Source organism: Dyadobacter sp. SRI_021, from assembly GCF_057586235.1.
The window spans coordinates 346,029-461,371 of record NZ_JBYCZM010000005.1; the positions used below are offsets into that span (position 1 = coordinate 346,029).

Sequence of the window (115,343 nt, forward strand, 5' to 3'; positions counted from 1 at the left end):
TCGTTGTCGATTTTCATGGAACTGCATTTTACAGCTTTGATAATGCGAGCATCGCCTCATGTCCGCGCTTCTCTGCCCACGCACGCGGGCGCGCCCAGGGTTTGTCGGCAGGTAACCTGGGATTAGCACCCTTTTCAAGCAAAAACTCCGCCATTTCCGCTTGGCCTGCTTTCGCGGCCCAGCCAAGCGGCGTGGTACAATGCTGCTCGTCGATCGCATCGATATCGGCACCGTGTTCGAGAAACAATCCGGCATTATGTATATCGCCACGCTCTGCAAACCGGTGCAAAGGGGTAATTCCAAGCCAGTTTTTGGCATTAGCGTTCATACCGCGCTGAAAGAGGAATTTCGTAAGCTCACGACTTTTTATCGCATCCTGCGGACCCTGACTCCGCACACCCACGGCAATTTGTTTCGCCAGGTCGGGTTGGTAATGCAGCATTAGCCGAACGAAATCTTCGTTTCCCTGCCCTGCGGCCGTTTCCAGAGCGGATGCGTCGTTCGCCAGCGTAGGGTTGGCCCTCAAAACAGCTGCGGCCGTCTGGATGTCTCCATAGTATGCCAGCAAATCGAGCGATCGCGCCGCGCCGTAAGAACAAAGCAAGTTGATCATCGCCCTGTCACCGCGCTCCAAAGCCGCAGTGAGCGAATCCGCAGAGCTTTCCACCGGCACATTTGGATGTGCACCATGTTCGAGGAGCAGTCTGACGATTTCGATGTGGTTATACACCACCGCTGAATGCAACGCATGGCCCATCGGCGCTATGCCTTCTTCGGGCAAGTTGGGATCCGCGCCCTTTTCGAGCAACAGTTTGACGATCGTCATCCGTCCGGCCATTGCCGCATTTTTCAACGGAGTACCGGAGCCTGCATAATAGGTAACATATTCGGAAGGCTTATTGGCTAGTGATGGGTCGACATCGAGCAATGCCTTTACCCTCGCCTCGTCTCCTTTCAATGCAGCCATGCAAATATCCACATATGCGCCTTTACGCACGAGATGCAAGTAAATATCGTTGGGTTTCCAAGGCCAATCCTCGGGAACATCCCGCCAACCACGGTAGGAATAGTCTCCGTTCGTCAGCTGGATGGCTCGTGCACCGTCGGGCCGCCTGGCATTGATATCCGCCCCACGATCCAGCAATGCGTCAATTATCTCCGGCTGGCGCGACATGGTAGCCCAGTGAATGGGCTGATTCCCTTTGTCGTCGGTCGCGTGAATGTACTCTTCGGAGCTATTCAATAATGCAATAAAGGCATTAAAATCCCTGTTTCTTATAGCTGCGGCTATCTGCTTTCCAGCCTCTGAGCCTCTGTGTCGGTTTAATGCCCGCTCCAGCAATTCCTCCATTGCCCCAAAGCCACGGTCGCGTGCCATTTGAATGAGCGGATCACCTGTACCAGAGTCGACGGGACTTGCGCCGTGTTGTAAGAGGTATGCAGCCACTTCCAACTGATTGTTGGCCACCGCGAACGACATCGGCGTTCGATAGTCGTAGGCGCCGCGCACGAGCGAAGCATCTTTGGCCAGCAACTCTTTCACCTTTTCCAGGTCACCGTCACGGGCAGCGCAGAACATTTGCCACACATCGGTTCCGAGTCCTGTCGACCAGAACAATCGTTCTTCCTTTTGCAATGCGGCCGGCTGCGTCATGTCGTTGCAAGTTTGATAAGATGTATTTTTGCAGGAGGACTCGTGTAGTTAGCTATTTTTTAGATTAAATAAAAGGAATGGATTCAATTGAAATTCAAAAAGTTAGTGCCGATGATCTGATGGAAATACGGCATCTGATACTCTGGCCTGACAAGCCCCGCGAGTTTGTAAAAGTACCTGAGGATGAAACCGGTATCCATTTCGGTTTGTATTTTGAAAGTACATTGGCGTCGGTCATTTCATTGTTTAGTGACGGTCAGTACATCCGGTTCCGTAAATTCGCTACCCTGCCGGACTTACAGGGAAAAGGGTTGGGTTCCAGGCTTCTCCAACATGCCATGACCTACGCGCAAGAACAAGGATACACACGCATGTGGTGCGACGCCCGCACGGATGCGCTCGGATTTTACGAACGCTTTGGTTTTAAAAAGTTCTCCGAGCCCTTTTTCAAAGAACACATCGAGTATTACAAAATCGAGCGGACGCTTTGATACGGATCCCTATTGAAGTGCTACATTCTTTTTCCCGATAAACCGGGCATACGCCGTACCGGCTGCTTCCAGCGAGTTCTCGGCCACCGCAGGCATTTTAGATAACCGGGAAAGCTCGATATGAACAGCATCTTTTTTTTCGGTCCTTCGCCAGGCCGCCACGACCTTTCCTTTTACCATCACAACCGGTTTAAAAATACCACCGCCCGACTCCGGATTTCGCGCAACCGCATCGTCCACGGCTGCGCTACGGTCAGCGTAACCGATAGTGATCTCGTCGAAGGCAGGAATGAGTATTGCTTTTCCGTGTACTTTCGGGAGTTCTGCAACGGCGGTAAAAAGATATTCGCGACCGTCGACATTGGCTGTTTCAAACTCCGCGCGGACGGCCTCGAAAGCCAGCTTCGAATCCGTCAGCGACAGACCGCTCCACCATGCGAAGTCCTGCACAGTGGCCGGGCCGTGGCTTGTAAAATACCGCCTGGCCAGCGCAGCCAATGCTTCTTCCCGCTTCAAAGGTGCCGAAGCGGGCACCTTTTTATCAAACAATGCATAGGTAAATTTTTTCCCTCGCCGCGCACCATTGCAAATGACCTTGTCCAGCTCCGCCTGGAACATTATGTGCGTCGCCCGAAGGTTGTCCGTTTCGATGCCGGCCCTATTTACCTCCGCAATCACTTCTTCTCGCGTCAGTTCGGCGCCGTCGGCCAGCAATTTACCGATCAGGTCGTTGGTAACCTTGAAAACGGCATCATCCAGTTTCAATTGACGATACATCGTACCCGCGAGTTTGTAAACATGGGGGGCCGTCAGGTCCATTATCCACCGCACATCTTCTCTGGCGACAAAATGCCAGGTAGGTCTCATAATATGCGTCCGGATAATGCCGCCAGCGTCGATCGCTTGCTCCACGCTGGCATCCGTGGCTTTTTTGAGCCGCATTCCCAGCGCCCATTTGGCCATAGCAAAATCCTGCGACTGCACAGCGCCCATCCAGGCAACCAGTTCCGCAGCATTAGTAAAACGGGTATTCAAAATCTGTTGATTTGCAAGGCGTAGTGCGGCAATGTCGGCTAAATTCATGGCTGGATGATGATTCAGGCATAGGTTTGAGTCACCTAAAATGATGATTTATATACAAAAAAGAAAACCCTGCCGACCCGAAAGGTGGCAGGGAATGCTATAAGGCTGGATTTAGACCTGCCGGTATTTATCTGGAAACAGAAATTTGTCGGAGACCAACGGATTGGAAGTAGGCCATTGCCGCAACCCAAACTGCGACAGCGCCGATTAATCCATAACCCATGATCGAAATCGGGAACGGCTGGAACAGCACAATGGCCGCGCTGGCGACTACCCAAAGCGTATCCAGCACAATCACCAACCTGACGGCCCGTGCATTCACGGGGTTACCACGGCTTACAGAAAAGACCAGCGCGGCAAATGCAACGAGGAAAATGCCGACCTCAATAAAAGGCATGGTAACCGTAGTTTCGAACAGGCCGGCAACTATTTTCGGAAAAACAGCCAGCCCCAAACCCGTTGCACCTGAACTGATTGCATTGATGAGCATTACATTTTTGAGCATTTTCATATGTCGATTGTTTAGTTGTTTTTGGATGCAACAAAGGTATTGCATCCCCTCCGCCCACGGCTTACCCGCACGCGCCAACGACTTATCACTTTATGACATGCTCCGTCACGATGTCTGGGGGGGCGGGAGTCGTCAGATATGGTTAGGTGTAGTCATGTATGGTCAAGTGTGGTCACGAGTTGTCAGATATAGTCAGGTATGGTTAGATATTTGTAAATTCATCGTCTGACAATCCGATATACTTGACCATACCTGACAATCCATGACCACGCTTGACCATACCTGACCGTCGCAGCCTACCGCGTAGCCAGCCGCATTTCAGTGAGTATCTTCTTGAAACCTACTTTTTCATACGCAGCCACTGCCGGTGTGTTGTCGGAATAAACCTGCAAACGGACCTCGTCCAGGCCTTTTTCCCGTGCCCATTCCACCAATGCATCAATGATCAGTTTGTTGACCCCGCGACCGCGCATATCCGGTTCTGTGTACATGAACCCCAGAAATGCGTACCGTTTGAAATTGCTATACGGTTTCCCTTCGAGGATGCGTGCGTGCCCGCTGGCAATCAACCGGTCACCCAGCGTGGCTACGAGGACCTCGGCTTCATCGCTACGGATCATTTTTTCAAGATCGTAATAATGAAATTCCTCACTTATAAGGGTATCGTCGAGCGGGCGTTCGGCGGCAATCAGGTTTTGTTCGAATTGAAGAAGTGTGGGAAGCTCGTCGAGCCTCGCCTGTCTGATCTGAATGTTTTCCATGAAAATGTTGATGTGTCGATTTCGCAAATCTACCATTTCAGAGGTTGACACGTCGGGTTTCATGGAAATAAATGACACTAGCGAGTCAGCAGCCGTCTTTCCCCGACAGATGGCGCCACATTTTCCAGGATTGCAGCCACCCTCTCGACCGATTCCGGCGCTGCGAATGCCGGTAATGCAACACTATGGATAACCAGGCCGGCTTCATTCAATTCGGAATTGAGGTGCTCAGCAAAACGCTTGTTGAATGTCAGCAACGCCTGCTCCCAAACGGGTACCGGATGTGGGCAATGCCAGAGATCGATCACCTGCGCATGTGCATGAAGCAGCAAGTTGGGCAATAACTGGTGCAGGTAAAGTATGCCACTGGCGTGATTGGTTTTCAATTTTCGGTCCAACGTGCGAATGTCGTAGTCTTCCAGCCGCTGGTGAAACCCGGTTTCGGCATAGTTAATTAAAAAATCGACCTCAAACCGGTCGTTGATCTTTTCACAGGCCGAGATAATGCTTCCGGTATCGGCGTCGTCCGCAACGAGGTAATGTGCAAGCACACGATGCTTTTGCACGATTTCACGCACGAGCGCTTCCAATGGCGTTTCTTTCGCACCGATCAGGATCAGGTGCCGGTTATCGCCCGCCAACGCTTTGGCAAAGGATTTCCCCCAGGGTGTATCGGCCCCGCGGATGACTGAAAAATTCATGACGCTGATGATTTTGACAAAATAATGGCGATTTCCATTAGGTGAAATGCGCCCATAGTTGTCCTTGCTATATACCTGCAAAGAAAATCCGGATGCCGATGAGAGGAAATACTGATTTATCATTACAAAACACACCGGGAAAGTCGGTGAGAATTGCGCCTGATTATCTGCAATTGCTCAACAGATATTATGATTTCGACGGGTTTGAACCGGACCGGCTCGATAAGCAGCTGGCGCTTATCCGCGCCATGGCTCAGCTCAGCAGCAGCGGCGTGACTGTATATGACTTACAAAAGCAGGCGCACGTTTACGTTTCCCACAATTTTTACCAACTGTATGGTTACGATTTCGGCGCTATGGATTCCTGCATACCGAACGAAATGTTCGATAGGAAAATCCACCCCGACGATCGCCAGGCACTGGCCAGAAATGGCTATGAAGCGATGAAATTCATGATGGCGCAGCCTGCGCACACGCGCAAGCAGTTCAAAATGGTGACGGAGTATCGGGTCACGCCCGACGATCAGACGACGATCCGAGTCACAGAGCAGCATCAGGTGCTGGAACAGGACGCCTCGGGAAATATCTGGCTTTCATTGGGCGTTATTGACATTTCGCCCAATCAGTCGCTTGCAGGCGTGAAGAGCCAGGTAATCAATTTCCACACCGGCGAACTTATCCGATTAACAAGCAATGATTTGCCGACAGGCGTCAAACTTACGTCCCGAGAAAAGGAAATCCTCGGTATGATCGGCACCGGTAAGTTGAGTAAAGAAATTTCCGCATTGCTGGATATCAGCGTCCACACTGTCAACACGCACCGACAGCGCATACTTGAAAAACTCCAAGCCGATAATTCGATCGAGGCACTGCAAAGTGCAAAAATGATCGGTTTGATTGCCTGAAAATAAATAAAATGTGCCTCGTGATAACTACAATCGGTTTTTAAGAAGTATTTCTACAATAAACCACAAGAAATTGGTATAGTTTTAATAACAACGTCGGTTACAATTTTCAACTTATCCGCAAAATCAAAACCTGATAGCTATGGAAGGCGAAAATGAAAAACAGACGGTCATCACGCTGAACGACGAAAGTTTCAAGCATTACCTGATCGAACGCTATGGCAACTATGCCGAAAATTCCAACTGGACACGGCTTAAAAGTGCTTCACAAGAACTAATCTCGCACGAAACCTGGCTGCAATTGTACAATCAGGCCAAACAGGACATTACCCAGAAGGGCGGATCGCTGATCGGCTACGAATTGGTAAACAATATATTGCTAAGCCATGACGGCATCAATTCCCACTGGCCTATGAACTGGATGTGGGTGATGAGGTTCGGACGGAACTAAATTCCCTCAAAAAGGGAATTTAGTTCTTGGCTTGTCGGTTTTAGAGGCTAACTTTACCAATGGCTAATCTATTCATCGACCAATCCGGAATCGGGGCCTATGCGGACAAATCACTTTCCTGATGAGCTACTCCAAGACGATTTACCTTGTTGACGACGATCAGGATGACCGTTTTTTTATCCGCGAGGCAATTCAGGACTCGGGTATGAATGTACGAATTACCGAAGTTGAAAACGGCTTCGACCTTCTTACGCTAATGAAGGAGGTTATCGACCCGGAGTCGTCGGTAATCATTATCGACATGAATATGCCCAAAATGAACGGGCTGGAAACGGTAGCGGCGATCCGTACAGACAACCGCCTCGCCGCAATGCCAATCGTCATGCTCTCTACCTCCTCCAATCCTGCACTGATACAGACCGCATATTTGTCAGGTGTTACGAGTTTTGTGACCAAACCGAGCACATTCGACGAATTTGCGCAGTTAGCGCGAGAGATAGGTGAGCGTTATTTATAGCCTGTCGCTTTTGTTCTATTTTTCCGCCATTGCCCCGCCGATCTTTGAAAGAAAAAAGATATGACGACGATCAACCTGTTCCTGCTTTTCTCGGCCCTCGCCAGCGGTCTCATAGCGGGCTTGTTTTACAGCTATTCCTGCTCGGTTAATCCCGGCTTGGGCGCCCTTTCCGATGCGGTTTACCTTGCTGCGATGCAATCCATTAATCGCGCAATACTCAATCCCGTGTTCTTTTTCAGCTTTATGGGAACACTTTTGCTCCTGCCGCTGAGCACCTATCAGCATTTCGGCACGGGAAGCCGCTTCTATATATTGCTAAGTGCTACATTGGTGTATGCCATCGGCACATTCGGTGTAACGGTAGCCGGCAATGTGCCTTTGAATGATGCTTTGGATAAAATCAACCTCGCCGGGGCTTCATCTCAGGAACTGGCGGCACATCGTTTGCGCTTTGAAATTCCCTGGAACAGGTTGAACGCGATCCGTACCTGGGCATCAGTTCTTTCATTTATCCTCGTATTACTCGCCTGCCTGACTACACCCGACAAATCCTGACCAAAAGCTGCTCATTCCACCCGCCCCCTTTCGTCGTCGGATGCATTATTGTTGTGGCGACGTTTACGCGCGAAGGTTTCCTTCCCGAATTTGTAATTCAAGGCAATGCTGATACGATGCGTGTCTGTTCTGTTGGACTGATCATAATCCGATTGAACGATACCGAATGACCGGCTGTGATAGACCCAGGAATGGAACAGGTCTTCAAAATTCATCGCGATCGTGCCTTTTCCTTTCCAAATCTTTTTCTGAATGCCGCCATTGACGCGGAACATATCTGAAATCTGCGCCTGAGCGTTGATGTCGCGGCTAGCATAATAGCCACCCAACTCCGCATTCCAGCCATTGCCGAGGTTGAAATAATTATTGAGTTCAAGGCGTGCCACATTGGTCGCGTAATTTATTGCATCACTGTATAACGGGCCTTCCATCGCAATACGCGACAACCTCAATGTGGTGCTGTTGTACCACCAGCTTGTGACCTGGCCGGATACGCTCGTGTTCAGCAACGCCATGTAACCATGGGCGATGTTATCGGGACGACTGATGAAAGTGTCGCCCTTCGCCTGAATGGTTGTAAAAAGTACATTGGTAAAGCGATTATAGCTCAGGCCCATGTTCAGAAAGCTTTTATGCTGGTATTTCAATTCCAGCCGGTCCTGATACTGCGGTAGCAAATGAGGATTTCCGGCACTGTAAGTGTATTGATCTTTATAAAAGACGAAGGGGTTCAGCATCTGATAGTTGGGGCGGTTGATCCTCCGCACCGCCATTAGCACAAATGCGTTCCTGTCATTCAGTTTATAATTGAGAAAAATACTGGGGAAGACCTTGGTGTATTTTTGGCTGAAACGTGTTGCCGGAACAGAGTCGTTGCCCAGCTGGTTGCCTTTCGCGATAGTATTTTCCAAACGCAGGCCCAGCTGCATGCCAAAACGTACCCATCGCTTTTCGCCACTTGCATAGGCGGAGTTGATGTTTTCACGGTATTGAAAATGGTTGGACCGGCGGTTGTCGATTACCGCATTACCGTCATTCGTATTGTAATGATTGAAAACAAAGTCATTATCCACATAGCTTGACTTAAATCCTGCTTCGAGACGTCCCTTATTCTTTAGTGGGTGCACATAATCAGCTTTCAACGTGTAGATATTGATTTCCGAAGGGGTACGATAGCGGAACAGCTCCCGGCTGGTAGGGGCACCATCTGCATTGTACCGACGGTTTTCAAGCTCTTGTCTGCCCTTGGTATGATAATTCAGATAGTTTGCGTCGACAGCTAGTTCGCGACCCTTATCGCTTATTTTGTGCAACATATTCATATTCAAGCTCGTGTTATCGCGAACATCCTTCGAAACTGTGCTCCCGTTTCCGGAGCTGATCAGCCCGTTTAATGCATTCCGTTGCGCACTTTCATAACTAAAATTGCCATTTCGTGAAGATCCATTAAGGTTAAGAATTGCTCCGATAGTCGTTTTGGGTGTAGCGGTCAGGTCCATTCCCAGGTTGATATTGTAGCCATTTCCAGCGGTTACCTGGTCATTTTTCAGTCCGACGCGTGATAGCAATGCCCTGGAGCCGTCATAATACCTGCGGTTGAAATCGTCTTTACTGTAATTCTTTTCATAATTATAACCCAGATTAGCGAACAGATTGAGCTTTCGGTGGTTGTAATTCAGGTTCAGGGCATCATTGCTTCGCGCGTACCGCCCCATGCTCCCGCCTACCGCGACGCTCCCCGTGAGCCCACCCGCGCGGGTCTTTTTCAAACGGATGTCGATCACCGCATTACCGGCCGCATCATATCGGGCAGGCGGATTATCTATCAACTCGATCTTATCAAGCACGCCGCCTGGCAACGATTTCAGGTAAGCGACCAGGTCGGCGCCGGACATATAGGTGCTACGCCCATCGATCAGCACCACTACCCCGCCCCTTCCGTTCAGACTGATTTCCCCGTTTGCGTTCACACTCACGCCCGGTGTTTTGCTCAGTACATCAAAGGTATTGCTGGTGGTGCTACCGATCATCGAGCTCACATTGACGATCGTACGGTCTATTTCCTGCTCGATCAGCGGCTTTTGGGCTTTTACCAACACTTCGTTGAGCTCGATACTTTTGGCCGGAAGCAGGATAATGACCGGTAATACAATGCTGGAATGGCTGGCATCGATCGTCAATGCGGTACTTTTGAAATCCTTCTGGCCCACCGCACTGATTGCCAGCACGTAGGTATTGTTTTCAAGATTAACAAAACTAAAATTTCCATTCATGTCCGTGACCTCACCGATTACGAGCGTTGAATCCGATGATTTAAGCAGGCGAACGGTTGCACCCGGCAAATTTTCATTCCCGGAGTCTTTCACCGTTCCGGAAATGGTGTTGGCTGTTTGGGCGAAGGCATTCGAACGGATCAGGATAGTTGTCAGGATTGCGAAAAACGTTTTCATGGCTGTTGTTTTACATAGTCGAATGATGAGGCAAATATTACCCGGCCTCGTAACCCCATGAAATAAATGTGTTGTAACTTCCCGGAACCGTGACGGAAACCGGTTTGGAGCTGACGAACCATTTCGACCCGGCGTAACGGCTTTCTGTCATGGAATCGGGCCGTTATAACCGTTTACTATCGGATTCCTGCTTTCGGGAAGACATATTTGCAGTGCCGTCGAGGCATGAACCGGATGATCCATGAGCAGCATTTTCAACAGCGACAATAAGGAGGCGACTCAAATCGGTATTTATGTGGTGCTCACTGCCGCAGCGTGCGTACCCGTTTTTTTCGGTATTGACACCTACCTGAACATCATAGGCGCTGCACATGATGAAGCCGTTGCCACCGCCGCAACGCTGGTGCTTTTCGGGTGCATTTACATCGGCCGGCATCTGGCCACAATATGGTCGGCCAGGCAGCGCGAAATCCCCAGAAATGTCCTGAATGGACTAGCAATTTCCATTGCCGTCTGTTTCGTCTGGCTTTTTGTCCATGTCGACTTGCAGTTTGAGACGTTCCGGGGCATTAATCTGCTGCTGTACTGGATCCCCTTCCTCATGATCGGGCTTTGCACCGGTGCATTGCTTAAATTATTCAGAATGAGCACGCGGAAGGAACTCGAAGCTGCCAAAACGCAAGCCGCGCAAAGCCAGAGCGAATTGCATTTGCTGCAATCCCAGTTGAGTCCGCATTTCTTGTTCAACACCTTGAATAATATGTACGGTCTTTCGATCACCCAGCATGAAAAAATCCCTGCGCTGATATTAAAACTGTCTGATTTGCTCAGGTATTCGGTGTATGAAGCGAACGAAACTTATGTCCCGCTCAAAGATGAATTGGCTTATATTCACAATTACATCGATTTCGAACAGCTTCGCATCGGCGACCGGCTGGAATTGAAAACCGACATCGAAAGTCTGTCGAGCAACGATATCCGGATTGCCCCGATGCTGCTGATCGTATTCATCGAAAATGCATTCAAACATTCCAAAAACACTTCAGCCCCAACAGTATGCATCGAAATACGGCTGAAAGTGTGGGGAAACTCCATTCTTTTTTACCTCAGAAATTCGCATAACCGGTCTGATATTAATGCCCAAACGGTTGAAAAACACAGTGGTTTCGGCCTTGCGAACGTACGGAAGCGGCTGCAATTATTGTATCCGAACCAGCATGATCTCCACATTGAAAATGAAGAAACCCATTACACCGTCAATTTACGCCTGAACCTCCGATAATATGACGCCTATTGACTGCCTGATCGTCGACGACGAGCCCATTGCGCGGGACATTATACGTACCTACTGTGCACACTTTCCCTACCTGCGCGTCGCGGGCGTGTGCGGGAGCGCGCTCGAAGCCAGGACAGCATTGATGCAGCAAAAAGTCGATATTGTTTTCCTTGACATCAATATGCCTGTGATGGACGGCATTTCTTTTCTCAGAACACTAAAAACGCCGCCGCAAATCATTTTTACGACCGCCTACAAGGAATACGCCGTCGACGCTTTCGACCTCGCCGCCTGCGACTATCTGCTCAAACCCTTTTCCCTCGAACGGTTCATCCTCGCCGTGGACAAGGCCATGGAAAAATTACAGCCAGCAGGCAGTCCATTGACCGCCTCCGGTGAATCAAAAGAAGATGATTTCCTTTTCCTGAAAGCCGATGGCAGGATTTACAAAGTCATGCACGACGACTTATTATATGCCGAAGCGAACGGAAATTACACCAAAGTACGGACCACCCAGCACACATTACTTCCGGCAATGACTTTTTCAGGCTTTGAAGAACTGGTCCCCAAATCGAAATTCCTGCGAATCCACCGGTCGTTTATCATCAACAAATCCAAGATAGACCACATCGAGGGCAACCGTGTGTTTATTCAACATACCGAAATCCCGATCGGCAGCAACTACCGCGAGCAGTTTTTAAAGCAAATCGGGCTTTCCTCGTAAGTTTGTACAGCAAAAAAGCAGGGTTTCCCCTGCCTTTTCGACAATCCTCTGAATAGGTAATTCGCTATTTATGAGCGGGAATCGCGAAGAATAAGCTCAATTGAATCACGCTGTTTTTGAAATCGGGATTCATGGCCGCATTCTTGTCGAAATCGCCTACTTTGGAAAAACCAGCGATATAGCGCGCTCCGATACCAAGCCCGAAATTAGCCTGATAGCCCAATCCGACGGCACCCGCCAGGTCAAGATTTTTGGCGAAATGATCGATCGTCTGATCTGGAACATCCTCTCCCGTTTTAAAAGACGCTTGTGGTCCGAGTTCGAAATAGAACCCGCCTTTGGCCCGGAATTTCAACATGACCGGAACCGTCACGTACGACGTTTTGAATTCCCTTTTACCGCCATTGTCAATTTTGGCGCCTTGCGTCGAGAACAACACTTCCGGCTGAATCGAAAACACCTGCCCGATTCCGAAATTCAGGATCCCGCCCAAATGGAACCCCACGAGGGCGTCGGATTCAATGTCACTTCCGGTATAGTTGCTGATGTTGATCCCCGCTTTCGGGCCGATGGAAAACGACTGCGCAAACGCCGCACTACTGAGCACCGACAGGAGAACGAGCAAAGAGATTTTTCTCATGGTTTTTGAATTTGAAGTGGTTTAATAAATGGACTCCATCAAACCCGCAAAAACCGTACCAAAGCTCATTACGGCCGAAGAATCAATGGAACCAACATTTCACAAAACATTCGGTATTTTCAGGCATACATTCTCAGAACCAATGAAATACCTGCAATTCCAATTCACCGGAAAAGGCCCGGATGGCCGGAACTACCGGTGTACTATGTTTTACGAACTGTCCATCGCCCCCGACGGAGCCAGTGCCATTGCCTACGCAGAACGTGCCTACCCCGGCTTCACCAACATTCGTGTCGCATCTGCGACAACCATTTCAGCGGATGAATATGCTTTCCACGTACGCACGATGTGCGACTCCGATACCTGGGGTTTCCAATTAGTCTCCTAGAATCTTTTTTAGCTTCGGCTGCTCATTCCACAGTCCCATCCTACTTCCCATTCTGAATGAACTACTTACAATTTTTCACAATAAAATATTCAAAAATCTCTTGCGCTTATCGATAATAACTGTACCTTTGCACCATGAATCGCGTACGGCGAATCATTTAGAGAGATGGCAGAGTGGTCGATTGCGACGGTCTTGAAAACCGTTGACTGTAACAGGTCCGGGGGTTCGAATCCCTCTCTCTCTGCAGGACATGATGTCAAAACATTCAAAAACCCCGTTTAAAGCGTTTAAACGGGGTTTTTGCGTTTTTCGGGCCTACCAAAAAATGCAAGAAATCTCAATGAAAATGTAGGGTATCGTGGAAGTGGCAAAATTGAACAAAAACTTCCACACCATGCCTACTAACTGGCTGATCAAAAGATGTTTACACACTAAACATCTTTACTTTCAATTGTAACAATTCGATTTTTGTTCATCTTAAACATTTTTTACTATGTTGGAAACAAGCTTCGGGTTGATTTTCTTTTTGAAAAAGCCCAAACCAGAATTAGCGGGTGGAATGCGCTATGTCTATTGCCGAGTCACCGTCAACGGCATCCCCAAGGACATCTCTACAAAGCGCATCTGGCATCCGTCGAAGTGGAGCGTGAGCGCCGGTAGAGCGACGGGAAACAAAGAGGACACCAAGACACTGAATGCCTACCTCGATACACTGACCTCCAAAATTTACGAGGCAAAGCGATCCTTGATTGAGGAAAATAAGGAAGTAACCTCAGAAGCGATCAAGAATATTCTTCTCGGCAGAACGGAAGGTGGAAAAACTATCCTGCCCATATTTCGCGAGCACAACGATCAAATCGCTGCTTTAATCGGAGCTGATTTCGCACCTGGTACATTAGAGCGCTATGAGACTTGCATGAGACACACCCGTGATTTCATAAAATGGAAGTACCAGGCAGACGACTTTGAAATCAGGAAGCTGGATTATGAATTCATATCGCAATATGAATTTTGGCTGAAGGCCGTAAAAAAAATTAGCCATAATACCACGATGAAGTATTTGGCCAACTTTAAGAAGATCGTGCTTCTGTGTGTAAAAAGAGGATGGCTGCAACGCGATCCGTTCTATGCTTTCAAATTTTCGAAGCGAGAAGTCGATCGGCAGGCATTGACCGAGCCAGAGTTGAAGAAGGTATGGGAAAAAGATTTGGGAGGCGGCCGCCTAGGTATTGTCAAAGATATCTTTCTTTTCTGCTGCTACACGGGACTTGCCTATGCGGATATATATAAGTTGAAAAGGACAGAAATTGCCGAGGGAATTGATGGCGGGAAGTGGATTACGACTAAGCGCCAAAAGACTGACACTCCGTCTCGGATACCTATTCTGCCGATGGCGATGGAAATCATGGAGAAGTATGAGGATCATCCTCAATGCGAGAATGAGAATCGGGTACTGCCTGTGCTTTCCAATCAGAAGATGAACTCCTATTTAAAGGAGATTGCCGACTTGTGTGGGATTAAGAAGAATATAACTTTTCACTTGGCGCGGCATACTTTTGCTACCACGGTGACCTTGACGAACGGGGTGCCTATTGAGAGTGTTTCTAAGATGCTTGGGCATCGGAATATCAAGACTACTCAGCAGTATGCCAAGATTGTTGATCGGAAGATCAGCGATGACATGGCAAAATTGAAGCAGATACTATTGAAATAGAGGACTCCGTTTCGACGTGCAAGACTTAAAATCCCGTGGGCCGAAACGCTCGTACGGGTTCGATTCCCGTCCTCAGTACGGAATAAAAGCGCAAACAGCTACTTATAAGCAGTTTGCGCTTTTTTACTTCACAAATGTTACGCAATCGGTTACGAATTTTGACTTATTTCTTCACTTTCATTATTCGAAAGCCAGAAATTATTACCAATGCTATCCCAAGTGACATAGCAAGTTTTTTCGACGAGAACATCGTATCTATCGTGATAATTGAGAAAAACCTTGCAATAAACCTTTTCCGGTACTGGAATACTAACAGGAACCCTATATAGCATTTTAAATGCAGAAAATTTCCCCCCGGCAATTGATACGGGATTCTTCGAGCCCACAGCGAATTGCCATCCCTTCCCCGGAAGCCAAATATCAACTGAGTAATGCACCTTCTTTGCGGGTGTCTTCCCTAAATTGTCAACTTTAAATTGAAATTCGAACTGTTGCGCAAGTATACTGTCATTCAAAGTTCTTTTGACTTTTTCTAACGAAGGTAGAACATCTTCTGGTTTTGCCGTGAACCTGGGATTGAAGTACTGAATATTCTCTCCTGTCAATGCGTCGACGGCGATGATCAGTGACAATTGATGAAATTCGGTATTTTTCCCATCGCTGACATTTGACGAATATATTGCGGGGACATTACCAACTATAATATCGGCAAGCTCTTCCTCCGAAACTTTGAGAGTTCTAAATATTGTGGCATGGACAGCACCAAGTTCAGCGTGAGCATTATTCAGATCATCCCACCGCTTATTCTGATCTCGCTGGTTCCGGCGAGTTGTGATAAAGTTTACTACTGAGAGTGTCAGGGCCAGAGAAGATATAATAATCGGTATCAAGGATAAAACTGACTGCATTGGAAAGATTTGTTTCAAATAATTTTTGACTAGCAATATTACTGAATATTAAACATTTACAAAGAACTCCCTAACGTATCTATAAATTACTGAATCGGTTCGAACCGGTTCCACTTAATCCTGCGCCCCACCTTTGTGATGTAAAAAAACCACTCATAGCACATGAGAACATCACAAGCTTACAACCCGTTTGAAGTCCTGGAATCAAGTCTAGACACGATCCTGAACTTACAGACTGACCGTAGCCCCGCTGTCGACATCAAAGCCGTTGCTGACCCTAGAAGCTTTCCCGAAATTGTAAGGCCTCAGCAGCTCGCGACGGCCGGCAAGGCAGAAACGAAGATCAAGTATAAGTTCGAGAACATCGACACCTCCGCATACAACGACATCGAGGATTTTATCAACCTGTTAGCGGAGATCCGGAAAGGCGGCGGCAAGCTAAACGGGAAAGAAGTCGTCGCAGCCGACCTGGAAGCGCTTGAACTACTAATCAAAACCTATCAGGAGGCGGAGGAAAAACAAAAACAGCTGATCGACGAATTCCGCCAGTTCCTGACTGCCACCACCGAAACCCAGATTGCCGACGCCATGGTGGCAGGTTTACAGGCCGGAAAGTCGTCTGCCGCGGACTTTGCCGACGACTTTGAGACAATTATGCGGAATGCAGTCGTAAACTCGCTGAAAGCGCAAATTATGGACGCGAAGCTGGCCGACTTTTACAAGAAGATGCGTGAGTATGCTTTGAGTGACGGAGTTATCTCTAAGGACGTACAGGCAGATTTGAAAAAGACTGGGACGGAATCATTGCCGGGTCGAAGCAGTTGGCCGATACAATCCAGCAGATCACCGGTGTGGATATCGCGGGTTCCGCGACTAATCTGAATAACTCGTTGTCTGGTTCAATAAGAGGGATGAGCGAGGAAACGGCTTCTGTGCTGGCCGGGCAATTCAACGCAATCCGGATCTACAACGCGCAGATGGCGTTCGACGTCCGTTCCTCGTTACTTGTCCTACCACAGATTGCTCAGAACACCTCCTATAATAGACTATTGGTGGATACTAATGACAAATTGGACCGGTTGATCGATCAAAGTAACCAGTCGCTGAGGGGGTGGGGCTTCCTAGATAAAGCAAAAATGGCAAATCCCTTTCTAGTTCGTTAGAAGGGGGAACTATTGCATTATACCGAGAAAGAATCCCGATACCTTGCTGAGTAACCCTCTAAAGTGAATTCCCCTTCCGCCGTCCGGCAGGCCTATCCTATTAGAAAAAAACTTCGCTTCCATTATATGGATGAATACAGTCAGCTTTGAGTCGTCCATGTCGTTGTAGGCGTTGATTCTCTCTTGAATGTATTTCTCATAGGCATCATTCCCATCTTTGTCCTCACTTTTGATGACGTCGAGCGTAGATTTTAGAAATGTCTGGGCACCAACTAGATATCCGGTCACTAAGAAGCCATCCATAAGAAGCGTAATTGGTATTTTGAGGTCCCCCAAATTAACCAGATCCACGTAGAATGTCAGAAGGTAGTCTGGTGCATCAAAATCAACATGCTCAGGAATTTCGGGTAGACCTTTTTCGGGATTTTCCATGATATTGGTAAAGGTGATTACTGTAACACTGGATGTTTATAGGCATTGACGAGACCGATTATCTGAGCAGAATTAAAATGACTTAAATCACCCCCTCTGAATTCTTTTTTACCTTCCCTGATAAGTCGATAACTCCAAACAGGACTTTCAAACTCCTGAAAGCAATAAGTGAGGACACAAGTATCGCGCAGAAGTTAACCCTATTAATTGCAATCAGATCAAGGTTTGCAGCAGAAATCCATGCAAAATAAAGCACAACGAAAATAATGCAGTATTCCAGAATTGCGGACTTGAAAACATTGATAATTGGCGTATAATGCTTCGAGGAAAAAATCAGATCAAGGGCGTCGGTCGCGTCGTCCATCGATTTTGCCTTAATGTTTGATTTGAACGTTACAATTATCGTAAGGGCCGCAAGGATGAAACCAGATAGAGATACACATGTCCCTATGATACTTGACAATAATGCTATCTGATCGGTCTTAGAGAGATAATTATACGGAATAGCGTCTATAAACTCATCGAAGAGCCAAATAGAGCATACTAAAATCAAATCCCACCTAATAGAACTTTTTACGTATATATCTAAGATGCGATTCATGAGTTCATATATTGAGGGTCCTAATTGACTCGCGTATTCTGGAAAACATGTGCTCGCTGACAATAGTTCGATGCTTCGGGCGCTTCTCAACCTCCACTTTGGCCTTAACCTTGTCCAGCAAAAAATCAAAATCGTGGAGTCTGTTATTCATCTCGGTATTTTCAGCACGGACGTCCACAGTTTCGAACATCTCCATCAAATTAGGATTGCGATTGAATGCGTTGAATAGCCTAATTAAAAAGTTCGAAGCTTCCGGAGTGGCCGGAAGGTGCCGATAGTCTATTTTCCAAGACATAGTTACGTATTCATTTTCAAACTGACGAGCAGCCACCTCCATTGCAGTAAAAACACCCTCATCAATTTCACGCAGCACGTTTACATTGTTTCTATGGACCTTGAGTACCATCTCTGAAATGCGATTGATAGATTGCATCATTCCCGCAAGATTGTCATTAATCAAGGGCACAAATTTCACAGTGGAAAGAAATTCGTTATTGCGGCCAACTACTTGCAAATAGTTGCATAAATCGCTGATTTTGGCACCATTATGATTATACTCTAACCCTACCCGAAGGCGGCCGTCGTATCTAATTATAAAGTGTGATGTCTCGACAACCCCTTCATCGGCCAGAGCTTCGATTTCTCGGCGCTCATCAGTTCGAAGGTTCTGAATTTCCGGGAATATCTCTGTATTGACCGATCTTATTTTGCCCAATATCTCATGCTCCTCAGGCCGAATAGTTATGTCCTGAATAAAAAATCTTCGATCAAACGACCTCAAATATCGATCAGGGTCGAGTTCGTCCGCCATTCTCCTTATGCGTCGGATGGTACTCATCCATGGGGTTTGCTCAGCACCATCGGGGAACTCTGGATGTCGTGTACATTGCAAGTCATAAAAGTGAACAATTCTGGAAACCCGTTGTATATGCTCGGGTCTAATTCGATTAAGGGCCATGTTATGTTTTTCGCCGCGCTACGGACGATTAAAAATTGCTTGATGTAATTGTGTTGATTAAAAAGAATTTTGAGCAGCTCAACTTTTGGCTACCAATCGTTTTAGGCTCTTAGATATATTCGCAAGAACCTGTAACGCGTAATAAGTAACAATCGACGAAACCAATGTTCCAATCGAGAGAACCAGTCCACCGCCGCTAATTTCCGTTTTTGACTCGAGGCCGTACGGAGAGTGCTGGGTAACTAATGCCGCTGAGAAAAAAAGTATGACGGCCGATATAATGCCAGCTACCAAGATTAACGTAGAAACGGCGCCAAGGCTATCTTCTTGGCCAAAATCGAGAGGCTGTTTTGAAAATTGTTCAAAAGATTGATTTTCGGTAGGGGTAGAAATGTTTTCCATTATAGAGAGGTAAGGTATGTAACTGCCCATAATCTTACCACAATCCTATCAAATGTCAAAATAGTTTTTATTCTGCGCAGACCGCAGGTCGTAAGGAATCGCCACATTAGTCGCTCGTTCCTTAATTTTGTTCTCGCACAACCAGGTCCGAAAGAAGCCCGTGCAATTGGAAATCTTTCCTTACGGCCGTAACTTCCGTTAACCAGTACTCCCGTTACGGTAGCCGCTTATACCCCCTTTGAAATCCTGAACCTACCCATGATCCGGTGCATCACACAGCACGGAAACCACTTTATCGTGCTGCAACGCTTCAACTGGCCAGGGATCAAGGAGGGCTTTGGCTTTATGGCCACACCCTACAAGGATGAGAAGTCCGGAAAAGCGCATGCCGCCCAGCTGCCTGGCAAGGAAGGAAAGCTTTTGAACCTGTCCGCCGATATCGAAAAGATCACCGCCCTGATCAATGCCCCCAGGTACAGCCTGTTCCTTTGCACCTTCCGTGAAGAATCCTGGAACAAAAAAATGATTAAATTGTATCAGCGGAATATGATATCTTACATCAAAGCTCATATGCCGGTCACTTCCAATGATTCCATCGTGATCCAGATGGATTTGAAATTCGGTTGGCTCAAAGCCACTGTCACAGCCAACGGGCCCGAGCATGAGTTTGACTTGTACGAAATGATAAGATAAGCACCCTTTTTTATATATGAATCAGTACCTGCTCCGACGTCAACACTGTTACGACATATCCCTTCGCAGCGATATTGAGCTGACTAAGGAGGTTTTTCCCAAAATCAAAGACAAACGGGTTGTTCAGGACTCACCAGTCTATGACCACATCAGCTCGTTCGCGTTTCCAGAGTATCCGGTCATCACCCGCGCGAGAACTGAGCTGGTTCTTTCTGAAATGGAATGGTCGCTGGATCCTGTTTACAAGAAGAACCCGGTCGAGCGCCGGAAGCGCCGGACCAAGATGGCGGATATCCGATCAGAGCGTGTGCTGGGTGACAGCCGCTCTTACGCGCATCGAATCCGGCAGAACAGGTGTCTTATTCCAGTAACAGGTACTTATGAGCACAGAGCTATTCAGAGTTCGGCCAAGAAAGTCCCCTGCTACATCTGGCCGAAAGACCGTAAGATGCAGTTTCTGCCTGGGCTCTTTCAGATCATTGAGTCAATTGGACCTGCTGGTGAAAAAAGACAGAATTGCAGCTTTGGTATGCCGACCCGGACGGCAAATGAGGTGATGTCCAACATTCACAATGACGGTGAATTCCATCACCGGATGCCGCTGTTCCTAACGCCTGAGCTGAAAGATTTTTGGCTTTCGGAGCATTTTGAAAACGCTGATATGCAGGCTGTATTTGATTTCATGTTGCCATCGGAGGCGCTGGATCATCGGACAGTTTTTAGCATTAGGAGCTCAAAGACGCGGCCGGACGGGAAGCCGAAGTTTGAATTTTGGCCATACGAGAATTTGCCGCCGCTAGGGAATGACAAACCGGATGAGCGCCAATACTCCATATTTTAGAAACTCAAAAAAAATGATTATCTAACGAATGAACCCTAACAACTAAGATGCCAACGCAAAACGCAACTAACCACGATGAACGTTATTGGTCAATATTGCAATACAACATTGACTGGTTACGTTTCTCCGAATCAAAAGCTACCGCAATACTAACCGTATATGGAATAATACTAACGATTGCTTACACAAATGCTAATTCGGTTTTTGAAGCAATCTCAAAGTCAAGATTTATCTTTTGGGCCACCATCGCATATGCCATAAGTACAATAATGTCAACAATATTTTCTTTCCTTACATTAAATCCAAAGCTAAAAAATAACGCTTCCAACTCAATTCTATATTTTGGAACGATATCAAAAAGCTTTTCCGACGCCGCTACATACAAAGCCCATGCAAAGAAAATACTTGACGATGATAATCTCTACACTGATCAACTTGCTGAACAGATATATATAAATTCGTCGATTGCTTGGACAAAATACAAACGCGTAACATGGTCGCTACGATTCCTTTTTGCTGGCCTGTTCATCATAGTCATTTCGCTAGTAACATACTTAATACAAAATCTGCAAAAATAATGCCAAACCTGAAAGCCAACGATTCGTATCGCGAAAAATACCAAACAAAGCATCATGGCAATAAACTCAAATCGCTTAGTGAATCCCTAATAACATCAAATTCAGACTACCCGACTTATTTGGAAGGAGAATACACAGTGGATTTGGCACTTCTATCTGTTGATATTTCAAATTTCTCAACAATACATGAAAAACTTGACGGGAAAAATTTATCGTAATATTTAACAAATATCACGACATGGTAATTCCTTGCATCTATGATAACAATGGCGTAGTCGAGAAAATAATCGTAGATGGAATTATTTGCATTTTTGGGCGCCCATTTATTAAAAAAAATATCTCACATTGCATATATTATGCATTCCAATACGCTAAGGACATTATTAAAAAGACAACGGGTACAGTATTTCAATCAAAAATTGCACTCCATGCTGGAGAGCTTATCTACTTTCACAACAAGACTGGACAATACGAGGAATTCACCGTTGTTGGAAAACCATTGACAGACCTATTCAGGTTAGAGGGAATAAGTGAAGACAATTGTATAAACCATTTCGACAACTCGATAGTTAGGTACTTTTTCAAACTTACTCCAGAAGAAATTGTGTATTGGAAAAACGGGAAACCAGCATGGCCACACATTAGTAAGGAAATAGTTCCACCAAAAGGAACGAATTATAATCAAATATTCAGGATAATTAAGGCAAAGTAATGTCAATAAATAATATCATAAACGAAGTAGAAATAGATATACTGGACGTTTTCCGGACTAATTTCGCCCATATCGATACAAAGGTTGTTCCTACTTCGGATGATCAGATATTAACGTTCGAAAGAAACGCAGAAAAGCGTGGTAAGATTATAGAAACGTGTGTTCTGTATATAGACATCCGCGATTCAGTAGAAATGAGTAAGGCGTTGAATGACACTTTAATGGGAAAAATTTATACTGCATTTATCAAGTCAGTAATAAAAATAGGAAGATATCACAGTGGCTCTACTAGGAACATAATTGGTGATAGAGTGATGATTGTATTTCCATCACAGAATTGTTTTCAAAATGCAGTTTCGTGCGCTATCTCATTAAACCATGTAAGTCAGCGAATCTTGAAAAAGACAATTAAGGGATTCGATTTCCGATGTGGAATCGGAATTGATTTTGGCAAACTGAAGGTCATAAAGGTAGGGATTCAGCGAAATGGGACCGAGCGAGCTGAGAACAAAGGCCTCGTTTGGAGTGGAAAGCCCGCAAACCTGGCTTCCCGATTAACCGATGTTGCAAGTAAAACTCTTGAAACGCACTGCGTGGAAGTTACCTTACAACGAAAGAATAATCCATACTTCATTCATTCTTATCCCAGGTATACCTTACAAAATCTTAAAAGACCAAGTAGCATATATTCACCTGTCCCCACGACAGAACGATTTTCACTAGAAGACTATGCCGACATATTTCAAGTTATGTCAACTGGTGAAATATATAGCCCGCAAGGAAAAGTCCTCGATATAAGAAAGATAGTTGAAAAGACAACTTATCCGCCAATTTTAATCAGCGAGCGGGTATTCGAAGGGTTAAAAGCTTCAAAGTCTACCTTGGTCGGGGACTACTGGAATGAACAGAAGAACAATATTAAAAATATAGACTGCAAAGTGTATGGTGCAGACGTCGCTCGTACACTTAAATAATCGATAGATATGCAAGTTAAAATGATAGCATCAATACGTCACTTAATCGTTAAATCGAATATTGACGTGAAAGTTGACGGTGGTGTTATCTCAACGGCTCAACACCGCCTCAGTCAGATTCTTACAAAAGACTTCTATGAGATGGTAGGAACTACTGAGTGTAACTTGTTGACCCTACATCCTTTTTACTTCGAAGAAAAACGTAAATTGGAAAAACTTCCAACTGAGGTTGCCGAAAACGCGCATTCATTCCTAATCGATTACTTGACATGCCTTTGGTTCATCAAAGATAATTCATGTAATTCTGGAAATTTTTTTGTCATAGCTGAAGGCAACGAACCGCAAACATTTTATGCTGGACAGATGCGATTTAATTCAAATTGTGCTGGAAATTTTAAACCGACTGAATTTGATGCTATTGAATTAAAAAAGGCTATGGCGTTCCATAGAAGATTGTCAAAGATATTTAAAATTGATCATCATGACGACGGAAGTCAACTCCAAAGAGAGTTAAGAGAAAGCCAATACAGTTACCAAGTAAGAGGATTGGTCAACGACGACGGACTTAATATTCTTGCTAGAGCTTTTCAGTTGCTTCAACAGGCAAGATCAACCTTCGAAATCCCGCTCAAAATTTCAAACTTAGTTATCGTCCTTGAATGCTTGTTCTCGTATGAAAATAGCGAAGTTAGTTATAGGGTGTCAGAAAGGTGCGCTTTCTTCCTCGCAAAAAAGCGCGACAAGCGCGAGGAAATTTTCGAAACAGTGAAAGAAGCTTATACAATTAGGTCACTCTACGTTCACGGCCAAACTATACCTCGTAAGAGAAACAAACTCGAGTTTCTCTTACCACTTTCCCAAAAGTTAGATGAAATTGTAAGACAAGCCTTTATAAAGTATATACGGGAGCACGAGAAGCAAAACTTGTCAGATGATGAAGTAAAAAAACAATTGTTCAAGGATCTATTATTCAAATAGACGTTGTCACTTATTTAGACGTCATAAATCGTGAGTGGCTAGTTGTAAAAAAGAACAATTCCAATGCTATATCCCTAGTCGAATATCAGAGCCCACGTTCCAAGCCGCAGAATGGAGATTATTAGGATATTTAGATGAATTTGATAACGCCGCCGATTATTGCCCTGGTACCTTCGTCAGTTATTAGTTAGTATACATTGAAAACAGCACCCACTGAAATTAGAAGCACAATGTCATTTTATCAGGGACTTTTTTACATCCTCATATATCTTTTTCTGCAATTTTACGCGCTCGTTGCTTCTCTCTATCTCGTCAGTTAACCTATTGATATCTCGATCAAACGCCCTGCTATTGCTATACTTGTCCAACGATTCAACCCGAAGTAGAGTTGACTGTTTTTCAAGGAACCTCAGTTCATACTCAGAGAAAGTAGGACGGCTGAACACTTCATGCGCATAGTCAGTACCTTTTTTCTTAAACATAAATATTTCAAAAGCAGAGCTGTATATCTGAGAGTTATTTTCTCTGGGGTCACTCTTAGCGGAAACTACCGTGATCAACTTGCTGCGAATCAATTTGGGCAATTCTAGCAAAGGGAGTGAAATAAAACATGAAAACGGAACAAGCTTAGATTTACCAGCAGCGATTCCAGTATTCGTCCAATGTATACTATTTTCAAATAGTCCGTTTGATTTAACAAGCGAAGCTGTGTCTGTTACGGAAGAAAAATCTTGTTGTCCATATGATAGCGACAACAATTCCGCCTTCAAATCACGGGTAGCCACCAATCCTAAATTGAATATTCTAAAAGTGCCTTCAAGCTTGATAAGCAACTCCTTACCCTGAAAGTAATATGTTGTTCTGGAGAGATTAAGAGAATCTAACTCGAGCAAAGGAGCATTAATTCGTTCTTGTAATGTGAATGCACGCTCTTGTAGGCGAGTTTGCTGACCTTGGAGCTCAATAATATTCTTATATACTTCATTGAAAGCATTCAAATACTGTCGATTAGCGTCAATATCCGCGTGTAAAGCCTTTCGACTAGTCAAACTTATGGTGTCCAAATTTCTGCGAGCATACTCAATCAGTATTTTATCTTTATACCTAGCCCAGTCCTTCTCTTTAAGCGCCGCTAAATATTGGGCGTTCAAAAGCGATAATTGAAGACTATCTTTCTTTTGAATACGGGCTAGCTCACGAAGATTCGCAGCGTCCTTCTGTACATTTTCAACTTGGCTTTTGTTGTAGGTAAATATTGCCCATATCAGCCCTAACGCTGTAGCCACATTTGCAAAATTTTGCCAGATCGGCCCAAAAGGAATTCCTACCCAAAACTTTCTAACTGCTTTGCCAACTTTATTGACCCAAACCTTTACTTTCATTGAAGCGAAGACGGCAGATTGATACCCTGCGATACGAACAAATATAACAATTCTATCGAACTAGATAAGCCCGAAATGCAGTCAAAAATTATGCTTTAATGACGCTACCCGTAAGTGACATACGTCCCTTGATCTGATGTGTCATTTACCCGAGATGTGCCACTCCTTAGGCTATAAACTGACCGCACCGAGATCATCCAACGGTTGACGGGCAACCTGGCTTCTTTCTCCGAGCGGATGCAAGGATGTCGAGATGGGTTAGACCTTACAATCTCTCCATTGCCTAACGACACCAATTATAGGAAACTTCAAGCTGCTTAGCCTTTTCTATGTTTTCAAGTCGCTTGAAATGAAGCCCCGCGGCATCGTCGCGATATTGAAATCTGTCTGGTCGACGTGAAAATGATTTCGAACAATTTCTGCCCGACCATAGTCATTTAGGACAAGGTAAGGTTCTTTACCCTCCCAACTGAGGATAAAATTGTCAGGCATTTCCACCATATGACAAGAATTATGTTCGTAAAAAGAAGGTGATTTCCGATTCAGAGGCAGTAGGAAAATATACTCAGGAATTTCCTACTGCCTCGGTAATCTACCTTTTCTAAGGCAAAACCGTGATCTATGGAGAGTCCGACCACCGAATCAAGTCCCTTTTCAGCTAAAAAACTTTGCTTCAATTGCATCTAGATACCCCTGGTAGAAGGCAAGACCAAGCTCAGCAATTTCCACAGGGTCTTTCTCTTTGGTTAACGGTACTCCAAAATGTTCAACTGGTGGCTGAAAAGTTGTTCCGTGGTTTGTCACAGCAATAGCATGGATACATGGTGGTATAAAGTCCGCTTGCACAGCAGGCCCATCGTATTCAGATACTGTTTTTTCACACAAATCTATCGTAATGCTCTTGAAATCAATAAATTTGTTTGGCTCAGCAGGACCGATTATAATAGTCTCAGGTTGTTGTTCAATAATTTCTTGCACAGAATGTGTGTCCGAATTTCTTGCTTGGTCAAGATATTTTAAAAGTTGATCACTCTTCCTCTTATTTACGTATTGACCTTTAAAAGGGTCAAATTTCGCTTTCGGGATAGATAACGTCTCCGCATTGGCTTTATTCCACGCCTTATCCAAATGATTCAGAAAGTCACTCCAACTCTTTTCATAAACCTCAAACCCAGAGGCATTTTTCATTTGCTCAATGTCGTCCTTTGCTCGGTTTAGTTCACCTTGCGCTTTCGGCAAATTAGTACTCATAAAATCGTATAGGTTAAAATATTCTTTGTAAACGGCCGACAGTCGAAAATGACCCGGCGTTTCTAAATTACAAGAATTTGTCGTATTAATCAAAACCCACTTACCGGCGCGGTCGCAGTCGACTTCCACCCAGGCCGCATTAGGAAACAGCTGCAAAAGCGTTAACGCCTCCGGGACCGATATAGCGCTATTGCAGTCCGAGAAATTCGCCGTCGGTGTCAATGGCACAAAACCGCCCATGAAAGACACGAATTCAAGGATGGATACTATGCATGGCATGCATATGATGAGTGCTGTTACCTGGTCAATACCACATGTTACCCTTTGGACTCGCGATATTACAACAACCATTGTGTTGGTTCAAAAATCCAAATCTATTATCTATATACGCAAGTTACGACTAGCTTCTTAGATCAGTATTTTATTTTGTCGAACCATCAAAATTGGGTTTTCAAAAAAGGTGTATTACGAAAAACTCTAAAAAGAGGTCATGACCACACCAAAGGATATTTGGCTTTTTGTAAACTTTGGTCGCCGTAGCATTTTTTTTAAAGCATTCATATAGATAGCGCGGCTTTGGTCTAGCTCGACCAGTTCTGATTTAAACCATTTGATATACCAGCTAATGAACGTGCGCACCCAGCCAACGACTTTGACAATCGTATCAATGGCAGATATCGTTTCCAGAAGGTCTTTCAAAGGTATAAAATTGTAGTATTTATCCAGAGAACAGGGTTTCTTTGTAAAAGGTTCTCTTAAAGATGTATCTATGGACAATGATTGGAAAAGCGAGATTATTGAGGCTTTGAAAGTAGGAGATATCCGAAAAGCACAAACTGTATTAATCCCTCATATCCCGAAAAAGCTTTATAAACACTTCACAGTCTCCGAATATACGCTTGATAGTCTTGATAGGGAGGCTATATGGCTGTCCAATCCATCCGATTTTAATGATCCATACGATTCATCAGCTTCGCTGATTTCTGAAACTATGAAGCCTAGTTGGGAAGATGAGTTAAGAGAATTAGGAGTAACACCTGAAGTGCTTAGCGCGATTAAGTTTGAGAAACAGGTATATGAGATGGCTCGTCATCGGGACAACATGGAAAACCTGCGTAAATCTTTGCGGGTTGCCTGCTTTTGTGAGGTTAATGATTCAATTTTGATGTGGTCTCATTATTCAAATCATCACAAAGGGATCTGCGTCGAATACGATTTGACGGACTTGGTAAGTACATCAATGCCTCCAAAGTGCTTTCTATATCCAGTGATCTACTCAAAAACGCTATTCGATACCAGGCCATATTTGAATGAAAGTTATGTCAATCCATTTGTTTTAATGATGTGCTCCCTTTATAAGTTTGATGTGTGGAGTTACGAAAAAGAATGGAGGCTAATGACTGCCTCGTTTGTCTTGCCAGAGCCAGGACACCTTCAAATTCCCAAACCAACAGCCATCTACATGGGCAGCAGGATTAAAGAAGAAGACATAGAAAAATTAAAAAAGAGAGCTGTGGAGAAAGGAATTAAACTTTTCAAAACAGATTTTGATCCGCTAGAATTCGCAATGCGCTTTTCAGAAATCAAGCTGGGGTAAAATGCGACTTGTAGCGTTGCTGTCGTGGTGATATAGAATCGTCTGCCGGCCAGAGGCCGCTGCAAATACAAAAGATGATGAGAATCCTACGGCGAGAAAACGCCAACCGATTGAGACTGTAAGCTTCCCCACATTCAGGACGGAGTAGAATTGCACTCGAAAAGACCGCGAATATAACGCGTAAGTAAACGGCCGTGCATCCGGACCGATAGCCGTTATAGCTAATCCTACTTGCATTTTTCTACAGCGATATGTAACTTATGGTTAAAAGACCATGGTGCACTCCTATTTTAAAATCCGCGATCCTTGGAATTTCAGACCGAACCAGTTCGAAATTGGCACGCCACTGATCAGGAGCTCTTTTCACGACAATCATTTCTTTTTAAAGCTTTGCGAGCTCAGAAAAGACGATTTCTCTGACTTTTACGATTTCCATCTTCGCCACTACCTTCAAAATGCCTCAGGCATTGAGAGCGATTTTCACAGCTACGTTTCTGATATCGTTTCAACGCGGATTGCACAACTAAAGCTCATCGATCCATTTTCCCGAAAAGCACTACGCGCGAAACAACAGACTGAGCGATTAAGAACATTCCAGACCTTTCTCCACTCGATCGACAAGTGGAACTCGTCACAAGCCTTGGAAGTGGTTATTGCAGAAAACAACAAAGAAATCGTCGGACTTAAACAGCAAATCATCAAGCTCAAGGAAGAACTCGACGCGTTTCGTCGTTATGAGACAAAGACCAAGATCGATATTCGCGACAAGCACCTCCCCACTTTCGTTCACCTCATCCATCAACTACAAGCGTTGGTGCTTCCTGACGAGCGTAGGCTTTTCAATTTTCAGGAACAAAGCGGCTGGTACAAACTGGTAAGTAAATATTTCACGCACGACAAGAAGCCCATCCCCATCGAAACGGCCCGCAATTATTTCCCCGTTCAGAAAGAAAAGACGAGCAAAGAAATCGAGGTCCCAGAGCATCTAAGGCTCTTTAAAATTATCCTGACCGGCTCGGAGCCAGGCTGCTGATGACCAGCTGCTAAGTTTGGTCATTGGAATCAGCCCTCTCCCGTTCACTTTTGCAAGCGGCCGGCGACCATCGTGCCGGAATGTTTCACAATAAACTTGCAGAACAATGAATGTAGAGATGATCACCAGGGAGGATCTGCAAAACCTGAAAAATGAAATCATTGCAGAGCTCAAATCAATCCTTTCGCAAGATAAGCCGACGGATAGCACCTGGCTTAGGAGTGCCCAGGTAAGAAAGATGTTAAGCATTTCACCGGGCACCTTGCAGAACCTTCGCATCCAGGGGCATCTTCGGTTTACCAAGATCGGTGGGTGCTTCTTTTACAGCCAGCGGGACATTGCTGCGATGCTTAACCCAAACGGCTCTAAGCGATGAAAAGGCTCAACGACGAAAGCGCCGCCATGGACATGGCGATACTTGAAGCCGTCAAATCCGATGACCGGCTGAACTCTTATCACATCAGCCTTTATACCGCGCTTCTTTACTACGGCAAAGGGATTACGCAACTCCCTTTTTATGCCAGTCGCCGGAAGCTGATGGGTTTTTCCAGGATTAAATCCGGAGCGACTTATCACAAATGTTTGCGGCAGCTGATCAGCTATGGCTACCTGGACTATCATCCTTCTTTTCACCCGCAACAGGGTAGTCGTATAGTATTGACCGGAACTACGGTTTCTTCGGATGATGATCGATGAGAAGCTGTTAATCGAGCTCTTCGAACAGAAAGACCGGAAACGCAGAGAGGCCTTGGTGGGGCTCTTTCGAGAAGACATATTTGCTAGCCTCACGCGTGCCAGAATCGCGGATATAATCAGCGCTAAATTGGGCAGGCCAGGGCTTATCACAGCAGAAGATGTTCGCTACTGCCGGTTTTACTTCAAGGAAAAAAAGACTGGGCAGATTCACAAGGCCGTGGATAAGACAATACGTAAGCCGGATCAACCGCAAGACGCTGAGAACATTCAACCCAGTGTTTTCAAGGTGACCGATCCGGATGAAATCAAACTGGAAGACCAATTTAAGTTTAAATCAAAACATTCAACCAAACAATGAAACGTGAATTCCATTTTATCGTCCAGGCCAAAGGCGGCGTAGGCAAAAGCCTGCATACCTATCTGAGGGCACTTTCGGAAGCGGAACACTCTTCTCTTTTTGTCGACCTTGACAGCTCAACAAAAACCTCGTCCAGGCAACTCGCCTTTCTGGGACAAGACCGATTTGAAGCCTTCTCCCTGCTGGACAATCGAGAAAGGTTAATGCGTGATCTATTCATTGGCTATGTAGAAAGCCTGGTAGATAGCCCCTTCGAGAAAGTGTATATGGATTTCGGGGCTCCGGAAAGTGAGCAACTACCGGCACTGATCACGCGTGATATCGATTTAAAGGAATGGTGTGATGAGCTAGGTATTAAGGCCGTCTTCCATATCATCATTGGTGGCGGCGGGGCGTATCTGGCCAGCATACAGTTTCTGGAAAAAATGAGGGCAGCATTAGGGTCGAAATTTGAAATCGTGATCTGGCAAAACCTCTTTGGCTTTAACCAGTTTCCAGGCCTGTCCAGAGAGCTCGAAGAAAACTGCACCGCACTCGGACTTGACCTCAGACGCTTTGGCGACTTTGAACCAGCTTCACTTTTGGGCGGACAGATCCTCGATGGTATCCGTAACGGCTATGCGCTGAAAGATTATCCACCAGGCGCAAGACTCAGACTGAAAAAGGAACTTAAAGAAAATTTCAGCAATGAATAGTTCAGAACCCAATCGTCTTACCCAGACCAGGGGCAAATATGCGGCCAAGTACGGACACGAGATCGATGACTGGTCCGCGTTGTTTCTGACCGAAACCCAGGAACATTTCCAAAGTCTGGAAATCAGGGTCGGCAAATCCATTGCAGCCATCGACCGGGCCGCATTGGAGCTGAAAGGCAGGAAACGGTTCTTGCAGTTTCAAGACCGTAACCAAGCGCTATTCTATGGCTTAGGCGTAAGCGCCCCTTACTCTATTGCAGGGATTGTCATTGCGGTCTTGTTCTATGTATTAATACGTCACGGGCAGCAGTATGTAGAGCGGCAAAGAATTTTGGACGAGTACCAGAATGCACCGGCTTATAAACAGATCATGGAGCAAGGAAAAATCGTCGAGTACGATAAGATGTTGTACCTCCAACTAACGCCTTTACCTAAGAAAGGTCAGCCTCAGATCGGCAAACACTACATCTATGACTCCCAGGGTAAACGGGTGTTAGTACCGTTAGGTAGCCGCTAAAGACAGCCTGTTTTTCAAACAGATTCGAACAAAAGCGAACAACTTCAAACGCTTTCGAACGAATTCAAACACTTTCAAACAAATCCGAATTTTTTAGAACGGAAGCGAACGCTTTCGAACAGTTTCGAACGTGGGCTGTGGTTTTCTCCCTAGCCAGCTATCGCCGGTACGTCGCAAAAAGCGACTCCCCGGCGGAGCTGGCCAGGAGAAACCCCTGGACCCCTGCTATTCGCCTACCGGCTCATAGCTAATCCCAAAAGACATATGCAAAATCAGAAACAAAAAGGCAGACCGCCCAAGGAAAAGGGCACTGCCAAAAGAGAACATTTTTCAGTATGGGTGAGTGCTGAACAGAAAAGCCAGATCAATCAGATCATATCGAAAAGTGGGCTTTCCGCCAGTCAGTATTTCTTGACACTGGCGCTGGACGTCCCTTTTAAAAAGCCGCAGAAAAGATCGCTCCCAAAACAGGTCGCTGACACAGTCCGAATTCTGGAACAGCTTTCAGGTATCCTGTCTCTGGCAGTCTTAAAGACCAAAGATCAGCAGATGCTTTCCGCACAGTGGCAACAGAGCAGTCAGCGTGTCCGCTTACTTGCTGAGCTCATCACCTTGTGGGTATTTGAATCCTTTGAGATCCGTAGCATAAAGCAGTCACTTGGTAGCCTGTGCTCATGGTTAAATGAGCTTGTAAATTTTCTGTCCTTGTTTCCTGACGAGCTTGAAAGCAAGCAGCAACTTATTGAAGAGTGCCGGTTGAACGTCCGGCTTGCGCGTGAGCTGCTCGATAAATACGAAGCTTACTACCAGATCCCGCTATTAGAACTGGAACCGGCCTGGAAAGTAGTGAAGACTGAAGCCAGCGCTGTCCATCACGAGATTGAAAGTGCTCTTACCACGGTACTTAAAAAGATGAAGGTATGATTGGGAAAGCAAGTTTGGGCAGTAGCGCCAAAAGGCTTATCGAGTACTGCTACTATGACAAAAAGGTTTCAGCGAAAATGCAAAGAAAGCTGGACATAGAAGAAGTCCGTGGAGAACTGGTCTACATACAGAACCTGGGAATTAAAATACAGCCAGATGGAAAACTAGACCTGGATTACCTGATCAAACAATTTGAGGATAATCACTCGAGGAATACGCAGCTGACTAAATACATCTGGCATCAATCGTTTAGCTTCGCGCCGGGCGAAAGACCCGGTAACGAGACCATCACCAGCATCACTACTGAGTTTGCCAAGGAGTTTGGATTTGAAGAGAACCAAATGCTTGTCTTCAAGCATGAGGACACAAACAATCACCATTTTCATATCGTTGGAAACCGGCTCAACCATAACGGGAAAAATACAGCCGATCACTTTAAGAACTACGCCCGGATCGGGACATTCTCTCGCAAAATGGAGCATAAATTGGGACTAGTCCAAGCACCTGATATGCGCATCAACCAGCGAAAGACACAGGAACTATCAGTAACCGACCATGCACATTTGAAGCTTAGGCAGACGATTGACAAGCTGTTAGATAACGTAAAATCCATTGATGAGCTTAAAAAAGAATTGATGACTGTGGGATATAAATCTTACATCGGGCGCGGCATTGCATTCTTTAATATGCAGAAGAAAATTAAGATCAAGGGTTCTGATTTGGGCCGTGATTATTCGCTTTCTTCTCTTGAAAAGAGGCTGGCTCAAAATTTGGAAATCGGCCTCAAAAAAGAGCTAAAAACCAATCTCAAAAAACAGAAAAAACACGGTCTGGGCTTATGAATACGGGTTTTCGTGGAGAATAACCTATTTTAGCCTAAAATAACCAATTGCACCTATGAAACTGAAAGCAATTAAATTCTTTTCCCCGGAGGAAAACGTCTCCAAAACCAAAGCGGTTGAAAAGGCCTCACCACTTCCGACAGGTTACATTTCTAATTCCGGCAAGCTTGTTTTCCCGGCATCCGCGTTACGCGACCTGGGAATTGATCCTGAATCTACCCATTTCAAAATTGGAACCCAGGAAGGAAAGCGAAAAATCAAATCCGTATATCTTGTTCCGGCAGCGGGTTCCGATCAAACTTTTTCCTTTGAGAAAAGTGGCAGAGGCCATGTAATTCCACTAGCCGTTATTCTCAAAAAAGGTAACGTCAACTTCGAAAGCGAAAAGCTGATCTTCAAGATTTCCACCTTTGATTTTGATCAAAATACCAAAGGCTTCGAGCTGGTCATCGAAACCGAAGCGCCAAAACCTGAGTATACCGGAAAGCCCCCTGTCAGAAAGCCTAAGGCTTCGGTTGATGCAGAATAGAGCTACATAAAAATGCAGGTAACTGGGACCGGTTACCTGCTTGATTTGGGGCCACGTTTGTTTACTGATAATTAAGCTAACCCAGTTGTATGTGCCCCTGGGCACTTAATGAAACCACCAGTGGTTTCATCCTGCGGCTGTACAAGCAGCCTCTGTGAAAGTTCATTCTACTAGCACAGCAATTCCCGCCTTCTCGGCTTTGCGCTCTATCTTTTGTTTGAGGCCATAATAACCCCAATTCCGGAAAAGGAACGGGTCTTCCTTTGCCTGCTGCTCCTTCTCCGTCTGGTCCACCAGCAGAAGAGTCGCTGCCTTATTTTTAAGGCATATATCAATTAACCTCTTACTGTATACGTGCTGCTTGTGCGACACATACCGCTTTTCGGATTGTATCAGCTGATCGATGCTCGTTTTCCTGAGATGCCTTCGGCTGGCTTGATTCATAAAGGCCATTGCCTTTCTCTTCCGCCGGATGGCAGCTTGGATCGCAAGTCTCTTATAGAGATACTCGTCTTTGCTTCCAATTGTATATCGTTTGGAGCCGACTGAAACGATGATCGGGTAATCCAGCGACAAGCTCGCCTCTGCTATGATATCCTGATCAAGCTGTTGCCCTTCCCATTCTGTCTGAAAAACAGCGAGCATGAAAACCTTTCCTTTGTCAAGCACCAGCGAGCTGGTGCAAAGCTTGACCTGACCAGCGAGTAGCCTTTGAAGCATTTCCCGCTTGTCATGGCCTGTTTTCCCCAGGTATGTTCTGAACGGAATATCAAAAAGCGAGAAATGAAACACTGCCCCTTCTTTGCTGCTTCTTAGCTTCTTGACATCGGTTCCTTTGAATGGGATCGGGATTTCTTTTTTAAAGCTTGGTAATGTGCTTTCACCGCTAGCAAGCGACTTGCTCATCTTGTTAAAACTGGCAACCAAATTTCCATTCAAGGCGCTCATGACGTGCATCGGGATACTGCCCTTATAGTTTTGGGCAAGCACCTGATAGCTCGTGTTCATCCGTGACGTAGAAAGTATCCCATACTCGTCCTTCTTGATGTCAGAAAGCCTGGCCCTTACACCTTCGGTCAAATAAAGCATCTCCCTGAGTTGCTGCTGGACGTAATGATGCGTATAGATCTGGTTGGCGGCTTTGAAGCAGATGTAGCGCCATTGGTAGAGGGTATCGATAATCTTGTTCTTCTGATCTATGTCGTCCGAATCGATCAAGACCCGGATCTTCCGCGTGGTGAAAAGCTTTTCCATGATCTATCGTCCATTTTGTTTCCGATGATTTTTGACAAGCTGACATGCTTTAATGTAGTGCTGCTGTACCTGGGTTTGCGGATAGCCTAGCATGGAGGCGATGTCAGCAAAAGATTTCTTCTGGTCTTGTCTGAGCTCGAAGACCGCAGCCTGCTCGGTACTCAGAATATGATCGTAAGGATCGGACTGCTTTGCTTGCCTTATAGACACGGTCGTGCGGGGCACTACCATTTTTTTAAGCTCCTCTATGGCTTTTTGGATTTCGCTGGTCACATGCAGCGTACTGGCTCCTATTCTTTTCGCCACCTCGCGTGCGCTGTGCCCGTCCCTGAAATGAAGGCTGGCTATCAACTGACGCTGTTTGGGCAGAAATGAGATCGCTTTCGAGATTTCTTCCAACCTCTTTCCTTCAGTGCCGTCCGCGAAGTAGCTATCCACATCTGGCTTTTCACCCAGGAAAGGTTCCAAGTGGTCTATTTCTGTCATTTTCCGGTATATCTGGTATGCCGGTTTTTGCACTTGCTTTAACACCTGCCAACGAAGGTTGAGGCGAATAAACCGGTATGCGTGAGAGAGGCTTTCAATCTTATCTCGATGTGCCCAGACTTTTAGGTAACACTCGTGCAGGATGCAGCTCACCAGAAACTCGTCATTAACCAACCCTCTACCAAGGTAAAGTAGGCTGTCATAAGTCCGCTTGTAAAAATAATCAAGTGCTCGCTCGTTACCGCTGCGGAAAAGCAGCAGGTATTGCTCGTTACGAGCGGACGTCTTGGAGAGTTCATGAAGGGCCATAGCATTTACGATAACTTGGGCAACAAAAGAAAATAGCAACTCTATGAGTGCCGACAATCATTCATATGCACACGTTATGCGAACGATTGTTAAAACAAATATATCGAAAGTTACCAAAAGACACACATGTGTGTACTGAAAATTTTTACGCTTCCCGTACTTCGTCCCAAGCATGAAGGACCAAGACAACATTGGCAGAATAGAACAGTACGTAATCGACTACGTCAGGGAACTACGTGTGACTAATAATTTGCTTCAAGAGGATATTGCCAGTATTCTTGGAACTACAAAAGCATTCATCAGTAATGCGGAAAGCACCAATCATCGGGCTAAATACAATCTCAAACACATTGATAAGTTGGCCCAGTATTTCAATCTCTCTCCCAGGGACTTCTTACCTGAAAAGACGTTACAATAATCGGATTGTGTTCGGGTCATAAAATTGCAAATCGACTTGGCACTTTCAGTCGCTCCTACAAATCCATATTGGGACTGCTACAAACATATAGCTTACATATGGTCAAAGCTGGAGACGGGGCTAAGTCGGTGGCTACTCGAAGGACATCGGCTAGATCGTGTTCAGTGCAAACGAAAGTTACAAAGTAAAAAAAGACGGTTGCAAGCCTACACTTTGTCATCCGGCTTTTTAGCTGATCCCGCATCAGCCAGCCGCACCTTAAACCGCCGGATGGGCTTGCTACCAAGGGGACGAGCCCCGTCATTTTTTCATTGAGTGGAAGGCAGCGATTGCCCTGAGCACAAAGCCGGGCCTTAGCTACTTAAATGCCTTTCAATCATGAGAAATCTTGAAAGTACTCCTAAAATCTATGTGGGAACCTACAGCCAGTACAACAATGGATCGCTATTCGGTAAATGGTTTGACCTGACAGACTACTCAGATCTAAAAGAATTCTTGCGAGATTGCCACGAATTTCATCGAAATGAACTAGATCCAGAGCTGATGTTCCAAGATTGGGAGAACATCCCGGATTTTTTGATATCTGAATGCAGCCTTCACAAAGAAGCGTTCGGCTACTTTGAAACCATCAGTGAAATGGACGACGAGACTGCCGAAGCATTCGAGATTTATTGCAAACAGATCAACTATTGGCCAAACAATCGCTATGAGCTGGAAGACCAACTTGAAAGTTTCCGGGAAAGCTACCGCGGATTCTTTGGCGGATCAATGAAAGATCCAAAGCTTGAATACGCCTATCAATACGTCGAAGAAACAGGACTGTTGTCCGGTGTGCCATCCGCGCTCGAGAAATATTTTGACTACGAAGCCTTCGCCAGAGACTTGTTTTTAGAAGGGTACAGTGAATATGAAGGTCATGTTTTTGCAGATTATTGATTAAGAGATTGAGTGCGGTAACTGATGATGTCAAGTTGTCGCACTCAATCACTAGATCATTTTATGCAAGATGTCTTATAGTTGAGTTTTCTGTTCGCGAATTGCAAACAGACTCTGCCTGCTTCATTCGGAAATTTTGTAAACACAGATGGATCAACTTGAAGTGTATTGCTTGACGACTTCTTCGAAAAGTAGCGTCAGTTATAGAATGCGAATATTCTTCTATTTCAATTTCCCCCCTCTGGTAAAACCCATTCAGAAAAGCTCGCAAGTATTTTTTCAAAAGTGCAACATAGCGCACTTTTGCCATCTTTTATCAGCCAATAACAATTTTCAACATCGAAAAGAGCGCTTTAATGCACTTTTTAGCGTATATTTGAATAATAGGTTTTACAAACGGGAAGGGCAATGCATCTTGGTAGCATATTGAAGGAACGAAGAAAACTTCTTGATATAACCCAGGAAACGCTTGCCGATATGTCAGGTGTTGGATTGAGAACATTGAAACAGCTAGAAAGCGGAAAGGGAAATCCTACCATCATCACATTAGAGAAAGTTGCGGATGTACTCGGAATGCAGCTCGTTCTACAAATCAAATCGATGGATCAATAGCTATGAGGGAGGCGGAAATTATGTACAAAGGCGAAGTTGCTGGCAAGCTAATGCAGCATAACGATGGTTCGTTTAGTTTCACCTACGAAGATGCCTGGATAGCAAACAGCCAGAAACCTCCTGTTAGCCTCACTTTGCCGAAATCAGTCAAGGTGTATAACGCCAAAACTCTTTTTCCCTTCTTTGCTAATATGTTGCCGGAGGGCGTTAACAAGCATGTTATCTGCAGGTCCCTAAAAATTGACGAGGACGACTATTTTGGGCTTTTACTGAACGTTGCGCAGTACGACGCAATTGGAGCTGTCACAGTCAAACGGACAAATGACTCGGCATGAGTATACCTATTATCAAATACTGTCCGGGTACATTAGCCGAAGGCTATGATACTTACAGCAGACCATGCCTGAAAAGAATGTTCAATGGGGCGAAAGTATCACATGTATTACCGTATGACTCGCCAGCTTCCGGGGGCCTTGCTAACATAGCGTTCTTGCAGAGCCAAAGGCGAGTGTCAATTTCCGGCGTCCAAGAAAAATTTTCCATAATTCAGGTCAAGAGTAAGTTGAGATTGGTTGGAGAGGGCGAGCAGGGAACGCACATCCTTAAACCGATACCCACCATCGGTAGTAATCCAGATCAAATGCCAGCCAATGAACATTTGACGATGCAAATAGCCCGCCAGGTTTATGGCATTGAAACGGCAGACAATGCACTTATTTTCTTTGAAAACGGTAAACCCGCATATCTGACCAAGCGCTTTGATGTCCATGACGGAAATAAAAAGAAGGCGGTAGAGGATTTCGCGGCTTTGGCCAACAGAAGTCCTCAGACCCACGGGGAACATTACAAGTATCTGGGTAACTATCTGGACCTCTTCAACGTAATGAAGAAATATCTTCCAATCTATAGACTAGAATCGCCCAAACTATTTCAACTAATCATGTTCAATTATCTATTTTCAAATGGCGACGCCCATTTTAAGAACTTTTCGATAATTGAAACCGGCATGGGTGATTTCAGGCTCAGTCCTGCGTATGATCTTCTTAACAGCCGACTTCATGTAAATGACTCCGACTTCGCGCTGGAAGATGGGCTCTTGCCCGCTCAACTATCAAAGGGGAATATTGCCAGACGATTCCATACACTTGGAGAGCAAGCAGGCTTGAATACGAAATCGATTACATCCATCTTCAACACGATGCTTTCAAATTCGAAAAAGGTCGAAAGCTTGGTCAAGGTCTCATTCTTGAATGATCGTTCCAAAAGAAATTACCTACAGGCATATCAGACCAGGCTGAAGAGGCTTGCCAAGGTTTGAAAATAGCCACCCATGTCTAGCATCCGCGACCCAATCTCAATGTAACAAGCTAATACTCAAAATATTCAAACGTCTAATAGTCAATACATTACACTACATAGACCTATCAGAATTTTGAGTTTTCCGTGCGTCATGGAAGAGATTTCTACAAGATCGTGGTCTTGCTGATTGTCAGTCCGTTAAATCAATCGTTCAAATCCCTCGCTCCCCAAAAAACTTTATAATGAAAGTTTGTTTCGTCGAACATCCCACTAACCTAAGCAAGTAATGATCGCACTCCCAAGTTCCACCAGAATATTGGAGCAATTTAAGTTTAACAAAGATCTAATCCTTTACTTTTACTTCGATATATAGATGATCTTCATCAGGCTTGTCTGAGAATACATAAAGCGTGTCGCCTACGCTCGCTTGGTCAACAAACGGAGTTTCTAGAACAAACCGACTGCCGTCCTGGAAGATGGTATCAGATCGGAACACTCTCCCTTTGCTCTTTCTATGATAACCTCTCAACATATCGGGTCTCAACATCGCAAATTTCCTCTCGGTACTTACCTTTTCATTAACCGGGATCAGAATGGTTAGCTCCTTATCGTTCATCAGATCCAATCCTTCTCGCAGCGTAGCATTGTGGCTCGAATGATGTCCCGCCTTGTACAAAACTGTCCTGCACAGTAAATCTTTACCGGTTACCTCGGAATTGTCAAACTTTAGATTCATCCAACTTTTCCAATTACCGATCTGTGCGTCTCCCACGAAAAGAAGCACTTTCTTGGATTTTACCAATTCAAATGCTAGAACCAGGCTCGTGTTATTGGTGAGCGAATCCATATGAAGCGATAGCCTGCCTGTTTCCCCGAGCCATTCCGCGTCTATACGTCGCCATGGCTCTGATTCATACAAGTCTTTGATGTTAGATTTAACTGATTTGGAATCGGAAGCCGATTCCGCAGCGGCTGTACTTCTTGTCGTGCTTTCTTCAAATGAAGGTCCGATGCTGGCAGGTTTAGCAAGTTCAATGTCAACATACCTCTTAGCAAACGGAAAATCACTCTCCGTCGACGATTCTCTCCCAACCGCCAATTGTAGAGCATCCAACATCAGCGTGCTAGCAATATCAATATTGGCGAAGTCCATCACCATGTCCAGTCCAACTACGGCATCTGTCTTGTCCGGATTAAGCTTTTTAAGCGACGTTTCATTAAAAGGAGGGCCTAGTACGTACACTTTAACTCCATTACCCGTACCTGGCAAATAAAAAGATTCACCCGGAGTGAGAAATTGTACGTTATGCTGAGCTATATCCAGTAGTTTGCTCAGGGCGCATCCCCCACTTTGGGTTTCCGCAAATAAATCCAAACCGGCCTTTTGGCTCTGCATTGAACTTATAAGACCATCGGGGTCAAGTTGAGTTTTGATGAGCTCGTTTATTTTCTTGTTCTTGTTCCAGTATTTCTCGGTCAACGATCTAATTGCCTGCCCCTCCTTACTTTTTTCACTGTCCAGGTATGACAACCACAATTCCCTTTCCTCTCCTTTAAGCATGTCACCGGCGTGCAAGAAGCCGCTTAAATGATCTTTGTGCTGGTGCGTAAGTACCATAGTCAGCTTTTTGTCTCCAACCGTACTTTTGATACTCTCGGCTATTTGGACTTCCCGGTAGGTATTGTCACCCTCATAGGACCCAAAATCTATCAGAAGATAAGTCTCCTGATCCTCGTTTGTAAAGTGTAGTAGGAAACAATCCCCCAGATTCTTCTGGTTGTACATTCTGATTGTTGCTGTGACTGACATATTAGATGAATTAGTGTAAATGCAATGCTGAAAATGGCTCCTCGGACTGCATTAGTAATGCGTTATTATCTCCCAAGCTAGATGCTTTGACCGCATACTCAATCTGGCTGACAAGTCTGCCCGCATTATTCACGCTTTTCATGATGATGTAATTGATGTCTAATGTCGCCAGATCGATGATCATCGATGCCCCTCCACGAAAAGCATATATGTCATCTTTAAAATAACCCTGGTATCGACTGCCTGTCAGATCAACGTAAACTTTTTGCAGAAAAGTGATAATCATCGTCTTAATTGTATTTCCGGAACTTAGGTCCGATACAATAAGCGGCCGACATTTAAACACTTGAAATTTGTCACGCTCGACTTTGGTAGAAAGGGAGACAGAAATTTCATTGCCGTTTTCATCCAGACTTACGCAATCGTAAGAGATCTTTCCAAAGTCCATTCCAAGAAGCTTCTCCTTGCCTTCCAGATTGCCCTCGAAAATACTATGCACGGCTGCACATAGACGTCGTGATTCATTGAAGATTTTGCCCCGGTCATTTTCGCGAAGTATTTTCTCAATACTATTCAATGCGTCTTTTCCCTGGCGGTTACTGTTAGTCTTGGCGCGGTCCGGGTCAAAACAGTTTACGATATCCTCCTTAAACTCGTTTAGCAGCGCTTGATTAGAAACATATTCATCGGGAGATTGCCATTCCAGGGATTCTGCCGAAAATGTGTTCACATCCTCAGGAATTATGCCCCAGTTACGAAAAGACTCCATTACTGCGAAACGAAGACCTTCTTCGTCATCAGGATTTCGTTCTACATCCGCGGTGATGAGCGCGCGCAAATAGTCGCCAAACGTCAGATCGGTAGGCGGGCAATAGTCTAACGCCCGGATACAGATATGCATTAACTTTTCAGAAATTTCGCACGCCTCCTTCGAAAGCCTTTTCACCAAGTCAGGATCGATTTCCCCATGTTCCAAAACGCCTGTGCCGTCCGAAGCAAGCCTGATCAGGTCGGCCACCCTAAATTTGTACAGTCGGGCAAATGCATCGAAAACAGCTGCCACTAGGATAGCCCCGCGATTATGCGGCTCTGTCTCCTGGTGGATTTTTTGCGGATCCGGTTGACCGGGCTGCCATTTTCCATTCTTGTCTTTCTCTATCAAAAAACTACGAAGCGCGCGCCTGTTACCAGAAACTGCTTGTCCAAATTGGATTGCCAGGTCTCCTAGTATATTTTCAGTGGAAAGTAAATCCCCACGCGAATTGCGAATCTGGTCTTCGACCACGGTCCTGAATGTAAATCTCTGCAACAACGCGATGATATCCGCCAACCCTTCATGAAATGCGAACATATCGTGATTTGTATTTTCCGTAAGATAGGGATGTAAACTATGTAGGATAGCATGGGTTGCTTCATGAGATACAATATCGGGAGACAGGCAAGTGAAAATAGTCGCTCCTGGGACATTGTTCCCATTCCAATTACTGGATGCCCTGAAATAACCGAATAGCAAAGCGTTTTTAGATGGTGAGTAAAAAGCATTTTGCTGTCTCATAGCATGAGGATAAATACGGAGTTTAGGCACAAATTGATGTTCATAATGCCCAGAAGATGTCGTCCCTTCCTGATCCTCCGAATCAACAATTCGGGACCAGATGATCTTCCTTCCCAAAGCTTTCTCAAATTGGTGGATTACGTTCATAACAACTGCGTATACCTGCTGTTGGTGAAATCGGGGATCGCCTTCTGAAAGATTAAGGCCATGATCAGCCAGTACAAGTGGATCTTGTAAAGAAATTGCTTTGTAGAAGCATTGCTTGGTTGGATCGTAGTCTATTACTTCGACATATTCCCCACAGGGTCCTGTCCCTGTTTCCTCCCAGGGAATTTTATAAATCACTTCATTACTCTGTCTTTTACTCAATGTTGAGGAAAACGATGGGTCGAAGGCATACCCTTTCAACCTCCTGAAGACCGGAGTAGGATAGTTCTTTTGCTTTTCCATGAGGTGTGTTAGAGAATCATTTTCCTATTAGGGCAAACTCGTCGAGTAAGCATCATGTTCGATCACTTTCAGAAGATTCCAAATCTTCCATGAACGTTTCAATAATTTTTTGATATTTGGTTGGCCAAAGCTGCGGTTTGAATTTGGTAGTCATCCCCCCCCCCTCTAAATAATATTCATCCGGATCCACATATATCATAGAAAACTGCCCAAAATCGGAAGAATGGTTTAATTTGATTTCATTAAAAAGTTTTTTCAACTCACCTGATGTGAAATCATAATCTTTACTTACCGACTTTGTTTCTCCATTCGAGGCTGATTTTTTTTTGATTGTCAACAACATAGGCCGTTTTTAGCAAACTTAAAGAAAATACTAAAACGGCTCTACTAGAGCCACGTCAGCGTTACTCGCTACTGAGGCTACAGGAGGCATCAGTGAATCATACGCCCTAATCGCTGAAATAATGCCTGCGCCAGAATGTTGATCCCAACCAGCAGGACCTATATCCGTTGCTGTACTTTTAAGGGCAGTTTTAAGCCGGGCTTGTGTCAGTGTCGGTACAGCCTGCTTTAACAGCGCTGCCACTCCGGCAGCGACAGGAGTTGCAGCAGATGTACCGGTATCCGAATTGAAATATCCAGTGAAATGCGTAACGCTGCAAAAGTCAGGTTTATGCGGGTCAAGGGATGCCGGCCCCTGGCTGCTATATCCCACAAATTCTCCATTGACATTGACCGCTCCAACTGTAATAACCTTAGGGTGTCCATTGGCGCCCCAAATACTTTTTCCTGGGCCAACCGAAGACCCACATCGTCCATCGGGACATGTATCTCCACAGTTACCAGCCGCAAACAAAACTATTATACCTGTTTCGATGGCTTCCACAACAATACGCGAGAAAGGGTGATTTGGATCATTCACATAGTCGGGTGCCCAAGCCGGTTCATACATGCCCCAGCTATTTGACAGCACATGAGGCGTACCGTTGACCTTATACTGATTGATTGCCCACCGATATGCACTAATAGCGTTCGACAGCATACCGGGAACATCCGGACTTGCAATTCGCAAATCGTATATTTTTGAATCAGGAGCCATCCCTAATGCATCAGTTGCGCACATATTACCATGGTAGTTCCATCCACGTGCTGCCGTTCCCCAGTCTGATGGCCATCCGCCTATCACATTATTTATCAATGCCGCCGGCGTCTCTCCGGCTGCCAACACCCGTCCTTTCGCAGTAATTCCTCCGTCCACAATCCCAATGACCATATTTTGACCATGTATTCCTTTCGCTCTTAATGCGGTTACACCTAGAAAGTCTGCGACATTATCCAAATTCCCACGCGGAGTACTTGGTGAACAGTCGCATGGAGGAATAGGACATGCGAAGGGCTCAACGATAGCATCGGACCAAATGGCCACAACATCAGGATTGCTGAGAGTGGTAGCTCTTTGATCGTCAGTGAGTGACTTAGCTCTGATCAGTAAGTGCTGATTATCTTCATTATTAAGATTCATAAACAGTCTTTGCGCGTTGGTAGGTTTTATCTTAATTGCTGCGAAAGCGCTGTCCGTTTCAATTCCTAATTGGGTTAACCCAGCAATAGAGCTGCCTGCCGCCATAGCGAATGGGGCATTCTTGGGGGCTTTAAGCTCAATAAGTACCGTATTTGGGCGACGGTTTATTTTTGGTGCATTGATAGTCATGACTTTGATGGTTTATGATGGGATTTAAAGAATTTAATTATGTTCTTTTTACAGATGCATGTACATGTAGCAAGTTTTCATAGTAAACCCAATGAAAGCCAGCTTCGACAGCTAACCTGCCTAATCGGGGAAGTTTAGATTTGTCCAGATCGCTCGTGGTAAGATCCGCTGCCCGCCCCTCGTAGTGTAAACTTCTGCTGCTAGAGTGCTCACCTTTGTCATCCCAGGCTTCCGTTACGCGAAGTTTTACCGCTCCTCCCCATTCAGATTGCACCGAATCAGCCAGTAGGTCCAACTGCTCTTTTAGCAGAGGCGTCATCCACCTATCGTATCCATCACCCTCTTCGTCTTTGAAAACGATCTTTGCATTTTTGTTTTCAACCAAGGAATTGAACTCTTGGCTTCCTCGTAAAATTGCAGCCTGAAACGGGCCAGATGCGGAATTATCAGTCTCTGAAACGTTAGGAACCTTCTGACCAAGGGTCAAGTTGATCGATTCCAATCCAAAATCGGCTCTAACCGATGGAATATTAGTATCTCCTGGTTTAGGCGTGAAATTAGCCAGTCGAGAAATCACCGCACCTGTCAAACTTCCGAACAGACGGTTAGCACTATACCCAAAGACTATCCCATAGTCAAAGACCAAAAATTGTTTCCATCCACTTAGTTTGAGTTCGGCCGGCGCTCTAAGATTTGCTGTGCTCTTGGGCATCAAGTCTTCAATTCCTTTTAATCCATTTACCCACTCGTTTATGAGCGGAACAAGGAGTGCTCCGGCCATTCCCATCAGCAGGTAAGCTGCTAGTTCCCAATGCCTCTTCAATAAATCGAGTAGCTGAGCAAGGAATTTAGGAGCGTCTTGAACATTAAATGAAGGAGCATTGGTAGTTGAATCGCCTGGCATTCGCAAACCTTTGAAGAACACCAAGTAACTGAGCAGGCCTCCTAGTGTACCCGCTGCCATCAGCAAAATGATCAGTATAAGCATAGGTAGAAGTATTAAAACTTTATTGTTATACCTTGAAAATCTAGGCCCCATCTATGATTGTGCGGTGTAAGCCGAGAACCAAGCATCTAAAATTTGAACTGGTATATGTATACGTCGCCTTATTCATGTTAATTTAAAGGTAGTATCTACCATGCTGAATATTCCAGCTATGGGTATATTATGGATCTATGTCGGCAAGCTCATCAAACTGCTGCATGCACAAATTTGACAGATATCAATTGGATTGTCACCGTGGCAAATACCCTTTTCACTACCGTAGTTTTCCGGAAAGGAAGGGGAAATAAACGGTCAGGCTATTGATACTTAGCGCCAGCCAATACCGCAGAATCAATTTTTGCTAGCAGTAGCTAAGTTCTCTTTCTTTTTTGATAATTTCCTCATCAAAAATCTGGACTTGATTAAATCATAATCTGAACACGCATGGTGTCAACCGAACAGATTAGATGCATACCGTGTTTAGGCAACTCGAATACTTAAAATATAACCTAGACTTGACATGCGAACAAAGGAAAAAACGGAAATAAACGACTCCTGTTGACTTTGTTCAGCCCACAGCAAAATACACTGTCCCTCCTTACCACTCCTCTCAAAATGAAAATTAAGTTCGTCACCATCATATGTATTTTTGTTTCTTTACCGGTAGTCACAACTGCACAATCAGTGATTACGGCTCATCCCCAGTCGCGGACATTGATCGGAGAACATCTTGAATATTTTGTGGATAGTATGGGCACGTCGCAAGTCGACCAAATATCTCGTAAACATTTCATCAGATCCCAAGACCAGATCCTCAATCTGGGCCTTATTCCTTATACAGTGTGGATAAAATTTCATGTAAGAACATTAGGAAAAGATGATTTTTACCTAGAAGTCATGGCCCCATTGATTGAAAACTTAGAAATATACCGTAGTGAGGGGACTTACCACAAGAAATATTTCAGTTCGGGATTTAGCCATCCGTTTCACAAACGGCCCATCCACACGGAGAACCTGATATTGCCTCTCAATCTGAGACGAGGAATTATATATACGTTTTACATCCGAGCGAACACAGGTTTCAACTTTCAGATTCCAATGGCGATAGCCTCCAAGGAACAGTTGGTAGAGAGCGGTGAAATACATTATCTTTTTTGGGGGATCTATGTTGGTGTAATGATCTTTGCGCTGATATACAATTTTTTTATCTATCTCTCAGTCCGCGAAAGACGTTATCTATTCTATATACTTTATGTAATCGGGTCTACTGCATTTTATCTAAGTATTCAAGGTTTTGCGTTTCAGTTTATTTGGCCGTCGATACCTGCCATCAATAAAAATATTGTCGTTCTAATCTGTGCCACGAATATATTTATCACCTTTTTCACACTGGACTTCCTGAATATATCCAGACGAGAAAAGAAACTTTATTTCAGCGCGCAAGGTATTATAGTGGCTTTTCTCTTCATTGCCCTAATTAATATCTTTGGGTCATATGCAATGTCCGTCGGCCCAGCTCAGGCTTTGAGTCTGGTGATATGCATATTTTGTATTTATGCTGGTATCGACAGCTTGAAGCGTGGCATCAGGTCGGCGCGATATTTCCTCAGTGCCTGGACTCTTTTCGCCGTTTTTACAATGACATTCTTGCTTACAATAAATAATGTCATCACGAGTAACTTTTTCACCACACACTGCATTTTCATCGGGCACATGACCGAGGTGCTGCTTTTGTCATTCGCTCTCGCCGACCGAATAAATTCTCTGAAAAGAGAAAATGAACACTTCCAAAAAGAATTGGTCAACTCGCAACATAAGATCCAGGAACAAATTCTCCGACAGATCAGTCAGGAACTGCATGATAATGTCAGTCAGGTCCTCGGAGTCGTAGTCATCGATATTGACGCAATTCAAGACCAATCCAACGAGACGAAGCAAGCCTTAGAAGATGCACGAAATTTACTTTCTGATGCAATCAGCGACTTGAGGAACTTGTCTCGATCACTGAATACTGATTTTATCAACGAAATCGGATTGGAAGATGCACTACGCCATCAACTTTATATGCTCGGAAATACGAAAAGGTACAAAACTAGTCTAACCATCGACCACGAAAGCTATCGTCTTCCGGGCAATCAGGATCTTGTTGTGTTTCGGATGATGCAGGAGTTACTGCAAAATATTGTTAAACATGCACATGCTAAAACAATCGACGTCAGAATGGAGTATTCAAAGGATAACTTACTCATTCAAGTTCGGGATGATGGCCAAGGGTTTGATCCTTCAACATTCAGCAAAATTTCCAGTAGAGGAATTGGCCTTCACAACATTAAAAATCGCATAAATCTACTGCGAGGCTCTATAAATATCGAGAGTGAAAATAAGAAAGGGACCACCGCGACGCTTGTCATTCCTCGATAAATAGCGGATTCCTTTATTGTAAGTTCTAAAAACCAAATCTATTTGTATGGCTATTGACAACAGATCCGAATTAATTTATGCTTTGAGCGAGGTGGCGGAACTCGAACACACCCTAATGTGTCAGTACCTTTTTGCCGCAGCATCTTTAAAAATTTATCCCGAAGAATTGTCCGGCAACGGACGCGAATACTATCAGATTGAAATGATACGCAAATGGAAAAGGGAGCTATTACTTGTTGCCCGAGAGGAAATGCAACACCTAACATACGCTATAAATCTAATGATCTCTGTGGGTGGCTCTCCCAGCTTTACAAGACCCAACTTCCCGAATAAAACCCGTTTTTACAAGCAAACGAACTCCCCGGTAGGTGCTCTTATGACGCTCGAAAAGTTCGACGCGAACAGAATGGCGGCGTTTATTAAGTTCGAAGCGCCTCCTCCCCGAGAAGGTCACAAGAGCTTACTCGAAATGGGTATTCCTGAACCGAATTATTATAGTACATTACATCAGTTGTACACTGACATTCAATCGGCATTCACTGACGAAATGTTTATCAGCTATAAGGATCAGTACAGCCCTGTTGACGGAACTCGAACCACCCAAATATCTTACCGAAGTCCAATTAATAATGTCGTCACAAATGCCAGGGATGCTAGAAAGCTCATCGATCTTATCATGGAACAGGGCGAAGGGTCAGATGCCAACGATGAAAGAGCCCATGCTCGCATTTTCTCGAGTATTTACAATGAATATCTGGAAGAAAAGCTGATCGATGGCGAATTCGATCCATGCCGCAATGTGCTACCCAATCCAATGACTCGTATTGCTGATGATATTCAGCTCTGCCTGATCAATGACATTTCGCTAATATCTAAGGATCTTGACGAGGGTATCCCCTACGGCCTTTTGCAACTTTTCAATAGTGCCTATGAGTTAATGTTATGCTGGCTTTACCAGGTATTCGACCGACGTGGCACAACTGAGGAACTAGTAGCGATCGAATCGCTTGTCTTCTTGCCTTTTATGAGTGAAATCATTAGGCCATTGATGGAATTCTTGACCCAGATTCCAGTACGTGGTGCGAATGGCGAAAAAGCGCGTCTCGGACCTGGCTTCGAAATTAGCCCGAGCAGTCTCCTAATCCCCAAACCGGAACTTACGTTAATCCTCGGCAAAGAGCGCCTAAATACCTTGGCAAAATCGGCCAGCGAGATACTAACTCAGATTAAAAATTCCTCCCGGCCTGAGATATCGGCTCTAGCAGCAGATTTTGCATTTATTACTAAGTCGTTCCACATTCTTATCGACGAATTTGAAAGTAGAGTATTGTTCGGTGTGAAGAATCACCCTAATCCTGACTTCACATTTTCAGAAAATGCAGAGAATCTTAAGCCCAGGGAAATTAGACCAACCATGGTAACTTTGCTTGAATGGAACCTAAGGAGCCCCGCCGTTTTGCATCTGGAATTTCAGGGGTGGTTTCAAGTAAGGCTACCATCTGATCCAGATGGAGCTAACAACAAACGAGGAGTATCTGGAAACAGTTTTGCAGTAGGTAAGGAGCTAGATTTTGACAGAATTCTTCGTTTCCAGGAGTATAAACCCACCATGCGCTCCCACAGCCCTTGCGTCAATGTGTCCGTAACGCACGCGAAAATTCTTTACCCGCCGACCGATTTGAATCTTCCCGGTACAGATATTCCGCAATTTCTAAATGCTAAACTGAATTTATTAAATGACCCACAGTTTCAAGGGCGAAGTAACCTGATATCAGGTGTTGGTGAACCGATAGATCCATTTCACCTAGAAATAGTCACGACCGATAATGTGCGATTGATAAAGTCCGTGAATTCCGGAAAAGCCATTGATGACATGAGTCGTGCACAACGTATGGGAACTGGAAGATATTTCCGGGACGCTGCTATTCAGATCGATAAAACGAAGGAATATCTTAGCCGTATTGGTTATGCATCCCCTCATGAATTCTTAAAAAAAAGAATATCATTGTTGGAGAAGGATTTGGCCGAGCTTCAGTATACTCACAATGAGCAGGATGTAGAAGTCGTTACTATAAAACATCGACTAGAATGCCTCTACGAGACGCTGGCTTCCGCCGACGGAGCTCCGGTACCCGGCTTTATACGTTGGACCCGTTTATTCTTTCACTTCAATTACAGGCACAGCTTAAGCCGGTGCCAAGAGATCGATTTGAACGGAGTGAATCTCCCATTTAAATTCAAAGAAGAAGATCCGACAGACTACCGCACCAAATGGTTAATTGACTATAATATGGGTTTCTTTGATTCGGACTCACATTGTGGGTTTACATACGGGAGTATTCAGATTCCAATCGACCTGAAATAGCGAATCTTCTTCGATATCGTTCCCGGTCGATTCCAGAGCCGGGAACAATATTGGGCAAAGGACTATTCGATTTTCAGGTCTGAAAACATTGAAGGGGCTTCGGGGCATTTTACAACCCCACCAGCAGGGCAGGGAGAAATACTTTGTTCAAATTTAAACATGTTTTGCGGGTCATATTTTTTTTTCACAAATAGGAGGCTGTTAAATGCGTCTCCCCAATATGCCCATCGATAATTGTCAAAGCCTCGCATCGGATAGTTCTGATAGCGATGCTCGCTGTAATGGCTAGCCATCAGGTTTTCAAATTCCGCGAACCACCGCCTCGCCTCAGTCTCGGAAGTGACAACATTTTTCGTATCGTAATAGGAATTAGCAAAGAGATCCATAAAGACCTCCCGATGTATAAATGCAGACTCTTTAATCGGATAGCTCTGTATTGTACCGCCGTAAGGTTCAATAGCAATGAGATTGAAAGCATTGGGTGTAGTGGCAAAAAAATGGGCAACACTGGTCCATTCCACAAGAGTAAGTCTTTTCGAGATGTAGCCACAACGTTTAATAGGAAGCAAGACTATGTCTTTTCCTTTCGGTGGAGGGTTGAGAAGGCCAAACAATTCGTCATTTAGCGCTCCGTATGTCGAGTTTTTGCTAAAAATACACTCGGTTCCCGGCAGTTTCATAAGTGAAGCGATCGCTTCTTCTCCATCGGCTTGTGTTCCACTATACATTCCCAGCATAACAAAGCCCGGCTCCCTTTTTCCATCGGAGCCCTCTATACTCGCCAGCACTGCCTGATAGTTGACTTTTGAAAAGCGCGAATTCTTTGTATAGTTCTCCTGAAGTTCAACTAGAGCAATCGGAGCATCCACAAGCTTCCATTTAAGCGCAAAAGCCCAAACTAGGCCCAAGTCGTGTAATTTATAAGTTATGTCAAGCAGCACGCCGAAATTCCCGCCTGTGCCACCCCTAACCGCCCAAAACAAATCCTTATTCCTCGACTCGTGTGCTTCAACAACCTGGCCACTAGCAAGCATAACCGTGACACCAATCACATTGTCACTGTTTATCCCGAATTCTCGAGACGTATAGCCATACCCGCCTCCCTGCATATAGCCCGCTATCCCCACGGTATGGCAACCAGCCAATGGGATGTGAAGCCGGTGTCTCTCTAGCGCACGACCAATTTCTCCCACTGTCGCACCTGCCTCTACCTTCATTATTTTCTTATCTGGAAAGATCTGTATCGTTTTCATCCGGCTTACATCAATTATAAGCCCTCGGCCAGAAGAATACCCCGCAGTACTGTGTCTACCGGATCTACATACAGGAGGAAGATTATAATCCCTGCAAATGCGAAGCGCCAGTCTGACGTCTTCCAGGTCCTCACAGCACATGGTAATGTCAGGGGAATCGTCAGGAACCAGCATTTCTTTGGTAACGTGCATGAGGTCCGACATACTGGGTTGGAACATTGCACCATTATTCCATGTGAAGTATTTTCGAGATTCTTCCTTCTCAAGCATTTGGCTTTTTTCATCCATGTTTCTTCAATTTAGAGCCGTGAACATTCTAGAATTAGCAGATGAAGTCTTTATAGATTTCCTTCGGTATTGATTTAAGTATCAAAATGGAATAAATATGATACATTTCATTGATTAGTCTCTCTAATATACCCTTATTTATTACATAACTCCATTAAATTTGTAGGAAAGCTTTTTAACCTTCCGAAGAACTAAATCATGACAAAAATTGCCATCGTCGATGACCATGAGCTTATGGCTAAGGCTCTCTCCGGGCTTGTTCAAAAATTTGACGGATTCGAGGTGATATTTGAGGTATCCAGTGGAGCCGCGCTGATAGAGCGGTTGGGTCTGAATATGATACCTGATATCGTGTTGCTCGATGTCAGCATGCCCGATATGGACGGCTTTGAGGTTTCTTACTGGTTAAAAAGCAATTTGCCACACATCAAAATTCTTGCCCTTTCCATGAATGACAAGGAAGAGGCAATCATTAAAATGCTCCGTAACGGGGCTGTGGGCTACCTGCTTAAAGGCTGTAAGCCACAGGAACTCAAAATAGCTCTTGAATCTCTTTCAACAAAAGGGCATTATTATACCGATTACCTAACCAGTAGGTTAATCAAAGGCCTTAACCCGGATAATTCATCAACACCAGTTGATCAGTTGGGGTTGAACGATCGTGAAAAGCGTTTTGTCGAACTTGCGTGCAGTGATCTCACTTACGTTGAAATAGCAGATCGGATGTGTATCAGCCCGCGAACGGTTGATGGGTATCGTGAATCTGTGTTCGTAAAAATGAATGTAAAAAGCCGCGTCGGAATGGTGATCGAAGCAATTAGATTGAAAATCGTTGATCTGGGTATAAAATAACTTCCTTTATTTTCGCTTCTCTGGAAAGATACGCACAATCTGTTGTCTGGCGTTGGAAAGGACAAAAATATCTTCATTATGATATTGAAGAGGTCCACCAACACCGTTCGCGATCACCACAAATTGATCTCCATTATGTATTCCTACTTGCTGTTCACTACTGGCAATCAAATTATTCATCTTGTCAAAACAGAATCCATTGATCGGCTTATCCAGTCTTAGCAATGCTTTTGTATCATCTAACCGATACACCGCATTACCCATTGCAAAATAGATTTGAGATGAGGGGCTGATTTGCACCTGCCGGATAATCCCCGGTACGTCGAGCAACCATTTTACTTCATTTCCGGATACTATGCCTACCTTACTTCTTCCATTACAATATCCCCAGATATAGCAAACCTGATCTTTCACAATAAGATTGTATATACCTCTCCGTAATTGGCACAACAGAAGTTTTTGAATAGAAGCAGATGTCGAACTTTTAACATAGTATATTTCCGAAAACTTCTCACTGTTAGCTACTATAAACATCGCGGTGTCGTTGGCAACCGGAGCGAACGAGGTGAAAACAAAATCTGAAACAGGCGGTACAAACCAGGAAGAATCTTTCACCACATATATTCCACCCTCGTGCGGGACAAAAAGGTTGCCCTGGTCATTTACTAAAAACCAGTTTCGTAGCGCCTTTCCCACAGGCATTGCGATCGCTTCATAGCCATACCTAATATCTTTCCCTTGAGCGAAGGTTTTATTAGGTAATGCTGACATGATGGCAAGCAAGCAGCCGATAAAAAAACATCTCATAGCTTTCTAGTGTTTAAATGCATACCAGGCAGCGACACCCATTCCCGCCCAAACCGGAACACCCGCTATCGACATTGCGGCTGCTCCACCAACTACCACAATTGAATCGGTTATCGTCCACGGTTTTTGCTGAGTAGGCTTCACCAATGAGGTCAGCGCATACGCCGGGTTCAGCTGTCTCACTGTAGCGTCAAATTCGGCCTCTGAAAAATCATCCTGAAGCATCCGGTCCATCAAATGTGTAAGAACATCCTTCTGCCTTATCGCAATCCCACCTGTAAACTGCTGGATTCCCCGGATAACTGCATTCGGAGTGAAGGAGAAATACGTGTTTAACCCTTCCGTTGTCAGATTACCATTTCTGAATTCGTTGAAAAGGTTGGTATATCCCTGCATTTGCTGGAAGCGGTTAATCCCGTTCCGGATAAAGCCTGGCAATACGCTAGTAGCAATATCGGTGGGATCCAGAGCATCCTCGACAGTGCTCTTGAACTGATCAGCGTAAACGTTTGAGTATTCATGCGACTCATACTCGTCTATATTTGGATTTCCGGGGGCGCGAGTCATCCCATTTCCGATATTTCCATTTCCCTGAAAACCGATCGTTTCCTTCGGCATACTGATCCCGTTGATGCTATTGACAAGCCGGTCTTTGGTTTCGTTAAACATCTGTATCGCATCCTGCTTTGTCTGCTCCACATCAGCAATAATCTTTTGGCGGTAGGCCTGCTGCTCTGCTTCCTGCTGGCGGAGCAGGTCGTTAAGAGCTTGTTGCTTGGCTGCTTGCTCCTCCTCCGCCTTTTGACGCGCCTGCTCCGCTTTGGCATTCTGCTCAGCAATCGCTTGTTGTCGTTGCTGTTCGGCACGTTGTTGCTGCGCCTTTACGGCTTGGCCAATATTGTTCTCGCAACTTTGCTTTTTTGAATCGTATTGCGATTTGAGACTGTTATACTTGCTCAGATACCTTTGATGTGCTGCATCCATTTGCTTTTGACTCGCAGGCTTTACCTCTCCTTTTACATCTTTAACATGTTTGTAAAATCCCCCGTCGTAACTTCTGTCAAGCTCTGTTTTGCTCTGATTGCAAAGACTGCAGTACAAACCAGCCTGCATATCTTTTTTTGTTTGCTCATAGTCATTATTCAGCTCATTCACTTTATTATTGATATCGGAGAGCTCCTGGTCGCATTTTGACCGGATAGCCGCGGGATCTTGCGCCATGCAAATGGCACGCGCAAGCATAAGCAGGGCCGCAGCGAGTCGGAAAGGTTTATAGTGTATTCTCATATATAAATTGTTAAAAGCTGGAAAGCAATTTATCACTGAGACCAATGTTCCTAATCTCATTGTTAAGCACACGCGCCTCGATTTCTGACATTTGCATGAATATCTCGTCAAGAATTGTCTTGTCCTTCTGATAGTAGAAATTGTATAGCAACAACGACAATCTGGGTTTATCGGCTGCATAGCTAAGAAGTACATCCTTCACCAGCTCTGGGGAGGATGCGAGATAATAGTATACCTCACCAGCAAGTAAGGGGCGCCCCAGCTCAAGTGTCGAACCATCTGATGTGACAAAACTTCTGGCATCGATTTTAGATTCGACATCCTGGTACTGCTGATTCAATGCCAGACTTACCTGATCGGCTTGGTCAAAAGACACAGTGAGATATGTCTCGGCCTGACTCATATATGCGTCCGATACGGAATTATCGGTAGTGGATGCCGTGGCAACTGCACCTGCTGCGCTAATGAGCGCCATAATTCCTCCATAGGTCTTTTGGCTCCGTATTTCGCGGGCTTTGCTTTCTGCCTGGATACACAACTGGCTTATTTCGTCAATGCTCTCATAGTATTTGTTACGCTGAGACATCGCTTCGCCCGAACGTAGGTAGGCATCGTTCATCGCAGCCCCCAATAGAAAAAGCGATGAGGTGTGCTGCCTCTTGTCTGACAAAAGCTTATGCGCTGCTGAGATTTTACTAAACGCAATTTTTCTGACCATCGCACGCTCAAACGGGCTTGCGAGTATCGTGTTTGAAGCCATTAGTGCCGAAAGATAGCTGTTCAGGGAAGCACCCGCGTCCTGCTGCTCGGCGAGTAGACTGCCACAAGAAATATAGGTAATTGCAGGGATCAGAGATTTGTGTTGCGGAAAAACTAATGGTCTCACTGAGCCCTTTAAATTACCGGGGACATTGACGTTTTTAAAGAAGAATAACTTGTTCTCATTATTGAATGCAAATCTGCCATATAGCGTTTTTACATCATTATATGCCTCGCGGGATTTGAAAAATTTGACATTCGCATAGTTCCGCATTGTATCGACGCACTCAGAATGCGGCACCAAAAGCTGGATTCGCCCAGGTAGACATTCGTTGATCCGCTTCAATGATAGATTTTCCTGTACTCCTTCGTCAACCAACTTGATTTTAGAAGCCAATTTGTATTTGTTACCTGCAGTAAATTCTACGGCGATCTTGCCATAAATATCTTTCCAATCTTTTCCCGCAGTAACTTCCTTGAACTTTTTGCCATTCTTGTACAATTTAAGTTTTACTGATGTTTCGCCGAAAACACCTGTCACGGCATAGGGTGCAATAAACTGATAGTCTATCATCACCGGAAATAGAGTGTCTTTCTCCACTATAATCAGGTTCTTCTGCATGAGTTCAAACAGGGCAAAACTTCTTGACAGATTGGTAGCGGAATCAAGTACCATTCCGATACCAAGGTAAGGACGACTCGAAATGCTTGAAATCGTGAAATGATTCTTCCTTTTCGAAGGCTTCTTATCCTTTTTGTTATTGTTAGCTGGTGGGGCTGAATAGTAGAAATGCTTTTCAGCCAGATGAGCGGGCAAATTGAGCGCGACGACTTTGACCATTGAACACGCGCATATAAGGGCTACGAGAGCGTAGACTAACGGAAGTAGATATTTTTTCATAGAATTTGATGGGAAGAATGGGTTTTCTTTGCAAATCTCCACAGACTACCTAAGCTCTTCAACGGGAATTATACGGTGAAAACCGTTTTTTATACGGTAGTAATACGGGTGTATTTCGGGATGCATGGAAGTAGCCGTGGATGTACCTTTGATAAAGTCATCGCACCCCTATTTCATTCAAACAGCCTGATCCTATGAAAAACAACTACTTTTTTCTCCTCCTTATATTTGCCACTTTTCCGGTACTCGGTCAAGAATCAACCTATTTTGCTAATGGTAGCCGGTTTAATTTCAGATTGCTCGAAGCAAATAACAGCACGGTTCAGATTGGAGAGTCAAGGAACGGCCAGCTCGTGAAAAGAAATCTTCCGCGGGAAAATGTAATTCTGACTTTTAACGCGAAAGGCAATTACCTGCTCATAGCCGATCTCGATTCCGATGCAATACGCGCTGCCAATCAGCTGACAGAATTCTACAATGGTAGCGGCGCGAAGTCTGATATTATCATTACGGCGAGCCCCGTACAGGTGATCCCTTGCACTATAAGCTACAAAAGTGAGGATCTCGTCAATTACACAACTTTGCAGAACGTTCCCGGCTCACTCAATCAAAAAGACATTGTGCTAATTGTAATGAGGGATGGACAGCATGAATTTTCTCTGCCACCAGCAGAAGCGGTCACGAAACTAATGGCCGCCAAACAGAATATGCAGGTGCTCTTTAAGGCAGAGCGACAACCAACAGCGCGGCCCGAAACCGCTCAAGTAGTGGCAAGTGAGACTGCCCAGGTGCAACAGGCCTCCGCTGCACAAAAAACAGAGGTTGAAACTTCCTTGATACGTGCAACCGATACCGGGCCAGTGATTAACAAAGCGAGCCGTGTCCCTGGACTCAGTGATGCGGATATAGCGGCTTATGGCAAGAAAGGCATCCAAAAAGTCGATGAATTTGTACAGTACCTGAACGTTATCAGCGACAAGAACATCCTCCCTGAAAAAAAAGACGAGGCGATCGATCAGGCATTGAAACTGTTTCTCAAAGATGCTACTATCGAAGTGTCCTCACTGAATCGAAATGGAAAAAGAAAGTATCCGGTCAAAGACTACCTGACAAGGCTTAAATTACTGCCATATAGTTCAACGCAGATTTCGTGGAATGAAGTTAATTATATCAAAGACCTTACGTTGGCAGACGATGGAAAATACTATGGGATTATCAGCGGCTCTCAAACCTTTACCGGTTACTCGCCCACAAATCCCGAGGAAGTAATTTATAGCGACGTTACTCAAAAAACTGTGAAGGTACAGCTACAATCGTACGAAAAATCGGTAGAAGGCCAGCAACTTCTAAACTGGGAAATTCTTCTGGGAAATGTGGGTGTCAGTGTAAAATGATTGAGTATGATTTCTCAAATTTTCATACTTGCCACTTCGTTAATTTTGATTAACAAACCGGATACTATCGTTGTATCAGGAAAAGTGCTCAACGTAGAGACCCACATGCCCGTCAAGGCCGCAACAGTGAGGGAAGGCGCTAACAAACCAGGGACCTTTTCAGACAATGATGGGCATTTTCAAATGCCCGTGTATGGCCCTGAGAGTTGGCTTTCTATTGAAGCGCCGGGATTCGTACCGAGGAAGTATCTTATCAAGGCGAAAGATGCATTAACTCCCAATACCTATCAGATTACAATCAATCTGGTACCAAAGGAGCGACAAACAATAGGCGTTCCTTTTCACCAGTCAGAACAGGAGTCATTCGTTTTGAACCAGCAATCATCCCAAATTGGCTCGTTCTCCAAACGTATATTTAGGATAGTTGACAGGCGCACACATAGACCATTGACCGGCCAGGTATGCCTCTTTTTTACGAAAAGCCGCAAGAAACAATGCGCCCAACTAAATGATGCAGAAAGTTCCTTTCAGGTTTCGTTTTCAGCTAGAGACATCATTGCGATTGAGGCCTACGCGAATCATTACCAACGTTACTTTGGTAACCTGATTCTTGATAATCTCGACGGCAACAATCTCGAGTATGTCATTAAGATGGATAGCGCATCGGGTACAATCAATTTGCCAGGAATTTCCCGGCAGGCTTTTTTAAAAAACACGTTAACTAGTGCAGTTAATCACCCAGAACCTGCACCTATCACACTATACTTTGCCCAAAGCGCCTATGATTTAAGCGAGCAGAGCCGGCTGCTGCTGGATACCGTTGCGGTGATCCTGAATAGCCATCCTAAATACCGATTAATTATGACCGGCCATACCGACAATGTGGGCCACGCTCTTCAAAACCAAATTCTCTCAGAATACAGGGTTCGGATAGCATGTACTTATCTTACGCGCAGGGGCATCCCACCGGCTAGAATGTTCTTATCAGGGAAAGGAGAAGCATATCCGGCGGCGCCTAACCTGGATGAAACAAGTCGCAGCAAAAACAGGCGAATTGAAATCGAAATCATTGCGGATAACTGATCTAGCAAAACCAAGAATTCATTATGTGCACCCTCCCTTTGACTAGCTGCCCGGTTTGTGGCAAACATTTAAAAACGATATTACTATTTTGCCTTACGGTCATTGTCTCCGCACATCTCTGGGCACAAGACACACTTAGCTTGCACGACAGTCAGGAAATACAGTTTCTGTCTAAAAGAAAGATTGAAAAAGGTTATGCCGACCTTTTAAACACAATTACTTTCGAGGACGTAGGCGATTTTGAGCGGCAAGCGATCATAGCCGATAGCTACGGTAATTCTATAAACAAAATTTTTTACGACAGCCTAGCTGTGATCGAAGATGATATCAATCCCGAGCATAAAACCGCAGACAACACTATTGACCTTGCAGTTAGTAAATACCTTCGAAACTTCGAGCTTTTTTATCCGAAGAGCGTCGATCGTACAATTCAGCTTACGGATTTCACGGTATCAAGTGTAAAGAAGGCAGACTATTATTACACGAAAGTCTATTTCACCTCACTTTTCAGCCAAAAGCACATTCAAAGCAAAATCCATTACGAGCAACTAAAACGCGTAGCTGAATTAAGGGCGGAAAAGGATGGGAAAAAGTGGCAGGTTTACGTAAGTCGTATTGCTTTTGTCCCACCAGACGATTCCGTAACATCCCTTTTGAACGACGTAGTTGTCGATCGCACTGGCTCACAAACTGAGGAAGGTACGGGAGCAAAAATAGCACTAGGCGAGCAGGTACGGGAAAAAGAACGGGCCGAAGAACGGGCTGCGCTGGCAGCCTATAACATGTATCTTTCCGCAGGCGACGATGCATTCCACAAGAAAGACTACATTAAAGCGCTGGAAGCATACACTGAGGCTGAAAAGCGAAATCAGTTCGATGATTTGCTGCCGCGGAGAAAGTTATACCAGGTAAAACAGGCGTTCGAGAGGGAAAAGCAAACAGACAGCCAACTTCTCAAAGAATATGCCGCCAAGGCCGTGCTCGCAGAAAAAAAGAGGTACTATGCGGAAGCTATCGCCAACTTCAAGAAAATATTGGCATTGCGGCCAGACTCCATTTCGATCCAGAACTCCATCAAAATTTTGAATGAAAAATCAAGCGTAAAGGCGGAATTAGACGAAAAATATAATTCAGGGAAATATGCCGAAGTGATTCGTGATTACTCAAAGATCCTTAAACGGGATAAGGAAAACCCTGATTTTTATCTTGGCCGAGGCATGGCGTATGTAAAAGCGAATCAACCGGAAAAGGCATTGAAAGATCTCACCCGCTCGATAGAGCTCGATTTTTCTAACCTCGCAGCAATACGCGCCCGCTCAGATTTATACGCCGAAATCAATGATTTTCCCAAAGCAATCGCCGATCTGGCCAGTTACCTGAATATCGACGACGCTGACTCCGATGTACACTTCAGACGGGGAGGGCTTAGGATTGCTACAAAAAATCATAAGGGGGCACTCGAAGACTATGGGAGAGCGATTGCACTGTCTCCTAAAGTCCCTGGATATTGGTTCGGGCGCGGCCAATTACACGTCCAAATAGAAGACTATCGGGCTGCCATCATAGATTTCACCTCCGCCATCAACCTCGACGCAACTTATCAGGAAGCATATTACCACCGCGGGCTGACAAAATTAAAGCTCGGAATGGCTGATCAAGCAAGCATTGATTTCAAGAAACTAAGGCAATTCGGCATAAAGCCCGACCAAGAACAAAATATTTCGCTTATCGCTGGCGGCTACCTCGAGAACGGCCTCAAATCACTGCACGCCAATCAAGTTAAAGAATCCCTTCGGCAGTTCGATGACGCCATATTGATCAAACCAGAACTGGCAGATGCTTGGTTTCATCGCGGTAATGCGCTATTGATGTTGGGTGACACAAACACCGCATTAGTATCTGTTTCAAACGCAATTTCCTATCGTCAGACATATCATGAGGCATACTTCCGCCGAGGACAAATCTTGTTCAATCTTAAAAGATTTGCAAAGGCTGCTGCTGATTTCCGATCCAGCGCCGACATACACCCTACCAACTATCTTGCTTACGTCGGTGAAGGCAATGCATTATTTGCACAAGGTCTCTTCGAAAAAGCGATAGTAAGCTACGAGTTTGTAAAAAGTAACGAGCGAAAAATAGGCAATAGCGTTCCTGGTTCCGTTTTGGTAGAAGTGTATAATAAGCTTGGTCTCGCTTACCAAAGCCAAATCCAACCCGATAAGGCAATTGAAGAGTTCAACCGCGCTATTGATGGAAATAATCTTTATTGGGATGCATATTTTAATCGGGGAACCGTGTACCTGGCAGCCGGCTCATTAAGAAAAGCCATCTCCGACTTTAAACGCGCTACCGATCTAAATCCCGGAAATCCGGCTTTCAACCTAATATTAGGAAAAGCCTTAGAACAGGACGAAAGATTCATTGACGCAATAAAAAGTTATGCGGAAGCTATTGAGAAAGACACGTCAAACGCGTGCTGCAAAGCGGCCGCACTTATGGGAATTGCCTTCTGCAACAGCCGGGCTGGTCTTTTCTCCAAATCGGCAGAAAATTATGAGGATGCTTTTCGACTTGCCCCCGGCACAGCTACAGACCAAGCCCTGCTCGATGTCGGGTACGCCCACATTCAAAACAGCTCTCCAGATCAAGCCATAAAACGGCTTTCCCAAGTCTCCTCCGCCAGTCCGTTACGGGGAGAAAGTTTCTATGCATTAGGTTGCGCATTTCTTCAGATGCATCACACCGAAGAAGCCCTCAAATGGTTTGAAAAGTCGTTCCGAACCGGGTTGATTTCAAGATCTTTTATTCGAAAAGATAGGCTTCTGGAAAAAATTGATAGGTCGTTTAAGCAGCAACAAAGGTTCAAGGATCTCATGATGCAAAATGTGCTAAGATAGTCTACTTTGTGCACAATACTTTTTAACTATGAAATTAGTCCAATCTACATGGTTCAATGGTTACGACCAGATAAAAGGCAACTGGCCGGACGAAAAGTTCGCTCTCTTCAGCATCGGGCTCAGCTATCATCTATTGAAGCGACAAGGTATTCCAACTTGCCTCTACACCAATACCATAGGATTTGATGTAGTTGTAAATCTGCTCGGTCTTAAATACGACGAAGTCCAACTTTGTTTAGATCGATCTGAGCTTGATATTGAAACGAATCAGCTTTTTGATAAATATTGGTCGCTTCATAAGTTATATACATACTCACTGCAGACAGAGCCATTCATTCACTTCGACAATGATGTATATTTCTTTAAGAAACTCGATAGTTCCTGGCAGAATGCAACTCTCGTAGCTCAAAACAAAGAAATCGAATTTCCTTATTATACCATTTGCTTAGAAGAAATTCAGCGACACTTTACACAAATTCCTACTTATCTAGCTATGGACTCTCGGGTCGTCACCGCTGTAAATACCGGTATTTCAGGTGGTAACAGAATCGATTTTTTTAAGCTACTATATCCAGAAGTTATCGGCTTACTAACCAACAATCAGTCTCACCTTGACAATCTTACTGACGGTTTTGCCAATATATTTATTGAGCAGTGCATTATGAAAAATTTTGCCGATCACCTGGGCATTCCATTTAAATATATTTTGCCAAACACGATAGATCGATCTAGGGACTATCGTGTGAATAAATTTCATTTACTGCCGGATAAATCCGACTACATCCACGTAATGAATTACAAGTCGAATGCGACTATTTGTGAGTCAATTGCCCGAATGTTGCACCATACCGATAAGAAACTGTATCGCCACTGCACCCAGGTGGCAAAATCACTTCAAGGTGTTAGGCACCCCTCTTTTGGTTTCAGATCTTACAACAACGAAAATGATATTTCCAGTTTACTGAAACATTTCTTTCGGCGCACTTATCGCATTTCGATATTATTATCTGATATTCCGCTAAAATTCGAATCGCTTGAACAGCTAAGCGAATCAATTTACTCGATTGGAAAAATGGTTCGAGAAGAACTTTTTGACATACTATTGGATGCCTTTGTTTTTGAATTAGATCGTTACGAGTTCTTTAAAAAATTAGACAAAAAAGCAATTGTTAGCATGTATGAAATATTCACGAAGTCATCAGAATACAAACAAAATTGGAAGCGATCTACTATAAAACTTACGAATTCTGTCAAATTTATCGAAAGTCGATGGAATTGGGTTGAAGGAAATGAGTTCTTTGAAATATCTCCGAATCAATACTTAGATAATATAAAAAAACCACCAGGCCACTTCTCGACATTAATTTATTACTACCCTGAGCAAAATATCCCAAAAGAACATTTATTAGGTATCTGTGACACAATAATTGTCAAATCATCGGAAGAAACCATATCAATAGAGCATCTTATAAATCTGGTTAGACAATCATTAATAGACCAACATTCAGTCGACTTTGGCGAAGATCATATTGTAGAAAGGATTCGATTTTTCATTTTTCAAGGAGTATTCTCACTCAGAAACAAAAGCCTTCATAAAAGTAATCAAAACGATTTTTTATAACTTAAACGGTAGTATTATGGTAAATGTATTTGTAGTACCCAGTCTCCTTCCAGCAGCGCTTCAAAATCATAACTTCGGCGCTCCCGTTCATCCATGTGACATTGCCAAGATGGTAAAAACTTATCGAGACAAAATCAGGGAAAACACGCCAGTGAGGGATCCTCCTCTTAAGTTGGAGCATAAAATCGAGTCGAATAATGAGTATCTTGCGCTACGAATAAGTCAGCAGTCGATTGACCTTGTTCGCTCACAGAAGGGATGTGAAGATTTGGTAGCCCTTTTTTCGGTAGAGCCAGGAATTGATCGGAATACCATTATTCTCATGGCCCTTGACTCAAATGGGGACCTACTCCGGGATGCAAGTGGAAATTTTGGACAAGCTGAGGAGACCTGGCCTGTGAAACTGGCCGTGAACGCGAGTGATGAGGAATTTAGTGCATTTTTTAAACATGGAGCCCCTTGTCCATAAACAGCAGGACACCTCCAGTTTACATTTAAACCAGCATTCTATAACTTATCCATAAGGCTTATGAAATATCTCTATTACGCATTGATGTTCATTTGCCTTATGGTTTTTATGTGTCGCAGAAAGGATCTTGGTAAGGATCTGATGTTACTTGGACCATTACTGGTTTGCTCCATAGCTGTGGAACTAGTAACAGATTACCAAAAAAAGATTCTTTGTATGGAAGCATGGTATCAGTATCATATTTATCAGCCGGTAGAATACATTCTTTTGGCCATAACATTTTACAAAAATATTCGAAATTCTTCAGTCAAAAAAATAATTTTGGCTTCAATTCCCGTTTTTGTTTCTACATTATTAATCTATTACTTTTTTCAGCCGAAATCTTTCAATACCGAAAAATTCATTGACTTCCAGATTGAGAGTTTCTTTCTGATTATATGGGCCATTTTGTACCTTGTTGAGATTGTCAATACGGATGTCGTAATTGACTCCATTTTTCGATTACCGGTTTTCTGGCTGTCGTTTGCGGTGTTGCTTTTTTACGCAGGCGATATTTTTATTATTGGCTTTCGTGACTTTCTTGCCAAGTATGATTACAAAATGAGGGAAACGCTCATGCTCGTCCCACGCTGCCTGAACCTAATATTCTATTTAATGATTATAGTCGGATTGCTATGCACTCGTACACGGAAGAAATCCTCTTCAGTATAGTACTCGGCACTGCATTGTTACTTTTTTTCGTAGCAATCTTTGTCCTGGTGATACTTAAATTCCAAAAGAATCAATTTCGTAACCGACTCGAACAGAGCCAGATGCAGAAAGAGTATAATCAAGCAATATTGCATGTCCAGATCGAAGTTCAAAACAAGACAATGCAGCGTATCGGCGAAGAGCTGCACGACAATATCGGCCAACTGCTCTCTGTAGCTAGGATTCACCTCAATATTGTAGAGGAGACCGGCTTGCAGCAAGATAATATTGAGATGATTAAGGAAGCTAACAACCTTATAGAAAAATCACTTGTTGATTTACGCTTGCTTACAAAAAGCCTCGACAGTGATTTCCTGAAGGATTTTGGTTTAGTTCAAAGTATTGCACAAGAACTTGTTCGAGTCCAAAATGCCAAAATCTTTGACACTGACTTTGAAATTCTCGGCGAACCTTACTCTTTTGGTGTGCAGCATGATATTGTGGTATTTCGTGTCGTTCAGGAAGTTCTCCAGAATTCCGTCAAACATTCCAGAGCAAAAGATTTTAAAGTAGTCATCAATTTCGGTGAAGAGGTATTTAGCCTCATGGCAGAAGACAATGGGCTCGGCTTCGATTTTTCGTCAATAGCCGAGTCACCGATCGTACAATCTGGAGCTGGTCTCCGCAATATCCAGCGACGCATTGCACTTCTTGGCGGAACGTGCTCGCTGGAATCCTACGTTGGGAAGGGGACCCGTGTTGCAATTTCAATTTCTCGAAAAATCTGAGGTCAGTGCTCCGATTTATCTCCCCACCAAGCCCCCTTCTCTCTATCATTCAAAAACTGTCGCCTGTAAAACTTACTGTTGTCACTAGCTCTGTGTTATGGAACCGGAATTTCAAGCTCGGCCGGTTGAGCCTGATCACCCGCCACCATTACTGGCACACCGATTTGCCTTGGCTTGTTCGTTTCCGAAAAATCTGCAGCGATGGCTACATGGTACCTGCCGGTGGCAAGATTCTCGAAAAATACCTCACCTTTCGCAGATGTAACTTGCATGTCGATAAAACCGTTAGGTCCGTTGTTTTTGTTATAAATTGTCTCTGCCTGCACGCGACTCGTAAACAAATAAACACTTACATTCGCTAAGAGATCGTTTGTTTGTTCATCAGTAACTATTATGCGTATACGTCCTTTACTAGTTGACGGCTGTAATGTCAACGGCAAGGGGTCTCTGGACAATTTTTCAGCCTGTGTCCAAGTGGACAACACTTCTTGGGTCTTGCGATCAGTGAACTGATTGGAAGTTTTGCCCACAATTATGTAGTCAGCTGTTTTCAGATTGCTAAAAAAAGCTACTCCCTTCTCATTAGTGATGTTCCTTTGAACATAACCCGTTGGGCTCGCGACATTGATGCTGGCAGCTTGCTCGTCGTTTGTGAAAAGATAGACGTCGACACCATTGACTGGTTGTTTGGCCGGATCAGCATCTTGTACAATTACTTTAAGAATACCACCCGGATATACCGGATTCAAGGTTAGTACTAAATTGTGTGCAGTTGATTCCTCACTTTTGGTTAGATCCAAATTGCCTTCATAGGTCAACCCTGCGGTATCTGTATAGCGCCCGATCAGATGTAATTTTTCTTGTCCGTCAGGCTTATATGGGAAAGTGAATATCCCGTCCCTATCTGCTGTGATCTTATAAAGATATGGGCTAGCGGTACTATTACTTGACAGAAACACGACTGCATCCTTTGCCGGAATGGCATTGGTCCCCGTAAAAACGTTCGAAAGCATTACAGTTCCTTTGATCTCTATCTGCTCATAGAGCGGGAGATCATAGTCAGGAAGGAATTCAAAATTGCATCCGTCAACCAACAGAAGAAGCGGGAGCAGTACAAGTATTTTTTTCATTTGAGTGATCATTTAAAAATGCCAATAAGATTTGTTACGATGTTCGGGTCGACACTTAACCCAAAAAAAAGGAATCCCTTGGGTCGCTCAATTTCGTTTTTGATGTGGCTATTCTCCAGCTCGTAGTGCTTCTGAAAAATATAGTTAATTCCTGCGATGAAACTAAGTCCGGGTGTGAGGTCGGCTCCTAGGCCCAGATAATAGTTTTTGAGAAACTTGTGTCTTACACCAAAGCCTGCTGTAAGAAAAGCTGTATTCACGAAATGTGCATTTCCTCGTGCGATGTTGCTTGACTCATTGAATTTATCGCGAATGATTCGCCTCGTGGCGTTATCGCGAAATGGATTTGTGCTCATGGGATAGAATTTCACACCCGCAAGAATTTCAATATTATCGAAGTCGTTACCTGAAACGAACGTCCCTGTCGAATCATTGAACACCGATCCCGTCCTTGACGCGGGAACGTATGCAACTCCAACAGTCGGCCACCATCGCGCAGTTTCGGTTTTGTAATAAGTCCGAGCTACATCGGGCGATTTGTTATCATTCTTAAATTCCTCATATCTAACTTTTTTGGACGAAACCATTTCAAGTTTAGCTTCGGGGTATTCGAGGATGGTTTTAAAATCGGGAATGTGTTCGTTGAGCTGATCTATTTCTACAACCGGTATAGTTTGTTCCAAAAGCCACTGTATGCGTTTTTTTGCCAACTGAAAATTTTTGACGATGATCTCGTAATCGACCATGTCGGTTACACCCCGATGCGTATAGAGATATTGAACAAACCTACTCCTCGATTGTTGATGAAGAAGCCGCTCGAGATCCCTCAGATCAGCGTGCGACAATACTCCACGAATGGAATTGGCAATTTGATCCCTATTGTCGTAAGTAATGAATGAGATCAATTTACTAGCGGAATCAGCGACCATCTGTTGCAGAGCCTTAAGCTGTATTCTGTCACGCTTAATCTCATCTCGAAGTACCGTTTGTTCTCGAAAGCCAGGAGCCCTAATTGCCTTTTCCTTCTCCTCAATTTTATCTTTTATATCCGCAATATCTTGTTGTTTCTCTTTGAGGTCTAGAAGCAATTTTGATGATAATACTGCATAGTTCTCGGCTGCTCTACTTGACGGTACGTTAATGGAAAATCCAAACGCTGAGGCTAATGCTTTTGCTGCAGGAATAGCAGCTTTCAATGCACCTGTGATAGGTTCCAGTACTTGTTCGACTTTCGTTTTCGGCTGATACGCTTCTTCCGTTGCTTTCAGTGATAGTGAGTCGGAGTATTTTACATTGTGAAACATTGCAATCACTTCATCTTGCGGAGCGACTAAATGAGGTAGCTCACCAATAGGAGTCATAAACCGGAATTTATCCGAAGCGTCAAAGTGGTGGATCCACATGATATGTTCCGACGTCGAGCCGACCACCTGTCCCTTGTAGAGGAGGCGTCGATTGACGGAAACTCTCTTTAACCAGTTTTGATATTCTATGGCTATTGATGCCAGCTTCAATTTCCTTTTTCTTTGAGAATCAAGTTCCGTTACCAGAGAATCTGTCTTTTTTGTGGCATTTTCGTAGGCGAGCCGCCCGAAATTGCAGCATTCCGTATATTTACTCAATAAGGCAAGTTCCTTCTCGCTAGCAACAATCTTTGCGTCTAAATCGGCAATCAATGCATTTGGATTGAAGGTTGAAAAAGGGTTTAGTCTTATATCGCCGCCGGTTAGCCACAACCACCTTTTGATCCATTCCCGATTATCATCCACTGTCTTGCAAAACATATTGTTCAACAAACTGATGCCTGCATCGACTTTTACAAATTGGTCAACTACACCTATTTGGAATGTCAGAGGAGGGTCAGCGCCAGGTGGACAATTTCTGACCGAGTCCTGATAGAGATATCGGTCAATGAGTGGAAAACTCTTGCGAAAGACGAGACTCAGCGAATCAATAAGAGTAGTGGTGTGAGGTGATACGCCTTTATAGTAGTCCCTGGAAGCTTTTAAATGTTTACTGACGATCTGGTTATCGAAGCTTTCCCGCCAGATTAAAAAAGTTTTAGGCTTACCTCCCTGTTTACCCAAATCCAGAAAGGCATGTTGTCCGGAACTTTGCGAGGCTGAATCGACGACTACGGCGAATTTGGTGGAGGGCAGTTCTGCAACTGGGAAGTACGGATTCAACGTGTCATAGATCAATACAGACTTACCGGTAAGCGTTTTATACCAGACCGGAAAGATTCCTTTCGAAAACTGATAAAACTCTTTGAAAGCGCTGTCCGAAGCGACAGGGAAAGTTGAATCGGCCGCTTTCTTGATCAGATGCACAAATTCAGAACCAGGAACTTTGATAGCGGAAATATCTAAAATAACATTCCCCGGGTAAGCGGAAGGGAGTCGCGAACCGCTCATTATTCTCCCGTCTCGTCCGAAACGGATGGTGTCGTTGCTTTTTTGAGCAAGTACGGAGTGCGCAACACAAAGGGAGAGCGCAAAAAGTAAAATTTTCATAGTTGGAAATGACGAGATGGTTAAAATTAGTACTGTTGCAATCAGCAGTCCTAAGCAATCCTCTTGCAGGGAGTTACTTTTGAAACAGCCGGGAAAGGAGTTTCAAATCCCATGTCATAGAGCTAGTTCGGGTTCTATCGAGTAGATCCCCCTTGCCGAGGAACGCAGATGAATCGAGCTGAATTGATTATTTGTACGCGTGGCAAAAACTTTTTAACGATAACGCAGGTGGCAAGTCTGAGCGAGGAGGATTTGAAAAAGTAATTTGACGGGTTTCCATGATTGCATTGATTAACGCGGTTAGATAATTAGGTCGACTCCAACTCAAAGTTCACTCTGCAAGCAGGTATCCACACCGGGAATTATACCGTGATTTGTACCGTATTTTCACGGCATTTGTGTAAACAAAATTTAGACTTCTATTTTTTCCCTCTTTCCTTTAGTACTAGCACATTTCTTCCAGCCAAACGACTTATTTGCAAATGAGCCAGCGCAATCCGGCAATTGGAGCATATTCGATCATTAATGTGCCGAGAGTTGATTAATTTACCAGTAGATGTTTGCAAATTAATTGGAGAGAATTGCCACAGGATGGATTATTATTGCGTTTCTAGAACCAAATTTGATTCCATCTTAATAGTGGTTGGAATAGTCTGCTCAAGAGACTTGATCTACCATGACAATGCGACATACTTCCAGACCGTAACAAGCTTTACCTGCTTCGCAAACTTTTTACATGGTTGATTGATGCCGCTTTGATAGTCTGGAAGCTGAATGTGCACAATGCACTTTACGGAATCTTTCGAAAAGCAATGGGTTTAATCAGATCGTCACCGGCATCAAGCTGATGATCTTTGACAGCATATTCAGTGTATGCGGTAGTAGAAACCACCAACTTTTCCTCAGGCGTCTGCCTAAAGCTGATCCCATTGATGTCAAGCATCTGAATATCCAGGAAAAGTAGGTTGAGGTCGGCGAGATGAAAGGCGATACGCAATGAGTGTTGCGCAGGATATGCGAGCTACTGTCGCTTCTTAACATCGGCCAGACCTATCCCGCTATGTTCTCCCCGTCGTCGATTCGGCTCTTTTGTTGTTAATGCATCGAAAGGACATCATATCCCGAATGTGCCCTGGCGCTGGTAAACACCGGATTTCAATCTTTGCATGTCAACGATGTCAGGTAAAAAGCGACCTGATTCTTGAATTCTAGCTATTATGGCCAAAAACTGGTAGAGCGTATTTGTACTGAGCCGCCTGTCTGAAAAGGCTTGAGTCTTCGTGTAATCTCATCTGATGTTCCAGTTTTTTGCTGAGCTAATCAGATTCCCTATCCCGGAAAGCTTATAGCGGGTAATCGGGTTCAACGTTTTGCGGATCGGCGTTGTCAGCGCCCCTTTATCCAAATCTTCTAGAAGAGCTCCGAGCAATGCCCTTGTTGCTGGTGGATACTTCATAGCCAGTCGAATTAGCTTCGCATAATCAGCCTCCGCTAAATCTCTTAGTATAACGAGCAACCTTCGCAAAGAGGATTCCAGAGTCGTACCCGGTATTTTTTTGATGTTTTTGACAACATCTAGAAACTGTAAAAATCGAATATTATCTTTCGTGATCGTGTTTTTCTGCTTTACAAAAGTAATCGTATACCGTTCCCTCTTAAAGGTTGGCCGCACCTGATTTTTACCAATTTCAATAGTGTTACTCACCTGGGTGGAGAGCCTTAATTGATTATAAATACTGTATCCCGTAAGATAACCCCTGATCTTACCATTGTCTTCCAGCAGGTCTTTTACGACTTGGGCCGTATCTGGTGCCAGGCTTCCAAAGACGGAGCTTTCAGGCTTATAATATTTCCCTTTGGCCAGTTTTGTGATCTTTCCTGATTGCGCCAGGCGGTTTAACGCCTTGATAACGGCCTCTTTCATTTCCACATCATCAGACACATCTACATATGTGAAGACATATCCCTTAGGGAGTCTATTTATTCTAGTTGCAACGATACCAGATACTTTCATATCCCAATGTTAAACATTTATTCGAAAAATGTCCAGTTTTTTAATTAAAAAACTGGACATTTTATAACGTTAATTAAACAGGCGAAATCCCAAATAGGCAACACTATCAGGCCATACCTCTCGCTGACGATCAGACTGGGAGATGCATAAGCAACAATACTCCCACGTTGACCTAATTGACACGTCGTAGCTTTTCCTATGATTGCTATATTGGCTCCCGACAGGATTTGGGAACTCCTATGTGCTCCGAAAAGGAGGGATTCGAACCCTCGGAGATAAGGGATTCGAACCTAAAGCATAGAAGAAATCAAACCAATTTTTGTCCTTAAATGGAGAATTTATAACTTTGTATAAAATACGGTTTGTTATTATTTGATAATCAGCCAGTTAGTCGAGTTTTTGTGGGGTATTTTTGGCTAATGTCGTGAATCGTGGAAGTAATTTTTGAAATCTCATAACTCACTGTTTAACAACCCGTTAAATACTAGGTTTCAAATCCTCTCTCTCTGCGAAAAAAGCTTCAAAAACCCTCAATGCATACAGTATTGAGGGTTTTTCTTTGTGAAATGTATTCGAATTCGTAACATTTTGGCTCTCTCATCGTAGCACTAAACGTGCTTGGCATGGCTCCCTTCGACTGGTTCACTAAACTATGGCATTGGCTTAAAACCCTTGATCCAGGAATTGGAGTTCTTGTGTGCGTTGCCGGGGCCGCCGTCTTCTCCCTTTTGGGTGGAGTATATGCATACCGTGGAGGTTTAGAGCAAGGGCGAAAGGACGATATTTTGTCAGGGAAGGTCGATCGAGGCAATGCAATTGGAAAAAGAGCAACTCCATTTTAGAAGACCTTCGCAAAAGGGATAAGGAACTCGAATCCGAAGTCAAGCTACTGCGAGAGGACAATCAAACTTTGAGAAAAGCGAGCATTGTTATCAATGACAACATAACCGGCGGAAGCAGCACTTGCTATTGGGAGTTCGTCCCTAACGAGTCTGATGCGCATGCTTCCTGAGGTGGCTCCGAAAAGCGGGACACATTTTTGCTGAACATGATGCAAAATGAAAGACCCAATGTTCGTAAAAACTCGTCGGAGTTACGATCCTGAATTCAAACAAGAAGTGATCAGAATGCTCGTTTCGGGCCGAAGCGCCAGGGAAACTTCGGAGGCTTTTGGAATTGCCGAGAATGTTCTCTATCGTTGGAGAAGAATGGCAACGAAAAAGACAAAATCGAACAGCGGCGAAAGTGGCAACGATAAAGCAGCGAAGCTAGCTGCGGAAGTTGCTAAGCTCCGTGCGGAAAATGAGCGCCTGAAAACTGACCGCGAGATCTTAAAAAAGGCATTAGGTCTCTTGAGCCAGTCCAACTCAGGGACGTCTATGAGCTGATATACTCGCTTTCTCGGACGCACAAGATCAATTATTTGTGCTCGCTTTTTGAGGTGAGCAGGACAGCATACTATCGCTATCGTCAAGGGAAGAGCCACAACGCTGATAAAAAATATAACCGGCCAAAGCATGAAATTCGGAAGGAATTTATTCAAAACTTCAAGCGATACGGTAGTAGGCGTATTAGAGAATCCTCGAAGCAAAAGGGAATAAAAATCGGGCGTAGGAAGATTGCTGAAATCATGCGTAGAGAAGGATTGAGAGCTATTCAGCCTCCGAAATTTATTCGGCAGCGGCCGACCGTCAAGGACGACAGATAGCAGTCATGGGAAGCGGGTGTCTTCGAATCTTTTACTGAATCAGCCCAAGCCAAAGGCCCCAAATTGTGTGTGGGTTTCCGACATCACGTATTTGCCTCTTAAAGGGGGCAAATGGGCGTATTTATGCGTATGGATGGAGTGGTCCGCCACCGCGGCTGTTCTCTCGTCAGGTAGTTGGCTGGCAATTGGCTGATAATATGCAGGAAAGCCTCGTCCGGGACCCATTGGAAGGGGGCTCTTTTGAGGCGCAGGGTAAAGCCCGGGATGATCATACATCGCCGGGCGACCCCGTCTGATCGTGGCGGGCAATATCTGTCGCACAGAATGAAGAAATTAATAAAGACTTTTAAGCTGAAACAGAGTATGTCCCGCGCCGATGATCCGTACGATAACGCCTCGGCCGAATCGTTCTGGAGCAGATTGAAAGCAGAGTTGAATATGCCGAAAGGTGGTTATGAGAGCCTCGAACAGTTAAAAACAGTCCTATTTGAATACATTGACGGATATTACAATACAAGAAGATTACATTCCGCTTTAAACTATCTGAATCCGGTAGCTTTCGAAGCCCAATACTATAGACAAACGGGATAAGATTTGTCGTTTTAAATATTTACTAACCCGCAAAAGTGTAAACCGAAACGGAACCACGTCATACGTTTTTCTGAAACAGAAGGAGAATTCCCACTTAGGGAAGTAGAAATACATATCGTCAACAATATTATTATGGTCAATCCCGAATTTTATGTGGAGTTCCTCTTTCAGATCAAAATGTCGTGCGATGGCTTGGGACTATCGCATTAACTGTGTAAACTTTCAATCGGGGCTGGGCAGAGCTTAAAGCCTGACCCTGTCTTCAAAAATAGTTAAAACCTGATCGCCGAAGCGACTGATTCAGGATCATGCCCCAATTCCGAATGGGCATGGTCCATTTTTTAGAAGCCTCTCTGAGCGCCAGATAGACGGACTTCAATACTGCTTCGTCATTGGGAAATGACAGCTTGTTCTTAGTGTACTTCCTAATCTTGCCATTCAGGTTTTCGATCAAATTGGTGGTGTAAATAATCTGCCGGATTTCCAATGGAAAATCAAAAAATACGGTCAGTTCATCCCAATTCTGCCGCCAACTTTTAATGGCGTAAGAGTATTTGCTATTCCATTTCGATTCCAGACTTTCCAAGGCAACCAGAGCTGCTTGCCTGGTGGGAGCGGCATAGATATCCTTCATGTCGCGGCTGAATTCTTTTTTGTCTTTCCAGACCACGTAGCGACAGCTGTTGCGAATCTGATGGACGACGCAGATTTGGGTAGCAGATTCTGGAAACACAGACCGGATCGTTTGGGTAAAGCCGTTTAGATTGTCGGTGGCCGTGATCAGAATATCCTGCAATCCGCGGGCCTTCATATCGGTTAATACGCTCATCCAGTAGGCCGCAGACTCGCTTTTACCCAGCCACATGCCCAAAATCTCCTTGTAGCCATCCCGTTTAAGACCGACGGCGATGTAGATTGTCTTGTTGATGACCTTGCTGTTTTCGCGCACTTTGAAGACAATCCCATCCAGCGGTCCGCCGCCGCGGCCAAACAATGAGGTAGACTGGCTCCAAAGGTCGGTTTTGCCAGCTGACAATATCCTCAGCTATCCGGGAGGTAATGCGGCTAATTGTAGAAGCCGAAACATCAAAATTGTAAACATCCTTGATCTGCTCTTCAATGTCAGAGATGCTCATTCCCTTAGCGTACAGCGAGACGATTACCTCTTCGATGCCATCAACCATACTTTCCCGCTTGGGGACGATCATGGGATTGAAGCTGGCGTCCCGATCTCGCGGCACACTGATCTCGGCTTCGCCATAGCTGGTCCTAATCTTCTTTTTGTCGTAGCCATTACGTGAACTACTGTTGGCCGATTGTTCGTGCTTGTCGTAGCCTAAATGCCCGTCCAGCTCACCTTCGAGCATCTTCTCGATGCCACGCTTCTGCAAATGGCCCAGGAAGTCATTGAGCGCGTCGCGGCTCTTGAACTGCTTTAAAAAATCATCCGTTAAAAGATCCTCTGGTCTCATAAGCTGTGTTTTGTTAAAAATAAAAAATCGGGATCAGTAACCCCGATTTTTCACTTACACAGTTTTTGAGATAGTGTCGATGGCTTTGTTTATGTCGGCTAGTTGACATTTCAAATTAGCAACAGCATTTCTATTGAGTGTAAGTTCCGAGCGAACCTCATTAAGCCGTTGAGTTAACCAAGCCTTTCTTCCCAAACATTCCTGAATTTGTCGTAAGCTATTGCCATAACCCACCGCCCATTCCCTATATGCATGCGTGTTCAATAACTTTTGAAAAAGGAAAAACGGAGGCTTTTGTTCCTTAACCTGAGCCAACACGCTTTCCAGGAGCCGAATTAAATTATCCGTTTCCCTCATTTGCTCTTTCAAATCACTTTCCTCACCGGACAGCGCGCGAATAGCATCTTCTGTTTTATTCAGTTCAGTTTCTAGTCGGCATTTTTTTGCTTTATTATCTTGGTATGCCGGATATTCATTATGGAAAATGCCGGCTTTTCGTTTAAATAGTTCGAACCCGTCAATTAGTATTTTCAGTTCATCTTTTGTATCGTCGAATTTTTTGTTTGTATATAAATGTCTGATCGCTATCCGGGGCCCTATAAATACTCCAAAGCATATCCTGAAAGCCGGGAATAGATTTCTCGGTGTCACCCAACCAAAACTTCCATTTGAAATCAGCCTTGTTTTGCGCGTTGCCAAGTGCTGCACTTAGTACGCCCCAGCTCTCTCCTTCAATGAGGCGCCCGGAGTATCGGGCAAAATGATCAGCGTCGCTAAATTCCACCCGATCTATCTTCTCGATCGACGGCAGCGCCTTGGTGATGTTCTCAACGGCTGTATTGTTATTGCTAGCCTCCACAATACCACTGTCACATAGCGAATCGGTCGTTACCCTAAAATATCCGCTAAAACCTTCCTCCCTTTCAATCCGTGTAAATTGTGCAAAAAGGTCATCCGGACCTGTCGTCATCAGCATTATGGCTCTTTTTACAACAATTTCGGCGGCTCCGTCTTGTAGTTCGCCGATGGCTACGTTTACGGCTCCCGCCTGGGCAGTATATAGACCATAGGCCGTTTTCGCCGGCCAACGTCCCATCGGTATAAAATCAGGCGAAATGGTTTTGCATAGAAGAGGCCTATTTACAACCAGGTCATCCCGGCCTTTCTCGTCCACTGTAACACTGAGGTATTGTTTAAATGCCTCCCCGTAGGCAGACTCGCCTTGTTCAATAAGCTTGTTCAGATCGTTGAGATAAAAACTGTTCAGAAAGCTAGTATCAGGCTCTGCATCCTTAGGCACTTCTTTAGCAATAGCAAAAACTTGTATCGGGATGTTATTCCAACCCTTTGTAATATCTTTCAAAAATCTTATTTCCTGTTCCAGTTGTCGCCAGGTTACAGATTCCCCTTTCCTTTCCGATGTTTCGTCAACAAATGGTGGAATATTATAGCGTACTTCAAAATCCGACTGAGCATCAGCTATTTTCTCTGGAACAGCTGCTAAACCTGCGTGATCTTCAAGACAATTTATCCCAAACATAAACGCCGCAGGGATGTAACTTTTGGGATCGGGGCGTCCATCCTCATCCAGCAACAACGCTGAAAAACAGGTATCTCCGACAATCGGCTCGTCCCAATCCGTCGGCATTTCTGCTACCTTCAGCAATGCTTCGATATTACCTGCAACTTCCTTTTTGGGTATTTTACCGAAAAGCAAAGTATAGCGCCATACATTTGTTTTTGGGTTGCGCAGCGGTTTCCTGCTTTGCCATGGAAAAGCAGAATTGGGTGTTAGGGCAAAAAAATCCTTATTGAAATCCGGCAGATTGAATACCTCAACATTGCGCCAGAAATTCAAAATATCCTGCTGTTTCAAGTCTGCTTCTATTAGTCCTTTATTTGTTTGTATAGAGAATTTGTATCCGAACCGCAACGCCATGGAGTCTACCTTAGCAGTCCAATGCAACCATAATGTGAGCCCTGACTTCGCTAATTTATAATTAATTCTCTACCATTATGACAATCGTCATTTTTCCTCACAAACTTCCTCACGTTCTTGCACATGATAGAACTAACCGAGTAATATTAGGATAGAAATTCGTGGAAAAATGGCAGGGTTTATGATCCGGCCATTTTTATTTTCTGTTACTTGAAGGAAATCACAAGGATATTGCTTGTGGCAGCCGTGGTTTTAAACCGCTCGTCGGCACGGATTCCCACCACCCAGACAATTTCGCCACTACCATTAAGCAGCACGGCGATCTTTTCCTTTTCGAAAAGGTTAACTTTGTTGTCGATCAGTAAATCGCTTACCTTTTTCCGTTTACCGCCCATTCCGAAGGGGTGGAAGATGTCCCCTTGCTGCCATCTCCTGACTGTCAGGGGGAATGAGAGCAAATCCGAATCGACCGCGATCGTTCTACTGTCGAAGTGGACTGAACTTCCGGCCGGTAATACTTGCAAACTGAACTTCGCTCCATGCCAGTCCAATGTTGCTCCCGGTTCCTCAATGGTCAGCGTCTCAGGATCGGAAGTTTGAAAAGATGCCTTTAATATCAGGTAGTCTCTGTCGACAAGCAATATATGCGTTGGAGAGAAAAAGCGCTTCCCCGGGATTCCTTCCAGCGATGCAATGATGTTACGCAGCTGGCCGTATTGAAAGCCAAAATCTTGCAAAATGAACCACAGGCGGTAAGCGGGCTCCGCTTCGCCCAATATATCGGCGATCGGTATACGAAGGATACCAGCCTCCTCCCGAACAACTTGCGTTTTCCATCGCTCTAAATGTGCTTCAAGCAATACATTGGCCGCCCGGAGCCGCTCTGACGAAACATTAAATGTACTTTCCAGGGAGGGATTCAACTCGGCCAGGACCGGGATCACGTGATGGCGGATCTTATTCCGGGAGTAATCGTCTGTTTCGTTACTCCTGTCTTCCCGCCATTCAACGGCGTTTTCAGCAGCATATCGGTTGACTTCCGCGCGGTTTGAGAGCAACAGCGGACGGATCAGATGACCGTTGACAGGCCCAATACCCGTCAGTCCCGCTAGGCCGGTTCCCCGTGCGAGGTTGAGGAGCAAAGTTTCCAGCGAATCGTTCGCGTGATGTGCGGTGGCAATCCACTTGTAACCGGACTCACTCCTGATCTTCTCGAACCACTCGTAACGCAGTGCTCGGGCTGCCATTTGAGTTGAAATGGAAACACTTTTTGCGTAGTTTTTAACGTCTGGCCTTGTCACAAAAAACGGAAATTTGTAACGCATAGCCAGTTCACGCACAAATGCCTCATCACCATCCGACTCCTCACCTCTCAAACCAAAATTACAATGTACAATGCCCGCCGGAAGTCCCAGAGTATGAAACAGATGGGCCATTACCACAGAATCCACCCCACCGCTGACGGCGAGCAAAGTCGGCTGTCGTTTCAGATCCGGCGTGTGTTGGTTAATAAAAGTTAAAAACGAATCCAACATGAACCTGCGAATCGGATTTGGTGTACTTTTGAATAAATGAGAATGGATTTATCTCTTCGTCCGGATGGCAACGGGACAGGATCCAGCCAAAGGTAAGAGAAAGAAAAGCAACATGAACAAAAAAAATAGTGCGGGAACCTGCAACCCTTTTAAACTTTTCGGCGTCATCAATATCAAAAGAAATATATTTCAACTGACGTTCTTTGCCTTACTGATTTTTTCGCCTTATCTGTTCGCACAGAAAGCATTACCTCAGGCGCAGCCTATTCCCAGTGATAACCTGGTGGAGATCCTAAAGTCTGACGAGCTGGAAATTATCAACGAGCCCGGCGACGATTCGCGGCGGGTCACAAACGGCGTTTTCAGGCACAAGGGAGCACTTTTATACAGCAACCTTGCTATCCAGCACATCAACTCCAATATGATCGAGGCATTTGGCAATGTCAAGATCGTACAGGGAGACACGATTACAGTAACGGGGGATACGCTCTATTATTACGGAAACACCCGACTCGCAATCGTAAGTGGAAGGAAAACAGTCTTGAAAGACACCAAAAAAACGTTGACAACCCGGAAAATCGAGTACGATATGGCCAATGGAATGGCCTATTACAAGTTGCCAGGCCGGACCGTCGACGAGGAGAATGTGCTCACCAGCAAGGAAGGAGTTTACAACACCAGCACCAAAGAATTTACGTATTACAAAAACGTAAAGCTGGTGAACAAAAAATACACGCTCACGACCGATACACTGCTCTACAACTCGATCACCAAATGGTCTTATTTCAATGGCAAGACCAAGATCGTGAACAAGGACGGCACGGTCGTAGGGACCCGGGGGCAGTACAACACGGAATCGACGCAATCAGCATTTCACACGCGCACGACGGTCGATAACGAAACGTACACGCTCACGGCCGATTCCCTGGTAGTCGATGGGAAATCGAATGACGGCAAGGGAAAAGGAAATGTGGTGATCGTTGCTAAAAAAGACAAAACCGTATTGAATGGCGACGAGGGATACTATTGGAAGACAAAAGGTTATTCCAAAATTTTTGGCCATGCCTATGTCAGAAATGTGGTATCCGAAGACACGCTCTACATTCGGGCCGACACGCTTTACTCTTTCGAGAACTCGCGTGACAGCACCCGGAAGCTGATCGGAGATCGCAATGTGTTTATTTACAAATCCGATTTCCAGGGAAAATGTGACTCGATCACCTACGACACGGCCGATTCAATCATCCGTTTCTTCCGCAAACCGATCCTTTGGAGCGATCAGCATTACCAAATGGAAGCCGATTCAATCACGGCATTCCTGGTCAGCAATGAGATCAACAGAATGCTCCTCAAAGGAAAATCTTTCGTGATAACGGAAGACACGCTTGTGAAGCAATTCAACCAGGTGAAGGGAAGGACAATCAACGCCTACTTCCAGACAGGAAACAAATTGAAGCAGGTTTTGGTAGACGGCAACGGGGAAAGTGCCTACTATGCAATAGATGATAAGCAGAAAAATATCGGTCTGAACAGGGTCGAATGCGGGAGAATGAACCTGCTTTTCGAAGACAATCGCATCCGGCGGATCGCATTCATCGGGAAACCAGACGGGAAGTTAATCCCCCCTTCGAAAATAAAACCCGCTGAGAGGCAACTGGAAGGTTTTAACTGGCGTATAGCCGAGAAACCGACGAAAGCCAAGACGACCTGGCAGGAAAAATAGATTTTATCAGAAATTACGGCGGTGTTGGCTGTCGGCATGATTTTTTACCATACAAAAATAAAGTTACCCGGTCGCACAATATATTTTGAATATACAATTATTTCTCTATATTTTTGTAGCGTACTTTTCAGCTAAAAAAACACATAACGCATTAGTAAAAAGTATCCGATTGCAGCTATGAAAAGAACTATACGTTTTATATATATGATTTTAGCCTTGGCCCTGAGTATTCAAGGGTTACAGGCCCAAAGTGTGTCGGGGGGAAGCCGCCTGAACATGGTAGGCAAAAAGAAGGCCCCCGCAACTCAGAATATCAAATTCTCAAACTTTTCAAGTGGTGTAAGCTACAAGCCACTGACTTTGCAAAATCCAAAAGCGCTGAATAGATTCTACACTTCGTTTCTTTTTGCGTCCGCCAATCCGGCAGAGAACAGCACACTGGCTGTCGAAGTCGCCGAAAAAGGCAGTGAAAAGAAATCCCCTGCAATGGAGGCTCAGTTAAAAGCAGAGGAGCTTTTGTTCGTCAATGACAAGATTTCGGTCTCCAACGTTTATCCAAACCCTGCGAGTGAATATGCCGAAATCGATTTCACGATCAATCCGGGCCTGCGCGACGCGAAACTGACTTTTTACAATGTGCTCGGTTCGCAAATGCAGGAGTTTACACTCAATAAAAATGATCGTAAACTGCGGATAAACACAAGGGACATGGCTACTGGCCTGTACTTCTACCAGTTGTCCGTTGACGGCAAAAAAGTGGCCACCAAGAAAATGCTCGTTCGCCATCAGCAATAGGCTAACGTTTAACACTATATCAGCTACGCATTCGTTATGAATCGTGTAGCTTTTTTTATTACCTTTGCAGTTAATATGCGAAAAAACAGTCCGGCAAGCTATTTCTTGCTATTCATTGCAATCCTTGTTGTTACTTCCTGCAGTAAGTTCTCCAAGTTACAGAAGACAGGTACGGATCAGCAGAAATACGATGCTGCCATGGCCTATTACAAAAAGGCGGACTATTACCGCGCAGGACTGCTGTTTGAAGAGCTGATTCCGCTATTGAAAGGAAGTACCGAATCCGAGCTTGCGCAGTTCTATTACGCTTACTCACAATACCATCAGGGCCAATACAATACGAGCCAGTTTCTCTTCAAGAAATTTTACGATACCTACGCACGTAGTGATTACGCGCAGGAAGCATTATACATGCACGCATTTTCGCTGTATAAAGACTCCTCGCCCTACAACCTGGATCAGACGAGCACTTTCACGGCAATCTCGGCCATGCAGGATTTTATCAACACGTATCCCGATAGCCCTTTCCGCGAAGAATGTACCCGTTACATCCTTGAATTAAGATCTAAACTCGAAAGGAAGGCCTACGAGCGCGCAAAGTTGTATCATAAGATCAGCGACTTTAACCCGATGTCGCTTAAATCGGCGGTTATTTCGATTGAAAATTTCCGCAAAGACTTCCCCGACTCGCAATACAATGAGGAGCTTGCGTTCCTGAAAGTAGAATCCCAGTATAATCTGGCTTCTAACAGTTTCAGTGATAAGCAGAAAGAAAGATATCAGGATGTTGTCAAGTTCTACCAGGAGCTTGTTGATAAATATCCGACCGGCAGATATAACCGCGACGCCGAAAAAATGTACGACGACAGCCAGAAGCAGATCGAAACAATCGCCAAGGTGGAGGCCGAACGTCAGAAACTGAAAGAAGCTCAACCGGACCCGGCTACCAAACCGGCTAAGGTTACCACGCCGGCTGTCAATACACCGAACGGTCAATAGCAGGCACCATTTATTTTGTTTTAAGAATTTAAACTATATCAGACCATTATGGCAACGAATCCATCGATCATTACCCGTGATACAGACAAGATAGCGGCGGTAACAGGTAACCTGTATGAATCCGTATCGGTCATTTCCAAAAGGGCTCGCCAGATTTCCAGCAAAATGAAAGAAGAGCTGAACAATAAACTGGCTGAATTTGCCTCCGGTGTGGATAACCTCGAAGAAGTGTTTGAAAACAGAGAGCAAATCGAAATTTCGAAATTTTACGAGCGTATGCCTAAGGCAGGGAGCATTGCAATCGATGAGTTCATCGAAGGCAAAACTTACCACAGCTACCGCGACGCCAGCGAAGAATAATACAATCGCATTTCCCAAAGCCCGCCATGAATCTGATTGATGGCGGGCTTTTTTCTTTTTAACTTTACAATCAAAACCTTGTAAAATTGAATCTGAAAGGTAAAAAGATACTGCTGGGTATTTCGGGTAGTATTGCCGCTTATAAATCTGCGTTGCTGGTACGGCTGCTTGTAAAGGCAGAAGCAGAGGTTCGCGTGGTAATGACCCAGTCCGCGACGGAGTTTATCACGCCGCTGACGTTGTCAACCCTTTCCAAAAATCCTGTTCTTACCTCATTTACCAAAAATGAAACGGGCGAATGGAACAACCACGTCGAACTCGGACTTTGGGCTGACCTGGTCATTATTGCTCCCGCCACAGCAAAAACGCTCTCTAAATGTGCCAGCGGCCATTGTGACGACTTGCTTACAGCCATCTACCTTTCGGCCCGATGCCCCGTATTTTTCGCTCCTGCGATGGATGTGGATATGTTCAAGCATCCCTCCACTCAGCATAATATCGAGAAACTTGTTAGCTACGGAAATAGCTTCATTTCGCCGGAGCACGGAGAACTGGCTAGCGGACTGATCGGCGACGGAAGGTTGGCTGAGCCGGAAAATATCATCAAAGTACTCGAAGCACATTTCTCCCAAAGGCCCGCTGCCCGCTCGAAACGCGTGCTGATTACCGCTGGCCCGACGGTCGAGCCGCTCGATCCGGTACGATTTATCAGCAACCGCTCTTCGGGCAAAATGGGGTATGCCATGGCAGAGGCCTTCGCGGGCGCGGGCGCGTATGTAACGCTGGTGAGCGGCCCCACGCATCTAAAAGCGTCCAACCCTAATATCCGGCTAATCGCTGTCGAAACGGCCAACCAGATGTTTAATGCAGCTAAGGAGAACTTCGAAGCCAATGACCTGATCATTTTCGCAGCAGCAGTAGCCGATTACACACCCCGACATGTAGCGGAACAAAAAATCAAGAAGCAGGGCGAAAGTATGTCGCTGGACCTCGCCAAAACAACCGATATTGCAGGAACCCTGGGTGCCATGAAACGACCTGGGCAAACGATCATCGGTTTTGCACTCGAAACGGAGAACGAACTGTACCACGCCGAGGATAAGCTGATCCGGAAAAATTTCGATTACATTGTTTTAAATTCGCTCAACGATCCTGGGGCAGGTTTTGCACACGATACCAACAAAATAACCGTTATTGACAAGGACAAAAATGTGCAGCGTTTCGACCTTAAATCCAAGGAAGAGGTCGCGCAGGACATTCTTAATATCGTACTAGCCAAATGGAGCGAAGCATAAAACTACTGATCCTGACTGTTCCGCTGTTATTAGCGGTGTTCATGCAACGTGCATTCGCGCAGGAATTCCAGTTTACAGTCAATCTCAACTATGAGCAGTTGGTAGCGCAACAAAAGACCGACCCGCAGTCGATGAGCCAGTTGCAGACCTATATGAATGATTTTCTGAACAATACGCGCTGGACTAATGACCAGTTTGCCAAGGAAGAGAAAATCAAATGCAAGCTCAATGTGAACCTAACCCGCTCGTTGGCACAGGGAAATTATGAAGGCAATGCGCAGCTGGTCGTCTCCCGCCCGGTTTACGGTTCCACTTACGAGACTGTGCTTTTTACGTATGTCGACAAGAATTTCACATTTACCTATCTACCCAGCACACAGCTCTATTTTAATGAAAACAGCTATACAGAGGAGCTTCCCTACATCCTGGCATTCTACGCCAACATCGCGCTGATTTTCGATTATGACTCATTCAGCAAAATGGGTGGATCACCGTATGTGCAAAAAGCATTCAACCTGGTGAACCTTGCGAGAAATTCCTCTCCCAACAAGCGCGGCTGGGACTCTAATGGCGACTCCAAAAACCGCTACTGGCTAATCGAAAACCTTCAAAGCCAGCAGTTCACCCCATTCCGCGAAGGGATGTATAAATACTACCGCCAGGGACTGGATGTAGCAACGCAAAACCCCGCTGAAACCCGTGCAAAAGTGCTTGAGTTCCTGAATACCATTAAAGAAGTTAATCAGCTCCGTCCGGCAAGCGTAGTGATCAACTCTTTTTTTGATGCCAAATCAGATGAATTGTATAAAATAATGATTGAGGGGCTGCCGGAACAACGCACGCAAGCCTACACGCTGTTGGTTAATCTTGACCCTTCAAAAACCCAGCTCTACCAGCGGCTATCCATGTAGTACATTATTCATGAGTAAAAGACTGATACGGGTTACGCCCGATGAAATAAAAAGCAAACAGGGGATTTTACAAAAACAGCCTCTTAACGTTATCCTATCCAACGGAAACACGTTTTTTGGCAGATTGATATCCGTCGACGCCGCGCAGCTTGTGTTGAAAGATACCCGCAACCACCAGCACCAGATCGCACTTTCCGACTTGTACGAAGTGGTCTACGACGACGACAGAGGCACCGTACCGCCCAGCAGGCATGCTAGCCTATAAAATCAGGTCAACTTCCTGTTATATTTCCTAATTGGGAAGATCATGCCTATATTCGTATCGGAGACAACGTTGATCCCCTTCATCATAGCCAGGTTGCACCATCTCCGGCAATCTGCTTCCTAAATTAGACATGCTTTCTAATTTACTGATCAAAAACTATGCGCTGATAAAGCACCTAGAAATGTCCCCCGATCCCGGCCTGAACATTATCACAGGCGAAACGGGTGCCGGTAAATCCATTATGCTTGGTGCGATAGGCCTGCTGCTCGGAAACAGAGCGGACGCAAAATCCCTGTACGACAGCAGTGAGAAATGCATAATTGAAGGCACCTTCAACCTTACAGGCTACGATCTGGCACCCAACTTCGAGGACGAAAATCTTGACTTTTCGGAGGAATGTATCGTGCGGCGGGAAATCTCGGCAGCCGGCAAGTCGAGAGCGTTCATCAACGACACGCCTGTAAATCTGGAAACCCTGCGAAAGATCGGCATGCAACTGCTCGATGTCCATTCGCAACACGATTCGATATTGCTTGGTAATAACGAGTTTCAGCTGCGCGTTGTCGATTCTTATGCCGAAAACGCCGATCTGCTCAAAACATACCAGGCCGACTTTAATGCATATCGGGAAGCCGTAAAGGCATTCGATGAGCTAAAACGGCAGGCTCATCAGCTTCGCAAAGAGTTCGATTACGACCAATTCCTCTTTCAGGAATTGAATAATGCGGGTTTAAAATCCGACGAACAGGAGAAACTGGAACAGGAGCTGACAATCCTGGAAAATGCGGTGGAGATTAAAGAAAAACTCCAACTGGCCCATGCTTACCTGGATAATCCGGAAAATTCGGCCCTTGATTTACTAAAAAATGCGGTAGGCTCACTCACCCAGGCGTCGCGGCTTGTGAACGAATATGATATTCTGCGCCAACGCGCTCAAAGCGCGCTCATTGAGCTTCGCGACCTGGCCGAGGAGATCGACCAGGTGAATGGCAATGTGGAACTGGATTCAGCGCGGACCGAAGTCGTTCAGGAACGGCTGGACCTGATTTATTCATTACTCAAAAAACACCAGGTATCCGCTGTCGCGGAACTGCTGGATATCGAGGCCAACTTGCAGGACAAGCTGAGCATCGTCATGAACCTGGATGAAGACTTGGCCGCGGCCGAAAAGAAAGTTACACTGACTCATGACAAGATGCTTGCCGGGGCAAAAGTACTTTCCGAAAGGCGCAGAAAAGTAACCGTAGCGATTGAAAAGCTCATTCTGGACAGACTATACGAGCTTGGAATTCCCAATGCATCGCTTAGTATCCAGATCAACGAAACCGCGCCGACACCGAGCGGAATCGACTCAGCAACGTTCCTTTTCAGCGGTAATAAGGGTATTGTCCCACAAGAATTGAAATTAGTTGCCTCCGGCGGAGAATTTTCCCGGCTGATGATGGTTATTAAGTATATACTTGCCGACAAGCGAAAGTTGCCGACCATCATTTTCGACGAAATCGACACCGGGGTTTCCGGCGAGATTGCTAAAAAAATGGGAAAAATGATGCAAAATATGGCCGTGAATCACCAGATTATCGCCATTACCCATTTGCACCAGATTGCCAGCAGCGGCGACGCACACTATTTTGTATATAAAGATCACTCCTCGGACAGAACTGTCAGCAGGATTAAAAAACTCACCATCGATGAACGTGTACAGGAGATCGCCCAGATGATCGGCGGGCATAATCCGTCGGAAGCCGTGCTGCACAATGCACGCGAAATGATCCTGAGAGATTGACATACACCAATTCGATTAAACCCATTTGATATGAAAAACCTTATCCCTCTATCCTTCCTCCTTATGCTCTGCTTCGCGTGCGGAAAAGACAAAGACCAGGAAAAACTCGCAGGCCTTGAAACCGAAGTACTGGCGATCCACGACGAAGTAATGCCTCAGCAGGAAGATATTATGAGCCTGAAGTCGCAGCTTTCCAAGAAAATCCAGGGGATCGACAGCCTCCAAAATGTGGGGGTAAGCAGCAACACCATGGCCGAACAGCGCATTAAGGCAGTAGATTTGAACCAGAAATTGGCCGATGCCGATAAGCTTATGATGGACTGGATGCATGCATATCGCGGCGATTCGGCCAAAAAGCTGGAACCCAAAGAAGCGCTCCTTTATTTTGAAAAAGAGAAAGAAAGGATATTGCTCGTCAAACAAGCCACACTGAAATCGATCCAGGAGGCAAAAACATTCTTAGAATAACCCGTTTATGAATTCGAAAGTAAAATCAATCCTTTTTCATTCCCTGTTTATTTCCGGCTCATTGGCTGCCATTACCGGTTGTGGCGATTCGAATAGTAAACTGCCAATCCTCGGAGAGCGTGACGTGGTAAAGAAGACTGTGGACGGAAAGGAAGTCGTTGACACCATTTATAACAAGATCCCGAAATTCGCTTTTGTTAACCAGTACGGCGATACTATTACCGAGAAAATTGTTGAAAACAAGATTTACGTGACGGACTTTTTCTTCACCACCTGCCCTACCATTTGCCCGGTTATGAAAAAACAAATGGTGAAAGTCTATGAGGCATACAAAGGTAATCCGGATGTGATGATCCTTTCCCATTCCATTGATCCGGAACACGACACACCGGCGGTATTGAATCAGTTTGCGAAGGATTTGGGGGTGGAAGGCCAGCAATGGCAGTTCCTGACGGGTGATAAGGCCAGGATTTATGAAATTGGCCAAAAGAATTACATGTCCACAGCCAAAGAAGACACTACCGTGCAAGGCGGATATATCCACAGCGGGGCATTCATCCTCGTAGACAAGGAGAAGCATGTGCGTGGCATGTACGATGGTACCACCGAAGAAGGGACCAAGAAGCTGCTCAACGACATGGAACGGCTACTGGCTGAATACAAAAAATGAAATCACTGCAATTGAATCGTATCGCAACGACCCGCATACTCGCGGCGCTGGTGCTGGGCCTGACATCATGCCGCAGTTCGGAAGAATTAAAAAGTGAGCAGTATTTTGTGACCGGACAGCAATTGTACATGACGCATTGCGCCAACTGTCACCAAATGGAAGGCAAAGGAATGTCTAATCTCTATCCGCCCATTGCCGGATCGCCAATCCTTTCCGATAAAGCACGCGTGGCCTGTATTATCCAGTATGGCATGAGCGACACGATCGTCGTGAGCGGCAAGAAATTCAGCCGACCAATGCCGCCCAATCCTAAACTAACTGAAATAGAAATTGCTGAAATCGTGAGCTTTGTCTCAATGAAATGGGGGAAGGACAGCGTGTACACACCCATCGAGGTTATACACAAAGCATTGGCTAAATGCAAGGCTGATTAAAATTCTGTCAGGAATGTACCGGTCCCTTTCCGCAATTTAATACGCGAAAAGTCCTGCTCAGCATCCATACCTACGGCATTGGTAGTCTCCGATGTCAACGTGTTTCTTACTTTCAACGGCTTGTCTGTAAAAACCTTGCGGGTCCCGGGACTCCAATTGAGTTCTGTTGTAGTCAGAACTTGATGGTCTTGCAATTTCACAACACGCACATGTCCCTTCACAATATACACGTCTGCATTACGGTCGTACCTGCCCGAATCTGAGCGTAACGTAGTTATCACCGTCCCCAACGAGTCAAAGAAGCTGATATTCACCGAGTCCGGAAAAACCCGGGTTTCGTTCTGATAGGTAAATGACTTCGGCGTTTTGACATAGACTTTCATCTTGCCCTGCTCGCTGTATTTTACCACCAGGTCGTTGACAATTTCTATCGGTCCATTGTATACCGCCCCAATCTTTTCCGTTTTCGGCTCACAAGCCACGAAAAGCAACACGCAAAGCGCCAGAATACAAAAAGGAGATAAGTGATTATCTCCTTTTGAAAAAACCTTTTGAATGCCTTTCCTAAGCATAAGACTGCCTGTTTAATCAATCCTTCTCTTCTCAAACCATCTTTCCAGGAGCGTCACACCCAGAACCACGCGCCCGTAACGCTCGCGGATGGCGCCGCCAGAGTTGGTACCGCGCTGCCCTCCTACAAATGCTATCGAAAGGAAGTTGGCAAAACCACGGCCCATCGGGAAAGTAAAACCGAGGCTGACATTTGTATCATTGATTTTCGTATTGCCCACCACGTACGGCGTATTGCCGGTGCTGAAACCAATACGGTAGCGAACGTTGTCAAAATAACTAAGTGAACCGAACTTCGGGATATATTCCGCACCGACGTGCAGACGATTCACGTCTCTCAGCTCCTCATTCACATTCCCGAAGCCTCTGTACTGCGACCATGACTGATGGCTATAATCTACTGACACAGATAATTTGTATGGCCATTCGAGGGTTGCGCCCACCTGATATTGCTCAGGAACTTTCATGGAACCTCCCAGGTTGTTTTCCAGTGTATCTGGTATCGCCACAGGGAACGAGCCTTGTGTTAGTTCAAAAGAGGTAGTTTTGGTGGAGTTCAGCGAAGTACTGAAGCTGTAAGCACCTCCCAGGTTCAAGTTGAGTTTGTTCTCTTTTTTGATAGGGATACGAACCGTACCGCCCGCGCGGAAAGCAATGTCTGAATAGGTATTGCGTTCGTTGAGACTCACGATATAATCGGACGCCGTATTGTTGACAAACAACATTACATCGGACGACCTTCGCACATTGCCAAAAAAGTAGCTACTTTCCAGACCCAGGCTTACATAACGGCCGATCTGAAACGAGTTTACCAACGATGCCTTGTTGACGCCGCCTTTCCCTGAAACGGTATATTCAGCAATACCGGAAGAACCGGGAACTGAGCGGGTAAATGAGTTTTCGAAATCAATGAAACTATAAGGCTTCAGATTGGCGCCAATCACCCATCGCGGCGTAATTGGAAAAGACAATGACAGATAGGCAAGGTTCCCACCCGCATTTTTCTGATTAAGGTTACCGGAAGCAATGTCTTTATATTGTCCAACCAACCCCACATCCAGGGTTGTAAACCTGTTACGCACCCAGAGCGCCGGGTTTAGATTGTTGACCTGGAAGCCGCCGCCTGCGGCGACGCCTGCTCCTCCCATACCAGTATTATCGGAATATGCATCCCCGTAAAACTCCCCCATACCGAGGGATGAATACGGAGAATTGCCCAATCCTTGTGCTTTTGCAAGATTTGTACAACCCCAACCGAGTGTAATGGCAAGCGTGACTATTCCTATTCTACTGTGAAGAGACATTATATGTTAAAATTCTGTTCAATCCTATTAAAACCAGTTCCGGCACCGCAAAGATGGGTGGTTTCAAGCTACTTTCAAAAAAAGCGGCATCCCCACCGCATAATACTACGCGCAAAGTCGGGTAATTGTGTCGGTATCGTTCAATAATTCCTTCGATTTCAGCGAGGGTGCCGTTCATTACACCGCTCTGCATGGCCTGACGGGTGCTTTTTCCGATCAAATCAGGCGCTTTTTCAGGCTCGAAAAGTGGAAGTCTTTTAGTAAACGTATGCATTGCATTGAATCGCATCCGTACACCGGGAGAAATTAACCCACCCTGAAATGCCGCATGACGGTCGATGAGATCGTAAGTAATGCAGGTCCCCATATCGATCACCACGAGATCCTCATTAGGAAAGAGATAATTCGCGCCCGCAGCAGCGGCAATCCGGTCGGCGCCAAGTGTTTGTGGGGTATCATAATGCTTTGTAATCGGTAAAGGGGTATCTGGCGTTAGGCCCATAACCCGTACCGGCTCTCCGAGCGCTTCCTGGAATTCCTCCTGCGTCCTGCCGACCGACGAAAAAAACAGGTGCTCCGGCAGTTCTGCCCTGATATTCCGGATTAATTCCGGGAATTCCAGGTGCGTCGTATATCGTATAAGTTTTTCCCCTTCGAACCATCCGATCTTCGAAAAGGTATTCCCGGAATCCACAACAATGTTCATAATCCGCAAAATTCCGATTTTCCCGCCATAAAAACTAAGGCCCGAAAGAAGTTACCGACCGTTAAATCACTGACTTCGGCAGATTATCGAAGATTTTTTGTCATATAAAAACAATAACAACCCGCTTGGCATGGTTTTTAGGCTAAATATTTGGAAATTAAACCATATATGTATACCTTCGTCCATCCAAGTCAGTATCGACTCGTAAATCCAAATTCCATCTCGCAGTAACTTCGCACCTCAGCGTTATCGAGATTCAAAATCTTGCCGATTTATTGTCAATACTTCCTGTTTGTACCTGTTACAATTATCAGATTTGATCCATCAAAGTTTTGCAGAGTAAAGCCTTTCGCGCGGGCTTTCGCAATAAATGCTTATTATAACCTATCAATGACCATCACGTGACTTCAGGGCGCGCAGTCCTGTTTACATCCAATTATATTCACAACCTTATTGTCCAATTGGTAAAGTGACCCTTTACTTTCCATTTTCTGTATGCCTACAATTGATGATTTAAACATTAAGCTTTTATCAGAGCTACGAGAAATAGCGGGTGCCCTGGGAATACCCGATCATGCCAAACTTCCTAAAAAAGAACTAATTAACCGGATAATGTCGCAGCAGGACGCACCTGCACCTGTTGCCGAGCCCGTAGTTGTGGAAGCTCCCGTGCTGGAAGCAGTTTCAGCGGATTCTGGTGAACCCAAGAAAAAACGCGCAAGGAGGCCGATCGAGCCTACCCCTGTGCCTGTGCCCGTGAAAGGCGGTAACAACCGTCCGGTACGGAATAAAAAAGAGAACAATCAATCGGGCCTCTCTTCTGCTCCGTTGTTCGATACACCTGCCCGCCAGGAGTTCCCGAAACGTCAGGAAGAACGTCCGAAAAACATAGATACGTCGCTCGAAATCGATGAGGATAATGATACCCTCAACGACCTGGGCAGAGAAATCCCCGCCGAACCGGAGGTAACAACCGAACCGGAAGTAGCCGTTGCCGAAATTCATGCTGACATTCAGGAGGAAAAACCTGTGGTAGTTGCGCAGGAACCAGTTGCTCAGCCGCGTGAAGAGCGCCAGCAACGTCCTCCTCACGAAGGCCAGGAAAGACATCAACAGCCACAAGCCCAACGCGAAGACCCTTCTTCGAAAATCAAACGCAATTACAATAACTATGTAAGAGAATTTGATGGCCTGATCGTCAACGAAGGGGTGCTGGAAATTATGCAGGATGGCGGCTACGGCTTCCTTCGCTCTGCGGATTACAATTACCTGGCGAGTCCCGATGATATTTACGTTTCGCCTTCGCAAATCAAACTGTTCGGCCTGAAAACCGGTGATACCGTAAAAGGTCAGATCCGCCCGCCGAAAGAAGGGGAAAAATACTTCGCGCTCCTGCGCGTAGAAACGGTTAACGGTAAAACTACCGAGGAAATCCGCGACCGTATCCCATTTGAATACCTTACCCCTTTGTTCCCGGATGAATGCCTGCGTTTGAGTTCGCGCCCGGAACAATATTCCACCCGTATTCTCGACCTTTTTGCACCGATTGGAAAAGGCCAGCGCGGTATGATCGTAGCTCAGCCTAAGACCGGTAAAACCGTGCTTTTGAAAGAAATCGCGAACGCTATTACCCGTAATCACCCCGAAGTGTTCCTGCTGATCCTATTGATCGACGAACGTCCGGAAGAGGTTACCGACATGCAGCGCAGCGTACGTGCGGAGGTAATCGCGTCAACATTCGACGAGCAGGCCGACCGCCATGTGAAAGTAGCGAGCATTGTTTTGGAAAAAGCCAAAAGAATGGTGGAATGCGGTCACGACGTGGTAATCCTGCTCGACTCCATCACACGTCTGGCACGTGCGTACAACACGGTGGTTCCTTCGTCCGGTAAAATCCTTTCCGGTGGTGTGGATGCCAACGCATTGCACAAGCCCAAACGCTTCTTCGGAGCGGCACGTAATGTGGAAAACGGTGGTTCTCTGACCATCATTGCTACCGCCTTGATCGACACCGGTTCCAAAATGGACGAAGTGATCTTCGAAGAATTCAAAGGTACCGGTAACATGGAATTGCAACTCGATCGCAAGCTATCCAACAAGCGTGTGTTCCCGGCTATCGACGTAATGGCCTCCGGTACACGCCGCGAGGATTTGCTGCTCGACAAGGAAACACTCAAGAAAGTATGGATCCTGCGCAAGCACATGGCCGATATGAACGCGATGGAATCCATGGACTTCCTCCTGGAACATATGAAAGGGACCCGGAACAACGAAGAGTTCCTGATCTCCATGAACCGATAACTCATAAAGCCCGGGCTGACGTCCGGGCTTTTTTGCGTTATTAGCCCTCCTGTTGGATATTATTTGACGAAGCCCTATTTTTAGGTAAAGCATAATCCGTCAAACTCTGTTCCTTATGTTCAATAGCAAGGCACTCTGGTGGACGCTCCTGGGATTCTGGATAGCAGGTTCTATTTACTGGCATGTTTGCAGGATCAGGCAATTTTGCGACATGCTGTTCGACTCTCAGTCGCTCCTGCCGGAAATGTCGGCGCAGCGAGGCCAGCTTTATTTCTCCCTCCGCTCTTTCGGGTTTCCCAGTTATCACATTGAGCTCAGCCATTTCTGGCAACATACTATTATGATCGGTGTCACGCTGATTATCGGCTTTATATTGGGCAGAACTTATGAGGTCAAGAAAACAAGGGACTTACGGTATAAGCTAAACCGCATCCATCGCGAACTGGCCTATTATCAAACGAAACAATGAACCTCACGGCTATCACTATTGACCTCGACAGTCTTCCCGTAGCGGTTGCAGAAATTACGGTGCTGCTGACTGCCGCTACCGCGGCCGGCTGGTTTCTGGCAAAAGTGATTATCAAAAAGAGAATTGATAACTTGCAGCAATTAATAGAGGAAAAGAAATACGAACTGACTCAATACCGGACTTTAACAAACACCACAGTGGATTACCCGATTGCTACGAACGCTCACAAAACCGTTTATCCCCCCATCAGTCCCGATCACGCCCCCGACGACCTCAAAGTCATTGAAGGAATAGGCCCCAAAATCGAAGAAATTTTAAATAAAGAGGGCATTCACACCTATGAACAGCTAATGGAAACACCTTTGCTTCGCATTGCAAGTTTCCTGAAAAAAGCCGGCCCACGTTACCAACTCCACGATCCCACGACCTGGCCGCAGCAGGCCGGTCTCGCTAGGCAGCAGAAATGGGAGGAACTGGAAAGACTGAAACTCAAACTGATTTCGGGAAGATCCTGACTCGTTCAGAAAGAACATAAAAAAAGCCGCTCGTTGAAGCGGCTTTCTTCCTATTAATACACAGACTTTATGACAGCGTGCTTACGGTTCTTTGAATAAACTGGGTCAGGTCATTACCGGAAAGCATTCCTTGTGACAGCAAAGCCAGGTCATAAACCTGCTTAGCCAACGACTTTTGCTCGTCTTCATTCTCCGAACCTGCAATTTTACCGATCAGCGGGTGATTGGAGTTAAGTGAAACCGTGTACATTAAAGGCATATCTCCAAACATCGAACGCTGGCCTGAGGACGCCTGCATGTCAGTCATACGACGCATGAATTCGGGGAATGTGATCACCACCGGCAATTCGTCAACCGGCATTGCTTCCACGGTAATATGCGCCGTTTTGTTTTCTGCAACGCCTTCAAATACCTTCTTCACTTTTTCCTGATCGTCAGAAGAAAGGATGCTTTCCAACTTCACTTCTTTCTCTACCAATTTATCTAACGTATCGGCATCAACACGTTTGATGTTGATCTTTTCCAGTTTCTGCTCCAAGGCATTGATAAAGTGTGAATCGATCATGCTGTTCAGTACAAGCACGTCATAGCTACGCTTTTTGGCAGATTGGATGAATGCATCCTGCTTTTTCTCATCAGTGGTGTACAACCAAACCAGTGATTCGTTCTTATCGGTCTGGTTTTCTTTGATATGCTCCCGGTACTCCTCGAAAGTGAAGTATTTACCATCGGTGTTTTTCAACAGACAGAAATCCTTCGCCTTTTCATAGAATTTATCATCGCTGATAATACCATATTTCACAAACAGGCCGATGTCATCGAATTTTTTCTCAAAGCCTTCGCGGTCGTTTTTGAAGATTTCGAGCAGTTTATCAGCTACCTTACGGGTAATATAACCGTTAATTTTCTTCACATTACCATCCGCTTGCAGGTAGCTGCGGGATACGTTCAAAGGAATATCCGGAGAGTCGATCACGCCGTGCAGCAGTTGCAGGAAGTCAGGGACTATATCCTTCACTTCATCGGTAATAAATACCTGACGGCTGTAAAGCTGAATTTTCTCGCGCTGACCAGCGAAATCGTTACGCAATTTCGGAAAGTATAGCACACCGGTCAGGTTGAATGGGTAGTCCACATTCAAATGGATCCAGAAAAGCGGGTCTTCGCCGAATGGGTAAAGTTCTTTATAAAATGCAAGGTAATCTTCGTCATTCAGGTCAGAAGGGCTTTTAGTCCAGATCGGGCTTGGATTATTAATAACCTTGTCTTCAAACTCGATTTCGATCGGCAGGAACTTGCCGTATTTTTCCAGAATGCCACGTAGGCGGTGCGCATTCAGGAATTCTTCGGAATCTTCGGCAACGTGCAGGATAATGTCAGTTCCGCGCTCTTCCTTTTCTGCGGAAGAAATTTCAAACTCTGTCGAACCGTCGCATTCCCAGCGAACCGGCTCCACGCCTTCTTTGTAAGATTTGGTAATGATCTCCACATTCTGGGCCACCATGTAAGCAGAGTAGAAACCCAGACCGAAGTGACCGATAATGCCTTTGTCGCCCTCGCCTTTGTCCTTATATTTTTCTACAAACTCGGTAGCACCTGAAAAGGCAATCTGGTTAATGTATTTTTTGATCTCGTCGGCTGTCATACCGATACCATTGTCGCTGATTGTGATCGTTTTGGCATCTTTGTCAAGCTTCACAACCACTTTCAGATCGCCCAGCTCGCCATTGTATTCGCCGTAGGAAGCCAGCTTTTTGATCTTTTGTGACGCGTCTACCGCATTGGAAACGAGTTCTCTCAAAAAGATTTCGTGGTCCGAATAAAGGAATTTCTTGATAATCGGAAAGATATTCTCGGTGTGAATGCTCAAATTCCCTTTTTCCTGAATCACTGATTCCATAGTTATGCTATCGTTTGTTTTATATTTTAAGAATGTAATTTCGCTTTGCAATACGCGCCAGAAATATGCGTTCCAATAACAATCAAAATGCATACTGGCTGACACATTGTCATGTACTACCCTAGCCAGCGGTACGAAAGCTCAATCGGCTGGTATGTGAAAGGCTTTTTTACTAATATTGCGACCGGTAAACAACTCAACTAAAATCACCAAACCAGTTCCGCCGAACACCAATTTCTGACATGAATCTGATTAAAAAATTTTTTGCAGGAGTATTCTTTATCAGCGGGTTCTCTGCCTGTACCACCATGAACTCCGTTCCTCTTTCGAATTACACTGTTTTTACCGAAGACCTTCGTCGCGACCTGGAAGCTGCCAATATTTCTCTCACGAAAGTTCAGTTTTTCAACGACAAGTCGATCAACATCCGTCGTGAAGTGACCGACCCGAACGATATTAAGGTTAATCCCGAAGGACAGATTACGATGAGTAATGGAAAAAGTATTCAGACGATCAACGTACTGCCTTTCACCCCGGGCGTTGCTTTGAGCACCGGCGATGGCACGATCAACGTTTCGTGGGACGATACCCAGCAGGATACCAAGGGGATGAAATTTAATCTGAGCGGCCAGAATTACTTCCTCGACGTGCTTCCCAATAACAAATTCGAATATAAAGAGCGCACATTCGACCTGCAAGGCGGCAATGGCGCCCGTCTTTTTGTAAAGAAGGATTTGTTGAAACAGGTGAAAAATCAGAGAGAGACATTGAAGGGACGCAAAGTAAACCAGTAATTCACTGTCATTCATGAAAAAATAAAAGGTCGGGAAATCCCGACCTTTTATTTTTTGAGTGTTCCTTTATCAGTTTAGGTTAAAATATTGGCTTTTATTGCTGTTCGTCCTGGGCTTCTGGATGATCTGCGAGTTGCGAATCAGCACAATCACCACCAGGCCGGTAATAATCGCAAGGGAGATTTGTAAAAAAGAGATTATACCAAAACTCGCTACATTCACTTTCGACGCTTTCACCAGGTCCTTCCCGATCGTCGATTGAATGCCCGCCAGCTCATTCAGATTCAAAATCGTACTTTCAAATGTGGAACTTCCGGGTGCCGAAAAAAGCTGTCGTGCCTCCGGAAACGATCCGGCCGTGCATAATGCCAGCACCTGGCCTTCCAACTTCGCATAATCTACGATCTGACTTTTGAAACCCTGCAAGCTTTTCACTTCTTCATCTACCAGGTATGTGTTTTCAAACAACCGGATCAGCGAATCGATGCTCCGATCGTGCGCGCGCAGCAACGCCTTCACATTGGCGGGCGACTGCTGTGCTTCTGAATAAAGGTAATTTTCAAGCGACAGGCGCTTACGGTAAAGATTTTCTGTGAGATACAAAATCGTGGTCGCCGGAACGAGGCGATCCTTGTAAATGGATGAAAACGACTCGTCGATTCCTTCCACGTTATAGCGGGAAATTAACGTTCCGCCAACGATCAATGCCATGATCCCTCCCAACAAAATCGCAGCTTTAACCTTCTGCTGAATAACAAATGACCACTTCATGGCAACCACTTCATGAATTGATGATTAACTTTCCCAAGGTATCAATGTATTTAGAAAATACAAAAATATCTTTTTATATTAACGAAAAAGTGCGCTGTGTAATATCTGTTTCGCAATGTACACACAAAAAAAGCGCAGAGGCAAAGGCCCCTGCGCTGCGGCAACAGCGTCGCAAAGTTAGTTTTGCTGGCCGCCGCCTCCTACAACATCCGTGTTGTTTACCGACTTCGTTTTCTTCTTGGGTGCATTGAAGCTCATTTTTCCGATCGAATAGCTGAATGTTACCTTGAAGTTGCGGTTATAAAGCTGCGTAGCGCCGGTCTGTACAAATTGGGGCGAAGTCAGATCGGAAGTGAACCGCACTCCTTTGGTGAGGAAGTTCTCCGCTCCAAAACCGATGCTGCCTTTCTTATTAGCAATATCTTTTTTGAACCCCAGCGAATACATGTAGAAGCCTGTACGCGTTCCCTGCAACTGAATCTCCTTGCCCCGGTAAAACCCGAATGCCTGCAATCCCCAGCCGTTTCGCAGTGAAATCTGCGACATCAACCGTCCGCCATAGTTGAAACCAGAGTTACTGATTCCCAACGAAGTACCGTCCAGGCCGGTCGTTTGGCCTTCCAGGTACGAATGCAGAATGTCGATACTACCGTTCAGTGTCCATTTAGGGGTAAGGTACACGTTCGCGAAGATATTTGCACCGTAGGCTCTCTGTTTGCCAATGTTCTCGTAGGTTGTTACAATGGCGCCTTGCAATGTATCAACGGCCATGCGCACCTGTGTGATCGAGTTGTTGGTTTGCCGGGCAAAAACCGATGCATTAATGTAGGTTTTCTTAATATTAGTGCTTAGTCCGAGTTCAAAGTTGTCGGTCAATTCAGGGCTCAATGCCGGGTTTCCGGTGCTGATGCTCTGCGGGTTCGACAGGTTCACGTTCGGGTTCAGCTGCTGGATACCCGGGCGTTGGATGCGGCGGTTATAGGCCGCTTTCAAAGTGGTACTACCTGAGAGCGCCTTGGAAACGTTGATGCTCGGCACAAGGTTTCCGTAAGCCGGAATGTCGATAGGCTTGTTATCCCCCATATCGGCGGTAATGCCGGTGTATTCGTAGCGCGTTCCGAGTTTGAAGATATATTTGTTTTTGGTTGAAAGCGTGTAGGAGAAATACCCTGCTGCCACATTCTGTTTGTAATTCAAAGCACCTGACGGGTTAGTAGCACTCAATACGAAATTCCCTGACTCTCCGGCGGTAAGGTATTTAAAATCGCTATCCACAGCTCTGAAAATCCCTTTCGCACCGAATTCAAGCAACTGGTTTTTGCCCAGTGGCGTCTGGTAATCCGTTTGAAGCGTCAATTCCGAGTTCTGATTTTTATTCTCGTTTTTCAGTTTGCTGCCTACCGCACCTGACTCATTGAGAATATCGGTATTGAAATTGTTGGTCAGGCCCGTACGGCTGTACAACGTAGAAATGCTCCACTCCTGCTGCGGCTTGAAAGTACGGATATAGTCGATATTGAAATCAACGGTTCCGGAAAGATCCTTGCGATCCACCTTACGCAGCGAACTGTTGTCGAGAATGCTGTTTTCGTATTGGTTAATGGTCAAATCCTGTTTCTGGATGAAATTCCGCGTTCCATAGCGCAAACCGGCAGATAATGCCTGATTTTTGCCCAAATCATAATCCCAGCCCAACGAATACTGCCCGAACAAACCGCGGTCCTTCGCGGTCGAGCTCTGATTTGTCAGGAATGAATTGCTGCCGGAATACGTCGTCTGATCGAGCACCGAAGTAGCCTTGTTATAGAATGCCCGGCCGAAACCCCCGAGCGTGAAACCCATTTTACCTTTACGGTAGCTTCCGTTCAAGCCCAGGTTTGAACCACGGTTACCCACCCCCGAATCGATATTCAGCGTCAGGCCTTGCAGGTTGTTCTTTTTGGTAATGATATTAATGATACCACCTGAGCCCTCCGCATCATATTTGGCCGATGGCGATGTAATTACTTCCACTGATTTGATCATATCCGCCGGAATCTGCTTCAAAGCATCCGCCACATTGGCGGCGATAATCGTCGAAGGCTTGTTGTTGATCAACACCTTGATATTTGCACTTCCCCGAAGCGAGACATTACCATCCAGATCGACGGAAAGCATGGGCACCTTACGTAGCAAGTCCGAAGCGTCGCCGCCTTTGGAAGTAATATCCTTCTCCGCATTGAATACCATCCTGTCGACCTTCTCTTCGATCAGCGATTTTTCGCCGGTAATGGTCACTTCCTGCAAATTCTGCACACTCGAAGCAAGCTGGATCGATCCCAGTTCCACGTCCTTGCCTTTTTCCACTTTTACATTTACGGCCTTGTCTTTGTAGCCAATGAAGGAGATCATCAGCTTGTAAGATCCCGGAGCTACTTTCGAAATGGCGAACTTACCGTTCTCGTCGGCAGTGGTACCATCAATCGCCTTGTTGTCAGTTACATTGAATAATGCAATACTGGCAAACTCCACGCCCCTCGCAGCAGCTGAATCGAGTACAATTCCGGAAATTTTGGAGTTACCCTGCGCAGGAGCTTGCGCAAAAGAATGATTGGCTGCAATGGCCAGAAACAGGATCAAAACGACAAATCTGACGGCTGATAGTAAGGGATTCTTCATGGTTCTCATAAGTTTTCAAAGAGGGTGCTTTCGCTGCTATCCTACTTAAATACAATTCTCAATACAAAGGAAAAACATACTTTGTATTTATTATTTGATAATAGATAGCTCCCCCGTTTTCATCTGCGAATCGGCACTTTCGGGATACCAAACTGAAAACGCGGAACAATTCGCGCGACCTGAACAGGCGGGCGCAGTTTGTGGTACAATTTTGGTGGAGGAGGCATTCAATGCGGCAATTATGCAGATTGCTGCCCCATTTGTGCGTACTTTTGAAACTCGAATGCAAACCATACCGAGGTTCGGTATGCGCTAACTTACTCTTCTGTTCATGAATGATGTCGTCATAGATTTTAGCAAAGTCCACCAGATAAAACTATTCGGAATAACCATTATGGAGCCCTCGACCGTACTGTCGAGCCTTGTAATGACTGCTGTCTGTATCTACGCTTTTTTCCATCTCAACAAACTCGGGCGTGCGCACCGCATGTACAAGCAAATCCAGTATTTCTTCCTTTTCATGGCCATTGCCACGGCTATCGGAGGGATCCTGGGCCATGGCTTTTTGTACATGACCGGCAAAGTCGGTAAAATACCAGGTTGGTTCGCGAGCATGATTGCCGTAGCCTTATTCGAACGTGCGGCTATATGGCATATCAAACCACTCCTTCACCGTCGGAATGGGCTCATTCTGGGTTGGCTGAACTATCTCGAACTCGTCATATTTTTCGTATTGACGTTTATTACCCTTGATTTCAGGATTGTGGAAGTGCACGCATTTTACGGACTGTTCCTGATGCTCTTCATGATCGAGATTTATGTATATAAAAAGAAAAAGGACCCGGGCAGCAAGAATATCTTCCTCGCGACGCTCATGGGCGCAATAGCTGCCGGCTTCCACGCATTGAAATTCAGTTTCGGCGATTGGTTCAACTATAATGACATTGCCCACATCCCGATGTCGCTCTCTATTTGGTTCTACTACCAGGGCGCACGGCACATGATCTATTATGGAGAGGAGATGATCGTACCCGAGGAAGTGATCGAGAGCGAAAGCAACAGTTAATAAAAAAGCGGATGTCCCGAAAGAGGCATCCGCTTTTCCATTCAACCGAAAATTTACTTATTCGGCTGCGGTGTGTAGCGAAGGTATGGCTTCACGATATTCAAACCCTTTGTAAACTTCTTCTGCGCGTCTTCGGTGCTTACCGCAGGTACAACAATCACGTCTTCACCATCTTTCCAGTCGGCCGGTGTGGCTACGGAATAGTTGGCAGTCAGTTGGAGTGAATCCACTACACGGAGGATTTCATTAAAGTTACGGCCTGTCGACGCAGGGTAAGTAAGCGTCAATTTGATTTTCTTATCCGGACCAATCACGAATACCGAGCGTACAGTTGCTTTTTCGCTGGCGTTCGGGTGGATCATGTCGTACAGCTGCGCTACCTGGCGGCCTTCGTCAGCAATGATCGGGAAGTTCACCTCGGTATTATTTACTTCATTAATATCCGGAATCCAGCGGTGATGTGAATCCAGGTCGTCGACGCTCACAGCCAGTACTTTCACATTGCGTTTCTCAAACTCACCTTTCAAAAGCGCCGTTTTACCCAATTCGGTTGTACAAACGGGAGTAAAGTCGGCAGGGTGAGAGAACAACAATCCCCAGCTATCTCCCAGCCATTCGTGGAATTTGATGGGCCCTTGCGTGGTATTTGCTTCAAAGTCCGGTGCGATATCTCCTAATCGAAGTGACATAATGGTGAAGGTTTAAAGAATGAAACATTAATCTACTAACATTGTAGAGTAAAACACAAAATTAAAGAAATAGTTTCATTTAACGCCCCATTTCTTCCATTAATAATCCAGCGGCAACCCGCTTTTACGGAAATAGCATTACCATCTGATAATCTTCATTTTAACCAATTTTAACCGCATTTTAAGGCTTGTTTAATTGCGTTTTAATTGCTGTTTGGCTCCTTTGAGCAACGAAAACCGGGGATGGCTTCTGCCCCAACCGGTCGGCAAAAAGACTTTGTAAAACGCTACCAGTTTCTGCACATGACAGCCCGGAACAACTCTTTCGACGAACACGCGGTACTGCATGAATTGAAGCGATTTTTGCCGGCATTGTCACCAGGCAGGGTACTTACCCACCGGAATCCGTTGGGGGCATTTCAGGGCCTTCACTTTCACGACGCGCTGCGGCACGCGTCCGAAATGCTGGGTTACCAAACCTGGCTTTCCCTGGAAGAATATCGTTCGCTTTACAACTCCAAAAGAGTAAAAGCCGATGTCCTGGAAAAAGTGCTGGTCGAGAAAAAAGGGGATGCAAAGACCTTTGAATGGCAGAACAAGGTATTAATGAAGAAATTTCCGGTTGCGAGCGAAACGGTCGACGCTACTCCCCGGATAGGCCGGTTGAGGGCCAACTGGCAAAAGCAATATAACGCTGATTTGGATGCCCTTGTCCATCCGAGATTGTTCCGGATTTTGGGCAGCTTTCTTGACTATGGCGTTTCGGACTGGTCATTCCCGGTACACGGACAAGGCTTTCTCGATTCCATGCGCGAAGTGGAGTCGAACAGCTTTATCAGCGCATTCAATACGCCCCGGGCACGTAAGCTGCTTTTGCAGGCCCCGTCGATCAGCGACTTGCTCGCTATCATTGTGGGTGAAGAGGCACTTTTCAAACAGTATCTTTTCGATCAGCAATTTGCCCACAAGGGCTGGTCGGGACTGGTAGCAACGTTCGAAAATAGCCATAACAGGCTGCCCAACGGCGGCCATATTACGCTCCGGGAGTTGATCGTGTTTGAATTGCTCCTGGAAATAGACGTATTGGACGACCGCCTTGGCAAGCATTGGAAGCCGCTGGCTTCGCACCTGGCGAGCCAGCCGACTGATTTATTTGCGCCGGTTCCCGCCAGCGAAAAAAGCGAAGTGCTCGCGATCTGGCAGGAAGCTGTGGAATGGAGTTATTACGAGGACATACTGACAGGATTATGCAGGAAGTCGCCAAATCAGCACAGCGGGCACGTTTCGGGAACAGGACGCATAAGCGTACCAAACTCCCTTTGCATTATCGGTAGACTATCGGTAGCACGGGACACCCCGCCCGGCTACCGGGCCTGTCTGGACAGTTACGACTTTTCGCTCGATCGGGACGGGCAGGAACTGGAAAGGATACTCGAAACCGTTGTACCCTCGCTGGGTGCCGACAATCTTGAATACTTTTTCTCGCGTACGGGCGCTACGGGCATGAATGCCGACAATGCGTTGAGTGACCGGATAATAGGCCTATTCGGAATGGTTGATGGTGCCCGCGGAGATTTACGGATTGGTCTGCCCAGTGAACTAATCGAAGGATTGGAACCGATACGCCTGTTGTGCATTGTGGAGCATTTCCATGAAACGGTGGTGAAAGTGATCGACCGGCTGAATGCGGTGCATTCTCCAAAACCTGCCGCGCAATGGATAATGAATGAATGGGTGCACCTGGTAGTGATCGACCCGGTCACCCGTGAGCTCAGGGTCTTAAAAAACGGTCAAATGACGGGCTATAAATCCGATCCATTAAAATATTCGCTATCGGTGGCTGGTGATTGGTGAAGCCGCATTGCTGATTAATACCGGTCGTCGATAGCTTTTTTGAATGAGTGTATGTTTTGGAGTGATTTCCATTTTGACGGTTTGACGCTGGCCTATCTTGCCATCGGATTGGCTATGGCGCTTCTGGCCGTCTGGAATGGCCACGAAACGCTGCGTGGACATAGGCACTGGCTCCGTTTTGTATGCACGGTTGTGCTTTTTTGTGCGGGTTACGGGTTCACTATTTTTTCTGGTGGTTTAAAAACGTTGCTGCTCGGCTGGGAGATCATGGGCGTCGCTTCATTTCTGCTCATTATCTTCCACCGAGATTTTAAAAACACTGGTGCCCCGACACTCGGTGGCCCGACACTCGGTGGCCCGACGCTCGGCATTCCGGCGAAAGCCTTCTTTATATATCGCTTAGGTGATGTGGGCTTGCTCCTTGCCATGTGGGCAAGCCACCACCTCGGGCGGGAAAGCGCGGCGATGGTCTCACTGCTGTTACTGGTGACGGCTTCCATGCAAGCGTCGCAGTTGCCGATTTCCTCTTGGCTGCCGCAAACGATAGAGAATTCCGCAACAGCAAGCGCGATTCTGCTGGCTACACTTACGGTACAAATGGGTACGTTTTTGTTGCTGCGTTCTTACCCGTTTTGGGAGCATCAGCTTTTCATCCGCGTGCTCATTGGATTGCTCGGGCTAAGTGCAGCTGCGATGGCGGCAGGGTTTGCAAGGGTTCAATCGTCGGTGAAACGGCGCATTGCCTACGTTTCGATAGCCAACACGGGACTCATTTTTATCGAAGTAGCTGCGGGATTTAAAAGCCTGGCGCTCATACATATCGCAGGAAATGCATTCCTGAGTGCGTACCGGCTATTGGTTCCGCCTGCACTTGTGGCCGAGGACGGGGAAGAAAGGTTTCATTTGAATAAAAAGACCTGGGAGGACCGGCTGCCTAAAAAGCTGAAATACACCATTTACATGTTCTATACCAAGGAATGGGGCTTGTATGCCCGCCTTTCGAAGTACCTCAGACCATGACACCATTATATGTTAACCGCCTCATTAAAACATCAAACTGAATACCGATTTTCATAATTATAGTTAACCTGTTCGTTTAAGTTTTGGAAACCATCTCATGTTTAAAATGAGATGGTTTTTTGTTTAATTTGAACTAAGCCCGCGTGTTTTGCTTTTTTAAATAAAAACCAGCCTTTACCCTTGAAATTACCTGTTTACCTGGATAATAACGCTACCACCCCTGTGGACCCGAGGGTTTTACAGGAGATGCTTCCCTATTTCTCGGACAGGTTCGGAAATGCGGCCAGCCGCACGCATTCCTATGGCTGGGAAGCCGAAGAATCAGTGGACATCGCGCGGGAGCAGATCGCCAACCTCATAGGCGCGCATCCGCAGGAGATTGTTTTTACATCCGGCGCTACAGAGGCTGTGAACCTGGCCATTAAAGGTGTTTTTGAAAATTCCGCACGGCCGGAAAAGCACATGGTCACGGTATGCACCGAACACAAGGCTGTGCTCGATACATGCAAACACATCGAGCGCCTCGGCGGCAATGTTACCTACCTGCCTGTTGATGCAAATGGGCTCATTAACCTCACAGAACTTGAAAATGCCATTACCGACCACACTATTCTCATTGCAGTGATGTATGCTAATAACGAGACAGGCGTAATCCAGCCCGTTCGTGAAATAGCTGCCATCGCGAAAAAGCATCATATTCCATTCCTGTCAGACGCCACGCAGGCTGTCGGCAAGATCCCGGTAAATGTCCAGAACGACGGGATCGACCTGCTGGCATTGAGTGCGCACAAAATCTACGGCCCCAAAGGCGTAGGTGCATTATATGTCCGCAAGAAGAACCCTGCTATTACCTTAACCGCGCAAATCGACGGTGGCGGCCACGAGCGGAATATGCGCAGCGGCACACTGAATGTCCCTGGCATTGTCGGGCTTGGCTGGGCCTGTGAGATAGCCGGTGCGGAAATGGCCCGTGAGAGCAAGCGCGTTGCTGCGCTCAGGAACGCATTTGAAGTGGACTTACTCGTACTGCAAGACATTGAGATTAACGCAGAGGAGGCACGAAGGCTTCCGCATTGTACCAACATTTCATTCGGGCAGGTGGATGGTGAAAAGCTGATATTCGAAGCGGGAAGCGACCTGGCGTTTTCGCGCAGCTCGGCGTGTACCTCCGCCACTTTGGAGCCGAGTTATGTACTGAAAGCGATGGGGTTTTCCGACGAGCGCATCCATAACTCGTTCCGTTTCAGTTTCGGGAGATTTTCTACGGAGGAGCATGTAAACCACGCCGTTTCCGTTATTTCAAAGATTGTAAAACAACACCGCCATGAAAGAGATCACGGACATCATCCGGTCGTATGAGCAGGCATTGATTTCGGGAAAGCGCATGGCGCTCGCGACGGTCGTGCATGTGGAGGGCTCCTCGTACAGGCGCCCTGGCGCACGGATGCTCGTGACCGACGACGGCCAGCTTACCGGCGCTATCAGCGGCGGATGCCTCGAAGGCGATGCACTGCGGAAGGCATTACTGGCCATTTCACAGCAGAAAAACAAGCTGGTAACCTACGATACCACCGACGAAAACGATACCACGCTGGGTGTCCAGCTCGGCTGTAATGGTATTGTGCATATCCTTTTTGAACCTATTCAGACAGCCGACGCCGAGAATCCGGTAGAGCTATTGAAAAAGGTTTTGGCCAAACGGCAAAATGCGGTCCTGGTAACATTGTTCTCCCTGCACTCCCGCACGGGCGCGCAACCCGGTACCTGCTTCCTGCATTTGCAGACAGACGACCAGGTAACGTGCACCTGCACTGAGGCTGAAATGTACGACCAGCTGCTCTCCGAAACACAGGCAGCCTACAAGCGGGGCGATTCATTTTTTAAGGCATTTGAGAATAAATCGCTGACCGGATTCATTGAATATTTCAACATCCCTCCTTCCCTCGTTATCGCCGGCGCGGGCAACGATACGGTACCGCTCACCGAAATGGCGAGTGTTCTGGGCTGGGATGTTACGGTAGTCGATGGCCGGAGCGGGCATGCCACGCGGCAACGGTTTCCCAAAGCCGGGAAAGTACTGGTATCGCGTGCTGAGGATGTTTTGAAGCACATTACCGTCGATGAGCGGACGTTTGTCGTGCTCATGACGCACAATTACAATTACGACCTCGCATTACTGAAACAGCTGCTAACCGTGGATACTTGCCGGTATGTAGGCGCATTAGGCCCGAAGAAAAAGCTGGAACGAATGTATGCGGAGTTGGAAAGTGAAGGAACGGTGATTACCGACGAACAAAAGGCCAAGGTATACGGGCCGGTAGGGCTGGATATTGGTGCAGAAACCTCCGAAGAGATCGCATTGGCCATACTGGCAGAAATCAAGGCCGTGCTGGGCAGGCGGGTTGGGTTTTCGCTTCGTGAAAAGCTGGAACCGATCCACAGCCGCTCCGATCAGCGCGTCGATTACACCCGCGAAGAGAAAGAGGATTTTCTCTGTGCAGTACAAACCGTAACATCCTGACCCGCCATGCCGCACAACGAATATGGCATTGTAGTCCTTGCTGCGGGCAATTCTTCCCGGCTCGGCGAGCCCAAGCAGTTGCTGCAATTTCAAGGCAAAAGTCTGATCCGGCACATTGCAGAAGCGGCACTGGCAACGGTCGGCAGTAACGTGATCGTTGTTACTGGCTCCAATGCGGAGGCAATTGAAACAGAATTGAAAAACTTGCCCTGCAAGCTGGCATTCAACGCCGACTGGCAGGAAGGGATGTCGGCTTCCATTAAAACCGGCATTAATACGCTGCAATTAGGTAATCAATTTGTCAAAGGCGCGATTCTGACGGTAAGCGACCAGCCGTTTGTTTCGACGGAAGTGTTTAATGCATTAATTATCAATTTCGAAGAAACTGCAAAAGGTATCGTAGCCTCCCGATACAGCGATTCGCTCGGCACACCTGCATTTTTTGCAGCCTCCTACTTCCCTGCCCTGCTCCAACTCACCGGCGCCGAGGGCGCAAAAAAGCTCTTCAAACGCTACGCCGACGACGTTTCTGCCTACGCATTTTCACAAGGCAGCATCGATATCGACACCCGGGAAGATTATAATCGACTGATCTCCGGCATTTAAACAGCTTTTTTTTTCAGTATTTATCCAAAAATAAATTTTCGCTCAATGGTTGCGAATGTAGAATCAATATTTACATTTGCAGTGTACTATTTAACTAGAACACTAAAACAATCATGAAATGATCCGACTCAATCAGGTGTCATTCGGGTACAGCAAGCGCAAGATGCTTTTTGAAAATCTTGACCTGCACCTCGAACCCGGCCACATTTACGGGCTGCTGGGCAAGAACGGCGCAGGCAAATCCAGTTTGTTGCGGAATATGGCCGGGCTGCTCTTTCCGCTCGCGGGTAAAATCGATGTAGTAGGTTATGAACCTAAAAAGCGGCTTCCGGCATTTTTGCAGGACATTTTCTTCATTCCCGAGGAAATCTATCTTCCGTCGGTTACGGTTGACAAGTACCTGAGCCTTATGGCGCCTTTTTATCCCAAATTCGACGAAACGCAATTTCGCAACTACATCGCCGAGCTCGATATTCCGGTCGCCAACAAGCTCACAGGCATGTCGTACGGGCAGAAAAAGAAGGTACTGATCGCATTCGCATTATCGACCAATACGCGGGTGCTGATAATGGACGAGCCTACCAATGGCCTCGATATTCCATCCAAAAGCCAGTTCCGCCGATTGGTATCCTCGGCGCTGGACAAAGACCGGCTGATCCTGATTTCCACCCACCAGGTCCGCGACCTCGATAACCTGATCGACGCCATTGTCATACTCGAAGACAGCAAGATCATGATCAAACACAGCCTCGATATCGTCGCCGAACGTCTTTGCTTCCGCGAACTGTCGAGTATCGAGTTGGACGAGCGCGTGTTGTATTCCGAACCTTCTTTGCGTGGTTACCGGGCTGTTTTCGAAAATTCTACTCAGGAAGAAAGCCGCGTGGACCTGGAACATCTGTTCAACGCAGTACTCGAAAATCCAGCCCGTATCCGCAAAATCTTCGCCTGACCATGCGCCTGTTCATCCTATTCCTGCTTGCGGCCATGAGCTTGCTCGCGCGTTACGTGCTCCCGTTCCTGATCCCTGTGCATTCTTCCCCCATTTATTAGCCATGAACCAGATCTTTAACATTCACCGTTTCACATTGGCCTTTCGACTGGAAATCGCTGAAAGAGGCCGGAATTACTTACTTATGGCAGCGCTGATGGCCTTCGCGATGACCGTTCTGATGGTTCCCGTTACGATGTCGCGCGAATTCAGCGGATTCAGGGAGGTGTTACATTTTTTTTCATTATTCCTGATTCTTCTTTTCGGGGGCAGCTTGTTTACGAGCGGCGCGCTGTCTCAATATACAAGCTCCGCCACCGGCATTTCCGGATTAATGATCCCGGCTTCGACTACTGAAAAGTTTTTGAGCTCGCTGCTGTTTACCCTACTTTTCCTCGTTCCGCTGTTTTGCTTTTACTGGTGGCTGCACTACTACACATTGGAAATAGCCAACGCAAAGCTTACCAACCAAGCCTTCAAATACCACCCAATACCCGTCGATATTGTGAATTACACCACATTCGGGTATTTCGGCATTCACGCTTGTGTGTTTTTCGGGTCAATTTTTTTCAAAAAGAATGCTTACATCAAAACTGCGGTCGTCGTGATAGGCATAGCCTTCGTGGTCAGCGTCGTCAACACGATGATTGCCATCAATTTCACAGATAATCCCACCAGAGTGACCGCCTTGCCGTTGAGCGGCTGGAAATTGTGGTATTATAATGAAGACGGTAATGCAACAAAATGGCGATTTGCCTCAATTTTCTACTACCTCCCGCTGTCCGACAATCTTTTGCTGATGGCGCAACTCGTTACGGGGGCATTTATCATACTGCTCTGGATGTGCGCATTTTATCAGCTGAAAGAGCGGGAGATTTAACATTTGAAAACAATGGAATTTAAAGACAAACAGGCCATTTACCTTCAAATCGCGGATTATATCTGTGAGCAGATCCTGCTGGGCAAATGGCCGCCGGGCGAGCGCATTCCCTCGGTTCGCGACCTCGCTGCAATGATAGAAGTTAATCCAAACACGGTCATGAGAACATACGACTTTCTGCAAGGCAAGGAGATCATCTTCAATAAAAGGGGCATTGGTTACTCTGCCGACGAAAAGGCGGCTGAAAAAATCCTCGATTACAAAAAGGAGCGCTTTCTCGCTACCGAACTGCCGGAGTTCTTCAAAAATATCTACCTACTGGGCATAGATATCAATGAGCTACGCGCGCGGTACGAGAAGTTTGTGGAAGAAATGTACCCTTTAACCAAATAGATCATGAAGACCAGCCATATACTTTTTCTCTCGACCCTCTCACTTTTTATAGCATTCACGCTGGGTATCAATTGGATACTAAAAGGCGAGTTCGAAAAAATCGACAAGACTGATCCTTATGTGGGTTTTTCCAGTCATCCGCTGAAACCATTTAAATATGTCAAACTTCACGGCACCGGTTTCGGGCTGACGGAAATCCGGACGGATAAAGCGCCTGAACTGAAAATGACCATCGAGCCAAAATTCCTCGATTGGAAAGTCTCCAACGACACGCTGACGATCTTCTATAAAGACGATTGGAAACGTAATAACATGGTCATCGGCGCGGATTACGAGTCGCGGCCGTCGATTTATGTGTTCACGCCGGAATTAGCAGGTATCACTTCCGACCAGATTCGATCGAGGGTTATGGGTGCTAAAACTCCTCATTTGGACATTCACCAGAATGGCGACGGCATGCTGATCATGCGTTCCCAAATCCTGGAAATCAAGGCTGACATTAAGCATAACGGTTACCTGCGCCTTCACGCTTCCAACAATCCTATGAATGTGGACATTCAGGTGGCGGACACCAGTTCTTTCCAAAGCGATAGGGACATATTCAAACGCTTCAATGCCTCGATCGACAGCACGGCCCATTTGACTGTGCCGGGAAGTGTTATCAAAAAATTCTAATAAAAAACGCCCCGGAACTGATAACCGTAGAAGTTACGTGCTTCTGCGGACGGTCGTTCCGGGGCCTTTTGTTGGTTTGGCCTTACTTAATCCCCAACATCAAACTCGTGCTACCGCCCGCATTCGTGGTCGGCAGCACGCCATTCCATTTGGCAACCCATTCTTGCTGTATAAGCAATGGCGTCAGTGTTTTTTGTCTCAACTGGTTGGCCTCCGCTTCCGCCTTGGCTTTGATTAGTGTAGCTTTCGCCTGCCCTTCCGCACGGGCAATGAGGACTTTAGCCTCCGCTTCGGCTTGTTTCGCCTGGTTTTCGGCTTTCAGACGCGCCTGGATCGAGGCGTTCTTTTCGTCGATCATTTGCCTCAAAGATGGCGGCGGGGTGATGGCTGATGTCAGCTGGTCATATACGAAGCCGTCTTTGCCCAGTGTTTTAGTCAAAACATTCTGAACCCGGTCTTCGAAAACTTCCCGGTTAGACATGACGCTATCGGAGGTAAATGAGTTCGCTACAATTCGGTAGGCGTCGTAGATGGTGTTTTTCATAAATCCCTGCTGGATTTCCACTAACGGTCGTCTGTATTGGCGGTAGATTTGCGGCACTTTGTCGGGGTTAATGTGGTAGTTCAATTTCGGGTCCACTTTGAATTCCGCGGCGTCTTTGGTCGTGATCACAAAGGATTCATAATCAACACTCTGTGTATACGTCGGAAACTCCACGATCTTGGTCGTCCAGGAGTTATACCAGACGCGGCCCGTCACCAAGGTGATATTGTCGACGCCTTTCTCGCTGCCGTACAGGTTAATGCGGATACCTACATTACCCGCGTCGATATTTTCGAACGAAAACGGCTGTATCGCGAGGGCCATGATGAATACGATGGTTGTCAGAATTCCAATAATAATGTTTCTCTTCATGTTCGCTTATAGTTTAGATTTCAATTGGTTTACGATTTGCCCCAGGACAATATATAGGAAATAAAGTGCGCCGCCGACAATCGCCAAACCGGCAAAAACGAGCCAATCGGACTGGGCATTGACGAGCCGGAGCGCGTAGGTTACCACGATGATAACCGCCGCGATTTTCAGAATGTGTACCATGTAAGTGAGGTTTGTTTCGCGTAAAATTAATACGCTATTCAGCCAAGGGCCGTTAGATTTTATCCAATGGCGCTGCGGATTGTTAAGCGCTTCAAAAACCCCATAAACAGCACGAAGCGCGCCGACGGATCGACGCGCTTCGCAGCAATTGGAATAACAATATAATCTTAAAGCAATGCAGCCGCAGCTTCGTCCACAAACCAGTGCAATTGCCCTTTTACAGGCTGAATGATCTGTGACGGATAGAGATCGATATTTCTATCTCCCTTCAAAACCTGCTTCAAAACTTCCGCCTTACCAGCGCCAGCCGCCAGGAACGCCACGCAAGCTGCATTGTTGACAACCGGGGCCGTGAGCGTAATGCGGTACATGTCCTGGGCTTGCAGGAAAAATGAAGTCGCTAGCGCATTTTGTTCATGAATCACCTTTGTACCCGGGAACAGTGACAATGTGTGACCGTCATCTCCCATGCCGAGCAATACGAAATCAAAAGTCGTTTCGGAGCCGTCGAAATAGCTTTTTACTATTTGCTCATATTCAGCAGCTGATTCTTCGGGAGTTATATTTGTGCGCATGATGTGGATGTTTTCAGCCTTCACAGGCACTTTATCCAGCAGTTCTTCATAGCACATTTTGGCATTATTCCGCGAATCCTCAAACGGCACCGCGCGCTCGTCACCCCAAAAGAAATGCAGTTTCTCCCAGGGAATCGACTCTTTGTAAGGCGATTCGGCCAGTAATGCGTACAATGCTTTTGGCGTACTTCCACCCGACAACACGAACGTGAAACGGTCCTGTTTGGCAAGCACTTGCTGAATGTAATTATTAATCCATTCAGCAAGGCTGGCACTTAATGTTTTGGTATCCTTCTCGATATGCAACTCCATAGCTTACGGGGTTGGAGGCAGGTTGAGCCAGGTATGTCCGTCGCGGGCGATGAGTGCGTCGGCTGCGTCCGGACCCCACGAATCAGGTGCATAGTTCGGGAAATCCTGCGGCGGGCGGTTTTCCCACGCTTCCAGGATCGGCATGATCACTCTCCACGCGGCATCCACCTGGTCATTACGCATGAACAGCGTCGCATCGCCTTCCATTACGTCCAAAAGTAAGGTTTCGTACGCCTCTGGTGCGTGCTCCCCTGCTGCATCGTAATCGAAAGTCATATCCACCGGATCGAGCATCATCGTTTGTCCCGGGCGCTTGGCCTGGAAGCGGATGCTGATATCCATATTTGGCTGAATGCTGATGGTCAGACGGTTGGAACGCCAGGTCTCAGCAGATTCGGGCGGGAATGCATAATGCGGAGCCTGTTTGAAATGCAGTGTAATATGGGTCGCTTTCTGGTTCAGGTATTTACCGGTACGAACGTAGAAAGGAACGCCCTGCCAGCGCCAGTTGTCGATATAGAACTTCACCGCCGCGAATGTATCAATATTCGACTGCGGGTTCACGCCTTCTTCCTGCCGATAACCGACCACTTTCTCACCTTTTTTCCAGCCACCCGAGTATTGTCCACGAACAGCGAAATCGTGTACCTGCTCCTTGGTAATGCGGCGGATCGCATTCAGTACATCCACCTTTTTATTACGGATCTCATTTGCATCGAACGACACCGGCGGTTCCATTGCGATCATACACAGGATTTGCAGAATGTGGTTCTGCACCATGTCGCGCAATGCACCCGCGTGCTCGAAATAGCCTCCGCGGCCTTCCAAACCCACTGCCTCCGCTGCCGTGATCTGAATATGATCAATATAATTACGGTTCCAAAGCGGCTCGAACAATGCATTCGCAAAACGCAGTGCAAGGATATTCTGAACCGTTTCTTTGCCCAGGTAATGGTCGATACGAAAGATTTGCTCCTCGGCGAACATGCTCGAAAGCAGCAGGTTCAATTCGTGAGCGCTTTCCAGGTCGTGCCCGAATGGTTTCTCCACTACAATGCGGGTCGTGCTTTTATCCCCGCAGAGCTTCAATGCGCCCAGTTTCTGAGCGATCGAAGGGACAAGCTGAGGCGCCACCGCGAGGTAGAAGATCACATTGGGATGCACACCCCATTCTTCTTCCTTCTCTTTAACCAGATCGGTGATCTTGTGGTAAGCTTCCGCATCGTCCCCGTCCATTTGCAGGTAGGAAACGTGCTGCGTGAAATCCGTCCAGTGACCATTTTGCTTACCCTTGCGGCGCGAGAATTTCGTCACGCCGTCCAGCAAATGCTCATGGTATTTTTCATTGGAATAAGCGCTCCGGCCGATACCCGCGATTGCAAACTGATCGGGCATCCAGTTATCCAAAAACAAGTTATAGAGAGCGGGAGTGAGTTTCCGGTAGTTGAGGTCCCCGCTTCCTCCGAAGATAAAGAGCACCGAGGCAGGGGGACGTTTATTGGTTTGCATAAAATTTCTGATTTATTGTTGACCCCATTCTGTATGGAATGTACCTGGGATATCGGTACGTTGGTACGTATGTGCGCCAAAGTAGTCACGTTGCGCCTGGATCAGGTTCGTAGGCATGTACGCTGTTTTGTAGGCATCGAAGTACGCCAGCGACGACATCAAAGCAGCAGCCGGGATGCCCGACTGGGCGGCAAATGCGATCAGCGAACGCGTATTACCTTCCACAGACTTAACCAATGCAGCTACCTCTTGGTTCAACAGAATATTGGGCAATTCCGGGGTTTGCTTGTAGGCGTTCGTAAACACGCCGAGGAGCGACGAACGGATAATGCAACCGCCTCTCCACACGCTTACTACGTCCGTCAGCGGGATCTCCATTTGCAGATCTTTCGACGCCTGGAACAGCATTGCGAGACCTTGCGCATAGGCCAGAATGGTGGCAAAGTACAATGCATCATGAACCTCCTGGATAAGCACCTGGGTCTCCTCTGAAATAGCGGTACTTGCTCCGTACAATTCGGCGGCAACCACTCTTTCGTCCTTATAGCCGGACAACGTACGCATCGCCACCGCCGTATCGATCACCGGAACGGCCACAGGAAGCTCCATCGAGTCTTGCGAAGTCCACTTACCGGTCCCTTTCGAACCTGCTTTGTCGGAAATAACGTCGACCAGGTGAGCGTTGGTCTTGTCGTCTTTTTGCAGGAAAATATCAGCGGTAATTTCCACCAGGAACGATTGCAAATCACCTTCATTCCAGCTTTTGAATACTTCGTGGAGCTGTTGGTTGCTCAAACCGGCCTTTTTCAGGATCGCATACGATTCGCTGATGAGCTGCATGATCGCATATTCGATACCGTTATGCACCATTTTCACATAATGGCCGGCACCTTCTTTGCCCAGGTAAGCCACGCAAGGCTCGCCATTTACTTTCGCTGCAATGGCTTCAAGCATCGGCTGCACGTGCGCATA

General features: G+C 45.7%; 111 protein-coding genes, 1 tRNA gene and 1 pseudogene (2 of these 113 cut by a window edge). 69 read left to right on the forward strand and 44 right to left on the reverse strand.

The window, feature by feature from the left end:
- Positions 1-17: the start of a GNAT family N-acetyltransferase gene (locus tag AC2YIT_RS17545; RefSeq protein WP_487280013.1), read on the reverse strand. It extends 820 nt beyond the left edge of the window; only the first 17 of its 837 coding nucleotides appear in the window; the start codon lies at positions 15-17; its stop codon lies beyond the left edge, outside the window.
- An 11-nt stretch (positions 18-28) separates the two neighbouring features.
- Complete coding sequence (locus tag AC2YIT_RS17550; protein ID WP_487280014.1) at positions 29-1,654, reverse strand: ankyrin repeat domain-containing protein; 1,626 nt, start codon at positions 1,652-1,654, stop codon at positions 29-31.
- 77 nt (positions 1,655-1,731) lie between these two features.
- On the opposite strand from AC2YIT_RS17550, the gene AC2YIT_RS17555 reads away from it, so the two are divergent.
- Positions 1,732-2,145 (forward strand): GNAT family N-acetyltransferase, encoded by a 414-nt coding sequence (locus AC2YIT_RS17555; RefSeq protein ID WP_487280015.1) that lies wholly within the window; start codon positions 1,732-1,734, stop codon positions 2,143-2,145.
- Between the two features lie 9 nt (positions 2,146-2,154).
- Here AC2YIT_RS17555 and AC2YIT_RS17560 read toward each other — a convergent pair whose 3' ends face one another.
- The 4 genes from AC2YIT_RS17560 to AC2YIT_RS17575 form a co-directional block, all read right to left on the reverse strand.
- Positions 2,155-3,228: a winged helix DNA-binding domain-containing protein gene (locus AC2YIT_RS17560; RefSeq protein ID WP_487280016.1), complete on the reverse strand. Its 1,074-nt coding sequence runs from the start codon at positions 3,226-3,228 to the stop codon at positions 2,155-2,157.
- Between the two features lie 127 nt (positions 3,229-3,355).
- Positions 3,356-3,739 carry a hypothetical protein gene (locus AC2YIT_RS17565; protein ID WP_487280017.1) on the reverse strand — a complete coding sequence of 128 codons (384 nt, stop codon included), beginning with the start codon at positions 3,737-3,739 and terminating at the stop codon, positions 3,356-3,358.
- Positions 3,740-4,035: 296 nt separating this feature from the next.
- Positions 4,036-4,500 (reverse strand): GNAT family N-acetyltransferase, encoded by a 465-nt coding sequence (locus tag AC2YIT_RS17570; protein ID WP_430849163.1) that lies wholly within the window; start codon positions 4,498-4,500, stop codon positions 4,036-4,038.
- A 77-nt stretch (positions 4,501-4,577) separates the two neighbouring features.
- On the reverse strand, positions 4,578-5,201 hold the full coding sequence (locus AC2YIT_RS17575; RefSeq protein ID WP_430849165.1) for an SDR family NAD(P)-dependent oxidoreductase: 624 nt from the start codon (positions 5,199-5,201) through the stop codon (positions 4,578-4,580).
- Positions 5,202-5,299: 98 nt separating this feature from the next.
- On the opposite strand from AC2YIT_RS17575, the gene AC2YIT_RS17580 reads away from it, so the two are divergent.
- From AC2YIT_RS17580 to AC2YIT_RS17595, 4 genes are all read left to right on the forward strand, one after another.
- Complete coding sequence (locus AC2YIT_RS17580) at positions 5,300-6,106, forward strand: LuxR C-terminal-related transcriptional regulator (protein ID WP_430849167.1); 807 nt, start codon at positions 5,300-5,302, stop codon at positions 6,104-6,106.
- Positions 6,107-6,248: 142 nt separating this feature from the next.
- Positions 6,249-6,557, forward strand: a complete 309-nt coding sequence (locus AC2YIT_RS17585; RefSeq protein ID WP_430849169.1) for a hypothetical protein — start codon at positions 6,249-6,251, stop codon at positions 6,555-6,557.
- 121 nt (positions 6,558-6,678) lie between these two features.
- Positions 6,679-7,074, forward strand: a complete 396-nt coding sequence (locus AC2YIT_RS17590; RefSeq protein WP_487280018.1) for a response regulator — start codon at positions 6,679-6,681, stop codon at positions 7,072-7,074.
- A 60-nt stretch (positions 7,075-7,134) separates the two neighbouring features.
- Positions 7,135-7,629 carry an anthrone oxygenase family protein gene (locus AC2YIT_RS17595; protein WP_487280019.1) on the forward strand — a complete coding sequence of 165 codons (495 nt, stop codon included), beginning with the start codon at positions 7,135-7,137 and terminating at the stop codon, positions 7,627-7,629.
- Between the two features lie 11 nt (positions 7,630-7,640).
- Here the strand turns inward: AC2YIT_RS17595 and AC2YIT_RS17600 are convergent, their stop codons facing one another.
- Positions 7,641-10,079, reverse strand: a complete 2,439-nt coding sequence (locus AC2YIT_RS17600; RefSeq protein ID WP_487280020.1) for a TonB-dependent receptor — start codon at positions 10,077-10,079, stop codon at positions 7,641-7,643.
- A 241-nt stretch (positions 10,080-10,320) separates the two neighbouring features.
- Between AC2YIT_RS17600 and AC2YIT_RS17605 the strand changes: the two genes are divergently transcribed.
- Positions 10,321-11,361, forward strand: coding sequence for a sensor histidine kinase (locus tag AC2YIT_RS17605; RefSeq protein ID WP_487280021.1), 1,041 nt, complete (start codon positions 10,321-10,323; stop codon positions 11,359-11,361).
- 1 nt (position 11,362) lies between these two features.
- Positions 11,363-12,079, forward strand: coding sequence for a LytR/AlgR family response regulator transcription factor (locus AC2YIT_RS17610; protein WP_430849180.1), 717 nt, complete (start codon positions 11,363-11,365; stop codon positions 12,077-12,079).
- Between the two features lie 64 nt (positions 12,080-12,143).
- Here AC2YIT_RS17610 and AC2YIT_RS17615 read toward each other — a convergent pair whose 3' ends face one another.
- Positions 12,144-12,719: a porin family protein gene (locus AC2YIT_RS17615; RefSeq protein WP_487280022.1), complete on the reverse strand. Its 576-nt coding sequence runs from the start codon at positions 12,717-12,719 to the stop codon at positions 12,144-12,146.
- Between the two features lie 28 nt (positions 12,720-12,747).
- Between AC2YIT_RS17615 and AC2YIT_RS17620 the strand changes: the two genes are divergently transcribed.
- From AC2YIT_RS17620 to AC2YIT_RS17630, 3 genes are all read left to right on the forward strand, one after another.
- Positions 12,748-13,107, forward strand: coding sequence for a hypothetical protein (locus AC2YIT_RS17620; RefSeq protein WP_487280023.1), 360 nt, complete (start codon positions 12,748-12,750; stop codon positions 13,105-13,107).
- Between the two features lie 159 nt (positions 13,108-13,266).
- Positions 13,267-13,351: transfer RNA gene (locus AC2YIT_RS17625), tRNA-Ser, on the forward strand.
- Between the two features lie 249 nt (positions 13,352-13,600).
- A complete protein-coding gene (locus AC2YIT_RS17630; protein ID WP_487280024.1) occupies positions 13,601-14,821 on the forward strand; it encodes a site-specific integrase in 1,221 nt (406 codons plus the stop codon).
- 149 nt (positions 14,822-14,970) lie between these two features.
- Here AC2YIT_RS17630 and AC2YIT_RS17635 read toward each other — a convergent pair whose 3' ends face one another.
- Positions 14,971-15,729 carry a hypothetical protein gene (locus AC2YIT_RS17635; RefSeq protein ID WP_487280025.1) on the reverse strand — a complete coding sequence of 253 codons (759 nt, stop codon included), beginning with the start codon at positions 15,727-15,729 and terminating at the stop codon, positions 14,971-14,973.
- 162 nt (positions 15,730-15,891) lie between these two features.
- Between AC2YIT_RS17635 and AC2YIT_RS17640 the strand changes: the two genes are divergently transcribed.
- On the forward strand, positions 15,892-16,611 hold the full coding sequence (locus AC2YIT_RS17640; protein ID WP_487280026.1) for a hypothetical protein: 720 nt from the start codon (positions 15,892-15,894) through the stop codon (positions 16,609-16,611).
- A gap of 290 nt (positions 16,612-16,901) precedes the next feature.
- On the opposite strand, the gene AC2YIT_RS17645 is transcribed toward AC2YIT_RS17640, so the two are convergent.
- From AC2YIT_RS17645 to AC2YIT_RS17655, 3 genes are all read right to left on the reverse strand, one after another.
- Positions 16,902-17,324: a hypothetical protein gene (locus AC2YIT_RS17645; RefSeq protein ID WP_487280027.1), complete on the reverse strand. Its 423-nt coding sequence runs from the start codon at positions 17,322-17,324 to the stop codon at positions 16,902-16,904.
- A 605-nt stretch (positions 17,325-17,929) separates the two neighbouring features.
- Positions 17,930-18,736: a hypothetical protein gene (locus AC2YIT_RS17650; RefSeq protein WP_487280028.1), complete on the reverse strand. Its 807-nt coding sequence runs from the start codon at positions 18,734-18,736 to the stop codon at positions 17,930-17,932.
- A 225-nt stretch (positions 18,737-18,961) separates the two neighbouring features.
- The gene (locus AC2YIT_RS17655; RefSeq protein WP_487280029.1) at positions 18,962-19,285 is read right to left on the reverse strand and encodes a hypothetical protein; all 324 of its coding nucleotides are present in this window, start codon (positions 19,283-19,285) and stop codon (positions 18,962-18,964) included.
- A 258-nt stretch (positions 19,286-19,543) separates the two neighbouring features.
- Here AC2YIT_RS17655 and AC2YIT_RS17660 point away from each other — a divergent pair, with 258 nt between their 5' ends.
- The 6 genes from AC2YIT_RS17660 (at position 19,544) to AC2YIT_RS17685 (ending at position 24,061) form a co-directional block, all read left to right on the forward strand.
- Entirely contained in the window at positions 19,544-19,978 is a 435-nt protein-coding gene (locus AC2YIT_RS17660; protein ID WP_487280030.1) for a hypothetical protein, read from the forward strand.
- A 16-nt stretch (positions 19,979-19,994) separates the two neighbouring features.
- Positions 19,995-20,819 (forward strand): SOS response-associated peptidase, encoded by an 825-nt coding sequence (locus AC2YIT_RS17665; RefSeq protein WP_487280031.1) that lies wholly within the window; start codon positions 19,995-19,997, stop codon positions 20,817-20,819.
- Between the two features lie 47 nt (positions 20,820-20,866).
- A complete protein-coding gene (locus tag AC2YIT_RS17670) occupies positions 20,867-21,397 on the forward strand; it encodes a Pycsar system effector family protein (protein WP_487280032.1) in 531 nt (176 codons plus the stop codon).
- Between the two features lie 238 nt (positions 21,398-21,635).
- On the forward strand, positions 21,636-22,109 hold the full coding sequence (locus tag AC2YIT_RS17675; protein WP_487280033.1) for a nucleotidyl cyclase domain-containing protein: 474 nt from the start codon (positions 21,636-21,638) through the stop codon (positions 22,107-22,109).
- Positions 22,109-23,083: an adenylate/guanylate cyclase domain-containing protein gene (locus AC2YIT_RS17680; protein ID WP_487280034.1), complete on the forward strand. Its 975-nt coding sequence runs from the start codon at positions 22,109-22,111 to the stop codon at positions 23,081-23,083. The genes AC2YIT_RS17675 and AC2YIT_RS17680 overlap by 1 nt, the downstream gene beginning before the upstream one ends.
- 9 nt (positions 23,084-23,092) lie before the next feature.
- Positions 23,093-24,061, forward strand: coding sequence for a hypothetical protein (locus tag AC2YIT_RS17685; protein WP_487280035.1), 969 nt, complete (start codon positions 23,093-23,095; stop codon positions 24,059-24,061).
- 233 nt (positions 24,062-24,294) lie between these two features.
- Here AC2YIT_RS17685 and AC2YIT_RS17690 read toward each other — a convergent pair whose 3' ends face one another.
- The 3 genes from AC2YIT_RS17690 to AC2YIT_RS17700 form a co-directional block, all read right to left on the reverse strand.
- On the reverse strand, positions 24,295-25,443 hold the full coding sequence (locus tag AC2YIT_RS17690; RefSeq protein WP_487280036.1) for a hypothetical protein: 1,149 nt from the start codon (positions 25,441-25,443) through the stop codon (positions 24,295-24,297).
- A 654-nt stretch (positions 25,444-26,097) separates the two neighbouring features.
- A complete protein-coding gene (locus AC2YIT_RS17695) occupies positions 26,098-26,934 on the reverse strand; it encodes a hypothetical protein (protein WP_487280037.1) in 837 nt (278 codons plus the stop codon).
- A gap of 237 nt (positions 26,935-27,171) precedes the next feature.
- Positions 27,172-27,393: a hypothetical protein gene (locus AC2YIT_RS17700; RefSeq protein ID WP_487280038.1), complete on the reverse strand. Its 222-nt coding sequence runs from the start codon at positions 27,391-27,393 to the stop codon at positions 27,172-27,174.
- A 70-nt stretch (positions 27,394-27,463) separates the two neighbouring features.
- On the opposite strand from AC2YIT_RS17700, the gene AC2YIT_RS17705 reads away from it, so the two are divergent.
- The 10 genes from AC2YIT_RS17705 (at position 27,464) to AC2YIT_RS17750 (ending at position 33,885) form a co-directional block, all read left to right on the forward strand.
- Positions 27,464-28,291, forward strand: a complete 828-nt coding sequence (locus tag AC2YIT_RS17705; protein WP_487280039.1) for a DUF2971 domain-containing protein — start codon at positions 27,464-27,466, stop codon at positions 28,289-28,291.
- 274 nt (positions 28,292-28,565) lie between these two features.
- Positions 28,566-29,324 (forward strand): hypothetical protein, encoded by a 759-nt coding sequence (locus AC2YIT_RS17710; RefSeq protein WP_487280040.1) that lies wholly within the window; start codon positions 28,566-28,568, stop codon positions 29,322-29,324.
- Positions 29,325-29,430: 106 nt separating this feature from the next.
- The gene (locus tag AC2YIT_RS17715; protein ID WP_487280041.1) at positions 29,431-29,700 is read left to right on the forward strand and encodes a helix-turn-helix domain-containing protein; all 270 of its coding nucleotides are present in this window, start codon (positions 29,431-29,433) and stop codon (positions 29,698-29,700) included.
- Entirely contained in the window at positions 29,697-30,020 is a 324-nt protein-coding gene (locus tag AC2YIT_RS17720; protein ID WP_487280042.1) for a hypothetical protein, read from the forward strand. Before AC2YIT_RS17715 ends, AC2YIT_RS17720 begins: the two co-directional genes overlap by 4 nt.
- Positions 30,007-30,378 carry a hypothetical protein gene (locus AC2YIT_RS17725; protein WP_487280043.1) on the forward strand — a complete coding sequence of 124 codons (372 nt, stop codon included), beginning with the start codon at positions 30,007-30,009 and terminating at the stop codon, positions 30,376-30,378. Before AC2YIT_RS17720 ends, AC2YIT_RS17725 begins: the two co-directional genes overlap by 14 nt.
- A complete protein-coding gene (locus AC2YIT_RS17730; RefSeq protein ID WP_487280044.1) occupies positions 30,375-31,073 on the forward strand; it encodes a P-loop NTPase family protein in 699 nt (232 codons plus the stop codon). Before AC2YIT_RS17725 ends, AC2YIT_RS17730 begins: the two co-directional genes overlap by 4 nt.
- Entirely contained in the window at positions 31,066-31,590 is a 525-nt protein-coding gene (locus tag AC2YIT_RS17735) for a hypothetical protein (RefSeq protein WP_487280045.1), read from the forward strand. The genes AC2YIT_RS17730 and AC2YIT_RS17735 overlap by 8 nt, the downstream gene beginning before the upstream one ends.
- Before the next feature lie 264 nt (positions 31,591-31,854).
- Positions 31,855-32,514, forward strand: coding sequence for a plasmid mobilization protein (locus AC2YIT_RS17740; RefSeq protein ID WP_487280046.1), 660 nt, complete (start codon positions 31,855-31,857; stop codon positions 32,512-32,514).
- On the forward strand, positions 32,511-33,356 hold the full coding sequence (locus tag AC2YIT_RS17745; protein ID WP_487280047.1) for a relaxase/mobilization nuclease domain-containing protein: 846 nt from the start codon (positions 32,511-32,513) through the stop codon (positions 33,354-33,356). Before AC2YIT_RS17740 ends, AC2YIT_RS17745 begins: the two co-directional genes overlap by 4 nt.
- 55 nt (positions 33,357-33,411) lie before the next feature.
- Entirely contained in the window at positions 33,412-33,885 is a 474-nt protein-coding gene (locus AC2YIT_RS17750; protein ID WP_487280048.1) for a hypothetical protein, read from the forward strand.
- Positions 33,886-34,047: 162 nt separating this feature from the next.
- Here the strand turns inward: AC2YIT_RS17750 and AC2YIT_RS17755 are convergent, their stop codons facing one another.
- Together AC2YIT_RS17755 and AC2YIT_RS17760 are read right to left on the reverse strand one after the other, a co-directional pair.
- A complete protein-coding gene (locus AC2YIT_RS17755; RefSeq protein ID WP_487280049.1) occupies positions 34,048-35,139 on the reverse strand; it encodes a nuclease/transposase family protein in 1,092 nt (363 codons plus the stop codon).
- A 3-nt stretch (positions 35,140-35,142) separates the two neighbouring features.
- A complete protein-coding gene (locus AC2YIT_RS17760; protein WP_487280050.1) occupies positions 35,143-35,934 on the reverse strand; it encodes an RNA polymerase sigma factor in 792 nt (263 codons plus the stop codon).
- 172 nt (positions 35,935-36,106) lie between these two features.
- On the opposite strand from AC2YIT_RS17760, the gene AC2YIT_RS17765 reads away from it, so the two are divergent.
- The 5 genes from AC2YIT_RS17765 (at position 36,107) to AC2YIT_RS17785 (ending at position 39,218) form a co-directional block, all read left to right on the forward strand.
- On the forward strand, positions 36,107-36,352 hold the full coding sequence (locus AC2YIT_RS17765; protein WP_090373381.1) for a helix-turn-helix domain-containing protein: 246 nt from the start codon (positions 36,107-36,109) through the stop codon (positions 36,350-36,352).
- 378 nt (positions 36,353-36,730) lie between these two features.
- Positions 36,731-37,288, forward strand: coding sequence for an antirestriction protein ArdA (locus AC2YIT_RS17770; protein ID WP_487280051.1), 558 nt, complete (start codon positions 36,731-36,733; stop codon positions 37,286-37,288).
- 408 nt (positions 37,289-37,696) lie between these two features.
- Complete coding sequence (locus tag AC2YIT_RS17775; RefSeq protein ID WP_090373383.1) at positions 37,697-37,900, forward strand: helix-turn-helix transcriptional regulator; 204 nt, start codon at positions 37,697-37,699, stop codon at positions 37,898-37,900.
- A 2-nt stretch (positions 37,901-37,902) separates the two neighbouring features.
- A complete protein-coding gene (locus AC2YIT_RS17780) occupies positions 37,903-38,235 on the forward strand; it encodes a HipA N-terminal domain-containing protein (protein ID WP_487280052.1) in 333 nt (110 codons plus the stop codon).
- Entirely contained in the window at positions 38,232-39,218 is a 987-nt protein-coding gene (locus AC2YIT_RS17785) for a type II toxin-antitoxin system HipA family toxin (RefSeq protein WP_487280053.1), read from the forward strand. Before AC2YIT_RS17780 ends, AC2YIT_RS17785 begins: the two co-directional genes overlap by 4 nt.
- Before the next feature lie 324 nt (positions 39,219-39,542).
- Here the strand turns inward: AC2YIT_RS17785 and AC2YIT_RS17790 are convergent, their stop codons facing one another.
- Genes AC2YIT_RS17790 through AC2YIT_RS17810 form a run of 5 tightly spaced genes read right to left on the reverse strand, consistent with a single transcriptional unit; the run spans position 39,543 to position 45,713 of the window.
- Positions 39,543-41,009 carry a hypothetical protein gene (locus AC2YIT_RS17790; protein ID WP_487280054.1) on the reverse strand — a complete coding sequence of 489 codons (1,467 nt, stop codon included), beginning with the start codon at positions 41,007-41,009 and terminating at the stop codon, positions 39,543-39,545.
- Between the two features lie 10 nt (positions 41,010-41,019).
- Entirely contained in the window at positions 41,020-43,014 is a 1,995-nt protein-coding gene (locus AC2YIT_RS17795; protein WP_487280055.1) for a hypothetical protein, read from the reverse strand.
- A gap of 52 nt (positions 43,015-43,066) precedes the next feature.
- On the reverse strand, positions 43,067-43,357 hold the full coding sequence (locus AC2YIT_RS17800) for a hypothetical protein (protein WP_487280056.1): 291 nt from the start codon (positions 43,355-43,357) through the stop codon (positions 43,067-43,069).
- 30 nt (positions 43,358-43,387) lie between these two features.
- Entirely contained in the window at positions 43,388-44,725 is a 1,338-nt protein-coding gene (locus tag AC2YIT_RS17805; RefSeq protein WP_487280057.1) for a S8 family peptidase, read from the reverse strand.
- A 37-nt stretch (positions 44,726-44,762) separates the two neighbouring features.
- Positions 44,763-45,713, reverse strand: a complete 951-nt coding sequence (locus AC2YIT_RS17810; RefSeq protein WP_487280058.1) for a hypothetical protein — start codon at positions 45,711-45,713, stop codon at positions 44,763-44,765.
- Positions 45,714-46,325: 612 nt separating this feature from the next.
- Here AC2YIT_RS17810 and AC2YIT_RS17815 point away from each other — a divergent pair.
- Positions 46,326-48,131, forward strand: coding sequence for a sensor histidine kinase (locus AC2YIT_RS17815; RefSeq protein ID WP_487280059.1), 1,806 nt, complete (start codon positions 46,326-46,328; stop codon positions 48,129-48,131).
- Between the two features lie 46 nt (positions 48,132-48,177).
- Positions 48,178-50,496, forward strand: coding sequence for a ferritin-like domain-containing protein (locus AC2YIT_RS17820; RefSeq protein WP_487280060.1), 2,319 nt, complete (start codon positions 48,178-48,180; stop codon positions 50,494-50,496).
- Between the two features lie 62 nt (positions 50,497-50,558).
- Here AC2YIT_RS17820 and AC2YIT_RS17825 read toward each other — a convergent pair whose 3' ends face one another.
- Positions 50,559-52,037 carry an FAD-binding oxidoreductase gene (locus AC2YIT_RS17825; RefSeq protein WP_487280061.1) on the reverse strand — a complete coding sequence of 493 codons (1,479 nt, stop codon included), beginning with the start codon at positions 52,035-52,037 and terminating at the stop codon, positions 50,559-50,561.
- Between the two features lie 198 nt (positions 52,038-52,235).
- Here AC2YIT_RS17825 and AC2YIT_RS17830 point away from each other — a divergent pair, with 198 nt between their 5' ends.
- Complete coding sequence (locus tag AC2YIT_RS17830) at positions 52,236-52,889, forward strand: response regulator transcription factor (protein ID WP_487280062.1); 654 nt, start codon at positions 52,236-52,238, stop codon at positions 52,887-52,889.
- 6 nt (positions 52,890-52,895) lie between these two features.
- Here the strand turns inward: AC2YIT_RS17830 and AC2YIT_RS17835 are convergent, their stop codons facing one another.
- The 3 genes from AC2YIT_RS17835 to AC2YIT_RS17845 are packed head-to-tail and all read right to left on the reverse strand — an operon-like array spanning position 52,896 to position 56,643.
- Entirely contained in the window at positions 52,896-53,696 is an 801-nt protein-coding gene (locus AC2YIT_RS17835) for a hypothetical protein (protein WP_487280063.1), read from the reverse strand.
- Between the two features lie 6 nt (positions 53,697-53,702).
- Positions 53,703-55,043, reverse strand: coding sequence for a hypothetical protein (locus AC2YIT_RS17840; RefSeq protein ID WP_487280064.1), 1,341 nt, complete (start codon positions 55,041-55,043; stop codon positions 53,703-53,705).
- Positions 54,994-56,643, reverse strand: coding sequence for a hypothetical protein (locus tag AC2YIT_RS17845; RefSeq protein ID WP_487280065.1), 1,650 nt, complete (start codon positions 56,641-56,643; stop codon positions 54,994-54,996). Before AC2YIT_RS17845 ends, AC2YIT_RS17840 begins: the two co-directional genes overlap by 50 nt.
- A 194-nt stretch (positions 56,644-56,837) precedes the next feature.
- Here AC2YIT_RS17845 and AC2YIT_RS17850 point away from each other — a divergent pair, with 194 nt between their 5' ends.
- From AC2YIT_RS17850 to AC2YIT_RS17875, 6 genes are all read left to right on the forward strand, one after another.
- Complete coding sequence (locus AC2YIT_RS17850) at positions 56,838-58,037, forward strand: hypothetical protein (RefSeq protein ID WP_487280066.1); 1,200 nt, start codon at positions 56,838-56,840, stop codon at positions 58,035-58,037.
- Positions 58,038-58,043: 6 nt separating this feature from the next.
- The gene (locus tag AC2YIT_RS17855; RefSeq protein ID WP_487280067.1) at positions 58,044-59,120 is read left to right on the forward strand and encodes an OmpA family protein; all 1,077 of its coding nucleotides are present in this window, start codon (positions 58,044-58,046) and stop codon (positions 59,118-59,120) included.
- 23 nt (positions 59,121-59,143) lie between these two features.
- Positions 59,144-62,017 (forward strand): tetratricopeptide repeat protein, encoded by a 2,874-nt coding sequence (locus tag AC2YIT_RS17860; RefSeq protein ID WP_487280068.1) that lies wholly within the window; start codon positions 59,144-59,146, stop codon positions 62,015-62,017.
- A gap of 28 nt (positions 62,018-62,045) precedes the next feature.
- The gene (locus AC2YIT_RS17865; protein ID WP_487280069.1) at positions 62,046-63,638 is read left to right on the forward strand and encodes a DUF6734 family protein; all 1,593 of its coding nucleotides are present in this window, start codon (positions 62,046-62,048) and stop codon (positions 63,636-63,638) included.
- 16 nt (positions 63,639-63,654) lie between these two features.
- Positions 63,655-64,107 (forward strand): hypothetical protein, encoded by a 453-nt coding sequence (locus tag AC2YIT_RS17870; RefSeq protein WP_487280070.1) that lies wholly within the window; start codon positions 63,655-63,657, stop codon positions 64,105-64,107.
- A gap of 812 nt (positions 64,108-64,919) precedes the next feature.
- The gene (locus AC2YIT_RS17875; protein WP_487280071.1) at positions 64,920-65,585 is read left to right on the forward strand and encodes a sensor histidine kinase; all 666 of its coding nucleotides are present in this window, start codon (positions 64,920-64,922) and stop codon (positions 65,583-65,585) included.
- A gap of 95 nt (positions 65,586-65,680) precedes the next feature.
- Here AC2YIT_RS17875 and AC2YIT_RS17880 read toward each other — a convergent pair whose 3' ends face one another.
- The 3 genes from AC2YIT_RS17880 to AC2YIT_RS17890 form a co-directional block, all read right to left on the reverse strand.
- Complete coding sequence (locus tag AC2YIT_RS17880) at positions 65,681-66,715, reverse strand: collagen binding domain-containing protein (protein WP_487280072.1); 1,035 nt, start codon at positions 66,713-66,715, stop codon at positions 65,681-65,683.
- A gap of 8 nt (positions 66,716-66,723) precedes the next feature.
- A complete protein-coding gene (locus AC2YIT_RS17885) occupies positions 66,724-69,228 on the reverse strand; it encodes a hypothetical protein (RefSeq protein ID WP_487280073.1) in 2,505 nt (834 codons plus the stop codon).
- A 1,288-nt stretch (positions 69,229-70,516) separates the two neighbouring features.
- Positions 70,517-71,242 (reverse strand): DUF6088 family protein, encoded by a 726-nt coding sequence (locus AC2YIT_RS17890; RefSeq protein ID WP_487280074.1) that lies wholly within the window; start codon positions 71,240-71,242, stop codon positions 70,517-70,519.
- A gap of 1,070 nt (positions 71,243-72,312) precedes the next feature.
- Between AC2YIT_RS17890 and AC2YIT_RS17895 the strand changes: the two genes are divergently transcribed.
- The 3 genes from AC2YIT_RS17895 (at position 72,313) to AC2YIT_RS17905 (ending at position 73,541) form a co-directional block, all read left to right on the forward strand.
- Entirely contained in the window at positions 72,313-72,630 is a 318-nt protein-coding gene (locus tag AC2YIT_RS17895; RefSeq protein ID WP_430851117.1) for a transposase, read from the forward strand.
- Between the two features lie 53 nt (positions 72,631-72,683).
- A complete protein-coding gene (locus AC2YIT_RS17900) occupies positions 72,684-72,950 on the forward strand; it encodes an IS3 family transposase (RefSeq protein WP_487280193.1) in 267 nt (88 codons plus the stop codon).
- A 363-nt stretch (positions 72,951-73,313) separates the two neighbouring features.
- Positions 73,314-73,541 (forward strand): integrase core domain-containing protein, encoded by a 228-nt coding sequence (locus AC2YIT_RS17905; protein ID WP_487280194.1) that lies wholly within the window; start codon positions 73,314-73,316, stop codon positions 73,539-73,541.
- 243 nt (positions 73,542-73,784) lie between these two features.
- Here AC2YIT_RS17905 and AC2YIT_RS17910 read toward each other — a convergent pair.
- The 3 genes and pseudogenes from AC2YIT_RS17910 to tilS all read right to left on the reverse strand — a co-directional run bounded on the left by AC2YIT_RS17910 (position 73,785) and on the right by tilS (position 78,487).
- A pseudogene (locus tag AC2YIT_RS17910) lies at positions 73,785-75,013 on the reverse strand (IS256 family transposase).
- A gap of 535 nt (positions 75,014-75,548) precedes the next feature.
- Complete coding sequence (locus AC2YIT_RS17915; RefSeq protein WP_430851113.1) at positions 75,549-76,889, reverse strand: hypothetical protein; 1,341 nt, start codon at positions 76,887-76,889, stop codon at positions 75,549-75,551.
- A gap of 269 nt (positions 76,890-77,158) precedes the next feature.
- Complete coding sequence (gene tilS / locus AC2YIT_RS17920) at positions 77,159-78,487, reverse strand: tRNA lysidine(34) synthetase TilS (protein WP_487280075.1); 1,329 nt, start codon at positions 78,485-78,487, stop codon at positions 77,159-77,161.
- A 112-nt stretch (positions 78,488-78,599) separates the two neighbouring features.
- Between tilS and AC2YIT_RS17925 the strand changes: the two genes are divergently transcribed.
- From AC2YIT_RS17925 to AC2YIT_RS17975, 11 genes are all read left to right on the forward strand, one after another.
- Positions 78,600-80,210, forward strand: a complete 1,611-nt coding sequence (locus tag AC2YIT_RS17925; RefSeq protein ID WP_430851109.1) for an OstA-like protein — start codon at positions 78,600-78,602, stop codon at positions 80,208-80,210.
- A 204-nt stretch (positions 80,211-80,414) separates the two neighbouring features.
- Entirely contained in the window at positions 80,415-81,005 is a 591-nt protein-coding gene (locus tag AC2YIT_RS17930; RefSeq protein WP_430851107.1) for a T9SS type A sorting domain-containing protein, read from the forward strand.
- Between the two features lie 75 nt (positions 81,006-81,080).
- Positions 81,081-82,004 (forward strand): outer membrane protein assembly factor BamD, encoded by a 924-nt coding sequence (locus AC2YIT_RS17935; RefSeq protein ID WP_430851105.1) that lies wholly within the window; start codon positions 81,081-81,083, stop codon positions 82,002-82,004.
- 48 nt (positions 82,005-82,052) lie between these two features.
- The gene (locus AC2YIT_RS17940; RefSeq protein ID WP_015814652.1) at positions 82,053-82,364 is read left to right on the forward strand and encodes a DNA-directed RNA polymerase subunit omega; all 312 of its coding nucleotides are present in this window, start codon (positions 82,053-82,055) and stop codon (positions 82,362-82,364) included.
- Between the two features lie 86 nt (positions 82,365-82,450).
- Complete coding sequence (coaBC, locus tag AC2YIT_RS17945; protein ID WP_430851102.1) at positions 82,451-83,659, forward strand: bifunctional phosphopantothenoylcysteine decarboxylase/phosphopantothenate--cysteine ligase CoaBC; 1,209 nt, start codon at positions 82,451-82,453, stop codon at positions 83,657-83,659.
- A complete protein-coding gene (gene porD, locus AC2YIT_RS17950) occupies positions 83,644-84,570 on the forward strand; it encodes a type IX secretion system protein PorD (protein ID WP_430851100.1) in 927 nt (308 codons plus the stop codon). The genes coaBC and porD overlap by 16 nt, the downstream gene beginning before the upstream one ends.
- Positions 84,571-84,580: 10 nt before the next feature.
- Entirely contained in the window at positions 84,581-84,835 is a 255-nt protein-coding gene (locus AC2YIT_RS17955) for a hypothetical protein (RefSeq protein ID WP_430851098.1), read from the forward strand.
- A 130-nt stretch (positions 84,836-84,965) separates the two neighbouring features.
- Entirely contained in the window at positions 84,966-86,621 is a 1,656-nt protein-coding gene (recN, locus tag AC2YIT_RS17960; protein WP_487280076.1) for a DNA repair protein RecN, read from the forward strand.
- 30 nt (positions 86,622-86,651) lie between these two features.
- Positions 86,652-87,089 carry a viral A-type inclusion protein gene (locus tag AC2YIT_RS17965; protein WP_430851094.1) on the forward strand — a complete coding sequence of 146 codons (438 nt, stop codon included), beginning with the start codon at positions 86,652-86,654 and terminating at the stop codon, positions 87,087-87,089.
- 7 nt (positions 87,090-87,096) lie between these two features.
- Positions 87,097-87,759 (forward strand): SCO family protein, encoded by a 663-nt coding sequence (locus AC2YIT_RS17970; protein WP_487280077.1) that lies wholly within the window; start codon positions 87,097-87,099, stop codon positions 87,757-87,759.
- The gene (locus AC2YIT_RS17975; RefSeq protein WP_487280078.1) at positions 87,756-88,193 is read left to right on the forward strand and encodes a c-type cytochrome; all 438 of its coding nucleotides are present in this window, start codon (positions 87,756-87,758) and stop codon (positions 88,191-88,193) included. The genes AC2YIT_RS17970 and AC2YIT_RS17975 overlap by 4 nt, the downstream gene beginning before the upstream one ends.
- On the opposite strand, the gene lptC is transcribed toward AC2YIT_RS17975, so the two are convergent.
- The 3 genes from lptC to AC2YIT_RS17990 are packed head-to-tail and all read right to left on the reverse strand — an operon-like array spanning position 88,190 to position 90,773.
- On the reverse strand, positions 88,190-88,765 hold the full coding sequence (gene lptC / locus AC2YIT_RS17980; protein ID WP_487280079.1) for an LPS export ABC transporter periplasmic protein LptC: 576 nt from the start codon (positions 88,763-88,765) through the stop codon (positions 88,190-88,192). The genes AC2YIT_RS17975 and lptC overlap by 4 nt on opposite strands.
- Positions 88,766-88,777: 12 nt before the next feature.
- A complete protein-coding gene (gene bamG / locus AC2YIT_RS17985) occupies positions 88,778-90,067 on the reverse strand; it encodes a BamG family beta-barrel-assembly machinery protein (RefSeq protein ID WP_487280080.1) in 1,290 nt (429 codons plus the stop codon).
- A complete protein-coding gene (locus AC2YIT_RS17990) occupies positions 90,051-90,773 on the reverse strand; it encodes a type III pantothenate kinase (protein ID WP_430851084.1) in 723 nt (240 codons plus the stop codon). The genes bamG and AC2YIT_RS17990 overlap by 17 nt, the downstream gene beginning before the upstream one ends.
- A gap of 495 nt (positions 90,774-91,268) precedes the next feature.
- Between AC2YIT_RS17990 and rho the strand changes: the two genes are divergently transcribed.
- The 3 genes from rho (at position 91,269) to AC2YIT_RS18005 (ending at position 94,058) form a co-directional block, all read left to right on the forward strand.
- Positions 91,269-93,074 carry a transcription termination factor Rho gene (gene rho, locus AC2YIT_RS17995; RefSeq protein ID WP_487280081.1) on the forward strand — a complete coding sequence of 602 codons (1,806 nt, stop codon included), beginning with the start codon at positions 91,269-91,271 and terminating at the stop codon, positions 93,072-93,074.
- Positions 93,075-93,189: 115 nt separating this feature from the next.
- Positions 93,190-93,543 carry a hypothetical protein gene (locus tag AC2YIT_RS18000; RefSeq protein ID WP_487280082.1) on the forward strand — a complete coding sequence of 118 codons (354 nt, stop codon included), beginning with the start codon at positions 93,190-93,192 and terminating at the stop codon, positions 93,541-93,543.
- On the forward strand, positions 93,540-94,058 hold the full coding sequence (locus AC2YIT_RS18005) for a hypothetical protein (protein WP_487280083.1): 519 nt from the start codon (positions 93,540-93,542) through the stop codon (positions 94,056-94,058). The genes AC2YIT_RS18000 and AC2YIT_RS18005 overlap by 4 nt, the downstream gene beginning before the upstream one ends.
- Positions 94,059-94,125: 67 nt before the next feature.
- Here AC2YIT_RS18005 and htpG read toward each other — a convergent pair whose 3' ends face one another.
- A complete protein-coding gene (gene htpG, locus AC2YIT_RS18010; RefSeq protein WP_487280084.1) occupies positions 94,126-95,958 on the reverse strand; it encodes a molecular chaperone HtpG in 1,833 nt (610 codons plus the stop codon).
- A gap of 242 nt (positions 95,959-96,200) precedes the next feature.
- Here htpG and AC2YIT_RS18015 point away from each other — a divergent pair, with 242 nt between their 5' ends.
- Positions 96,201-96,752 carry a hypothetical protein gene (locus tag AC2YIT_RS18015; protein ID WP_430851074.1) on the forward strand — a complete coding sequence of 184 codons (552 nt, stop codon included), beginning with the start codon at positions 96,201-96,203 and terminating at the stop codon, positions 96,750-96,752.
- A gap of 69 nt (positions 96,753-96,821) precedes the next feature.
- Here the strand turns inward: AC2YIT_RS18015 and AC2YIT_RS18020 are convergent, their stop codons facing one another.
- Together AC2YIT_RS18020 and AC2YIT_RS18025 are read right to left on the reverse strand one after the other, a co-directional pair.
- Entirely contained in the window at positions 96,822-97,523 is a 702-nt protein-coding gene (locus AC2YIT_RS18020; protein ID WP_430851072.1) for an MCP four helix bundle domain-containing protein, read from the reverse strand.
- Between the two features lie 177 nt (positions 97,524-97,700).
- Entirely contained in the window at positions 97,701-100,181 is a 2,481-nt protein-coding gene (locus AC2YIT_RS18025) for a TonB-dependent receptor (RefSeq protein ID WP_487280085.1), read from the reverse strand.
- Positions 100,182-100,575: 394 nt separating this feature from the next.
- Between AC2YIT_RS18025 and AC2YIT_RS18030 the strand changes: the two genes are divergently transcribed.
- Positions 100,576-101,247: a DUF6962 family protein gene (locus tag AC2YIT_RS18030; protein WP_430851068.1), complete on the forward strand. Its 672-nt coding sequence runs from the start codon at positions 100,576-100,578 to the stop codon at positions 101,245-101,247.
- Between the two features lie 53 nt (positions 101,248-101,300).
- On the opposite strand, the gene AC2YIT_RS18035 is transcribed toward AC2YIT_RS18030, so the two are convergent.
- The gene (locus AC2YIT_RS18035) at positions 101,301-101,936 is read right to left on the reverse strand and encodes a peroxiredoxin (protein ID WP_430851066.1); all 636 of its coding nucleotides are present in this window, start codon (positions 101,934-101,936) and stop codon (positions 101,301-101,303) included.
- A 243-nt stretch (positions 101,937-102,179) separates the two neighbouring features.
- Between AC2YIT_RS18035 and AC2YIT_RS18040 the strand changes: the two genes are divergently transcribed.
- The 9 genes from AC2YIT_RS18040 to AC2YIT_RS18080 all read left to right on the forward strand — a co-directional run bounded on the left by AC2YIT_RS18040 (position 102,180) and on the right by AC2YIT_RS18080 (position 110,876).
- Positions 102,180-103,790 carry a putative inorganic carbon transporter subunit DabA gene (locus AC2YIT_RS18040; RefSeq protein ID WP_487280086.1) on the forward strand — a complete coding sequence of 537 codons (1,611 nt, stop codon included), beginning with the start codon at positions 102,180-102,182 and terminating at the stop codon, positions 103,788-103,790.
- Between the two features lie 51 nt (positions 103,791-103,841).
- Complete coding sequence (locus AC2YIT_RS18045; RefSeq protein WP_487280087.1) at positions 103,842-104,810, forward strand: proton-conducting transporter transmembrane domain-containing protein; 969 nt, start codon at positions 103,842-103,844, stop codon at positions 104,808-104,810.
- A gap of 180 nt (positions 104,811-104,990) precedes the next feature.
- Entirely contained in the window at positions 104,991-106,169 is a 1,179-nt protein-coding gene (locus AC2YIT_RS18050; RefSeq protein WP_487280088.1) for a cysteine desulfurase family protein, read from the forward strand.
- Complete coding sequence (locus AC2YIT_RS18055; protein WP_487280089.1) at positions 106,135-107,331, forward strand: XdhC family protein; 1,197 nt, start codon at positions 106,135-106,137, stop codon at positions 107,329-107,331. Before AC2YIT_RS18050 ends, AC2YIT_RS18055 begins: the two co-directional genes overlap by 35 nt.
- 6 nt (positions 107,332-107,337) lie before the next feature.
- The gene (locus AC2YIT_RS18060; RefSeq protein WP_487280090.1) at positions 107,338-107,937 is read left to right on the forward strand and encodes a nucleotidyltransferase family protein; all 600 of its coding nucleotides are present in this window, start codon (positions 107,338-107,340) and stop codon (positions 107,935-107,937) included.
- Between the two features lie 118 nt (positions 107,938-108,055).
- On the forward strand, positions 108,056-108,889 hold the full coding sequence (locus AC2YIT_RS18065) for an ABC transporter ATP-binding protein (RefSeq protein WP_430851053.1): 834 nt from the start codon (positions 108,056-108,058) through the stop codon (positions 108,887-108,889).
- Positions 108,890-108,992: 103 nt separating this feature from the next.
- Positions 108,993-109,808, forward strand: coding sequence for a hypothetical protein (locus tag AC2YIT_RS18070; protein ID WP_430851051.1), 816 nt, complete (start codon positions 108,993-108,995; stop codon positions 109,806-109,808).
- 12 nt (positions 109,809-109,820) lie between these two features.
- Positions 109,821-110,201: a GntR family transcriptional regulator gene (locus tag AC2YIT_RS18075; RefSeq protein WP_430851049.1), complete on the forward strand. Its 381-nt coding sequence runs from the start codon at positions 109,821-109,823 to the stop codon at positions 110,199-110,201.
- Positions 110,202-110,204: 3 nt separating this feature from the next.
- Positions 110,205-110,876, forward strand: coding sequence for a hypothetical protein (locus tag AC2YIT_RS18080; protein WP_487280091.1), 672 nt, complete (start codon positions 110,205-110,207; stop codon positions 110,874-110,876).
- Between the two features lie 82 nt (positions 110,877-110,958).
- On the opposite strand, the gene AC2YIT_RS18085 is transcribed toward AC2YIT_RS18080, so the two are convergent.
- The 5 genes from AC2YIT_RS18085 to gndA form a co-directional block, all read right to left on the reverse strand.
- On the reverse strand, positions 110,959-111,792 hold the full coding sequence (locus AC2YIT_RS18085) for an SPFH domain-containing protein (protein WP_487280092.1): 834 nt from the start codon (positions 111,790-111,792) through the stop codon (positions 110,959-110,961).
- A 6-nt stretch (positions 111,793-111,798) separates the two neighbouring features.
- A complete protein-coding gene (locus tag AC2YIT_RS18090) occupies positions 111,799-111,975 on the reverse strand; it encodes a hypothetical protein (protein WP_487280093.1) in 177 nt (58 codons plus the stop codon).
- Between the two features lie 167 nt (positions 111,976-112,142).
- Positions 112,143-112,862 carry a 6-phosphogluconolactonase gene (gene pgl, locus AC2YIT_RS18095; RefSeq protein WP_487280094.1) on the reverse strand — a complete coding sequence of 240 codons (720 nt, stop codon included), beginning with the start codon at positions 112,860-112,862 and terminating at the stop codon, positions 112,143-112,145.
- Between the two features lie 3 nt (positions 112,863-112,865).
- Positions 112,866-114,371 carry a glucose-6-phosphate dehydrogenase gene (zwf, locus tag AC2YIT_RS18100; RefSeq protein WP_430851039.1) on the reverse strand — a complete coding sequence of 502 codons (1,506 nt, stop codon included), beginning with the start codon at positions 114,369-114,371 and terminating at the stop codon, positions 112,866-112,868.
- 12 nt (positions 114,372-114,383) lie between these two features.
- Positions 114,384-115,343: the 3' portion of an NADP-dependent phosphogluconate dehydrogenase gene (gene gndA, locus AC2YIT_RS18105; protein WP_487280095.1), read on the reverse strand. 453 nt of this gene lie beyond the right edge of the window; the window shows 960 of its 1,413 coding nt (coding positions 454-1,413); the start codon falls outside the window, past its right edge; its stop codon occupies positions 114,384-114,386.

Bases quoted from the DNA above. Each gene is read 5' to 3' on its own strand.
- AC2YIT_RS17645 (WP_487280027.1), bottom strand. From the start codon at position 17,324: ATGGAAAATCCCGAAAAAGGTCTACCCGAAATTCCTGAGCATGTTGAT.
- AC2YIT_RS17940 (WP_015814652.1), top strand. From the start codon at position 82,053: ATGGCAACGAATCCATCGATCATTACCCGTGATACAGACAAGATAGCG.
- AC2YIT_RS17550 (WP_487280014.1), bottom strand. From the start codon at position 1,654: ATGACGCAGCCGGCCGCATTGCAAAAGGAAGAACGATTGTTCTGGTCG.
- AC2YIT_RS17755 (WP_487280049.1), bottom strand. From the start codon at position 35,139: ATGGAAAAGCTTTTCACCACGCGGAAGATCCGGGTCTTGATCGATTCG.
- AC2YIT_RS17970 (WP_487280077.1), top strand. From the start codon at position 87,097: ATGAATTCGAAAGTAAAATCAATCCTTTTTCATTCCCTGTTTATTTCC.
- AC2YIT_RS17870 (WP_487280070.1), top strand. From the start codon at position 63,655: ATGGTAAATGTATTTGTAGTACCCAGTCTCCTTCCAGCAGCGCTTCAA.
- AC2YIT_RS18035 (WP_430851066.1), bottom strand. From the start codon at position 101,936: ATGTCACTTCGATTAGGAGATATCGCACCGGACTTTGAAGCAAATACC.
- AC2YIT_RS17595 (WP_487280019.1), top strand. From the start codon at position 7,135: ATGACGACGATCAACCTGTTCCTGCTTTTCTCGGCCCTCGCCAGCGGT.
- AC2YIT_RS17720 (WP_487280042.1), top strand. From the start codon at position 29,697: ATGAAAAGGCTCAACGACGAAAGCGCCGCCATGGACATGGCGATACTT.
- AC2YIT_RS17685 (WP_487280035.1), top strand. From the start codon at position 23,093: ATGCAAGTTAAAATGATAGCATCAATACGTCACTTAATCGTTAAATCG.
- AC2YIT_RS17600 (WP_487280020.1), bottom strand. From the start codon at position 10,079: ATGAAAACGTTTTTCGCAATCCTGACAACTATCCTGATCCGTTCGAAT.
- AC2YIT_RS17780 (WP_487280052.1), top strand. From the start codon at position 37,903: ATGAGGGAGGCGGAAATTATGTACAAAGGCGAAGTTGCTGGCAAGCTA.
- AC2YIT_RS17935 (WP_430851105.1), top strand. From the start codon at position 81,081: ATGCGAAAAAACAGTCCGGCAAGCTATTTCTTGCTATTCATTGCAATC.
- AC2YIT_RS17620 (WP_487280023.1), top strand. From the start codon at position 12,748: ATGGACTCCATCAAACCCGCAAAAACCGTACCAAAGCTCATTACGGCC.
- lptC (WP_487280079.1), bottom strand. From the start codon at position 88,765: ATGCTTAGGAAAGGCATTCAAAAGGTTTTTTCAAAAGGAGATAATCAC.
- AC2YIT_RS18055 (WP_487280089.1), top strand. From the start codon at position 106,135: ATGAAAGAGATCACGGACATCATCCGGTCGTATGAGCAGGCATTGATT.
- recN (WP_487280076.1), top strand. From the start codon at position 84,966: ATGCTTTCTAATTTACTGATCAAAAACTATGCGCTGATAAAGCACCTA.
- AC2YIT_RS17965 (WP_430851094.1), top strand. From the start codon at position 86,652: ATGAAAAACCTTATCCCTCTATCCTTCCTCCTTATGCTCTGCTTCGCG.
- AC2YIT_RS17740 (WP_487280046.1), top strand. From the start codon at position 31,855: ATGCAAAATCAGAAACAAAAAGGCAGACCGCCCAAGGAAAAGGGCACT.
- bamG (WP_487280080.1), bottom strand. From the start codon at position 90,067: ATGTCTCTTCACAGTAGAATAGGAATAGTCACGCTTGCCATTACACTC.
- AC2YIT_RS17865 (WP_487280069.1), top strand. From the start codon at position 62,046: ATGAAATTAGTCCAATCTACATGGTTCAATGGTTACGACCAGATAAAA.
- AC2YIT_RS17730 (WP_487280044.1), top strand. From the start codon at position 30,375: ATGAAACGTGAATTCCATTTTATCGTCCAGGCCAAAGGCGGCGTAGGC.
- AC2YIT_RS17745 (WP_487280047.1), top strand. From the start codon at position 32,511: ATGATTGGGAAAGCAAGTTTGGGCAGTAGCGCCAAAAGGCTTATCGAG.
- AC2YIT_RS18065 (WP_430851053.1), top strand. From the start codon at position 108,056: ATGATCCGACTCAATCAGGTGTCATTCGGGTACAGCAAGCGCAAGATG.
- rho (WP_487280081.1), top strand. From the start codon at position 91,269: ATGCCTACAATTGATGATTTAAACATTAAGCTTTTATCAGAGCTACGA.
- AC2YIT_RS17580 (WP_430849167.1), top strand. From the start codon at position 5,300: ATGAGAGGAAATACTGATTTATCATTACAAAACACACCGGGAAAGTCG.
- AC2YIT_RS18020 (WP_430851072.1), bottom strand. From the start codon at position 97,523: ATGAAGTGGTCATTTGTTATTCAGCAGAAGGTTAAAGCTGCGATTTTG.
- AC2YIT_RS17895 (WP_430851117.1), top strand. From the start codon at position 72,313: ATGTTCGTAAAAACTCGTCGGAGTTACGATCCTGAATTCAAACAAGAA.
- AC2YIT_RS18085 (WP_487280092.1), bottom strand. From the start codon at position 111,792: ATGAAGAGAAACATTATTATTGGAATTCTGACAACCATCGTATTCATC.
- AC2YIT_RS17855 (WP_487280067.1), top strand. From the start codon at position 58,044: ATGATTTCTCAAATTTTCATACTTGCCACTTCGTTAATTTTGATTAAC.
- AC2YIT_RS18005 (WP_487280083.1), top strand. From the start codon at position 93,540: ATGAACCTCACGGCTATCACTATTGACCTCGACAGTCTTCCCGTAGCG.
- AC2YIT_RS17850 (WP_487280066.1), top strand. From the start codon at position 56,838: ATGAAAAACAACTACTTTTTTCTCCTCCTTATATTTGCCACTTTTCCG.
- AC2YIT_RS17805 (WP_487280057.1), bottom strand. From the start codon at position 44,725: ATGACTATCAATGCACCAAAAATAAACCGTCGCCCAAATACGGTACTT.
- AC2YIT_RS17835 (WP_487280063.1), bottom strand. From the start codon at position 53,696: ATGAGATGTTTTTTTATCGGCTGCTTGCTTGCCATCATGTCAGCATTA.
- AC2YIT_RS17765 (WP_090373381.1), top strand. From the start codon at position 36,107: ATGAAGGACCAAGACAACATTGGCAGAATAGAACAGTACGTAATCGAC.
- AC2YIT_RS17560 (WP_487280016.1), bottom strand. From the start codon at position 3,228: ATGAATTTAGCCGACATTGCCGCACTACGCCTTGCAAATCAACAGATT.
- AC2YIT_RS17795 (WP_487280055.1), bottom strand. From the start codon at position 43,014: ATGGAAAAGCAAAAGAACTATCCTACTCCGGTCTTCAGGAGGTTGAAA.
- AC2YIT_RS17770 (WP_487280051.1), top strand. From the start codon at position 36,731: ATGAGAAATCTTGAAAGTACTCCTAAAATCTATGTGGGAACCTACAGC.
- AC2YIT_RS17790 (WP_487280054.1), bottom strand. From the start codon at position 41,009: ATGTCAGTCACAGCAACAATCAGAATGTACAACCAGAAGAATCTGGGG.
- AC2YIT_RS17615 (WP_487280022.1), bottom strand. From the start codon at position 12,719: ATGAGAAAAATCTCTTTGCTCGTTCTCCTGTCGGTGCTCAGTAGTGCG.
- AC2YIT_RS18070 (WP_430851051.1), top strand. From the start codon at position 108,993: ATGAACCAGATCTTTAACATTCACCGTTTCACATTGGCCTTTCGACTG.
- AC2YIT_RS17725 (WP_487280043.1), top strand. From the start codon at position 30,007: ATGATGATCGATGAGAAGCTGTTAATCGAGCTCTTCGAACAGAAAGAC.
- AC2YIT_RS17785 (WP_487280053.1), top strand. From the start codon at position 38,232: ATGAGTATACCTATTATCAAATACTGTCCGGGTACATTAGCCGAAGGC.
- AC2YIT_RS18060 (WP_487280090.1), top strand. From the start codon at position 107,338: ATGCCGCACAACGAATATGGCATTGTAGTCCTTGCTGCGGGCAATTCT.
- AC2YIT_RS18045 (WP_487280087.1), top strand. From the start codon at position 103,842: ATGTTTTGGAGTGATTTCCATTTTGACGGTTTGACGCTGGCCTATCTT.
- htpG (WP_487280084.1), bottom strand. From the start codon at position 95,958: ATGGAATCAGTGATTCAGGAAAAAGGGAATTTGAGCATTCACACCGAG.
- porD (WP_430851100.1), top strand. From the start codon at position 83,644: ATGGAGCGAAGCATAAAACTACTGATCCTGACTGTTCCGCTGTTATTA.
- AC2YIT_RS17590 (WP_487280018.1), top strand. From the start codon at position 6,679: ATGAGCTACTCCAAGACGATTTACCTTGTTGACGACGATCAGGATGAC.
- AC2YIT_RS17890 (WP_487280074.1), bottom strand. From the start codon at position 71,242: ATGAAAGTATCTGGTATCGTTGCAACTAGAATAAATAGACTCCCTAAG.
- AC2YIT_RS17990 (WP_430851084.1), bottom strand. From the start codon at position 90,773: ATGAACATTGTTGTGGATTCCGGGAATACCTTTTCGAAGATCGGATGG.
- AC2YIT_RS17975 (WP_487280078.1), top strand. From the start codon at position 87,756: ATGAAATCACTGCAATTGAATCGTATCGCAACGACCCGCATACTCGCG.
- AC2YIT_RS17610 (WP_430849180.1), top strand. From the start codon at position 11,363: ATGACGCCTATTGACTGCCTGATCGTCGACGACGAGCCCATTGCGCGG.
- AC2YIT_RS17630 (WP_487280024.1), top strand. From the start codon at position 13,601: ATGTTGGAAACAAGCTTCGGGTTGATTTTCTTTTTGAAAAAGCCCAAA.
- AC2YIT_RS17655 (WP_487280029.1), bottom strand. From the start codon at position 19,285: ATGGAAAACATTTCTACCCCTACCGAAAATCAATCTTTTGAACAATTT.
- AC2YIT_RS18000 (WP_487280082.1), top strand. From the start codon at position 93,190: ATGTTCAATAGCAAGGCACTCTGGTGGACGCTCCTGGGATTCTGGATA.
- AC2YIT_RS17555 (WP_487280015.1), top strand. From the start codon at position 1,732: ATGGATTCAATTGAAATTCAAAAAGTTAGTGCCGATGATCTGATGGAA.
- AC2YIT_RS17925 (WP_430851109.1), top strand. From the start codon at position 78,600: ATGAACAAAAAAAATAGTGCGGGAACCTGCAACCCTTTTAAACTTTTC.
- AC2YIT_RS17810 (WP_487280058.1), bottom strand. From the start codon at position 45,713: ATGCTTATACTGATCATTTTGCTGATGGCAGCGGGTACACTAGGAGGC.
- AC2YIT_RS17675 (WP_487280033.1), top strand. From the start codon at position 21,636: ATGGTAATTCCTTGCATCTATGATAACAATGGCGTAGTCGAGAAAATA.
- AC2YIT_RS17750 (WP_487280048.1), top strand. From the start codon at position 33,412: ATGAAACTGAAAGCAATTAAATTCTTTTCCCCGGAGGAAAACGTCTCC.
- AC2YIT_RS17880 (WP_487280072.1), bottom strand. From the start codon at position 66,715: ATGAAAAAAATACTTGTACTGCTCCCGCTTCTTCTGTTGGTTGACGGA.
- AC2YIT_RS17840 (WP_487280064.1), bottom strand. From the start codon at position 55,043: ATGAGATTAGGAACATTGGTCTCAGTGATAAATTGCTTTCCAGCTTTT.
- AC2YIT_RS17695 (WP_487280037.1), bottom strand. From the start codon at position 26,934: ATGGGCGGTTTTGTGCCATTGACACCGACGGCGAATTTCTCGGACTGC.
- AC2YIT_RS17760 (WP_487280050.1), bottom strand. From the start codon at position 35,934: ATGGCCCTTCATGAACTCTCCAAGACGTCCGCTCGTAACGAGCAATAC.
- AC2YIT_RS17845 (WP_487280065.1), bottom strand. From the start codon at position 56,643: ATGAAAAAATATCTACTTCCGTTAGTCTACGCTCTCGTAGCCCTTATA.
- zwf (WP_430851039.1), bottom strand. From the start codon at position 114,371: ATGCAAACCAATAAACGTCCCCCTGCCTCGGTGCTCTTTATCTTCGGA.
- AC2YIT_RS17820 (WP_487280060.1), top strand. From the start codon at position 48,178: ATGGCTATTGACAACAGATCCGAATTAATTTATGCTTTGAGCGAGGTG.
- AC2YIT_RS17775 (WP_090373383.1), top strand. From the start codon at position 37,697: ATGCATCTTGGTAGCATATTGAAGGAACGAAGAAAACTTCTTGATATA.
- AC2YIT_RS18015 (WP_430851074.1), top strand. From the start codon at position 96,201: ATGAATCTGATTAAAAAATTTTTTGCAGGAGTATTCTTTATCAGCGGG.
- AC2YIT_RS17825 (WP_487280061.1), bottom strand. From the start codon at position 52,037: ATGGATGAAAAAAGCCAAATGCTTGAGAAGGAAGAATCTCGAAAATAC.
- AC2YIT_RS17640 (WP_487280026.1), top strand. From the start codon at position 15,892: ATGAGAACATCACAAGCTTACAACCCGTTTGAAGTCCTGGAATCAAGT.
- AC2YIT_RS18090 (WP_487280093.1), bottom strand. From the start codon at position 111,975: ATGGTACACATTCTGAAAATCGCGGCGGTTATCATCGTGGTAACCTAC.
- tilS (WP_487280075.1), bottom strand. From the start codon at position 78,487: ATGTTGGATTCGTTTTTAACTTTTATTAACCAACACACGCCGGATCTG.
- AC2YIT_RS17705 (WP_487280039.1), top strand. From the start codon at position 27,464: ATGGACAATGATTGGAAAAGCGAGATTATTGAGGCTTTGAAAGTAGGA.
- AC2YIT_RS17830 (WP_487280062.1), top strand. From the start codon at position 52,236: ATGACAAAAATTGCCATCGTCGATGACCATGAGCTTATGGCTAAGGCT.
- AC2YIT_RS17605 (WP_487280021.1), top strand. From the start codon at position 10,321: ATGAGCAGCATTTTCAACAGCGACAATAAGGAGGCGACTCAAATCGGT.
- AC2YIT_RS17670 (WP_487280032.1), top strand. From the start codon at position 20,867: ATGCCAACGCAAAACGCAACTAACCACGATGAACGTTATTGGTCAATA.
- AC2YIT_RS18030 (WP_430851068.1), top strand. From the start codon at position 100,576: ATGGAGCCCTCGACCGTACTGTCGAGCCTTGTAATGACTGCTGTCTGT.
- AC2YIT_RS17735 (WP_487280045.1), top strand. From the start codon at position 31,066: ATGAATAGTTCAGAACCCAATCGTCTTACCCAGACCAGGGGCAAATAT.
- AC2YIT_RS17905 (WP_487280194.1), top strand. From the start codon at position 73,314: ATGTCCCGCGCCGATGATCCGTACGATAACGCCTCGGCCGAATCGTTC.
- AC2YIT_RS17800 (WP_487280056.1), bottom strand. From the start codon at position 43,357: ATGTTGTTGACAATCAAAAAAAAATCAGCCTCGAATGGAGAAACAAAG.
- AC2YIT_RS18075 (WP_430851049.1), top strand. From the start codon at position 109,821: ATGGAATTTAAAGACAAACAGGCCATTTACCTTCAAATCGCGGATTAT.
- AC2YIT_RS17635 (WP_487280025.1), bottom strand. From the start codon at position 15,729: ATGCAGTCAGTTTTATCCTTGATACCGATTATTATATCTTCTCTGGCC.
- AC2YIT_RS17885 (WP_487280073.1), bottom strand. From the start codon at position 69,228: ATGAAAATTTTACTTTTTGCGCTCTCCCTTTGTGTTGCGCACTCCGTA.
- AC2YIT_RS17690 (WP_487280036.1), bottom strand. From the start codon at position 25,443: ATGAAAGTAAAGGTTTGGGTCAATAAAGTTGGCAAAGCAGTTAGAAAG.
- AC2YIT_RS17680 (WP_487280034.1), top strand. From the start codon at position 22,109: ATGTCAATAAATAATATCATAAACGAAGTAGAAATAGATATACTGGAC.
- AC2YIT_RS17665 (WP_487280031.1), top strand. From the start codon at position 19,995: ATGAATCAGTACCTGCTCCGACGTCAACACTGTTACGACATATCCCTT.
- AC2YIT_RS17565 (WP_487280017.1), bottom strand. From the start codon at position 3,739: ATGAAAATGCTCAAAAATGTAATGCTCATCAATGCAATCAGTTCAGGT.
- AC2YIT_RS17710 (WP_487280040.1), top strand. From the start codon at position 28,566: ATGGTGCACTCCTATTTTAAAATCCGCGATCCTTGGAATTTCAGACCG.
- AC2YIT_RS17860 (WP_487280068.1), top strand. From the start codon at position 59,144: ATGTGCACCCTCCCTTTGACTAGCTGCCCGGTTTGTGGCAAACATTTA.
- AC2YIT_RS17875 (WP_487280071.1), top strand. From the start codon at position 64,920: ATGCAGAAAGAGTATAATCAAGCAATATTGCATGTCCAGATCGAAGTT.
- AC2YIT_RS17575 (WP_430849165.1), bottom strand. From the start codon at position 5,201: ATGAATTTTTCAGTCATCCGCGGGGCCGATACACCCTGGGGGAAATCC.
- AC2YIT_RS17650 (WP_487280028.1), bottom strand. From the start codon at position 18,736: ATGGCGGACGAACTCGACCCTGATCGATATTTGAGGTCGTTTGATCGA.
- AC2YIT_RS17585 (WP_430849169.1), top strand. From the start codon at position 6,249: ATGGAAGGCGAAAATGAAAAACAGACGGTCATCACGCTGAACGACGAA.
- AC2YIT_RS17570 (WP_430849163.1), bottom strand. From the start codon at position 4,500: ATGGAAAACATTCAGATCAGACAGGCGAGGCTCGACGAGCTTCCCACA.
- pgl (WP_487280094.1), bottom strand. From the start codon at position 112,862: ATGGAGTTGCATATCGAGAAGGATACCAAAACATTAAGTGCCAGCCTT.
- AC2YIT_RS17715 (WP_487280041.1), top strand. From the start codon at position 29,431: ATGAATGTAGAGATGATCACCAGGGAGGATCTGCAAAACCTGAAAAAT.
- AC2YIT_RS17955 (WP_430851098.1), top strand. From the start codon at position 84,581: ATGAGTAAAAGACTGATACGGGTTACGCCCGATGAAATAAAAAGCAAA.
- AC2YIT_RS17660 (WP_487280030.1), top strand. From the start codon at position 19,544: ATGATCCGGTGCATCACACAGCACGGAAACCACTTTATCGTGCTGCAA.
- AC2YIT_RS18040 (WP_487280086.1), top strand. From the start codon at position 102,180: ATGGCTTCTGCCCCAACCGGTCGGCAAAAAGACTTTGTAAAACGCTAC.
- AC2YIT_RS17930 (WP_430851107.1), top strand. From the start codon at position 80,415: ATGATTTTAGCCTTGGCCCTGAGTATTCAAGGGTTACAGGCCCAAAGT.
- AC2YIT_RS17815 (WP_487280059.1), top strand. From the start codon at position 46,326: ATGAAAATTAAGTTCGTCACCATCATATGTATTTTTGTTTCTTTACCG.
- AC2YIT_RS18080 (WP_487280091.1), top strand. From the start codon at position 110,205: ATGAAGACCAGCCATATACTTTTTCTCTCGACCCTCTCACTTTTTATA.
- AC2YIT_RS18025 (WP_487280085.1), bottom strand. From the start codon at position 100,181: ATGAAGAATCCCTTACTATCAGCCGTCAGATTTGTCGTTTTGATCCTG.